The 115,343-nt window shown below is 35.2% G+C and carries 117 protein-coding genes, 9 pseudogenes, 3 riboswitches and 2 other annotated features (2 of these 131 cut by a window edge); of the genes and pseudogenes, 93 read left to right on the top strand and 33 right to left on the bottom strand.

The genetic code is table 11. The features are described 5' to 3' along the window. Both ACTYBU_RS15600 and ACTYBU_RS15595 read left to right on the top strand, forming a co-directional pair. On the top strand, positions 1–577 hold the 3' portion of the coding sequence (locus ACTYBU_RS15600) for a CAP domain-containing protein (protein ID WP_445491136.1). Its footprint begins 203 nt before the window's first position; only the last 577 of its 780 coding nucleotides appear in the window; its start codon lies beyond the left edge, outside the window; the stop codon is at positions 575–577. A gap of 801 nt (positions 578–1,378) precedes the next feature. Beyond that, entirely contained in the window at positions 1,379–1,882 is a 504-nt protein-coding gene (locus tag ACTYBU_RS15595) for a GNAT family N-acetyltransferase (protein WP_445491135.1), read from the top strand. 99 nt (positions 1,883–1,981) lie between these two features. Here the strand turns inward: ACTYBU_RS15595 and ACTYBU_RS15590 are convergent, their stop codons facing one another. The 6 genes from ACTYBU_RS15590 to ACTYBU_RS15565 form a co-directional block, all read right to left on the bottom strand. Further along, on the bottom strand, positions 1,982–2,431 hold the full coding sequence (locus ACTYBU_RS15590) for an Hsp20/alpha crystallin family protein (RefSeq protein WP_445491133.1): 450 nt from the start codon (positions 2,429–2,431) through the stop codon (positions 1,982–1,984). Positions 2,432–2,460: 29 nt separating this feature from the next. Beyond that, entirely contained in the window at positions 2,461–2,967 is a 507-nt protein-coding gene (locus ACTYBU_RS15585; RefSeq protein ID WP_445491132.1) for an Hsp20/alpha crystallin family protein, read from the bottom strand. A 207-nt stretch (positions 2,968–3,174) separates the two neighbouring features. Next, positions 3,175–4,533, bottom strand: a complete 1,359-nt coding sequence (locus ACTYBU_RS15580) for an MATE family efflux transporter (protein ID WP_445491131.1) — start codon at positions 4,531–4,533, stop codon at positions 3,175–3,177. Positions 4,534–4,640: 107 nt separating this feature from the next. Continuing rightward, positions 4,641–4,940, bottom strand: coding sequence for a hypothetical protein (locus ACTYBU_RS15575; protein WP_445491130.1), 300 nt, complete (start codon positions 4,938–4,940; stop codon positions 4,641–4,643). A gap of 62 nt (positions 4,941–5,002) precedes the next feature. Then, entirely contained in the window at positions 5,003–5,563 is a 561-nt protein-coding gene (locus tag ACTYBU_RS15570; protein ID WP_445491129.1) for a GNAT family N-acetyltransferase, read from the bottom strand. Positions 5,564–5,940: 377 nt separating this feature from the next. Further along, the gene (locus ACTYBU_RS15565; protein WP_445491127.1) at positions 5,941–6,528 is read right to left on the bottom strand and encodes a DedA family protein; all 588 of its coding nucleotides are present in this window, start codon (positions 6,526–6,528) and stop codon (positions 5,941–5,943) included. A 221-nt stretch (positions 6,529–6,749) separates the two neighbouring features. Here ACTYBU_RS15565 and ACTYBU_RS15560 point away from each other — a divergent pair, with 221 nt between their 5' ends. After that, on the top strand, positions 6,750–7,085 hold the full coding sequence (locus ACTYBU_RS15560) for a DUF4870 domain-containing protein (RefSeq protein ID WP_445491125.1): 336 nt from the start codon (positions 6,750–6,752) through the stop codon (positions 7,083–7,085). 513 nt (positions 7,086–7,598) lie between these two features. On the opposite strand, the gene ACTYBU_RS15555 is transcribed toward ACTYBU_RS15560, so the two are convergent. Further along, complete coding sequence (locus ACTYBU_RS15555; protein ID WP_445491124.1) at positions 7,599–8,162, bottom strand: YdcF family protein; 564 nt, start codon at positions 8,160–8,162, stop codon at positions 7,599–7,601. A 141-nt stretch (positions 8,163–8,303) separates the two neighbouring features. Between ACTYBU_RS15555 and ACTYBU_RS15550 the strand changes: the two genes are divergently transcribed. Then, a complete protein-coding gene (locus ACTYBU_RS15550) occupies positions 8,304–9,089 on the top strand; it encodes a hypothetical protein (RefSeq protein ID WP_445491122.1) in 786 nt (261 codons plus the stop codon). A 376-nt stretch (positions 9,090–9,465) separates the two neighbouring features. Here the strand turns inward: ACTYBU_RS15550 and ACTYBU_RS15545 are convergent, their stop codons facing one another. Continuing rightward, the gene (locus tag ACTYBU_RS15545) at positions 9,466–10,269 is read right to left on the bottom strand and encodes an EcsC family protein (RefSeq protein ID WP_445491121.1); all 804 of its coding nucleotides are present in this window, start codon (positions 10,267–10,269) and stop codon (positions 9,466–9,468) included. Positions 10,270–10,501: 232 nt separating this feature from the next. After that, positions 10,502–10,647, top strand: a riboswitch (FMN riboswitch). 463 nt (positions 10,648–11,110) lie between these two features. Between ACTYBU_RS15545 and ribE the strand changes: the two genes are divergently transcribed. The 12 genes and pseudogenes from ribE to ACTYBU_RS15485 all read left to right on the top strand — a co-directional run bounded on the left by ribE (position 11,111) and on the right by ACTYBU_RS15485 (position 20,336). Next, positions 11,111–11,764 (top strand): riboflavin synthase, encoded by a 654-nt coding sequence (ribE, locus tag ACTYBU_RS15540; protein WP_445491120.1) that lies wholly within the window; start codon positions 11,111–11,113, stop codon positions 11,762–11,764. Positions 11,765–11,786: 22 nt separating this feature from the next. Further along, positions 11,787–12,383 (top strand): annotated as a pseudogene (gene ribB / locus ACTYBU_RS15535) (3,4-dihydroxy-2-butanone-4-phosphate synthase); the annotation flags it as partial. 26 nt (positions 12,384–12,409) lie between these two features. Beyond that, positions 12,410–12,886 (top strand): 6,7-dimethyl-8-ribityllumazine synthase, encoded by a 477-nt coding sequence (ribH, locus tag ACTYBU_RS15530; protein ID WP_445491118.1) that lies wholly within the window; start codon positions 12,410–12,412, stop codon positions 12,884–12,886. Between the two features lie 528 nt (positions 12,887–13,414). Then, positions 13,415–14,065 (top strand): EAL and HDOD domain-containing protein, encoded by a 651-nt coding sequence (locus ACTYBU_RS15525; protein ID WP_445491117.1) that lies wholly within the window; start codon positions 13,415–13,417, stop codon positions 14,063–14,065. Between the two features lie 12 nt (positions 14,066–14,077). Then, entirely contained in the window at positions 14,078–14,650 is a 573-nt protein-coding gene (locus ACTYBU_RS15520; protein ID WP_445491189.1) for an EAL and HDOD domain-containing protein, read from the top strand. A 427-nt stretch (positions 14,651–15,077) separates the two neighbouring features. Then, complete coding sequence (dapF, locus tag ACTYBU_RS15515; RefSeq protein WP_445491116.1) at positions 15,078–16,064, top strand: diaminopimelate epimerase; 987 nt, start codon at positions 15,078–15,080, stop codon at positions 16,062–16,064. 209 nt (positions 16,065–16,273) lie between these two features. Next, a complete protein-coding gene (locus ACTYBU_RS15510) occupies positions 16,274–17,008 on the top strand; it encodes a thermonuclease family protein (RefSeq protein ID WP_445491115.1) in 735 nt (244 codons plus the stop codon). Positions 17,009–18,082: 1,074 nt separating this feature from the next. Beyond that, positions 18,083–18,286 carry a hypothetical protein gene (locus tag ACTYBU_RS15505; protein ID WP_445491113.1) on the top strand — a complete coding sequence of 68 codons (204 nt, stop codon included), beginning with the start codon at positions 18,083–18,085 and terminating at the stop codon, positions 18,284–18,286. Between the two features lie 22 nt (positions 18,287–18,308). After that, positions 18,309–18,755: a MarR family winged helix-turn-helix transcriptional regulator gene (locus ACTYBU_RS15500; protein ID WP_445491188.1), complete on the top strand. Its 447-nt coding sequence runs from the start codon at positions 18,309–18,311 to the stop codon at positions 18,753–18,755. Between the two features lie 71 nt (positions 18,756–18,826). Further along, positions 18,827–19,693: a permease gene (locus tag ACTYBU_RS15495; RefSeq protein ID WP_445491112.1), complete on the top strand. Its 867-nt coding sequence runs from the start codon at positions 18,827–18,829 to the stop codon at positions 19,691–19,693. A gap of 12 nt (positions 19,694–19,705) precedes the next feature. Further along, on the top strand, positions 19,706–19,858 hold the full coding sequence (locus ACTYBU_RS15490; RefSeq protein WP_445491110.1) for a hypothetical protein: 153 nt from the start codon (positions 19,706–19,708) through the stop codon (positions 19,856–19,858). After that, positions 19,842–20,336: a GNAT family N-acetyltransferase gene (locus ACTYBU_RS15485; RefSeq protein WP_445491108.1), complete on the top strand. Its 495-nt coding sequence runs from the start codon at positions 19,842–19,844 to the stop codon at positions 20,334–20,336. Before ACTYBU_RS15490 ends, ACTYBU_RS15485 begins: the two co-directional genes overlap by 17 nt. A gap of 173 nt (positions 20,337–20,509) precedes the next feature. Here ACTYBU_RS15485 and arsC read toward each other — a convergent pair whose 3' ends face one another. The 4 genes from arsC to ACTYBU_RS15465 all read right to left on the bottom strand — a co-directional run bounded on the left by arsC (position 20,510) and on the right by ACTYBU_RS15465 (position 23,929). After that, positions 20,510–20,929 (bottom strand): arsenate reductase (thioredoxin), encoded by a 420-nt coding sequence (gene arsC / locus ACTYBU_RS15480; RefSeq protein ID WP_445491107.1) that lies wholly within the window; start codon positions 20,927–20,929, stop codon positions 20,510–20,512. Between the two features lie 21 nt (positions 20,930–20,950). Beyond that, complete coding sequence (locus ACTYBU_RS15475) at positions 20,951–22,249, bottom strand: arsenic transporter (protein ID WP_445491105.1); 1,299 nt, start codon at positions 22,247–22,249, stop codon at positions 20,951–20,953. 14 nt (positions 22,250–22,263) lie between these two features. Beyond that, positions 22,264–22,608 carry an ArsR/SmtB family transcription factor gene (locus ACTYBU_RS15470; RefSeq protein ID WP_445491104.1) on the bottom strand — a complete coding sequence of 115 codons (345 nt, stop codon included), beginning with the start codon at positions 22,606–22,608 and terminating at the stop codon, positions 22,264–22,266. Positions 22,609–22,993: 385 nt separating this feature from the next. Beyond that, positions 22,994–23,929, bottom strand: a complete 936-nt coding sequence (locus ACTYBU_RS15465; RefSeq protein WP_445491103.1) for an ATP-dependent DNA ligase — start codon at positions 23,927–23,929, stop codon at positions 22,994–22,996. A 271-nt stretch (positions 23,930–24,200) separates the two neighbouring features. Here ACTYBU_RS15465 and ACTYBU_RS15460 point away from each other — a divergent pair, with 271 nt between their 5' ends. Together ACTYBU_RS15460 and ACTYBU_RS15455 are read left to right on the top strand one after the other, a co-directional pair. Continuing rightward, complete coding sequence (locus ACTYBU_RS15460; protein WP_445491101.1) at positions 24,201–24,365, top strand: hypothetical protein; 165 nt, start codon at positions 24,201–24,203, stop codon at positions 24,363–24,365. Positions 24,366–24,380: 15 nt separating this feature from the next. Then, positions 24,381–24,614: pseudogene (locus ACTYBU_RS15455) on the top strand (ATP dependent DNA ligase); the annotation flags it as partial. A 191-nt stretch (positions 24,615–24,805) separates the two neighbouring features. On the opposite strand, the gene ligD reads toward ACTYBU_RS15455, so the two are convergent. Beyond that, the gene (ligD, locus tag ACTYBU_RS15450) at positions 24,806–26,017 is read right to left on the bottom strand and encodes a DNA ligase D (RefSeq protein WP_445491099.1); all 1,212 of its coding nucleotides are present in this window, start codon (positions 26,015–26,017) and stop codon (positions 24,806–24,808) included. A gap of 287 nt (positions 26,018–26,304) precedes the next feature. Here ligD and ku point away from each other — a divergent pair, with 287 nt between their 5' ends. From ku to ACTYBU_RS15405, 9 genes and pseudogenes are all read left to right on the top strand, one after another. Continuing rightward, positions 26,305–27,135: a non-homologous end joining protein Ku gene (ku, locus tag ACTYBU_RS15445; RefSeq protein ID WP_445491098.1), complete on the top strand. Its 831-nt coding sequence runs from the start codon at positions 26,305–26,307 to the stop codon at positions 27,133–27,135. Positions 27,136–27,398: 263 nt separating this feature from the next. Further along, positions 27,399–28,052 carry a phosphatase PAP2 family protein gene (locus ACTYBU_RS15440; protein ID WP_445491096.1) on the top strand — a complete coding sequence of 218 codons (654 nt, stop codon included), beginning with the start codon at positions 27,399–27,401 and terminating at the stop codon, positions 28,050–28,052. A gap of 550 nt (positions 28,053–28,602) precedes the next feature. Continuing rightward, a complete protein-coding gene (gene glpK, locus ACTYBU_RS15435; RefSeq protein WP_445491094.1) occupies positions 28,603–30,093 on the top strand; it encodes a glycerol kinase GlpK in 1,491 nt (496 codons plus the stop codon). 235 nt (positions 30,094–30,328) lie between these two features. Further along, a pseudogene (locus ACTYBU_RS15430) lies at positions 30,329–31,971 on the top strand (glycerol-3-phosphate dehydrogenase/oxidase). Positions 31,972–32,736: 765 nt separating this feature from the next. Continuing rightward, positions 32,737–32,819: riboswitch (ZMP/ZTP riboswitch) on the top strand. A 40-nt stretch (positions 32,820–32,859) separates the two neighbouring features. Continuing rightward, positions 32,860–33,702: a bifunctional 5,10-methylenetetrahydrofolate dehydrogenase/5,10-methenyltetrahydrofolate cyclohydrolase gene (locus ACTYBU_RS15425; RefSeq protein ID WP_445491092.1), complete on the top strand. Its 843-nt coding sequence runs from the start codon at positions 32,860–32,862 to the stop codon at positions 33,700–33,702. Positions 33,703–33,990: 288 nt separating this feature from the next. Beyond that, positions 33,991–34,191: a cold-shock protein gene (locus tag ACTYBU_RS15420; RefSeq protein ID WP_445491091.1), complete on the top strand. Its 201-nt coding sequence runs from the start codon at positions 33,991–33,993 to the stop codon at positions 34,189–34,191. Positions 34,192–34,675: 484 nt separating this feature from the next. Continuing rightward, the gene (locus ACTYBU_RS15415; protein ID WP_445491090.1) at positions 34,676–36,130 is read left to right on the top strand and encodes a DEAD/DEAH box helicase; all 1,455 of its coding nucleotides are present in this window, start codon (positions 34,676–34,678) and stop codon (positions 36,128–36,130) included. A 131-nt stretch (positions 36,131–36,261) separates the two neighbouring features. Continuing rightward, positions 36,262–36,462, top strand: coding sequence for a cold-shock protein (locus ACTYBU_RS15410; RefSeq protein ID WP_443479817.1), 201 nt, complete (start codon positions 36,262–36,264; stop codon positions 36,460–36,462). A 127-nt stretch (positions 36,463–36,589) separates the two neighbouring features. Continuing rightward, positions 36,590–36,982, top strand: coding sequence for a cytosolic protein (locus tag ACTYBU_RS15405; RefSeq protein WP_445491089.1), 393 nt, complete (start codon positions 36,590–36,592; stop codon positions 36,980–36,982). Positions 36,983–37,043: 61 nt separating this feature from the next. Here ACTYBU_RS15405 and ACTYBU_RS15400 read toward each other — a convergent pair whose 3' ends face one another. Beyond that, positions 37,044–37,334, bottom strand: coding sequence for a DUF6509 family protein (locus tag ACTYBU_RS15400; RefSeq protein WP_445491088.1), 291 nt, complete (start codon positions 37,332–37,334; stop codon positions 37,044–37,046). A 385-nt stretch (positions 37,335–37,719) separates the two neighbouring features. Between ACTYBU_RS15400 and ACTYBU_RS15395 the strand changes: the two genes are divergently transcribed. From ACTYBU_RS15395 to ACTYBU_RS15385, 3 genes and pseudogenes are all read left to right on the top strand, one after another. Then, the gene (locus ACTYBU_RS15395) at positions 37,720–37,923 is read left to right on the top strand and encodes a cold-inducible protein YdjO-related protein (protein WP_445491186.1); all 204 of its coding nucleotides are present in this window, start codon (positions 37,720–37,722) and stop codon (positions 37,921–37,923) included. Between the two features lie 85 nt (positions 37,924–38,008). Continuing rightward, the gene (locus ACTYBU_RS15390; protein WP_445491086.1) at positions 38,009–38,203 is read left to right on the top strand and encodes a DUF6886 family protein; all 195 of its coding nucleotides are present in this window, start codon (positions 38,009–38,011) and stop codon (positions 38,201–38,203) included. A gap of 10 nt (positions 38,204–38,213) precedes the next feature. Continuing rightward, positions 38,214–38,534: pseudogene (locus ACTYBU_RS15385) on the top strand (DUF6886 family protein). A gap of 123 nt (positions 38,535–38,657) precedes the next feature. On the opposite strand, the gene ACTYBU_RS15380 reads toward ACTYBU_RS15385, so the two are convergent. The 3 genes from ACTYBU_RS15380 to ACTYBU_RS15370 all read right to left on the bottom strand — a co-directional run bounded on the left by ACTYBU_RS15380 (position 38,658) and on the right by ACTYBU_RS15370 (position 40,840). Beyond that, positions 38,658–39,353 (bottom strand): LrgB family protein, encoded by a 696-nt coding sequence (locus ACTYBU_RS15380; protein ID WP_445491085.1) that lies wholly within the window; start codon positions 39,351–39,353, stop codon positions 38,658–38,660. After that, positions 39,350–39,721 (bottom strand): CidA/LrgA family protein, encoded by a 372-nt coding sequence (locus ACTYBU_RS15375; protein ID WP_445491084.1) that lies wholly within the window; start codon positions 39,719–39,721, stop codon positions 39,350–39,352. Before ACTYBU_RS15375 ends, ACTYBU_RS15380 begins: the two co-directional genes overlap by 4 nt. 249 nt (positions 39,722–39,970) lie before the next feature. Further along, on the bottom strand, positions 39,971–40,840 hold the full coding sequence (locus ACTYBU_RS15370) for a LysR substrate-binding domain-containing protein (RefSeq protein ID WP_445491082.1): 870 nt from the start codon (positions 40,838–40,840) through the stop codon (positions 39,971–39,973). 370 nt (positions 40,841–41,210) lie between these two features. Between ACTYBU_RS15370 and ACTYBU_RS15365 the strand changes: the two genes are divergently transcribed. Beyond that, on the top strand, positions 41,211–41,375 hold the full coding sequence (locus ACTYBU_RS15365; protein WP_445491080.1) for a hypothetical protein: 165 nt from the start codon (positions 41,211–41,213) through the stop codon (positions 41,373–41,375). 173 nt (positions 41,376–41,548) lie between these two features. On the opposite strand, the gene ACTYBU_RS15360 is transcribed toward ACTYBU_RS15365, so the two are convergent. Continuing rightward, on the bottom strand, positions 41,549–41,875 hold the full coding sequence (locus ACTYBU_RS15360; RefSeq protein ID WP_445491079.1) for a hypothetical protein: 327 nt from the start codon (positions 41,873–41,875) through the stop codon (positions 41,549–41,551). A gap of 218 nt (positions 41,876–42,093) precedes the next feature. On the opposite strand from ACTYBU_RS15360, the gene ACTYBU_RS15355 reads away from it, so the two are divergent. Beyond that, positions 42,094–42,618: an HAD family hydrolase gene (locus tag ACTYBU_RS15355; RefSeq protein ID WP_445491077.1), complete on the top strand. Its 525-nt coding sequence runs from the start codon at positions 42,094–42,096 to the stop codon at positions 42,616–42,618. A gap of 321 nt (positions 42,619–42,939) precedes the next feature. Here ACTYBU_RS15355 and ACTYBU_RS15350 read toward each other — a convergent pair whose 3' ends face one another. Further along, positions 42,940–43,380 carry a DUF3298 domain-containing protein gene (locus ACTYBU_RS15350; RefSeq protein ID WP_445491185.1) on the bottom strand — a complete coding sequence of 147 codons (441 nt, stop codon included), beginning with the start codon at positions 43,378–43,380 and terminating at the stop codon, positions 42,940–42,942. Next, complete coding sequence (locus ACTYBU_RS15345) at positions 43,343–43,648, bottom strand: hypothetical protein (RefSeq protein WP_445491076.1); 306 nt, start codon at positions 43,646–43,648, stop codon at positions 43,343–43,345. Before ACTYBU_RS15345 ends, ACTYBU_RS15350 begins: the two co-directional genes overlap by 38 nt. A gap of 389 nt (positions 43,649–44,037) precedes the next feature. Here ACTYBU_RS15345 and ACTYBU_RS15340 point away from each other — a divergent pair, with 389 nt between their 5' ends. The 3 genes from ACTYBU_RS15340 to ACTYBU_RS15330 all read left to right on the top strand — a co-directional run bounded on the left by ACTYBU_RS15340 (position 44,038) and on the right by ACTYBU_RS15330 (position 46,975). Further along, positions 44,038–45,069, top strand: a complete 1,032-nt coding sequence (locus tag ACTYBU_RS15340) for a fatty acid desaturase (protein WP_445491075.1) — start codon at positions 44,038–44,040, stop codon at positions 45,067–45,069. A 173-nt stretch (positions 45,070–45,242) separates the two neighbouring features. Beyond that, on the top strand, positions 45,243–46,379 hold the full coding sequence (locus ACTYBU_RS15335) for a sensor histidine kinase (protein ID WP_445491073.1): 1,137 nt from the start codon (positions 45,243–45,245) through the stop codon (positions 46,377–46,379). Beyond that, entirely contained in the window at positions 46,376–46,975 is a 600-nt protein-coding gene (locus tag ACTYBU_RS15330; protein ID WP_445491072.1) for a response regulator, read from the top strand. Before ACTYBU_RS15335 ends, ACTYBU_RS15330 begins: the two co-directional genes overlap by 4 nt. Positions 46,976–47,064: 89 nt before the next feature. Here ACTYBU_RS15330 and ACTYBU_RS15325 read toward each other — a convergent pair. Then, a pseudogene (locus ACTYBU_RS15325) lies at positions 47,065–47,262 on the bottom strand (transposase); the annotation flags it as partial. A 303-nt stretch (positions 47,263–47,565) separates the two neighbouring features. Between ACTYBU_RS15325 and ACTYBU_RS15320 the strand changes: the two are divergent. Then, positions 47,566–48,573, top strand: a complete 1,008-nt coding sequence (locus tag ACTYBU_RS15320) for an aldo/keto reductase (protein ID WP_445491070.1) — start codon at positions 47,566–47,568, stop codon at positions 48,571–48,573. Positions 48,574–48,693: 120 nt separating this feature from the next. Here the strand turns inward: ACTYBU_RS15320 and ACTYBU_RS15315 are convergent. Beyond that, positions 48,694–49,176 (bottom strand): annotated as a pseudogene (locus ACTYBU_RS15315) (hypothetical protein); the annotation flags it as partial. Between the two features lie 58 nt (positions 49,177–49,234). Next, complete coding sequence (locus tag ACTYBU_RS15310; RefSeq protein WP_445491068.1) at positions 49,235–49,849, bottom strand: DedA family protein; 615 nt, start codon at positions 49,847–49,849, stop codon at positions 49,235–49,237. A gap of 702 nt (positions 49,850–50,551) precedes the next feature. On the opposite strand from ACTYBU_RS15310, the gene ACTYBU_RS15305 reads away from it, so the two are divergent. The 21 genes and pseudogenes from ACTYBU_RS15305 (at position 50,552) to ACTYBU_RS15205 (ending at position 72,183) form a co-directional block, all read left to right on the top strand. Next, complete coding sequence (locus ACTYBU_RS15305; RefSeq protein WP_445491067.1) at positions 50,552–50,902, top strand: VOC family protein; 351 nt, start codon at positions 50,552–50,554, stop codon at positions 50,900–50,902. 33 nt (positions 50,903–50,935) lie between these two features. Next, a pseudogene (locus ACTYBU_RS15300) lies at positions 50,936–51,094 on the top strand (VOC family protein); the annotation flags it as partial. A 1,263-nt stretch (positions 51,095–52,357) separates the two neighbouring features. Further along, entirely contained in the window at positions 52,358–53,470 is a 1,113-nt protein-coding gene (locus ACTYBU_RS15295) for a phenylacetate--CoA ligase family protein (RefSeq protein ID WP_445491065.1), read from the top strand. Next, entirely contained in the window at positions 53,463–54,833 is a 1,371-nt protein-coding gene (locus ACTYBU_RS15290; RefSeq protein WP_445491064.1) for a phenylacetate--CoA ligase family protein, read from the top strand. The genes ACTYBU_RS15295 and ACTYBU_RS15290 overlap by 8 nt, the downstream gene beginning before the upstream one ends. Positions 54,834–55,005: 172 nt before the next feature. Then, positions 55,006–55,782: an amidohydrolase family protein gene (locus ACTYBU_RS15285; protein WP_445491063.1), complete on the top strand. Its 777-nt coding sequence runs from the start codon at positions 55,006–55,008 to the stop codon at positions 55,780–55,782. A gap of 5 nt (positions 55,783–55,787) precedes the next feature. Further along, a complete protein-coding gene (locus ACTYBU_RS15280; protein WP_445491062.1) occupies positions 55,788–57,128 on the top strand; it encodes a phenylacetate--CoA ligase family protein in 1,341 nt (446 codons plus the stop codon). A 19-nt stretch (positions 57,129–57,147) separates the two neighbouring features. After that, positions 57,148–58,266 carry a 3-dehydroquinate synthase II gene (locus tag ACTYBU_RS15275; protein WP_445491060.1) on the top strand — a complete coding sequence of 373 codons (1,119 nt, stop codon included), beginning with the start codon at positions 57,148–57,150 and terminating at the stop codon, positions 58,264–58,266. Between the two features lie 82 nt (positions 58,267–58,348). Next, positions 58,349–59,200, top strand: coding sequence for a 2-amino-3,7-dideoxy-D-threo-hept-6-ulosonate synthase (locus ACTYBU_RS15270; RefSeq protein WP_445491058.1), 852 nt, complete (start codon positions 58,349–58,351; stop codon positions 59,198–59,200). Beyond that, complete coding sequence (locus ACTYBU_RS15265; protein ID WP_445491056.1) at positions 59,194–60,558, top strand: phenylacetate--CoA ligase family protein; 1,365 nt, start codon at positions 59,194–59,196, stop codon at positions 60,556–60,558. The genes ACTYBU_RS15270 and ACTYBU_RS15265 overlap by 7 nt, the downstream gene beginning before the upstream one ends. A 35-nt stretch (positions 60,559–60,593) precedes the next feature. Further along, positions 60,594–61,118, top strand: coding sequence for a tetratricopeptide repeat protein (locus ACTYBU_RS15260; RefSeq protein ID WP_445491054.1), 525 nt, complete (start codon positions 60,594–60,596; stop codon positions 61,116–61,118). Then, positions 61,105–62,043: an ABC transporter ATP-binding protein gene (locus ACTYBU_RS15255; protein WP_445491053.1), complete on the top strand. Its 939-nt coding sequence runs from the start codon at positions 61,105–61,107 to the stop codon at positions 62,041–62,043. Before ACTYBU_RS15260 ends, ACTYBU_RS15255 begins: the two co-directional genes overlap by 14 nt. A gap of 20 nt (positions 62,044–62,063) precedes the next feature. Next, positions 62,064–63,428: an ABC transporter permease gene (locus ACTYBU_RS15250; protein WP_445491052.1), complete on the top strand. Its 1,365-nt coding sequence runs from the start codon at positions 62,064–62,066 to the stop codon at positions 63,426–63,428. Between the two features lie 76 nt (positions 63,429–63,504). Next, positions 63,505–65,019 (top strand): class I adenylate-forming enzyme family protein, encoded by a 1,515-nt coding sequence (locus ACTYBU_RS15245; protein ID WP_445491050.1) that lies wholly within the window; start codon positions 63,505–63,507, stop codon positions 65,017–65,019. Continuing rightward, complete coding sequence (locus tag ACTYBU_RS15240) at positions 65,019–65,615, top strand: hypothetical protein (RefSeq protein ID WP_445491048.1); 597 nt, start codon at positions 65,019–65,021, stop codon at positions 65,613–65,615. The genes ACTYBU_RS15245 and ACTYBU_RS15240 overlap by 1 nt, the downstream gene beginning before the upstream one ends. A 26-nt stretch (positions 65,616–65,641) precedes the next feature. Then, on the top strand, positions 65,642–66,172 hold the full coding sequence (locus tag ACTYBU_RS15235) for a tetratricopeptide repeat protein (RefSeq protein ID WP_445491046.1): 531 nt from the start codon (positions 65,642–65,644) through the stop codon (positions 66,170–66,172). A 712-nt stretch (positions 66,173–66,884) separates the two neighbouring features. Further along, on the top strand, positions 66,885–68,393 hold the full coding sequence (locus ACTYBU_RS15230; RefSeq protein WP_445491044.1) for a malate:quinone oxidoreductase: 1,509 nt from the start codon (positions 66,885–66,887) through the stop codon (positions 68,391–68,393). A gap of 20 nt (positions 68,394–68,413) precedes the next feature. Continuing rightward, a pseudogene (locus ACTYBU_RS15225) lies at positions 68,414–68,984 on the top strand (DNA alkylation repair protein). Positions 68,985–69,193: 209 nt separating this feature from the next. Beyond that, entirely contained in the window at positions 69,194–70,450 is a 1,257-nt protein-coding gene (pgaC, locus tag ACTYBU_RS15220) for a poly-beta-1,6-N-acetyl-D-glucosamine synthase (RefSeq protein ID WP_445491042.1), read from the top strand. Further along, positions 70,408–70,875: a poly-beta-1,6-N-acetyl-D-glucosamine biosynthesis protein PgaD gene (pgaD, locus tag ACTYBU_RS15215; RefSeq protein WP_445491040.1), complete on the top strand. Its 468-nt coding sequence runs from the start codon at positions 70,408–70,410 to the stop codon at positions 70,873–70,875. The genes pgaC and pgaD overlap by 43 nt, the downstream gene beginning before the upstream one ends. Beyond that, a complete protein-coding gene (locus tag ACTYBU_RS15210; protein ID WP_445491038.1) occupies positions 70,872–71,126 on the top strand; it encodes a hypothetical protein in 255 nt (84 codons plus the stop codon). The genes pgaD and ACTYBU_RS15210 overlap by 4 nt, the downstream gene beginning before the upstream one ends. Positions 71,127–71,388: 262 nt before the next feature. After that, a complete protein-coding gene (locus tag ACTYBU_RS15205) occupies positions 71,389–72,183 on the top strand; it encodes an SDR family oxidoreductase (RefSeq protein ID WP_445491036.1) in 795 nt (264 codons plus the stop codon). Between the two features lie 90 nt (positions 72,184–72,273). On the opposite strand, the gene ACTYBU_RS15200 is transcribed toward ACTYBU_RS15205, so the two are convergent. The 3 genes from ACTYBU_RS15200 to ACTYBU_RS15190 form a co-directional block, all read right to left on the bottom strand. Then, a complete protein-coding gene (locus ACTYBU_RS15200; RefSeq protein WP_445491034.1) occupies positions 72,274–72,414 on the bottom strand; it encodes a hypothetical protein in 141 nt (46 codons plus the stop codon). 654 nt (positions 72,415–73,068) lie between these two features. Then, positions 73,069–73,419, bottom strand: coding sequence for a hypothetical protein (locus tag ACTYBU_RS15195; RefSeq protein WP_445491032.1), 351 nt, complete (start codon positions 73,417–73,419; stop codon positions 73,069–73,071). 55 nt (positions 73,420–73,474) lie between these two features. After that, positions 73,475–73,987 (bottom strand): GNAT family N-acetyltransferase, encoded by a 513-nt coding sequence (locus ACTYBU_RS15190; protein WP_445491030.1) that lies wholly within the window; start codon positions 73,985–73,987, stop codon positions 73,475–73,477. 181 nt (positions 73,988–74,168) lie between these two features. On the opposite strand from ACTYBU_RS15190, the gene ACTYBU_RS15185 reads away from it, so the two are divergent. From ACTYBU_RS15185 to ACTYBU_RS15175, 3 genes are all read left to right on the top strand, one after another. Next, the gene (locus ACTYBU_RS15185; RefSeq protein ID WP_445491028.1) at positions 74,169–74,519 is read left to right on the top strand and encodes a hypothetical protein; all 351 of its coding nucleotides are present in this window, start codon (positions 74,169–74,171) and stop codon (positions 74,517–74,519) included. Between the two features lie 161 nt (positions 74,520–74,680). Then, on the top strand, positions 74,681–75,040 hold the full coding sequence (locus ACTYBU_RS15180; RefSeq protein WP_445491026.1) for a winged helix-turn-helix transcriptional regulator: 360 nt from the start codon (positions 74,681–74,683) through the stop codon (positions 75,038–75,040). A gap of 114 nt (positions 75,041–75,154) precedes the next feature. Beyond that, positions 75,155–75,658 (top strand): YbhB/YbcL family Raf kinase inhibitor-like protein, encoded by a 504-nt coding sequence (locus ACTYBU_RS15175; RefSeq protein ID WP_445491024.1) that lies wholly within the window; start codon positions 75,155–75,157, stop codon positions 75,656–75,658. A 583-nt stretch (positions 75,659–76,241) separates the two neighbouring features. Here the strand turns inward: ACTYBU_RS15175 and ACTYBU_RS15170 are convergent. Both ACTYBU_RS15170 and ACTYBU_RS15165 read right to left on the bottom strand, forming a co-directional pair. Next, on the bottom strand, positions 76,242–76,751 hold the full coding sequence (locus tag ACTYBU_RS15170) for an NYN domain-containing protein (protein ID WP_445491022.1): 510 nt from the start codon (positions 76,749–76,751) through the stop codon (positions 76,242–76,244). 227 nt (positions 76,752–76,978) lie between these two features. Further along, a complete protein-coding gene (locus ACTYBU_RS15165; protein WP_445491021.1) occupies positions 76,979–77,602 on the bottom strand; it encodes a LysE family transporter in 624 nt (207 codons plus the stop codon). 306 nt (positions 77,603–77,908) lie between these two features. On the opposite strand from ACTYBU_RS15165, the gene gvpU reads away from it, so the two are divergent. From gvpU to ACTYBU_RS15150, 3 genes are all read left to right on the top strand, one after another. After that, entirely contained in the window at positions 77,909–78,319 is a 411-nt protein-coding gene (gene gvpU / locus ACTYBU_RS15160; protein WP_445491019.1) for a gas vesicle accessory protein GvpU, read from the top strand. Positions 78,320–78,416: 97 nt separating this feature from the next. After that, positions 78,417–79,790 (top strand): amino acid permease, encoded by a 1,374-nt coding sequence (locus ACTYBU_RS15155; RefSeq protein WP_445491017.1) that lies wholly within the window; start codon positions 78,417–78,419, stop codon positions 79,788–79,790. Positions 79,791–79,963: 173 nt separating this feature from the next. Further along, a complete protein-coding gene (locus ACTYBU_RS15150; protein ID WP_445491016.1) occupies positions 79,964–80,248 on the top strand; it encodes a hypothetical protein in 285 nt (94 codons plus the stop codon). Positions 80,249–80,548: 300 nt separating this feature from the next. On the opposite strand, the gene ACTYBU_RS15145 is transcribed toward ACTYBU_RS15150, so the two are convergent. After that, on the bottom strand, positions 80,549–80,734 hold the full coding sequence (locus ACTYBU_RS15145) for a hypothetical protein (protein WP_445491015.1): 186 nt from the start codon (positions 80,732–80,734) through the stop codon (positions 80,549–80,551). Positions 80,735–81,318: 584 nt separating this feature from the next. On the opposite strand from ACTYBU_RS15145, the gene ACTYBU_RS15140 reads away from it, so the two are divergent. Together ACTYBU_RS15140 and ACTYBU_RS15135 are read left to right on the top strand one after the other, a co-directional pair. Continuing rightward, positions 81,319–81,795 carry an ATP-binding protein gene (locus ACTYBU_RS15140; protein WP_445491014.1) on the top strand — a complete coding sequence of 159 codons (477 nt, stop codon included), beginning with the start codon at positions 81,319–81,321 and terminating at the stop codon, positions 81,793–81,795. A gap of 237 nt (positions 81,796–82,032) precedes the next feature. Next, positions 82,033–82,260 (top strand): hypothetical protein, encoded by a 228-nt coding sequence (locus ACTYBU_RS15135; RefSeq protein ID WP_445491012.1) that lies wholly within the window; start codon positions 82,033–82,035, stop codon positions 82,258–82,260. A gap of 424 nt (positions 82,261–82,684) precedes the next feature. Here ACTYBU_RS15135 and ACTYBU_RS15130 read toward each other — a convergent pair. Beyond that, a pseudogene (locus tag ACTYBU_RS15130) lies at positions 82,685–82,849 on the bottom strand (DUF3900 domain-containing protein); the annotation flags it as partial. Between the two features lie 231 nt (positions 82,850–83,080). On the opposite strand from ACTYBU_RS15130, the gene ACTYBU_RS15125 reads away from it, so the two are divergent. The 12 genes from ACTYBU_RS15125 (at position 83,081) to ACTYBU_RS15070 (ending at position 93,947) form a co-directional block, all read left to right on the top strand. Beyond that, on the top strand, positions 83,081–83,263 hold the full coding sequence (locus ACTYBU_RS15125) for an H-type small acid-soluble spore protein (RefSeq protein WP_445491011.1): 183 nt from the start codon (positions 83,081–83,083) through the stop codon (positions 83,261–83,263). Between the two features lie 265 nt (positions 83,264–83,528). Continuing rightward, positions 83,529–84,449, top strand: a complete 921-nt coding sequence (locus tag ACTYBU_RS15120; RefSeq protein ID WP_445491010.1) for a GTP-binding protein — start codon at positions 83,529–83,531, stop codon at positions 84,447–84,449. Positions 84,450–84,610: 161 nt separating this feature from the next. After that, positions 84,611–85,615: a permease gene (locus ACTYBU_RS15115; protein WP_445491009.1), complete on the top strand. Its 1,005-nt coding sequence runs from the start codon at positions 84,611–84,613 to the stop codon at positions 85,613–85,615. 51 nt (positions 85,616–85,666) lie between these two features. Further along, positions 85,667–86,434, top strand: coding sequence for a TIGR03943 family putative permease subunit (locus tag ACTYBU_RS15110; protein ID WP_445491008.1), 768 nt, complete (start codon positions 85,667–85,669; stop codon positions 86,432–86,434). A gap of 70 nt (positions 86,435–86,504) precedes the next feature. After that, a riboswitch (TPP riboswitch) is annotated at positions 86,505–86,615 on the top strand. A gap of 187 nt (positions 86,616–86,802) precedes the next feature. Further along, positions 86,803–87,627 carry a hydroxyethylthiazole kinase gene (thiM, locus tag ACTYBU_RS15105; RefSeq protein WP_445491007.1) on the top strand — a complete coding sequence of 275 codons (825 nt, stop codon included), beginning with the start codon at positions 86,803–86,805 and terminating at the stop codon, positions 87,625–87,627. Positions 87,628–87,630: 3 nt separating this feature from the next. Then, entirely contained in the window at positions 87,631–88,431 is an 801-nt protein-coding gene (gene thiD, locus ACTYBU_RS15100; RefSeq protein WP_445491006.1) for a bifunctional hydroxymethylpyrimidine kinase/phosphomethylpyrimidine kinase, read from the top strand. Between the two features lie 29 nt (positions 88,432–88,460). Next, positions 88,461–89,126: a thiamine phosphate synthase gene (gene thiE / locus ACTYBU_RS15095; RefSeq protein WP_445491004.1), complete on the top strand. Its 666-nt coding sequence runs from the start codon at positions 88,461–88,463 to the stop codon at positions 89,124–89,126. Positions 89,127–89,320: 194 nt separating this feature from the next. Beyond that, positions 89,321–89,455 carry a YjcZ family sporulation protein gene (locus ACTYBU_RS15090; RefSeq protein WP_445491003.1) on the top strand — a complete coding sequence of 45 codons (135 nt, stop codon included), beginning with the start codon at positions 89,321–89,323 and terminating at the stop codon, positions 89,453–89,455. Positions 89,456–89,832: 377 nt separating this feature from the next. Continuing rightward, positions 89,833–91,098 (top strand): ammonium transporter, encoded by a 1,266-nt coding sequence (locus ACTYBU_RS15085; RefSeq protein WP_445491002.1) that lies wholly within the window; start codon positions 89,833–89,835, stop codon positions 91,096–91,098. Between the two features lie 387 nt (positions 91,099–91,485). Beyond that, positions 91,486–92,469, top strand: coding sequence for a DUF294 nucleotidyltransferase-like domain-containing protein (locus ACTYBU_RS15080; protein WP_445491001.1), 984 nt, complete (start codon positions 91,486–91,488; stop codon positions 92,467–92,469). Beyond that, the gene (locus tag ACTYBU_RS15075) at positions 92,453–93,199 is read left to right on the top strand and encodes an exonuclease domain-containing protein (RefSeq protein ID WP_445491000.1); all 747 of its coding nucleotides are present in this window, start codon (positions 92,453–92,455) and stop codon (positions 93,197–93,199) included. The genes ACTYBU_RS15080 and ACTYBU_RS15075 overlap by 17 nt, the downstream gene beginning before the upstream one ends. Positions 93,200–93,392: 193 nt before the next feature. Next, a complete protein-coding gene (locus ACTYBU_RS15070) occupies positions 93,393–93,947 on the top strand; it encodes a GNAT family N-acetyltransferase (protein WP_445490998.1) in 555 nt (184 codons plus the stop codon). Between the two features lie 542 nt (positions 93,948–94,489). Here ACTYBU_RS15070 and ACTYBU_RS15065 read toward each other — a convergent pair. Then, entirely contained in the window at positions 94,490–94,840 is a 351-nt protein-coding gene (locus ACTYBU_RS15065; protein ID WP_445490997.1) for a hypothetical protein, read from the bottom strand. A gap of 303 nt (positions 94,841–95,143) precedes the next feature. On the opposite strand from ACTYBU_RS15065, the gene ACTYBU_RS15060 reads away from it, so the two are divergent. The 3 genes from ACTYBU_RS15060 to ACTYBU_RS15050 all read left to right on the top strand — a co-directional run bounded on the left by ACTYBU_RS15060 (position 95,144) and on the right by ACTYBU_RS15050 (position 98,747). Next, the gene (locus ACTYBU_RS15060) at positions 95,144–95,896 is read left to right on the top strand and encodes a DeoR/GlpR family DNA-binding transcription regulator (RefSeq protein WP_445490995.1); all 753 of its coding nucleotides are present in this window, start codon (positions 95,144–95,146) and stop codon (positions 95,894–95,896) included. Continuing rightward, the gene (pfkB, locus tag ACTYBU_RS15055; RefSeq protein WP_445490994.1) at positions 95,893–96,798 is read left to right on the top strand and encodes a 1-phosphofructokinase; all 906 of its coding nucleotides are present in this window, start codon (positions 95,893–95,895) and stop codon (positions 96,796–96,798) included. The genes ACTYBU_RS15060 and pfkB overlap by 4 nt, the downstream gene beginning before the upstream one ends. Before the next feature lie 74 nt (positions 96,799–96,872). After that, positions 96,873–98,747, top strand: a complete 1,875-nt coding sequence (locus ACTYBU_RS15050) for a PTS fructose transporter subunit IIABC (protein ID WP_445490993.1) — start codon at positions 96,873–96,875, stop codon at positions 98,745–98,747. 313 nt (positions 98,748–99,060) lie between these two features. On the opposite strand, the gene ACTYBU_RS15045 is transcribed toward ACTYBU_RS15050, so the two are convergent. After that, positions 99,061–100,341, bottom strand: a complete 1,281-nt coding sequence (locus tag ACTYBU_RS15045; protein ID WP_445490991.1) for an MFS transporter — start codon at positions 100,339–100,341, stop codon at positions 99,061–99,063. Positions 100,342–100,524: 183 nt separating this feature from the next. Between ACTYBU_RS15045 and ACTYBU_RS15040 the strand changes: the two genes are divergently transcribed. From ACTYBU_RS15040 to ACTYBU_RS14995, 10 genes are all read left to right on the top strand, one after another. Further along, a complete protein-coding gene (locus tag ACTYBU_RS15040) occupies positions 100,525–101,163 on the top strand; it encodes an MOSC domain-containing protein (protein ID WP_445490989.1) in 639 nt (212 codons plus the stop codon). Positions 101,164–101,213: 50 nt separating this feature from the next. After that, positions 101,214–101,465: a binding site (T-box leader), on the top strand. Between the two features lie 44 nt (positions 101,466–101,509). Continuing rightward, positions 101,510–101,751: a binding site (T-box leader), on the top strand. Between the two features lie 66 nt (positions 101,752–101,817). Then, complete coding sequence (trpE, locus tag ACTYBU_RS15035; protein WP_445490987.1) at positions 101,818–103,203, top strand: anthranilate synthase component I; 1,386 nt, start codon at positions 101,818–101,820, stop codon at positions 103,201–103,203. Positions 103,204–103,206: 3 nt separating this feature from the next. Next, on the top strand, positions 103,207–103,794 hold the full coding sequence (locus tag ACTYBU_RS15030) for an anthranilate synthase component II (RefSeq protein ID WP_445490986.1): 588 nt from the start codon (positions 103,207–103,209) through the stop codon (positions 103,792–103,794). Next, positions 103,791–104,816 (top strand): anthranilate phosphoribosyltransferase, encoded by a 1,026-nt coding sequence (gene trpD / locus ACTYBU_RS15025; protein ID WP_445490985.1) that lies wholly within the window; start codon positions 103,791–103,793, stop codon positions 104,814–104,816. Before ACTYBU_RS15030 ends, trpD begins: the two co-directional genes overlap by 4 nt. Continuing rightward, entirely contained in the window at positions 104,816–105,592 is a 777-nt protein-coding gene (trpC, locus tag ACTYBU_RS15020; protein ID WP_445490983.1) for an indole-3-glycerol phosphate synthase TrpC, read from the top strand. The genes trpD and trpC overlap by 1 nt, the downstream gene beginning before the upstream one ends. 12 nt (positions 105,593–105,604) lie before the next feature. After that, positions 105,605–106,213, top strand: coding sequence for a phosphoribosylanthranilate isomerase (locus tag ACTYBU_RS15015; RefSeq protein WP_445490982.1), 609 nt, complete (start codon positions 105,605–105,607; stop codon positions 106,211–106,213). An 18-nt stretch (positions 106,214–106,231) separates the two neighbouring features. Beyond that, complete coding sequence (trpB, locus tag ACTYBU_RS15010; protein ID WP_445490981.1) at positions 106,232–107,434, top strand: tryptophan synthase subunit beta; 1,203 nt, start codon at positions 106,232–106,234, stop codon at positions 107,432–107,434. Then, positions 107,434–108,228 carry a tryptophan synthase subunit alpha gene (gene trpA, locus ACTYBU_RS15005; RefSeq protein ID WP_445490979.1) on the top strand — a complete coding sequence of 265 codons (795 nt, stop codon included), beginning with the start codon at positions 107,434–107,436 and terminating at the stop codon, positions 108,226–108,228. Before trpB ends, trpA begins: the two co-directional genes overlap by 1 nt. Before the next feature lie 425 nt (positions 108,229–108,653). Continuing rightward, positions 108,654–109,175, top strand: coding sequence for a GNAT family N-acetyltransferase (locus ACTYBU_RS15000; RefSeq protein ID WP_445490978.1), 522 nt, complete (start codon positions 108,654–108,656; stop codon positions 109,173–109,175). 1 nt (position 109,176) lies between these two features. Then, a complete protein-coding gene (locus ACTYBU_RS14995; protein WP_445491184.1) occupies positions 109,177–109,773 on the top strand; it encodes a DJ-1/PfpI family protein in 597 nt (198 codons plus the stop codon). A gap of 311 nt (positions 109,774–110,084) precedes the next feature. Here ACTYBU_RS14995 and ACTYBU_RS14990 read toward each other — a convergent pair whose 3' ends face one another. Then, positions 110,085–110,993: a LysR family transcriptional regulator gene (locus ACTYBU_RS14990; protein ID WP_445490976.1), complete on the bottom strand. Its 909-nt coding sequence runs from the start codon at positions 110,991–110,993 to the stop codon at positions 110,085–110,087. A 414-nt stretch (positions 110,994–111,407) separates the two neighbouring features. On the opposite strand from ACTYBU_RS14990, the gene ACTYBU_RS14985 reads away from it, so the two are divergent. From ACTYBU_RS14985 to ACTYBU_RS14975, 3 genes are all read left to right on the top strand, one after another. Then, on the top strand, positions 111,408–113,123 hold the full coding sequence (locus ACTYBU_RS14985; RefSeq protein WP_445490974.1) for an ABC transporter ATP-binding protein: 1,716 nt from the start codon (positions 111,408–111,410) through the stop codon (positions 113,121–113,123). 209 nt (positions 113,124–113,332) lie between these two features. Then, positions 113,333–114,301 carry a DMT family transporter gene (locus ACTYBU_RS14980; RefSeq protein WP_445490972.1) on the top strand — a complete coding sequence of 323 codons (969 nt, stop codon included), beginning with the start codon at positions 113,333–113,335 and terminating at the stop codon, positions 114,299–114,301. A gap of 355 nt (positions 114,302–114,656) precedes the next feature. Next, on the top strand, positions 114,657–115,343 hold the 5' portion of the coding sequence (locus ACTYBU_RS14975; RefSeq protein ID WP_445490970.1) for a Cof-type HAD-IIB family hydrolase. Its footprint extends 87 nt past the window's final position; 687 of the gene's 774 nt are visible here — the first part of the coding sequence; its start codon is at positions 114,657–114,659; its stop codon lies beyond the right edge, outside the window.

The following is a 115,343-nucleotide window of genomic DNA, read 5'->3' as shown; positions in this document are numbered from 1 at the left end:
AGTATTAGCTGAATTACAAAATACACAGCAAACTGCACCGAAGAAACCAGCAGCAGAACCTTTGAAAGCTCCAGAACCAAAGAAACAAGCAGTAGAACAAAAACCTGCAGCGGAACAAAAACCAGCATCAGCTCCAACACCAAGCAAACAAACAACACCAGCACCATCAGCAAACACTTCAACAGAAACTGCTGATTCTGTAAGTGCTTATGAAAAACAGGTGGTGGAATTAACGAATAAAGAAAGAGCAAAAAATGGTTTATCAGCATTACAATTAGATACAGAATTAAGTAAAGTAGCTAGAGCAAAATCTCAAGATATGAGTTCAAATAATTACTTTGATCACAATAGTCCAACCTACGGAACGCCATTTGATATGATGAAAAAATTCGGCATCTCTTATAAAGCAGCTGGAGAAAACATTGCTAAAGGACAAAAAACTCCAGAAGAAGTAGTACAAGCATGGATGAACAGTGAAGGCCACAGAGCTAATATTTTAAGCAGCAAATTTACACATATCGGTGTAGGTTATGTTGAAAATGGAAATTACTGGACTCAGCAATTTATTGGAAAATAAAAACCGGAACTATCGAAGCCTAAAAGGTCAATATGATCTTTTAGGTTTTTTTTGTTGTTTAGGAAATGATAAACCCAAATAGAGTGGTGGATAACTTTGCAGTTTGGTCCGCGTCCAGCTCCGACGTACAGGATGTACTAGTGCCGATGTTGCAACAGGCTCGCAGGATGCGGGTCAATCGACGTTGCAACAGGACGTTGCGTATTTAGTCGATTTTCCTCTTTTGCGGAGTTAATCGGCCAGCGCCTAGCGCCTATCAAACTTCAGGTCATCTCCCTACGATAAGTCAACATCGATTTGCTAGCGCTCATCGTGTTTCCTTTATCCACCGTTAACGGACAGTAAATCCTTTATTTTAGATAGGTTAGCTCTAAATTGAGAAGCCTAGTCTTAATTTAGACATACTGTCCGTATACGGCCGATCGACTCATCTAACCATCAGGAAGAAAACATTTTCTGATGGAAGGTTCGCCTTATCTCAGTCGAAGCCCTTCCGAAGTACAGGATGTACAAGTGCCGATGAAGACATAAGGCCGTGGCGTAGTTAATCGGCCAGTTTGTACGGCGATGATCAAGGCGCTTGCGCTTTTGTTCTGCATTAAAGAATAAAAAGAAATTATTAATAAATTTAGGAAGTGAATTCTTATATTTTTAATCTATCCAAAAAAGCACAAAATATTGGTTTTTTATTTCAGAAATATGTATAATGGCTTTTTCAGCTTTCTAAAGAATAAAAACTTTAAATACTTTAAAAAGGAAAGGGGAAAATAAAAGAAATATATGTGTATAGGAGAATCAAATGTGAAAATTAGACAAGGTCAATTAAATGATTTGCCCATTATCATGAATTTTGTGAAAAAAAATGTTTCTATCATGAAAGAAGAAGGAAATGATCAATGGTCAAACGATTATCCAATAGAAGATGATTTTAAAAACGATATAGTAAACCATCATTTATTTGTTGCTGTGCTAGAGGATAGGCCAGTAGGAGCAATTACAATTGATAGAGAATTTAATGAAAATTATCATAAAGTTAATTGGACCTATCCTGAAAAGAACTTTTTTGTTATTCATCGTTTGGCTGTAGATCCAGGTATTCGAGGGGGAGGAATTGCAAGTGAACTTCTTTCATTCGCAGAAGTCTATGCAATAGAGCATGATACATTTTATTTAAAAACAGATACGTATTCGCTAAATGACAAGGCGCATAACTTATTTATGAAAAATGGATATAATAAAGTAGGTGCTACCTATTTCGAAGGAAAAGAAAAACCTTTTTATTGTTATGATAAATCATTTTTATAAGTACCCAGGTTGGCTATTTCTTTCATTGAAATCAAAAGTTGGAGTCCAAAAAAGCGTCACTTTATTAAATTAGTGACGAACTAGGAGAAAAACAAAAAACTAGTATTTTTGGATATCTGCTTTGTTAAGGAAAGGAAATTGAATGATCAGTAGTCCATTTTTGAAATGGGACTTCATTTCAGTTTCTTTTATAGAAAAAGGAGTAGCAATTTTTTTTTTGAAATGACGATTTTGTCTTTCTTTTAAGAAATAGGAAACATTTTCCTGAAGGGAAATAAATGCACCATTTATTACTAATGTATTATTTTCCTCTACCTCAATCGATATAGTATGAATATCAATACCGGGAAGCTCCAATTCAATGAAGAGTATATTATTTTTTATAAATGCATCACAAGCAGGAAAAGGGGTATTGCTTGTAATAGACGAATGACCTGCCAAATTTATTGGATTCGTTGTGTGCTGTTGAAATAAGTCGATCCAGTAATTATTTTCTGAATGGTGTTCGGAAAATTGATAAATTTTCTTTAAGTTGTCAAAACCCATCATTTATTTCCTCCATTATAACTAAGGTTGAATTAAATTTCCGACACATCTATTTCGGAATACTGCATTTCAGTGCTTTTCTGCATTTTTATTTCCAGTATGCGATCTTTATAATCAGCCGTAGAGCCTTTTTTTCTCACTATTGTTGGAAGCAGGATTGTATGTTTATCTTGCGGCTGAGGAACATGCTCGATTATCACTTGATTAGAGGTAAAATATATTTTCACCGATTTCAGCCATTCTTCCTCTATGATAGGAATTCGTACATAACAATGATGATGTGTTTCAAAGACCACATAATCCAATTTTTTTCCGGGGGCTGTTTGATTCATTTGGTTAGAATGCTTCATTTGCGACATATTTTTAAACATATCCTGAGGATCCATTTTTTGGAGGGAATCTGGCATTAATTTATCCATCATTTCTTGTACATATTGTTGGATATCGTTTGGTTTCATATGGTCTAATTTTGATTTTGCATCTTTATTAAAAGGGAATAAATTCCATGGGAACATCAGAAATTCATCCTTTCTTTCCATAACGGCATCTTATTACGTTTCCTTTTATCCTATTCATAAGCGCCTAAAAAGTGTTTATTATTATGTTATTTTAAGAGCCTAGTCTCAATCATGTATAGGAGTGTTGTCTCAAAACTAAATAGAAAAATAAAAAAAGTGCTGCATTATCAAGTGATAAATACAGCACTTTTTTTAGCAAGTGCATACATTTATTCAAAACCTTTAATATTAAGCGCTTTTTAATAAAAATCGCATTTTTTCAATAAAGAACAATCTGCTGGAGAGAAAAATAGCGCCAGTTGCTAATCCAGCGATCAATCCGATCCAATAGCCAAAAGGCCCAAAGCTGGAGTATTCGGCAAGGACGTAGCCTAGCGGCAAACCAATGATCCAATAAGAAATAAAGCTCATAATGAAGGTGATATTTACATCTTTATATCCTCTTAATGCCCCTTGTATAGGGGCTTGAACAGCATCTGAAATTTGAAAGAATATGGCGTAAATAAGGAAATGGGCAGTCACCTGCAATACTTCCTTGTCATTTGTATAAATGCTTGCTATATCTGTTCGGAATGTTAATAAAATTATCCCGCTAATCATGGCAAATGCAACTGCTAAGCCAACTCCCAGCCAGCTATAGATTTTGGCGTCTTTATAACGATTTCCTCCTACTTCAAATCCGACTAGTATCGTAAGGGCGGCAGAGATGCTAAGCGGCATCATGTAAAGCAGTGATGCAAAGTTAATAGCAGATTGATGTGCAGCAATTGTATTCGTATCATAATTACTCATTAAAATCGTAACGGCACTAAAAATACTTGTTTCGAAAAAAATCGAAAATCCTACTGGAATGCCAATAATTAATATTTCTTTCCATGCTGTCCAAGAGACTGCATGCCTTTTTCTGAAAATAGGATAGTTGGCAAAAGGCTGATGGTGATACACAATATGCATGGCAATCAATAGGATAATCCAGTATGTAATGCTTGTTGCTACACCAGTTCCTACACCGCCAAGTTCAGGGAAAATCCATACTCCGTTAATAAAAATATAATTTAACACAATATTTATTGGAATCGCGGATAAAGTGATAAACATGGTAACTTGGGTTTGTCCTAAAGAATCAATAAAGGATCGAAGAACAAAATATAAAAAGATGGGAATGATCCCAAAACTTAGGGTGATTAAATAGTGATATGCAACACTTTGGACTTCTTTTTCTAGTCCCATCCCATTTAAAATCGGATCTAGAGCAATGACTCCGATAAGGATAAGCATAACTCCCATAGCTATTGCTATATAGGCCGCCTGGACAATGGTAAAGCCAACTTTTTCTTTTTCTTTTTTTCCTAACAGGTGGGAAACGATTGGCGGAATGGCTAATAAAATGCCAGTTAAACCTGTGTAAATAGGTACCCAAATGGAGCTGCCGACTGCTACCCCTGCAAGATCAATGGGGCTATAGTGGCCAGCCATGATAGTATCTACAAAGGTTAAGCCAAACATGCCTACTTGACTAACAAGGATGGGAAGTAAAATGATAAATAACTGCTGTAATTTTTGTTTGGTTGAATACGTTTTCTTCATGTTAATTCCTCTTTCTATTCAGTAACGAACGTATTATAACATACAATTGGATAAAAAGAGGAATATTTTACTGCGAAAATATTGTTTTAAATAGGGAAGAGATAATTTTACAGTTTAGCCATGGGAATACAGTGTTTGTTCTTCTTTTTGCAAAAATACATCTTTATCCTAAATCCTAACATGCAAATAAGCGTTTTTAATAGTTTCGTTACAAAAGGGATAATCATCTTATCTACATTAATATCTAATTTAGACATTAGTTTAGGAAATAAGAAAGTAGTGATGCTGCATAAATTAAATAGTCCCCATGCAATAATCGCTATAAAACTAGATCGAATAACTTGATTTTCCAAAGAGGTGGATACCCATTCATACGGAAGCAAACCAATTAAGTATGACATATCCAATGATAAGCACGTAAAATAAACACAAAAAATTACAGCTGTGTAAAACAGCTGCAATTTCCTTTTTAAGCTTCCAATCGGTCTGTATTTATTTCGTCCAGTGTTTGGGATCGTAATGTGTAGAGCGTATATAAATCTTTTGGTATTTCAAATAATTGATAGTTGATACCATTTATGTTTAATTTTTCTAATAAAGTTTTTCTGGTTTCATTAGCAGGAACAACATAGGGTAGTTTTTCAGCTGCTTTTTGAGAACGAATATTTGTATCTTTAATTCTCATTAATACGGTTTCCATATTCAGCTGATAAAAAATTTCAGAGAAAAACTGTTCTTTTGCCTGTTTATTATAGCCTTTGCCATGAAATGGCTTACCAAGCCAAGTACCAAGAAATCCTGTATTTTCATTGATATCATATAAGCTGATTGTTCCGATTGGATTTTGCCATTCATCCAGTATGGTACGAGAAATCAAATGCCCTTGTTCTTCCGCTTCTATCGTTTGTTTCGTTAAAAATAAATATTCTTCATAAGAATAAGCTTTTTGACGAACAAATGGGAAGACATCTGGATGTGTCATAAGCTCATATAATACATGGCATTCTTCTAGCTCCCTTTTTTTCAGCATAAAAAAATCCCTCCATTTTCAACTAATGAGGGTAGTTTTTCTCTAGCACAAAAAAAGGAAAATCCACCCTCGAAATTTTTTATATCCTTCTAAAAAATTTCGGGGTGGGAATCGAACCCACTAGAACCAATTTGGTGGCGCACCATTTGCCTTCCCATATTTTATTCCGCAAAGAACAGGCAATTTGACCATTATGATCCACTAGAAAAATCAATGGTTTACTACCTGTTGAGCATGCGATAAATTTCAATAATCAAACCATAGTTTATTATTTTATTATAATAATAAACTATCTTAATCATACAAAATTTTGATTAAAATGGAAATAGGTATATGTTAATTTTATGTAAAAAAATGTTTGTCTAATGTGAATGGGTTTATTTCTTTTTGCGAAATTGAAAAAGAAAATAAATAACGATAGCAAAAGCTGCAACTGCGATAATTGGGGTTAAATAGGGTTTTGCATAGGTTTCAATATTATTCCAATGATCGCCAAGCTTCATTCCTAAGAGTAAAAAAAGTACTGTCCATGGTACAATGGCAGCAGTTGTATAGAGAAGAAATTTGCTAACTGGCATTCTAGCTATACCTGCTGGGATGCTGATAGCATGTCTTACTACAGGGATGAACCTGGCTAAAAAGATCATTCCAGTACCGTACTTTAAAAACCAAGCTTCTGAAGCATCCACATGCTCTTTTTTCATGAGTATGTATTTCCCATAGCGGTCAATAAAAGGGCGTCCGCCATAATAGCCGATCCAATATATGAAAAGCTGTGCCAATGTACCGCCGACTACTCCGGCTATTAGTGCTCCTGCAAAGTTGATTTCTCCTAAATGGATGAGATAGCCTCCATAGCTTAAAACGATTTCACTTGGAATAATTTCAATCATTAACCCAATTGCAATGCCAAAATAACCTAGCGACGATAAAAAATCAAAAATTGTTGCAACAAATTCACTCAAAATAATCTCTCCCATATATTTTTCCAACATCTTTATGTCTTTATAGGATGTCTATATTAGTATACATGACCATGGGGGGAGAAAGAAATAATTCGTAAACAGGATAAAAAAAATTCATTGTTTTAATGAAACAATTTTTTTATTGTTCCGTATAAATTAAGAGACAATAAAATATCTTCTTTTGTGCAATTATCGTAAGTAATTTATATTGGAGGTCGAAAATGAACGTTTCAAAAAATGTAAGCAATGATGAAAAACTATTTGCAATGCTTATTTATTTATCTAGCTTTTTTACAGTAATAGTTGGACCATTAATTATTTGGCTGTTAAAAAGGGATTCTGCATTTGTTGATTATCATGGAAAAGAATATTTTAATTTTGTTATCTCTTATACCATTTACTTAGCTGTCAGCGGCTTATTAATGATTATCATTATAGGAATTATTACAGGGTCTATTGCTGGTTTGCTTCTGTTTATTTTCACGGTTGTTGCGGCAGTAAAAGCATATGATGGGAAAGAATACCGTATTCCGTTTGTATTTCGTTTTATTAAATAGGATGGAAGTTTCAAATTCTATGATTGTTTGAAAGTAAGTTGATTGGGGTGAAAGAGGTGAGACTCCTACAGGATTAGCGAGACAGTCCGAGACCCTGCAGGCGAAGCCGAAGCGGCTCAGGCGAAGCACCGTGGAAAGCGAACCCCTGGAACGGAAATCAACATCCCATCTAATAGAAAAATAAATGAAAAAACTGTAAACAAACTTCCTTTTTAAGCAGCGTTTGTCTACACTCTGACCCGTTTTTTATAAAAAAGGACGGGTTTTTATTGCCTATTGTACTTCTTAATCCTATGAATTTGCTGCGGCAGATATTCCATTGAAACCTGCATTCATACGAGAACATCAGCTTTGAATGGATAATAGAAGGAGGGAAGGAATGCCAAGTAAAAAAGGAAATTGCTTCATAAACTAAAATATCGGAACTGATGTATCAAACGGTACTTTAAAGAATAGTGTACCGTTCTTCTTAACTATTCAGGTAAGTAAGCTATTAATAATACAACTGTTCGACTAGTACCCCTTCCATTTCATCTTCACAATGGCAGCATATTCACGCAAATACAAGGAGGTTCTCACTGTAACAGGTGTGGGAGCTGCTAAGGGATAAGCTTTTATTCCTTCTTTTTTAGCAATGGTGACAGCACGGAATAAATGGAAATCATTGCTAACAATAACTGCTTCACCTATAGCATACAGCTTTTTTGCAAATTCAATATTTTCATAGGTTGTCGTGGAAGTGTCTTCTATTAAAATATTTTCTTCTTCTACGCCTTTGTTAACAAAATAATCTTTTAAAGCGGAAGCTTCCGTGATGGATTCTCCTCGTCCTTGTCCTCCAGTCACGACAATTTTTGAGTTCTTATTCTTCTCCCAATACTGCAAGGCTGTTTCGGCACGAAACCGCAGTGCTTTCGATAATGTATCTCCATTTACTTTTGCACCCAACACGATAATATACGGAATAGAATCTGGTGGATTTTTGGCTGCTGTTTTTTTTATTTGAACATAATAGTAAGTTGGCATTATTAAAAAAAGAATAAACAATAATAGCAAAACATAAAAAAACTTTTTCAAAAATTCTTCCTCCAATATTCATAGTTTCTGTGTTTGTCTAATAGAATAACTATTATTAGGATTTTCAGCTCTATTTTTAGGAAGCAAGCCCTAATTTAGTATCGGAATTTGACCTTTTTTTACTGTAAGGAGAATCATACAATGAACATTCAAAAATATTATAAACAGTCTGCTGCTGCTTCTTTAAATGCTAGTTTAATAAGCTGTATTCCTATTTTTTTGCTAAGCCTTTTTTTTATGGCCGTTCATTTGGATAGCATATATTTACTATATTTGCTGCCGTTTTGCATGTACAGTGTCGTTTCTTACGTTAGCTTTTATCTTCACCAAAACCGCTCACTAAAGGCAGCAGCCATCGTATCAGAAAGGCATAGGGAATCTCTCTTAGAAAAGAAAACTGTGGTGCTGACCTTTCTTCCTGCGCCTTCATTAAGAATGCTGATCTTTGATGCAGATGGTTTTGCAGTAGGAGAAATTAAAGATGAAAAATTTCAGCTTTGCCGTTGGTATTTTCCCTATTTTATTGATAGGTTGTACGCGAAAAGCTATGGATTTTATAATAGTCATTCGATGCTGCAATATATATTCACCATAAAAGGACAAATGATCGAAATAAAAAATAAAGAAGGCAAAAAAATCGGCAAAATACTAGAACAAAAAACAGAAAAAGTTTCCATCATTGAATTTATGTACGATAAAAAGAAAATTACGATGAGAAAAAGCCTTGCTTTCACAGATTACCGTTTTATCAATGAAAAAGGACTGGAATTGGCAACTGTTAAAAAAGGATGGATGCCGAAAGAATGGAGCTGCCGTTTTATGAATCCTAATCTGCCGTTATTATCTATCAACCACTCAGCAAGCAATAAGGAAATGATCCATCTTTATGCATTATTAACAAAAATATATGCATATAAAGATCATTAAGTATTTAATTGGACGTTTGGTTCTATTAAATGGTTTCATCTTATGAATAAAAAAAGGAGGTGTCCAATAAGTCGTTTTTTCGACTTTTGGACACCCTTTTCAAGGTGAAAAATACTGCTGAATTTTCGTATAAGTTGCTGCTTTGTAATCCCCAGCCTGTATACATTTCACTTTCCGTCGGGGCGAGCCGAGCCGCTTCGTCGCTTGCGCTCCTGAAGGGTTTCTCCAGTCTCGCTAATCCCGCAGGAGTTTTCGTGTATACAGGCTGCTAGGTTCATGCTAGAAAAGAATTTCCTCTTATTCATAAAAGCTGCAAACTTTTAGAATACAGCCATAGATTTTGACAAGTTAATACTTTTCAGACAACCCCGAGTCGTTAATCGGTAACCTGTTCCATCTTTAAACGTTCTACGATTCGTCTTTTTCGATAAAACATATCAGCTGCCTCTGCGATTGACTCTATGCTGGAACGATTAGAAAATGCACCAAATACAATTCCAACTACTGGTACCATTTGAAAAAGCTTTTTCCATCCAAAAGAGTCTCTGTATGCGTAGACAACTTCACGCCAACCTTGCATTTCCGAAATAACCTCTCGCTTTATTTGTTCACTGTTACAGTCATAATTGCTTAATTGATTTAGTATCGTCTTTTTGCCAACCACATCTGCTGAAACAAACTGCAAACATTTTACGATGAATATTCTTTCTTTTTTCTCATTTGGTTCATAGCCGTAACATAAAGCGATATCCTGCAATAGTTTAATTTGCATGGACAGTAATACGGGAATATCAAGGCTTAATGTTAAAAAACCTCCTACTCCAGTACTGGCACCTTGTAGTGCTGCCCATTTTTTTCTGTTTTTTGCGAGCTTTGCCGCTGCTTTTTTCATTTCAGCCAGTGGCAAATTTTGTACTTCCTCCAAGGAATGAACGGAAAGATGCTGATAGTATTTTTTAATAGATGAAGCATTGCTTAATAATTTTCCACCGTTTTGAATATAGTTTCCCATTTCATCCAAAAGTTGTCCGATTTTCGTTTGAATAAATGCTGGAGTCCATTTATCTAATAGTTTAAAAGGTAAACGACTCAGTTTTTCCCAAAACCATAAATCTCCTTGATCTTTTTCCCATTTATGAATGGCGGTTAATTCATCTTGCAGATAGTTCACAGTTTCCATATTAGAACTCCTTTTAAAAAGTAATAGTATTAAAAGTTTGTACTATTGATACGATTAAAAATCAAAAAAGTTACAAATCCTTAAGTTATTTTCATTGCTTTCATTTATTATTTAGCGTAATATAAAAATAATTAAATAGTAAAGGATCATATTTTTTTGTTTGCAGAGGGATGTAACAATCATTTTGTGAAACGAAAGGCTGTTCAAAAAGTTTTTTGGCAGCAAGGAATATGATCGCCTTCGGGGTAGGGTGGAAATCCCAACCGGCGGTGATGAGTGGATAACTCTAAGCCCGTGACCCGGCTTATAGGAATATAAGACGGTGGATTTGGTGAGAAACCAAAGCCGACAGTAAAGTCTGGATGGGAGAAGGAATAACGAAGCTGTTGTAAAATTTTTTACTCGGTTAAATTGGGCAGAAAATTCATTATTTTGGGGTTTAATACTTATGGTTGTTTATCTAATAAAGAAGATTGATATTTATTAGTAGGCAGCAATTCATTTATTCCAGAAAAAATGATTTTTTTCACCTTTATTTTGTTATGGAATTTTCCCGTATATTCAAAATATACGGGTTTTTTGCGTTAAAGCGCATGGTTTCAAACAAAAGAGGGCAAGTTAATCTAGTCAAAAAAAAAATCCCGTTTTTTCTACTGCTTCTTGGAAAAGATATAATAAAACAGCAATATTCAAAAAGAATAGCTGAATGAAAACTGGAAAGACGAGAATGCTGCTGATATTTTCCTAGTTTCACCATTTATGATCCTCTTACCAAACTCCGAATTTACTATTTACCCATATCCATTATGAAAATTCCTGTTGAGAAGAAGGAGGGTGTTTTTTGTTTACTGGAATAATTGAAGAAAAAGGGACCGTAAAAAAGATCTCCCAGAGCGGACATTCACTAACTATAACCATTCAAGCCAACATCATTATGGCAGATATGAAGCTGGGAGACAGTATTGCAGTAAATGGTGTTTGTTTAACGGTAACTTCTTTTAACCAAACGGTTTTTACAATGGATGTCATGCCGGAGACATTTCAACAAACTTCGCTTCGTGCATTAAAAGATGGCAGTCCTGTAAATTTAGAACGGGCGATGCAGGCTAATGGCAGGTTTGGCGGGCATTTTGTCACGGGTCATGTAGATTGTACGGCAGCGATTTTAAATAAGAAACAAGTAGAAAATAGTGTTGTCATCGATATTGAAGTCCCAAAAAAGTATTCCCATTTATTGATTGAAAAAGGGTCGGTTACAATAGATGGAACTAGTTTAACCATCTTTAAAGTAAAGGATCATGCATTCACTGTTTCCATTATTCCTCATACTGCAAGCTTATCAATTGTAGGCAAGAAACAAGCAGGGGATATGGTGAATCTGGAATTTGATATGATGGCTAAATATTTTTATTCCTTTATGAATAAAGGAAATGAAAAAAAAGAAGAAAAAAGCAAGCTTACTCCTTCATTTTTAAAAGAAAATGGATTTTATTAGCAAGAAAGAAAGGTGAATACACATGTTTCATTCCATTGAAGAGGCGATCGCCGATTTAAAAAAAGGGAAAGTTATCATCGTATGTGATGATGAGGATAGAGAAAATGAGGGAGACTTCATTGGACTTGCTGAATTTGCAAGTGGAGAGATGATTAATTTTATGGCAAAAGAAGGAAGAGGTCTTATTTGTACACCAATAAAAAAAGAGTTGGCTGGACAATTGGAACTTTCTCCAATGGTTGAAGTAAATAATGATCCACGGGGAACTGCCTTTACGGTCAGCATTGATCATAAAGAAACGACAACGGGAATTAGTGCTTTTGAACGGGCGCTGACGATTAAAAAAATGGTCGAAAAAAAGGTGAAAGCACAAGATTTTACAAGACCCGGACATATTTTTCCTTTGATCGCGAAAGATGGCGGTGTATTGGAACGCAATGGACATACAGAAGCTGCTGTTGATTTAGCAGAATTAGCTGGAAGTGTGCCTGCGGGTATTATTTGTGAAATATTAAATGAAGATGGAACTATGGCAAGAGTACCTGACTTAATAAAAACAGCAGAACGATTTGACTTAAAAATGATTACAATTCAAGAACTTATTTCTTATATGGAAAAATTACAAAAAACAGAGGAGCCAACAATATGATTAAAACATACGAAGGAAATTTAATTGGAAGTGGACTGAAAATTGCAATCGTAGTATCAAGATTTAATGAATTTATTACGACAAGATTATTAGCTGGTGCAGAAGATGCACTAAAACGACATGGAGTAGAAGAAGCAGATATATCTGTGATTTGGGTGCCAGGTGTATTTGAAATTCCTCTTGCTTCCAAAAAAATTGCGGATTCTCATAAATTTGATGCAGTCATTACGTTAGGAACGGTAATTCGTGGTGCAACACCTCATTTTGATTATGTCAGCAATGAAGTAGCAAAAGGAGTTGCGAGTTCTTCCCTTTCTTCTGGTGTACCGATAATATTTGGAGTTCTTACTACCGAAACAATTGAGCAGGCTATTGAGAGAGCAGGAACAAAAGCAGGCAATAAAGGCTGGGAAGCTGCAGTTGGAGCGATTGAGATGGGGAATTTATACAAAGAATTTAAACTTAGTGAATAATTATCAGATATAATTGACAGTGATTAGATATCAAGGACTTATGAAATCGAGTCCTTGATATTTTTTTATAGAGGTTAGATTTATCCCACTCTTAACGGGCAGTAAGACCCCCATCTCAAGATGCCGAGAAATCGAGGAAACTAGGTGTTGAAACTTGCCCGTAAAGGTCCGATAAGTGCAACTAACTATCATTGAGGGATGAGGAAAAACCCCGACTGATGGAGTTTGCTTTATTTTGTTTTCGATTTTACAAACCGCATTTGAAAAAGTAAAAAAGTTTTCCATCCATCTATTGCTTTCTTAGAAGGTTCATCCTTCAATATACACAATAAATGGAATAATATAGGGATTATATGTTAAAATAGAACTATGTTTTCATGGATTGTTCATCTTCCTGAATAAAATTTCATTAACAATATATATGAAGAAAGATTCGTTTTGAATGGCGGATTCTGAAATTTTATAGAGGATTTGGAAGATTTATTTGAAGTATATGAGGTATAGCTTTATTATGGCGGAGGTAGAAAAATGGAAGTTTTTGTGGCGAGACAGCCGCTGTTTAATAGAATGGAAGAAGTATATGGATATGAAATACTATATCGAAATAATCAAATAAACAGTTTTCCTAATGTTGATGGTGATCATGCAACGGCAGATGTTGTTATCAACAGTTTTTTAAATATTGGCATAGAGAAGCTATCGCAAGGAAAGCCATGTTTTATTAATTTTACCGAAAATTTATTAGAATTAAAGCTGCCGATATATTTTCAGCCAAGAGATATTGTCATTGAAATTTTAGAAACTGTAGAACCTAGTCAAAAAATTATAAACATTTGCAAGGAGTTAAAAGAATTAGGCTATAAAATCGCTTTAGACGATTATATATTTGATAAAGATAATCTTTATGCGTATGATTTATTAATGCAGGCAGATATAGTGAAAATTGATTTTATGAACACTGCTGAAAAAACAAGAACAGAATTAGAAGTGATGCTGCAACCATTTGATATAATAAAGGTAGCAGAGAAATTAGAAACAAAAGCAGAATATGAAAAAGCAAAAAGATTAGGATATGAATTGTTTCAAGGATATTTTTTCTCGAAGCCATCCATTATATCAACACATGATGTGCCAACCTACTTTCATACTTATGTGAATATTATTAAATTTATTTCTTAAAAAGATCCAAACATTGATGTTATTTCTAACCTAATAGAACAAGATGTCTCATTATCTTACAAGCTGTTAAAACTAATTAATACGATTGGTTTTGGTCTTAAACATAAAGTGACAAGTATAAGGCAGGCAATCGTTTTGCTTGGTTTAATGGAATTGCAAAAATGGTTGTATGTTTTAGCGGTTCGTGAAAAAAACTCTCAAAATGGGATTTCAAAAGAAAAAATGAATCTATGTTTAGTGCGTGCCAGAATGTGTGAATTGGTGGCAAGACTTATGCCTACAGGTACGAATATTACTGGCCATTTTTTAACGGGAATGTTTTCTTTAATGGATAGCATATTAAATCTACCAATAAAAGAAATATTAAAACAAGTACCTTTAGATGAAGCGATATCTGATGCATTGATGGGAAAAAAGAATACTCAAAGAATCGTTTTAAATATGGTACTTGCCATGGAAAAAGCAGATTGGAAAACAATCAGCAAAAGCTGCCAGGAATTAAGAATAGAAGAAAAAGAGCTGCATCTTGCATACACAAATTCTATCCTTTGGGCAAAAAAATTATTGGAAGTTCGCAATAATTAATAAAGTGAACCTTTCCATCAGTGGGGGGTTTCTTCCTCCCCCACTGATGGTTAGTTGAACTTATCGGACCTTTACGGGCAGTTATCCCCCACCTAGCTTCCTCGATTTCTCAGCATCTACGAGGTGGGGGTCTTACTGCCCGTTAAGAGTGGGATAAAACAAGGCAAACACCTTCAGTAGGAATAAACCTAAGTGTGTTTGCCTTGTTTTATATAAAATGGAGATGGAGACTTTTTTCAATTCTTCATCATACTAAAAAATGCCTGCACTTTAGTATTCTTATTAAGGAAACAAATGAGGTATAACCAGCTAAGTGAGCGCTGCTTTCATTCCTTTTCCATAAAATAAGGGAGGAAATAATTGCAGGATGAAGTTATGCACAGTAAAATGGGAGAGAATAATGCAAAAATATTTGGAGGAACAAAAAATGAATATTAAATTAACTAAATGTCATGGAAGTGGAAATGATTTTTTAATTATAGATGAAATATCTAATCCGTATCATTTTTCAGAAGAGGAGCGTGCACTGCTTGCGCAATCTTTTTGCAATCGAGATTCATCTCTAGGAGCAGATGGAATTTTATTTGTTCTGCCAAGTGAATCGGCACATGCAAAAATGCGCGTTTTTAATGCAGATGGTTCCGAAGCTTCCATGTGCGGAAATGGAATTCGTTGTGTAGCTAGATATGTTTGTGAATTATTGGATGTAGAAGAAGCAATCATTGAAACAATGAAAGCAAATTTAGAAGTGAAAAAGGAAGAAGATATTTTTCCTGAAATACCAACTTATTTAGTAGAAATCTCGCCTGTGTCATTTAACGTGAAAGATTTGCCGTTAAACATTAATCAAGAAACATTACGCAATGAAAAGCTGCCGGCCTTGAATGAGGAGCTGGATTTTACTGCACTTGCAGTTCCTAATCCGCATCTTATTTCTATCGTCGATAAAAAACAAATCGACTCCTCTCTTCAAGAATCATTAAGTACATATGTTAATGGACCCAATGAATTATTTGAAGATGGAGTAAATGTCAGCTTTGTTTATATTTTGGAAAAAGGAAGTATTTATGTCCGAACATTTGAAAGAGGAGTAGGGTTTACAAATGCATGTGGAACAGCAATGTCTGCTTCCTCCCTTGTTTCTATTCTTAATGGATATAATCAAGTCGGCGAATATATTGAGGTATACAATAATGGCGGAAAGGTTCGCTGCTATGTGCATGAAACAGATGGTAAATATCGAATTGATTTAATTGGCAATGCGACATATGTTTATCAAGTAGAAGCAGAAGTAGATTTAAAATATACAGACAATTTTAATGTTTTAAATAAGGTATTGTGTGAAGAGGAAGCAGTTCAATATGAAAAGCTCCAACAAATGGCACAACAATTTTTGCGAAAAAATTTAGTATAAGAAGATGGATGCATAAAAATTAGGTGAAAGAAAGCTTTTTTAACACATAGGCTGTTAAGTATTGACAAAGCATTAAATGCACAAGCTTCAGGCTGTCCATTAGGATCTTTTCTTGATTGTTTAGGAACATCGAGAAAAGTCCTGAGTTAGAGACAGCTTTTTTATTTGGGCAATTACGGAAAAACAGCTGGGAGAAGAGAGAGGATTAGATGAAAAAAATAGTTGCAAGCTGCTTGGTGATAATGCTGTGTGTAACAGCAGGCTGTTCACAGACTTCCGAATCGGGAGAAAATAGAGAACAATCAACATTTAAAAGAGAAGCGGTAAAGCTTGATAAGGCAATAGACGGAGATACCATCGGGGTAGTTTATAAAGGTGAAAAGGAAAAAGTAAGGTTTTTATTAGTTGATACGCCAGAAACATCCCATCCCCGCTTTGGAGAACAGCCATATGGAAAAGAAGCAAAAGCATTTACGAGAAATTTAGTTGAACAGGCAAAAACGTTGCAGCTTGAATTTGATATCGGACAAAATCGGGATAAATATGGACGACTTTTGGCATATGTTTATGCAGACGGAGAAATGATTCAGGAAAAACTGCTTCAAAAAGGGTTTGCTAGGGTGGCTTATATTTATGCACCAAATACCCGTTATGTCGATTCCTTTACTAGTTTGCAGAAAAAGGCCCAGCAAAAAGGAATTGGCATATGGAAAGTTGAAAATTATGCTCAAGACGATGGTTTTCATAAAGATTTAATAGAACCAAAAGAAGAACCAGAAAAAAAGGCAAACAACTCCAATGCATGCAATATTAAAGGAAATATTACTTCTTCAGCAAAAATTTATCATACACCGGACTCACGCTGGTATAAACAAACAAAAGAAGAAGTCATGTTTTGTTCGGAAGAAGATGCGATAAATGCAGGTTTCCGAGCTCCAAAATAAAGTCTCCATACTAGGGATTTCTTGTTTGTTTAATTAAAGGAACTAATAGTATTGTGTTATAAGCAATTGTGGCTGTCCGAAAAGTATCAACTTTTCAAAATCTATGGCTGTTTTCTAAAGGTTTGTAGAATTTTGAATAAGATGAAATTCCTTTCCTATCATGAACCTAGCAGCCTGTTTGTTATACACGAAGACTCCTGTGGGATTAGCGAGATAGGCGAGATCCTGCCAGAGCGCAAGCGAAGAAGCGGCTCGGCGCTCACTCCGCAAGAAATCGAAGTGTATACAGGCTGCGAATCACAAAGCAGCAACTCATACGAAAAAAATCAGGAAAGCTGATTTAACAGTATTTTTCAACTTAATAAGGGTGTCCAAAAGTCGGAAAAACGACTTATAGGACACCTCCTTTTTTATTTCATATAATCTATAAAAGAAGAAATACTATGCATATTATCGAATCATGAATTAACACAAACTGTACGAAAAGGAGATAGGGATGGATATAAAACCAATTAAACCGTTTGAACCTATCATGGCAGAAGATATACCTTTTGGAGAAGAGTGGATCAGCGAATTATTATCAAGAGTATTTTTGCTTTTATAACCTTTTCACGTTGTTTATATATAAATAATGTTTACTTAAAAGCTAAAGAAAATTAACCTTTTTCACAGGTCCTTAACTTTATTAAGAACCAAACTTAGACTATTTAGCTGGTGAGTAAAAATCATATAAATTGTAAAACAAATAATGGATGTAAGATTCTCAGTAATTAATAGGGAATTCAATCGGTACATTTATTAAATAAATAGATAATTAACCTGGGATACTGCCCAATACACTGATGATATTTTGTTCTAATAATATCGATTAATTTCTCTAATCAAATGATATAAAACAGCTTCGATACTTTTTGTCTTTATTTGATAAATTTATCAAGCAAAATATATCCACTGAAAATCTTTGTTTTCCTTATTAAAGAAAAAACAAAAATAATAAATAATATTTGCATTTTACAAGTAAATGAATATAATTAAATTAAATCAATACTATTTGATGTAAGGAAAGTGATAATCATGATCGTTAACAATTCAGGGAATTTATCAGTTGAATATTTTCATTCGTACTTTCATCTTATTATGAATGCGTTTGATATCGATGTTAAGGAAGCGAAAAACTATATTATTACTCAATTCTTCCAAGAAAATCCATGTTCCCGTGGCGAAAAAACAGAGTGTAGTTTTCAGGCTTCTTATAAACAATTGGTAAATACTTATTAAAATATGAAATGAGGTGATTAGAATAGAAAATCTTCGTGAAATTTTGCAGACAACTATAAGACGTTTTGGATTACTAGATAAAAATTGCTGTTCTATAGGATCTACAGAAATCTCTCTTATCCAAAGTCACATATTATTTGAAATTGATAAAAGACATAACCCATCTATGCAGGAAATATCAGAAGTTTTAGGAATAGATATTACTACTTTCAGCAGACAAATTCAAACCTTAATTAAGATGGAATTGGTTGAAAAAAGACAGTCCATTCAAGATAAACGAGTATATGAGCTCCATTTAACAACACAAGGTAAAATAATCGCAACATCAATTGATACCCAAATGAATCAGTTCCTGAATGAAGTATTTTCATATATGACTGATTTTGAAAAAGAAACGGTTATCCGTTCCTTAACCTTACTCAATCAATCCATGGCAAAAAGTAAAATGTGCTGTAAACCTGTTCAATAAGCAAGTTCATTTACTTGCTTTTTAAATAAATTTATACTTGCATTTTGCAACTAAATAAGGGAGGAATTACTATGTGGTTCGAAGTTTTCAAAAGTTTTCTATGGATTGCTCTGGAATTAACCGTTTTATTTATCGGTATTTCATTTATTATTAACATCATTCAAGCATTTATTCCCTATGACAAAATGGAACAACTCATGGAAAAGAGTCATCCACTCGTTAGTGCATTGATCGCTATTCTTTTCGCATTTGTCACTCCATTTTGTTCATGCTCCACGATACCTGTTGTCGTGAATCTATTAAACAATCGAATTCGATTTGGTATTGTAATGATCTTTCTTTTTTCATCGCCCGTCTTAGATCCAACGATTCTAACCATTATGACCGCATTACTTGGATGGAAAGTAGCTCTTTATTACACCCTTATCACAACTGTTCTTTCCATTATCATTGGATTCAGCCTTGAAAAGCTAGGGTTTGAAAAAGAAGTGAAAAACGTCTTAGTCAAAAATTATATGGCAGAAAAAAAAGCATTTAATTTAAAGAACGCCTTTTCAGAAACCATAACACTCATAAAAACGGTGTATCCTTATCTCCTAATTGGGGCTGCTATTGGATCTATTATCCACGGAGCTGTACCAACTGAATTTATTGCTCAATATTTTGGAGGGGATAATTGGTGGCTTGTTCCTATTGCTGCTATTATAGGAATCCCCCTCTATATCCGATTATCAACGATGATTCCGATCTCCCAAATTATGATTGCAAAAGGAATGGCATTAGGTCCAGTTATGGCTCTTATTATTAGTTCTGCTGGGGCTAGTCTGCCAGAGGTCACCTTGCTTAATAGTATTTTCAAAAAGAAATTAGTCTTTGCCTTCGTTCTTTCCGTATTCAGTATGTCGACAATTTCAGGGTTCTTATTTTACTTTATCTAGGAGGTGATGAATATGAGTTTATTTCAAAAATTATTCAAAACAGAAAAGAAAAATGATTGCTGTAATATTATTCTTGAAGAAGTTGATAAAAAAGAAGAATCATCTTGTTTCTATAAAATAGAAAAACTTACAGAAAAGGAAGAAAACGATGAACTTTCAAATTGATTTATTAACAAAGGATCATTGGGAACAAGTAGCAACAATCTATCGTCTTGGGATTGAATCAGGAAACTCCACATTTGAGACCACAACACCTAATTGGGAAAGTTGGAAAAACAATCGTGATCTATCTTGTAGCTTAGTTCTAATAAATAACGATACATTTCAAACCATTGGTTGGGCTGCCATAAGCAAGGTATCAAGCCGATGCGTCTATGAGGGAGTTGGTGACGTAAGTATTTATCTTCACCCCGATTATCATGGGAAAGGGTTAGGAAAAACACTGTTAGAAGCATTAATTGATCACTCTGAGAAAAAAGGTTACTGGACCTTACAATCTGGAATTTTCCCTGAAAACAAAGCAAGTCTTTATACTCACATAGGTTGTGGTTTCCGGGAAGTCGGAAGAAGAGAAAAAATCGGTAAACATAATGGTATTTGGAGAGATGTTTTATTAATGGAGAGAAGGAGCGAAATGTTTTAGTTATGCTATTCATTTAAACGTTTCTTTTTCTGCTTTTTTATAAAAAAATTAAAAAGAGTTAAATCTCCTTCCAACAATTAATTTGTTGGAAGGCTAGGATTTTTTTATAAAGAAATTTAATGATTATACAGTAAAAATACACGAGGTAATCTCACAGCTTTTAGAAACAGGCTCTATTCACCTGTTTGAGCAAAACGTTCAATTCTGTCGCCAATTTCATCACGAACACGTTGGAAGAAAGCCCATTTTTCTTCTTCTGTCCCTGTAGCTTTTGCAGGATCATCAAAGCCCCAGTGTACACGTTTGATATGCGGAGGAGTTACAGGACAATTGTCTGCTGCGTGACCGCAAAGTGTTACAATTAAATCAGCATTATTTAATATTTCTGGATCAATCACATCAGATGTTTGATTCGAAATATCGATTCCTGCTTCATTCATTGCTTTCACTGCATTCGGGTTTAGTCCGTGTGCTTCAAGTCCTGCACTTTTCACTTCCCACTCCTCACCTAAGTGTTTTTTTGCCCAACCTTCTGCCATTTGGCTTCTGCAAGAGTTGCCTGTACATAAGAAATAGATTATTTTTTTAGTCATGTTGTATTTCTCCTTTAATAATTAATGAATAATGATCAACCATATATATAAACCAACTAAAGTAATAAACAATACTGGAATGGTTAGAATGATTCCTGTTTTAAAATAAGTTCCCCAAGATACCTTAACCCCTTTTTGCGATAAGACATGCAGCCATAATAAGGTTGCAAGGGAACCGATTGGCGTGATTTTAGGACCTAAATCTGAGCCGATGACATTAGCATAAATGAGCGCTTCTCTTATTGGACCACTTGTCGTTGTATCTGCAATAGCTAGTGCGTCAATCATAACAGTAGGCATGTTATTCATAATAGATGAAAGAATAGCAGCTATGAATCCCATTCCTATCGTTGCAGCAAATAAGCCTTGATCGGCGGTCATTTGAATAAGATCAGCTAATATATTCGTTAATCCTTCATTTCTTAATCCATAAACTACCACATACATTCCAATTGAAAAAAAGACAATTGCCCAAGGTGCACCTTTAATGATAGCTCGAGTATGAACAGCTGGGCTTTTTCTAGCCATAGCAAGGAAAAAAATAGCGACAACACCCGCGATAATAGAAACAGGAATTCCAGTTAATTCACTTGCGAAATATCCAATTAAAAGGATTCCTAGCACAAGCCAAGATAATCGAAACATTTTTTTATCTTGAATCGCTTCGACTGGCTGCTTAAGTTGAGACAGATCATAATTTTCCGGTATGCTTTTACGGAAAAAGAGATATAAAACCAAAATGCTTGCAATCAAGGAAAAGAGGTTTGGAATAATCATTCTTGAAGTAAACTCAGTAAATGTAATCCTAAAAAAATCTGCAGAAACAATATTAACCAAGTTACTTACAACTAACGGAAGAGATGTTGTATCCGCAATGAAACCACTCGCAATTATGAATGGAAAAACCATTTTTTCATTAAATTTTAAATTTCGGACCATTGCTAAAACAATAGGAGTTAAAATAAGGGCTGCACCATCGTTTGCGAAAAACGCAGCAACTAATGCTCCTAGAATAGCCACGTAGACAAACATTTGAACTCCGTTTCCTCGTGCAGCTCTGGCCATATGGAGAGCTGACCACTCAAAGAAACCAATTTCATCTAAGATAAGGGAGATAATAATAATTGCTATAAAGGCTAATGTAGCGTTCCATACAATAGAAGTAACAGCTATTACATCTTTAAAATCTACTACTCCTACGATTAAGGCGAGAATGGCTCCCCCGCAGGCTGACCAGCCGATTGATAATCCTTTTGGCTGCCATATAACTAAAATAAGGGTTATTAAAAAAAACAATGATGCTAATATAACTGATGTCAATACTTTAACCTCCGTTATTCACATGAAATTCGCAATCCATGTTGTTCTAATTCTTGTAATTTGAAATCTTGATTTGGCAGTTGTTGAAGTAAGTTTTGGACAAATGGATAAAAATCATTTTCTTTGTTCAATGAATAGATAATCCATTGTCCTCTTCTTGTTTCTTTTACAATTCCAGCATCTTTTAATTTACGTACATGTTGACTAATAGCAGGCTGACTTGTTTTAAATATTTCCACAAATTCACAAACACAACAATCTTGTGATTCTAAAATCTTCACCATTGTTAAACGAGTTCTATCCCCTAATAACTTTAAGATTGTTGCTGCGTTTTCAATTTGAACAGTTGATACTCGCATAATCGCACCTCCTAATATTCAACGAAATATTAATATATAACTATTTGCTTATATGATCCACTTATTACTGTCTATTTACCGATAGGATCGTCTGTTTATTCAAATAAAAACTTCATTTGTATGGTTTATTTTTGCTAATTCACAAAGTCTTAGTACCAGTTTTTTACTTTTAAAAAATTTGCAATCCATAACTTATATAAGTTCATTTACATCTAATTCTTTCTTATGATGAAATCACATATAAAAACTTACTTATATAATATTTCACTTATATATTGATTTCAATTGTTTTATGTAAACTTTTTGTTAAAAAACAAGTTTAAAGAATCAATTTTATCATGTTACCCCTCCAAGTAATGTTTGTTCATTACAAGAAATCTAAATTTTATATAAAATCTATTTTACAATCTGATGGTGAAACAGAAACAAATGCCTCAATAACTGGATGTCTTAAAATTTGACCTTCAATCCATTCAAGGAAGGTAACTTTTACCGTTAGCATAGGATTTAACCAGACAATGTTCCCTTTATCAATGAAATTAATAAAGGGTGTTTTTTCTGTAATTAAAGGTTTTATTGCTGTTGTAAGGTCCATCCAATCCTTTCTTGTTAATTTTCCAGTACCTACGCTACCTATATAAACTAAATGACCGATTTCATTAAATAGTCCTAGATTTAAGGAGTTTACCATTGAATTTTTGTAGGAAACACCTCCAACTACAGCAACAAGGTCATGTTGTTTTTTCTTTTTTTGCCATCTACTATCTTTGCCTTTTATTAAATAGGTACTGTTAAGATCTTTAAATACGACGCCTTCAAGATCACTTTTCATACATGCTTGAAAAAGTCCTTCCTTATCGGTAAAGCTCTCAACTATTTGTATGTGTTCATTTGGGATCATAATTTCTTTTAAGAACCTTTGTCTTTCAACAAGTGGATACTTTGTTAGCCATTTTCCATCCAAATAGAGAATGTCAAATACCATATAGGTTATGGGTATGTTTTGAATAATCCTTTCGTTCTTCTCAATATTTTTAATTTTATCTCTTTTCATCACCTCGTAAAATGAGGGTTTTCCTTCTTTGAGCGCAATTATTTCACCATCTAAAATAATTGATTTAGCTTGTGTATATTTTGATGGTATCAATAATTCTGGATATTGTTTTGTTCTTTCATTAAGTTTTCGATTAAAAAGTCTTACACTTTTTACAGATGAATAAGTAAGTATTCTTGTTCCGTCCCACTTTACTTGTCCAATCCAGTTGTCACCAACAGGTATTATATCTGTGCCAATAGGTTCGAAAGGTGTAATTGGTTGCATTCTAGTCATTCCTTTTTTTCTTATTATAAACACATTAATACCAATATATTTATTGTTTTATTTGTTAATTGTAGCTATCAATTGTATTTAATTCATTAAAACCTAATATTATCTATATATTAAGTAATAGTTGTACAAAAAAAGAAAATATTATGTACATTAAATATTTTTGTACATTAGAAATAATTTCTAGATATTCCTATTAGAAAGGGATTTGGATAATTAAATATATTAATGTACATATTTTTTTATGTAGATACATTTAAAAAATTTGAATAGTACATACATAGTAGGTGGGAAAAGTGCTGAATGGAAAAAAATAAAAAACTATAAAGATAGTATTGCAGTTATCGGCGGGGCTACCTATCGATCTGGAATCGTTAATTCCGTTCTGCTTGGCCTCTACGATAAGCAGGATCAATTCTGGTATATTTGACATGTAGGAACAGGAAAACTTAAAAATGAAGATTGGAGAAAATTAACAGAGATTCTGGAATTGTTGAAAATAGACAACAAACCTTTTATTAATCAGCCCGAAAAAAGAAGCGAGGTACAGTGGTTGAAGCCCGTTATTACTGTAAAGGTCCATTATTTCGAATGGCCTGAAGGGCGTTCATTAAGACAGGCGAGCATACAAGCATTTGTGCAAATCCCAGCAAATGAATGTAAACTTCCTAATCAGTAAGGGGCAAAATAAGGATGTAGGATAAGGTATTAATAAATGAAAAGCATAGGATGAGAAAAGATATTCAAGCACCTTAACCACAAGTATGTCTTAAACAAAGTTTATTTAAATAGAAGAAGGCAAACTTTTCATGCTGATCGAAATCGTTCCTGCATTAAAAGCGAACGTTTTCGACAGCCTATAATAAAAAACTATTTCTTAATAAAGTCTAAAACTTTTTCGAATGGCTGCTTTGTTTTTGCTTTCAAATAATTTTCAAAAGGATCAGCTTGCTTGTTTAAACGCGATAGTACATGCTGCATCGTAAATGTTTTAGGAGATAAATCTTCGGTTAATTCTTCCCAATATAAAGGACAGGCAACACTACCCTCGTTATTGCCTCTAATCGAATAAGGAGCAATAATCGTTTTTCCCTCACTATGCTGAATATAATCAATATATAATCGGTTATGGCGATTTTTTTTCAGGCGCTCAATAGTAAAATGATCAGGTTTGGAAGATACCATATATTGAGCAACAAACTCTGTGAATTTCCTTGATTCTTTGTATGTAAAAGTTTTCTCAGGCAGTGGTATGTATACTTGAATGCCTTTATTACCAGAAGTTTTTAAAAAAGCATACAGTTTTAAGCTGTCTAGAATATCTTTCAGCATTTTAGCTGCATCAATCGCTAAGTGAAAATGTTCTTTTGAAGGTGGATCTAAATCAAATACAATTTCCGATGGGTTTCCTTCTGAATAGATGGTTTCAAAAGGAATGTGAAATTCAAATGCCAGTTGATTGCCCAACCAGGTTAAACTATCGATCGAATTGCAAATAATATAATCAATTGATTCTTTTCTGCTTGTCATAATAAATTCCGGAGCATAGTCTGGACATTGTTTTTGATAAAAGGATTCACCAAAAAGCCCATGCGGGTAACGAATTGTGGTTAGCAATCGATTGTTTAAAAAGGGAAGCAAATAAGGAGCAATTGCCTCTAAATAATGAATATATTGTTGCTTTGTTGTATTATTATTTGGAAACAATCGTTTATCAGGATGGGTTATCTCCACTTTTGCTGCTATCTTTTTTTCTATCAATTGATCATAAGTACACTTTTTCCAATTGTAACCTAATAAAAATTCTTGAAAAGATGCATTTGCTATTTGAGCGTTTTCAAAAGAGCTGAATTGTAATTGGACACAAATGCCTGGCTGCACATAGATGCTATTTTTATCGCTCTTTCCTCCATTTTGGTTGATTATCTGCAATAATGTTTCTTTCTCTTGTTTAGTTAATCCTTTATGAAAGGAACCAACCTCTATTAATTCTTCATTTTTGACAAGTGATACAATAAAGGAATTTTCTTTTTTATTATAGCCGACAACGGTAAAATTAGCTGAATAGATCATCTTTTTCATCCTTTGCTAAAATGCATTTGTATTATGCTTTCACTTTTTTAGTTGATTCATTCATTTCCAATTATTAATTGAATGAAAGAGCAGTTGATAAGCCATTTTAAAAGTAGAGACAAAATTTGCAGGTCGGTCGTAAACATTTGTGTTTCGAGGTGAAGCCTTAGCAGAGCAGCGTTAGTATTTGTATTGTTCATCCGAAATTGCTTGGAACAAAGAATTCGAGCGCTTATCGACAGCCTGTTGCAAAAAAATATTGCTTATTTAAGGAGCAAGATGGGAGGTCTACAACCATGCATACAATGTGGAAAGGAAATATTAGTTTTGGACTAGTTAATATTCCAATTAAGCTGCATACTGCAACAGAAGATAAAGATATAAAATTAAGAACACTTCATAAAGAATGTCATGCACCGATAAAATATGAAAAAAAATGCTCGGCATGTCAAAAAGAAGTTGCTCCAGAAGAGATTGTAAAAGCATATGAGTATGCAAAAGGGAAATATATTATTCTGGATGGGGAAGAATTAGAAAAATTGCGAAAAGAAAACGAAGATAAAGCAGTTGAGATTATCGATTTTGTGAAAATGGAAGAAATCGATCCTATTTATTATGAGAAATGCTACTACATGTCATCAGGTGAAGGCGGAAATAAAGCATATGCATTATTAAGACAAGCCTTAATGGAGTCAGGAAAAGTAGGGATTGCAAAGATTATCATCCGCTCTAAAGAGCAGCTTGCTGTTATTCGTGTTTACGAAAATACACTTGTAATGGAGACAATCCATTTTCCTGATGAAGTAAGAAAAGTGGAGGATGTTCCGAGTGTTCCTGCGGAAGGACAAATTGTAAAAAAGGAATTGGAAACAGCCATTCTTTTAATTGACCAATTAACCACAACATTTGATCCGAATAAATATACAGATGATTATAGAACGGCATTGCTGCATTTGATTGAATCGAAAAAATCAGGCAAAGAAATAGTGGTAAGCAAAGAAAAAGCAGAAACGACCAACGTAATGGACTTAATGGCCGCGCTTCAAGCTTCTATTGATACAACCAAGCCAAATAAACCAGAAGAAAAGAAAAAAAGAACAAGAAAAAAAGCAGTAAAAGAAGCTTAACGGTATCCGTGGGGAGAAGTAAGATCCCACGGAAATTTTTATGTTTAGGCATGTGTTTATGAAAAGATTTATTCGTTTTAAAGCAGATTTTTATGGAAATAAAAGAAAAAAGAGTAAAGCGAAATCTAGAATATAGAAAAACAATATATTGCGATGATAAAAAGAATAGGATAGACTTTTTATCTCACCTTTTCAAACTTACTTCAAGTGTTTCGACAAGTGACAAATGGTTGGACAAACTCAACCAAAATAGGAGGATTAACATGGATAATGCAAAAAAACTAACCATTAAATATTTGCTGCTATTTTTATCTGTGATTGTAATTGGATGCAGTGGATTTATTGCCATAGCCAATTGGGTGACAAGCAAGGATATTATTGATTTTGATCAACATATCATCTCATTTGTACAATCCTATATTTCAGATGATTTTACACCCATTATGATAACCATTAGTTTTTTTGCTTCGATAAAATGGATTGCTGCTCTAGTTGTCCTCATCTCGGGAATATTGTGCTGGAGGAAAAAATGGTCATTAGCTATTTTTCTTCTTTGTGCATCAGGGTTGGGAGGTTTGTTAAATAAAGGATTAAAATGGTTTTTTAAGCGGGAGCGTCCAGATATCCTGCCACTTGTGGTGGAACAAAGCTACAGTTTTCCTAGCGGTCATTCTATGGGTGCAATACTGTTTTACGGCAGCTTGGCATTTATTATTATTCATTTAATAAAATCAGCAGGTATCAAATTAATCACAGTAATTCTGATGGCGATTTTTATTCTAAGTATCGGAATAAGCAGAATTTATTTAGGGGTACATTATCCAACAGATGTACTTGGTGGTTATTCCATAGGCATAGCGTTTCTTTATCTTTGCATTTTATGTTTTCATTATTATGAAGGAAAAACCAATAAGTAAATGTTTTTTGAATAAGGTGGAGCATGGAGGAGAATAGGTAGGATGCACCAAAAAATAATACCAGCTTCTGCTAATATGAGTGGAAAATGCGATACAAGCTGGTGCTGCAGGCATCACAACATCTAAAAACACCTTTGAATGAAAAAAGATAACTAGTAGACATTTGTATATTTCTGTTCTTTTAAGATAGCTGGATACAGAAAATTGTCTTACATTATTTTTCCTAATTTTATAGTGAATATAGGATAAAAAAACATTGACAGCGTTTTCATTTATTGGTATAATAACCTCATAAGTTAATAAAACGTGTTGGATAAAAGGAGATGCACACAGGTTATCACATGTTATATGTGGTGAATTACTGTCGTGCGCTCCTTTTTTCGATTTATCCTACTCTTAACGGGCAGTAAAACCCCCACTGATGGAAAGGTTCACTTTATTGTATTTTGCTTTTTGGGAAATAAAAAGGGGAAAGGATACGATAGGGGAAAAGCAGCTTACTAGAATCGTATGAAAATAATAAAAAGAAAAAAAACCGGAGGAATTTACAATGGAGAAATACATTTTATCCTTGGATCAAGGAACAACTAGTTCAAGAGCGATAATATTCAATAAAAAAGGAGAGATAGTTCATTCTGCGCAAAAAGAATTCACGCAAATTTTTCCGAAGCCTGGCTGGGTGGAGCACAATGCCAATGAAATATGGGGGTCGATTTTGTCTGTTATAGCAGCCGTTTTATCAGAATCGGATATTAAAGCAGAACAAATAGAAGGAATTGGAATAACGAATCAAAGAGAAACAGCAGTAGTTTGGGATAAAAAAACAGGAAATCCTATATATAATGCGATTGTATGGCAATCAAGGCAAACGAAGGAAATTTGTGAAGAATTAAAAGAAAAAGGCTATGATCAATTATTCCGCGATAAAACCGGTCTTTTAATTGACGCCTATTTTGCTGGAACAAAAGTAAAATGGATTCTGGAACATGTAGAAGGCGCAAGAGTAAAAGCAGAAAACGGAGAGTTATTATTTGGAACCATTGATACTTGGCTAATATGGAAGCTTTCAGGTGGAAAGACCCATGTTACTGATTTTTCAAATGCTTCCCGGACTTTAATGTTCAATATATATGACTTAAAATGGGATGAAGAATTATTAAATATTTTAACGATTCCAAAATCCATGCTGCCAGATGTGAAGCCTTCATCTGAAATTTACGGTCATACGATAGATTATCATTTCTTTGGGAAAAACATTCCAATTGCTGGAGTGGCTGGTGATCAGCAGGCAGCTCTTTTTGGTCAAGGGTGCTTTGATCAAGGCATGGCAAAAAATACGTACGGCACAGGATGCTTTATGCTAATGAATACTGGTGAAAAAGCCGTAAAATCAGAACATGGACTATTAACAACAATAGCATGGGGGTTAAATGAAAAGGTTGAATATGCATTAGAAGGCAGCATATTTGTAGCAGGATCTGCTATTCAATGGCTGCGTGATGGATTAAGAATGTTAAAGGATGCGAAAGACAGTGAAACATATGCAAGCCGTGTCCCTTCAACAGATGGAGTATACTTAGTGCCTGCATTTGTCGGTTTAGGAACGCCGTATTGGGACAGTGATGTAAAGGGAGCAATGTTTGGTGTAACAAGAGGTACAACAAAGGAACATTTTATTCGTGCCGCATTAGAATCGTTGGCTTATCAGACAAGAGATGTTCTGTCTGCAATGGAAGCAGATTCTCAAATTAAATTAAAGACATTAAGAGCTGATGGCGGTGCTGTAAAAAATAATTTCTTAATGCAATTCCAAGGAGATATATTAAATGTTCCTGTAGAGCTTCCAGTTATCAATGAAACGACTGCTTTAGGTGCAGCCTATTTAGCTGGTCTTGCGGTTGGGTTTTGGAAAGATCAAAAAGAAATTTCTGAAAAGTGGAGTTTGGATAAAGCTTTTGAACCAAATATGGATGAAAACAAACGCGAGGAATTGTATGCAGGTTGGAACAAGGCTGTTTATGCAACAATGGCATTTAAATAAGCATAATTATAACAAGTGAAAGACGAATTATTTCTATACCAAGTAGCTTCTTTTTCTTGTGAAATTCATTTAAGTATGTATAGTGTGAAAATACAGTTTATTATGCTATACTATTTTTAAGTTAATAAGATGTCTGGAGATATGGAGAGACCAATAGTCATTATCGGATAGCTGATAATGTCGCTTTGTGCTCTCTTTTTGTTTGTTTAAGCAGGATCGTATAGGAGGACAGTATATGAAACCACTTAATCGAAAAGAAATCGAACAAAAATTGAAAGAGAAAAAATTTGATGTGCTGATTATTGGTGGTGGTATTACTGGAGCTGGCATTGCTCTTGATGCAATAACAAGAGGAATAAGTACGGGGCTTGTTGAAATGCAGGACTTTTCTGCAGGAACATCAAGCAGATCCACTAAATTGGTTCATGGAGGATTGCGATATCTGAAGCAACTGGAAGTGAAAATGGTTGCAGAAGTTGGAAAAGAAAGAGCGGTGGTTTATGAAAATGGTCCACATGTGACATCACCAGAATGGATGCTGCTTCCATTTCATGCGGGGGGGACTTTTGGAAAGTTCACCACAAGCATCGGTTTAAGAGTATATGACTTTCTTGCAGGAGTAAAAAAAGAGGAAAGACGCATCATGTTCACGAAAGAAGAAACATTATTGAAAGAACCGCTCATTAAGGAAGCAGGATTAAAAGGAGGGGGCTATTATGTGGAATATCGGACAGATGACAGTCGCCTAACAATGGAGGTAATAAAAAAGGCAATCGAAAAAGGCGCGGCTGCCCTTAATTACACAAAGATGGAAAAGCTATTATACAATGCTCAAGGGAAAGTAAATGGAGTTTTAGTTGCGAATAAGCTATCTGGAGAAAAATACGAAATTTATGCAGAAAAAATAATAAATGCAGCAGGACCATGGGTAGATGCTATTCGAGAAAAAGATGGAAGCAAAAAAGGAAAAGCTCTTCAATTGACAAAAGGGGTGCACCTTGTGATCGATCAATCCTTTTTTCCGTTAATCAGGCGATTTATTTTGACACACCTGATAAAAGAATGATGTTCGCCATCCCTCGGGATGGAAAAGTATATGTTGGTACAACGGATACTTTTTATAGCGATGATCCGATACATCCAACCATGTCAAGTGATGATAGAGCCTATATTATTAAAGCGATTCAATATATGTTTCCAACCGTAAAAATTACAGAAAAACAGGTTGAATCAAGCTGGGCAGGGATTAGACCGTTAATTTTAGAAGACGGGAAAGATCCTTCTGAAATTTCTCGAAAAGATGAAATATGGGAATCTCCTTCTGGATTAATTACGATAGCAGGTGGAAAATTGACAGGATATCGAAAAATGGCCGAGACGGTTGTGGATTTAGTTTCTAATAAGCTGCAAAAAAAATATGGTCCATGTACAACAAAACATTTGCCCATTTCGGGAGGCGATGTCGGCGGATCTGCCAATTTTGAAAGCTATAAGTCCAGTGCTGCATCGGTTGGAATAGAAGCTGGATTAACTACGGAGGAAGCAGCGATTCTTGCCAGACAATTTGGAAGCAATGCACTCATTCTATTTAAAATGATAAAAGAAAAAAACGAAGAAGCAGCAAAATATGAACTGCCACTTCTATTATGGGCAAAAATCCGTTATGCGGTTGAATTTGAAATGGCAGTAACGCCAGTAGATGTATTGCTGCGGCGCACAGGATTTATCTTATTTGATATGAACCAAGTGAAGCAATACAAAAATAACGTGATTAACTTTATGACAGACTTTTATTCATGGAATAAAGAAAAAAAATTGTGGTATGCGAAGAGCTTGGAAAAAGAAATTTTGAACGCAACTGTACAGATTGATTTGTAAAAAAAGAATAGCCAGCTTAATCTATATGCTTCAAAAATATGACCACTATTCTTTCATAAAAGGAAAATACAGATCGTGGTCTTTTCATTTTTATTTATGATGGATAAAATAAAAATGAAAAAGACGCTGGCACTTTGAATGAAAAAAGGAATAATAACCATTTGACTTTTTGTAAATATTAGGATAAGATACTCCTTGTATGTATTTAAGGTTTTGAACGGATTCATGTAGAAAAAGCGTGTAAGTTAGTCATTTAATAAAAATCGGAACTATTACTAAATTTTAGATTTACACTTCAACTATCTTCAAAAACATATTCTATCACCTTCAATAATCGCGGATTAATCCTTCCATTAAAATTTAATTCAGATATGTATTTAGCCGTTCGAATGAACAATCCTAATTTCACACTGGCACGGCCGAGGAGCCGTAAGGATGAAAGAGAGGTAGGGCTTTCGTTGTTTTAGGAATATACACAACTAATTATTAAGTGTACATCCTTAAGTATATGCATTTTGCATGAAAAAAGTGTCTCTAATCAGATAACAGCATTTTCTAACTATAAGATTTCTGAGTTAGCAAAAGCTGAATTCTAAATTGGGAGGCACTTTTTTATTTTGTAAATTGTTGTATTATATTCTAAAATAAGTAATAAAACAGCCAGTACGAAGAAAAAGGGTAATACTATACTACAAGCATATGAATAAAAGAAAAAACATTGTTCAAATTGGAACGCACCTGTGTTATGATACTTCTGTATTAAGCAAATTACACAGTGACTGACGACAATAATGGAATAAACCATATGGGAGCTGTGTATAGTATCGCCGGTCGTCTGGGCAAAAGATGTATAGAAGCATCTTTTAACATTTTTCCGGAGGGATATATATGACAGAGAAACTTATACTAGATGGTAATGTAGTAGCAAACGCAGTAAAGGACGAATTAACGACAAGAATTGCAGCATTAAAAGCTAAAGGAATTACACCTTGTTTAGCAACCATTTTAGTAGGAGACGATCCATCTTCTGAAACATATGTAAGAATGAAAGGAAATGCATGCGCTAGACTCGGAATTGATTCGAAAAAAATAACATTAGACAAAGAAACAACAACAGATCAACTACTAGAAACGATTTATCAATTAAATGAAGATGATAATGTTCATGGCATTTTGCTTCAGCATCCAGTGCCTCATCAAATTGATGAAAGAAAAGCATTTGAAGCAATTGATATTGAAAAAGATGTGGATGGGGTAACAAGCTTTGGATATGGACAAACAGCTTTAGGTTTTGGCAAATATCCATCATGTACACCAGCTGCAATATTGAAAATAATGGAATACTATAATATAAAAGCAAGCGGGAAACATGCTGTAGTAGTAGGCAGAAGTCCAATTCTTGGAAAACCGGTTTCTGCATTGCTATTGAATGAAGATGCTACGGTTACTACATGCCATTCAAGAACAACAGATCTTGCTGGCCATGTGAAGCAGGCGGATATTGTTATCGCAGCTGTAGGAAAACCAAATTTTATCCAAGGAGACTGGATTAAAGCAGGAGCAGTAATCTTAGATGCTGGTTATAATAAAGGCAATATCGGTGATGTTGATTATGATGCATGTTATGAACCTGCATCTGCAATTACACCTGTTCCTGGTGGAGTAGGCCCTGTTACAATAAGCATGCTTCTGAAACACACGGTTGATTCAGCAGAAGCCCGTCTGATATAAAGAAATTATTTAGAGATGTTCCTTTTTTCTGAAAAAAGGAACATCTCTAAACCAGGGAAACTTTCTTAAAATGCAATTGACAATAGTTGAAAAATTTTATATTATGTATATAACGCTATTAAGTTCGGTATATGTTTTATGGATAAGTGGTCGTAGCTGCAATAATATGTAGGCGATTTTGATCCCTGCATATTAAAGGCTACGACCTTTTATGTAGCGAAGATTTATCGATTCCTAAAAGTTTATATTAGGTGCTTAAAGGTGTAACACATTTTTGGAGGTTTTACAATGAACACAGGTAAAGTTAAATGGTTTAATGCAGAAAAAGGTTTCGGTTTCATCGAGTCTACAGAAGGTCAAGACGTATTCGTTCACTTCTCTGCAATCCAAACTGAAGGTTTCAAAACTTTAGAAGAAGGCCAAGAAGTTACTTTTGAAATCGTTGAAGGTAACCGTGGACCACAAGCTTCTAATGTATCTAAAGCTTAATCCAGTACTGTAAAGTTTAAAGGTGATGCCTTTCCATAATGCATCACCTTTTTTATTGAGCAAGATTCTTTGAGTCAGTTAAACGCTTCTAAATGGAATTAAAGGATTCCTAACACTAGAACACTTCAAACTATATTCATCCTTTTTATTCATCAGTTTTCTATCCACATATTTCCCACTTTAAACGGGGTATACCGAATGTTTTGAATGATTTACTTTAATTATTCTGGAAATGAAAAAAAGTGAAATAAAATGGAGAGTATATATTAATATAATGTAATAATACAATACGCTCTGCTATAGATATTTTTCGAAACAGACTCATTTTCCATAATAAAGGGAAAAATAAAAATGTTTGATGCTAATGGTTTATAAAGAGAAGCCACGCATTAAAATCCCTTTTACAATAAAACATTCTGTATGCTTCGACATATTCCTATAAGAAGTATCGATTTGCAGAGCAAATACTAAGGAGGAAAAAGTATTGACAACTTTTTCAGATTTTCAATTAAGCAATAGTTTAGAAAAGGCATTATCTAACATGGGGTTCGAGGAACCAACACCAATTCAAGCGGAATCTATTCCAATTGCACTTTCCGGCAAAGATATGATCGGACAAGCACAAACAGGGACAGGAAAAACAACAGCTTTTGGTGTTCCGTTATTAGAAAAAATAGAAGTTGGTAAAGCAATACAAGGGTTGGTTATTGCGCCGACTAGAGAATTAGCAGTCCAAGTTGCGGAAGAATTAAACCGTATTGGTGCTGTAAAAGGCATTCGTACATTGCCAATTTACGGTGGACAGGATATCAACCGTCAAATTCGTGGATTAAAGAAAAAGCCGGAAATTATTGCAGCAACTCCAGGCCGTTTAATCGATCATATTGAACGCAAAACAATACGTTTACAAGATATAAAAATGATCGTACTAGACGAAGCAGATGAAATGCTAAACATGGGTTTTATTGAGGATATCGAAAGAATCTTAAGTGAAACGCCAGACAGCCGTCAAACACTTTTGTTCTCAGCAACAATGCCTAAACGAATTCAATCTTTGGCAGAGCGTTTTATGACAGAGCCGGCATTAGTAAAAGTAAAAGCAAAAGAAATGACTGTTACGAATATTGAGCAGCAATACATGGAAGTGCAAGAGCGTCAAAAATTTGATGTTTTATGCAGCCTTTTAGATATCCAATCACCAGAGTTAGCAATCGTTTTCGGTCGTACAAAAAAGCGTGTTGATGAAGTAGTGGAAGGTCTTATTAAACGCGGCTACTCAGCAGAAGGTATTCATGGTGATATTCCTCAAGGTAAACGTGATCAGGTAATCCGCCGTTTTAAAGAGCAAAGCATTGATATTATGGTTGCTACGGATGTTGCGGCGCGTGGATTAGATATTAGCGGCGTTTCCCATGTATACAATTTTGATATTCCACAAGATCCAGAAAGCTATGTGCATCGAATTGGCCGTACTGGACGTGCTGGTAAAAAAGGATTGGCTGTTACATTTGTTTCACCAAGGGAAGTAGATCATTTACGTATTATCGAAAATGTAACAAAAAAGAAAATGTCGAAAAAGCCGCTTCCATCTTTAACAGATGTGTTAGCTGGTAATCAGCAAGCTACGATCAACAAAATTGCGAAAACAATTGAAGAAAATCAATATGCAGAATATAAACGTGTTGCTGAAACGTTGTTGGAAGATCAGGATTCTGTAACGTTATTAGCTGCAGCATTAAAATTATTAACAAAAGAACCTGATGCAACACCAGTTAAATTAACAGCGGTTGAGCCGCTTCGCAGCAAAAAACCGAAAAAAGACCATCGTTCTGGAAGTGGACGCCGTCGTCGCAATGACCGTGGCGGAGAACGCAGTTTTGATCGCAGCCGCAAAGGATCAGGCGGAGAAAGAAGAAGCAGAAACCGCAGTAATGGGTAATATGTTTGCTGTGTTATTGTAAGAATTAGATTTTTATCCAAATTTCGAATAAACATGCGAAAAATGGGTAAACTGAATAAACGAAGGATATTCTGAATATCCGTCTTTATTTAAATCTAGGAGGCAATAAAATGGCAACAGGTAAAGTAAAATGGTTTAATTCTGAAAAAGGTTTTGGATTCATTGAAGTAGAAGGTGGAGAGGATGTATTTGTACACTATTCTGCTATTGAAACAGAAGGATTTAAAACATTGGATGAAGGCCAAGAAGTTAGTTTCGACATTGAGCAAGGTGGACGTGGACCACAAGCTGTAAAAGTAACGAAACTATAAATAATAATAGAAAGCCCGCTGCATGCAGCGGGCTTTCTTAGTGAAGACAAATAGAATTCACACCTGTTATTTTTTGCTATCTAGATAAAGATTGTTTACAATAGAAAAATGAAAGAGGTGTGTTGTGATGAAAGAATATACAGTAGAATTCCATAAAGAAGATGGCATAGCAAATATGAACGTCGCAAAATTAAACGAAGATGATTTTAATAAGGTTACAAGCGGCGGGACAAGACAACTATTTGAATTGGATACAAATATTGGATTTTTTATTTATTTTGACGCGATTGATGAACAGGGCAAAGAGTCTTACCTTGTTCTCCAGTATGAAGAAGAACAAGAAGCACCTTCAGCTTGCTATTCCTTCGAATTAAAAGATTTTTATCAGTTTATCGCATTGCACTTAAATGATCTGCAATTGGACGAGGAAGAGCTTGAAGAGGATGCTTTCGGTCCCATTCATTATTTAGCTCATTTAATGCATCATATTGTAGAAGATGGTAAATCTTTAGAGGTGTAATAGGTGAAAAAAATCAGGCTGTACAGCAGCCTGATTCAGTTTGTCGAGAGCCTTAGCTTTTTTAGTTGGCTTCTGTATAATGTTCTGTGCAGAAAGTGTAAATCTCTGCTAATTCTTCTTCATCTAAGGCAAAATCCAAATATTTATCTTGGCTGCTATTATAGAAGTGGTAATTTAAAACCTTTTTTATTTCTTCCTCTACTAAAAATAAAACCTTAAGTTGTAAGCTATCCTCTGTAGAGAGATCGTCTTCTTCATCTACCACAATTGTTAAAAAAAACTCATATCGATCACCTGAAAGAATCCCTGTTGGATCGTTTAGTTTTTCTACTGTAAATTCATTGATTATCATGATTTCCTCCTCAATTAGCTTTTTCTAGTAGTATTTGGGTAAATGATAGTTGTTCTATTATGTCATATAGTGCTGGTTATATTCTATAAAGACGACGATAAACCATAATCATATTCAAAACAGCTCTTTTATTATCCCTGAAAATAATATCATACATTCTGCCATTATAGCCAATCCTTTTCTTTACTATTTTTGAGCAGCTCAATACATCGGTATAAATTGCATCTTTTTTGCAGGGGGTTTACAAAATTATGAAATATGTTATAATAGGAAGATAAGTCCATTTTATATCTTTGCCGCTTGTTGTAAGGACTTTAGAAGTTTTTCCTTTTTTGACAAGTGTTTTTTATTTTAAAAAAGCTTCATGGAGGTGCTTCATTTGGCAATGGGTTTTGGTAGAAAAAATAATGAAGAAGTGGTAAAAGAAGAAGTTATCGTTTGGGATTGTGTATCAGAAACGTGTAAATGTTGGATTCGGGACAACTTTAAAAGCAGTGAAACACCAAAGTGCCCAATTTGCGGAAGTGACATGGAACAAACTAAAAGAGAACTTCAAGTAGTTAACAACAATAGTATATATTCTAAATAATTATAAAAAAAGGATAAAACTCTTTTGGGTTTTATCCTTTTCTTATTGAACCGATCAGAAACAGTTCTTCATAAGGGGCCAGTAGATGCAAATATTTCATGTAAGTGAAGAAAATGATATTCAAGTGTTTCATCCCAGATTACCAAACCGAAAAGATTTAGATCAGACAAAAGGGCTCGTCTGGGCAATAGAGGAGAATTGCCTGCCCAACTTTTTAACCCCGAGAAATTGTCCTCGTGTTTGTTATCATATTGGAGCTATCACATCTGACATAAGATAGTCAGAAATATATGTCATCGAAATCATGTTCGCACGTAGTAGTTATGGAGCATAAATGGTTTAACAGCATAAGAAATACAACGTTATATTTGTATGAATTTGATAAAAAGTAATTTAGACTTCAAGATAAAAATGCCGGCTATTATATAAGTGAAACAGTGCAATTTCCAATTGTGAAATGGGAGGCAGTTGATCTTTTTCAAGAATTGTTTAAACGAAATGTCGAATTGCGATTAGTAAATAACTTGTGGGATGCTTTTGATGAAATACAAAAAACTACGTTTAATTGGTCCATGTGTCGAATGAATTTTGCTCAACCGAGGCATCGTTAGATAGGCTTTACTGTTGGATTATGGATAAAAGACTTTCTTTTAGAAATTTAGATGAGATTTAAAATACAAAAAGCATGTGAATGTGTTTCACATGCTTAGTATAATGTTAATAATCAACAGAAGTTAACTGCTGCTCATTACGTTCATTAATAGTGGAATTAAAGAACTTCCCCATACGACAGTAATCCAAGCTGCTAGTATCATTGCTAATGTTGAAAAAGTTGCTTCTTGTTCCCCGATTTCCATCGCTTTTGATGTCCCAACACCATGGGCACCCATTCCTAAAGTTAATCCTTTCGCAATAGAAGATTTCAGTGCTAATAATTTTATTGCATACGGCCCGATAATTCCGCCGATAATTCCTGTTAATATAACAAAAACAGTTGTTAAGGTTGGGAGACCTCCAATATCTTGTGAAACTTCAATTGCAATGGGAGTAGTAATCGATCTTGGAATAATACTAATAATAAAATCTGATTGAAGGTTGATTAGTATAGATAAAAAATAGGAAGATATGATAGCTACAATGGTACCTGTTGTTACACTGACTAAAATGATCATATAATATTTCTTTAATAATAGTCGATGCTTATAAATTGGTACAGCAAACGCAATCGTTGCAGGACCTAATAAATGTGTTAATAGTTTGGAAGACTGCAAATAGCTGCCTGCTGAAATATGAAAAATGGTAATAAAAGCAATCAATAGCAAAGGTGTTAAGAGCAATGGGCTAAAAAGCGGATTGTTCCATTTTTTATATCCCCATTTAGAAATTAGATAAAATAAATAAGTGATAGCTGTTAATAAAATTATTTTCATTTAGGAAGACTTCTCTTTCTATTGTAAATTTTTTCAGCAGTAAATCCTGTAGCGATCATTACAACAAATGTACTAACAGCTATTAATAAAACTGTTTCAATACCTTTTATATTAAGAATTTCATCATAGTTGACGATTCCAACCGCAGAAGGGATAAAAAATAATAAGAGTTCTGCCAATAGCCAAGCTGCACCTTTTTCCACCCATTCAATTTTGACTATTTTTGTCACCAAACAGGCTAATAATATTATTAAACCAACCATAGAAGCTGGTATAGGAAGAGGTATGACAAGCTTAATCGCCATTCCAATAAAAAGGAATACATGGATAAATAAAATTTGAGCGATAATAATAATAAACTTCAACATGATAATTCATCATTTCCCTTCAGGTAAAAAACATACATAGATGCCAAATATTATTTATTCTTGATAAAATAATCATACGACTTTTGATGTTATTCGTAAAATACATACTAATTATATTTAATATAACTAAAAGTTATGATGGGAATGTAAAATCTTACATTTTGGTAATGATAGAAAAGGAGAGCTGTCTTTTTTGTCAAGAGAAAAATAGTCAATGATCAGAAAATGTGAAGATTTTCTGATCATTGACTATTTTAATACAAAATCAATAAACCTTCTTCCAGCTTCAGTAAGGTAACGGTCTTTTTTCGTGATAATGGCTAATTCCCATTTTGTCACGGGTTTTAAATCAATTATGCTAACTTGGCTATTATTCGTTCTATTGCATATGGATTGCGGCAGCATAGTGATCCCTAAATTAGCAGCAACAATTTCTACAATAAAATCCCATTGTGAACTTCTAAATATAATATTTGGTTCAAAGCCTGCATGAATGCATTTTTTTCGCATAATTTCATAAAGAGCGAATTCTTCACTGTAAAAAATAAATTCTTCCTCTTTTAATTCTTTCATGTGAACCACTTTTCTTGATGATAAAGGGTGTTGTTCATTCACAATTAATTTCATTTCTTCCTGAACAAAAGGAAAAATATTTAATGCATCGTTGGAAATAGGAAGCACAGATACTCCTATCTCAAATTCTCCCGCTTCTACACTTTTGGCAACTTTTGCAGCACCATATTCTTTAATATTGATTTGTATGTTCGGATAAGAACGATGGAATGATGCAATAACTCTTGGAAAGAATAAGCTTCCAATAATGGGAGGGATGCCGATATTGATGCTGCCCCTTCTCAGATTCGTCATATCAAGCAATGTAGTAGACATTTCATCCACTTGTGCGATGATTTTCTTTGCATAGTCAAAAACGATTTGGCCAGCATCTGTTAATTCATGCGTTTTATTGGAACGATGAATTAAAGTAATGCCTATTTCTTCCTCCAGACTTTTAATCACTTTACTTAGTGCAGGCTGGGAAATATGCAGCGATTCTGACGCTTTCGTAATATTTTTGTGTTTAACTACTTCGATAAAATACTTTAACTGCCTAATTTCCATTTATAATCCTTCCTTTGCTTTATTCATAAGTGTCACTTTATTGTACCTACTTCTAAAGCAGAAGACAATTTTCGTTCCTTTTTAGTGAAAAAAATAAAGTGAACCTTCTAGTAGTGGGGTTTTCTTGCATCCCCCACTGTTGGAAAGGTTGCGGTCCACAGGTTGTGGATCACACAAACCTGCCACAGGAACTGGCGACCTTCGTTTGAGTATCTCCCTCGGACCTTAACGGGCAATTATCCCCCACCTCAATTTCTCAGCAACTTGAGGTGGGGGTTTTACTGACCGTTAAGAGTGGGATAAAAACAGAAAGATAGGAAGAGAAAATGTTTAATACGATATAAATGGGGTAAAGGATATTAAATAACGAATGAAGGGTGTGTTTATTATGTACATTTTTCAAGAGTTAAAGAAGAAGATGACGAATTCAACCTGGAAAGATAATTTAATCGCAAATAAAAAATATATGAATCTTTATGTAAAAAAAACCAAAGCTGAACAATTGGCAAAAAATATTAATAAACAAATTCGCTGAAAATAATGGTGAAGAAATGTTTATGTAGGTGGTGGAGGGATTAAATTTATCAAAAAAATGATTAGGAATATAGGATAAGATGTCCCAATAGAAGACAGAGCACTTTTACTGCATATGTTGCATCCGTGTAAAGTGGGGAAATCTATGGGACATTTTTATTGCTCAAAATATCATTATGAATGTGTAGGAGTTTCCACTAAATAATCTTCAAATACCTTATAAATAATTCCATTTTCTTCAATATAATGATTGCTTTCCAATTGCTTTATACGAACAACATATACAGACTTTACAAAAATATGAAGTGCTTCATCCTCGGTTAATCCTTTTATTTTGTTTATTAATTGATTATCCGAACTATGATTTTCAATTCGATTAAGAAATTCTTTAGGATGATCCTTTGGTTGCTGGCCAGTTTCCTCTTTATAAATACCTCCTTGACCTTCAATTTCGACATGCCGTATTACTTCATTTAGCTCTTGAATACTAAATATCTCCATTGATAAAACACCTCTCTCTATTTAGTATTATAACAGGGGCTTAAATGCTAGTAAATCAATGTTTACAAGTATCATAAAACTAACAGAATTTTGTAATGAAATACCGTGTTATATAAAAGTCTGCAATTCCTGTGACTATAATTCTTTTAAATAGGTGAAATGATTGACAATACTATGTTAAAATAGTTGCAGTTCAAAAAAGAGTTAAAGGAGATATTATGAGTCAGGATAATAATAAAATGTATCGTATGGTAAAAGAATTTCATCAAGCATTTGGACATAGTGTAGCAGATGCTCCAGCAGCAATTGATGAGAAGACAGCACTTAACCGGGCTGTATGGACAGGAGAAGAAATTGTTGAATTTTTATATGCTACAGTGAATGGAGAGGAAGAGTCATTTAAACATTTATTTGCAAGCTTCCTTGATGGGTTGAATAGTGCCGCTGATAAAATAATGACTCAAAAAAAACCGATTGAAGATGTATTAGTCGCACAAATGGATGCATTAACTGATATTGAGTATTTTAACCAAGGAAGCTTTGTTATTGCCGGCGTCGAGCCATTCAATTTATTTAAGATTGTTCAAGACGCAAATATGGGGAAGTTATTTGAAGATGGAAAGCCTCGTTTTCGAAAAGAGGATGGGAAAATTATCAAACCACCTCATTGGGAAGAAAAATTTGCACCAGAAAGTAAATTAAAAGAGGAGATTAATAAGCAAAAAAAAGAGGGGGAGCAATAATTTGCTTTCCTTGCAGAGTGTAGACAATCTCATTTTTTCAGAACCCTCAGGCTGATCGAAAGCGGTTGTCGCATCACAGTGTGAAGTTCATGACGAGGAGCGGCGGGCAACAGAAGGTTGATTAGAACGACGTTGTCACAGGCTAGCAGGATGGTAGTCAATCGACGAAGACATAAGGACGTGGCGAAGTTAGTCGGTTTTCCTTTAAGGTTCATCCTCTGTTACCCAGTAATGAGCAATCCGAGTAAGGTGAACAACGAAGGAAGCGACCGTATGTCGATAGCTTGGAGGAAAGCAATAATTTGCTTTCCTTCTTTATCATTACTTATAAATAGAAGTAGGAATTTTTATAATTGGTTTTCCAGAAACATATGGGCCTACTTCGTATTGTTGAAAAATTAAATACAATCCATCATCTGCAAAATAAAAGGATGTTTGATTCGTGACGGTAAAAGAATAAAATTCCTTTGTTTCTGGATAAAAGATATCCGGGTATTTAAGCATATAATTTTTTTCATAGGCCGTTACCTTTTTATATGTTTGAGGGGATGTGAAAAAATCATCCAAAGTATATATATCGCCATTTTGCAAATTAAAATTATAAGTTGTGATGATTGTATTTCCATGAGCACCTCCAGTAAACTGATAATCATTAAAAAGAATGCTGAGTTTGTTTTTATGATTGTATTTTACTTCAAAGTTCGTAACGTATTCATATTGGGACCTAGAGGGAGAGTCGTTGCAAAAGTCCTTTTTTTTTATCTTCCAGCATTTGTTTCATCAACTTATAATAAGCTAATTCAGATTTTTTCATATGGTCTGTCAATACTTGATTGATTTTCTTTTCGACCTCATTATTAATAGTAGAAACAATAGGATAAGTTAAATTTTTGTTGTTATGATAATCTGCGGCTGTAATGGCTGCTTTAGGTGCCGGGGATGCTTCACTTTTATGCACAGGAATCATCATGCAATCGAACAAAGAAACAAGCATTGTACAGACAACCATATATGTTTTTGTTATTTTCATACAGCAACTCCTTTGTATTATTTTATCCCACTCTTAACGGGCAGTAAGACCCCCACCTCTATGATGCTGAGAAATCGAGGAAGCTAGGTGTTGAAACTCGCCCGTAAAGGTCCGATAAGTTCAACTAACCATCAGTGGGGGATGAAGAAAACCCCACTGAAGGAAAGGTTCACTTTATTATTATTTGTGATAGGGAGATATCTATACTTATGTCTTCGTCGATTGTTATGCATCATTTATGTCTCAACCTGCCTGGAGTTTGTTCAAATGATACTTCGTCTTCACTCTTATATGACATTCGTCATATAGTGTACATGACATGTATGTCTGCAAAAAAAACACCCTTTTTTTTAAAATAGAGATAACGAGAAGAAAAAGGGGAATTAACTATGAATATTCAAAATTTAAAGCATTTGCGTAAAGCCATTGCCCCATATGAAAAGTCAACAATCCATAACAGCATATGGCAAATATTCAATACTATTTTGCCGTTCGTTTTGCTGTGGTACCTTGCTTATAAAAGTTTATCGATCTCTTATTTCTTAACATTCGTGATAACGATTTTTGCTGCAGCTTTTTTGACGAGGGTTTTTATTATATTCCATGATTGCTGTCATTTCTCTTTTTTTAAAAACCGTCGTGCCAATAAAGTAGTAGGTCTGATAACAGGTATTCTTACCATGTTTCCATATAATAAATGGCAGCACAGTCATTCCATCCATCATGCAACAAGCAGCAATTTAGATAAGCGAGGAGTTGGAGATTTATGGATGCTGACTGTTAATGAATATATACAAGCTTCTATTATAACGAAAATAAAATATCGTTTATACCGGAATCCTTTTATTATGTTCTTATTAGGTCCAATTTACGAGTTTTTAATCATGAACAGATTTAATAGAAAAAATGCCCGTTGGAAAGAACGTGTTAATACGTATATAACGAATATTTCCATCGTTTTACTTGTAGTATTGCTTGGTGAAACACTTGGATGGTCATCATTTTTGCTTGTACAAATACCTATTTTCCTCATTTCTGGCATTATTGGTGTTTGGTTGTTTTATGTACAGCATACATTTGAGGATACTTATTTTGAGGAAGATGGAGAATGGGATTACGTGAAAGCAGCTATTGAAGGTAGCTCCTTTTATAAATTGCCAAGATGGATGCAATGGCTAACTGGCAATATTGGCTATCATCATGTTCATCATTTAAGTCCAAGAGTGCCGAACTATTTATTAGAAGAAGTTCATAATAAAACAACGCCACTTCAAAATGTGCCGACCATCACATTGAAAACAAGTTTGCGTTCATTAAGATTTCATTTATGGGATGAAAAAAAGAACCAGTTTATCCCTTTCTCAGAACTAAAAAAGTTCAAACCAACTATTTCAAAGATATCTTCCAAACCGGAAATGTAAATACTATATTAAACAAACAGCATTTCTCTTTAATAAGCAGTTTTTTACATGCTATTAAACAATGCTGTTTGTTTATCATTTCCCGACTGAAGACTCCCTCCTCAAGGAATGAAGAGGGCAAAGCACAATGAGAAGGTGGTTGGAAATATACTATGACATAATGAGAGGTTAATATGATTAAAAAACTAAAAGTACTTAAGAAAAGTACGGGAATTTCTCCATATATATGGACGCTTCTCACCATATTGCCCTTTTATTTTATTTTTCACGCTTCTTCCACCATAGATGTAGTCACTGGCATTATCTTAACTACTATGTTCTTTCTATTTTATCGAATAGTATATACGGCTAAAGGGTGGACGATTTATATATGGACATCCTTGTTACTGTCCATTTCTGTTACCGCGGCTTATTTATACAGCTACGTCTACTTTGCCTTTTTTTTATCTTATTTTATTGGCAATATAAAAAAGCTGATCCCATTTTCAATATTATATATCGTACAATTAGTATTGATGTCTTCAGTGATTAATTTGAAAATCTTTATGCATGATGAATTATTATTTAAGCAGCTGCCTTTTGTGTTGATCATTTGGTTCGGTGTCATTTTATTGCCATTAACGATTCACAACCGAAAAGAAAGAGGGCAATTGGAGGAAAAGCTGGAAGATGCGAATAAACGAATTTCCGAATTTGGAAAGTTAGAAGAAAGGCAGCGTATAGCTCGAGATCTGCATGATACATTAGGACAGAAACTATCTCTTATTGGCTTAAAAGCAGATTTAGCGAAAAAGCTGCTTAATAAAGATCCAGAAAAAGCCCGTTCAGAATTAAAGGATGTGCAGCAGACTGCTCGAACGGCCTTAAATGAAGTAAGGAAAATGGTTTCTCAAATGCGAGGCATAAAACTAAAAGAAGAAATGTATCTGGTTAAACAAATTCTCCAAGCTGCAGATATTCAGTTTATTTGTAAGGAAGAAATGAATCTAACCAATGTGTCTTCTATTGCAGAGAATATTTTAAGCATGTGTTTAAAAGAAGGAGTAACGAATATAGTAAAACATAGTGGAGCAACTGCTTGCACAGTAGAAATAAATGAAACATCTACTGAAGTTATGCTTCTCATAAAAGACAACGGTACTGCTACTGTAACAGAGAAAGATTTTTCTAAAGGACATGGTTTAGTAGGAATGCGCGAACGTTTGGAATTTGTTAATGGAAGCTTAGATGTAGCAACATCCAATGGCACTATATTAAAAATAAAAGTTCCAAAAGATGGGAAACAAATAGAAAAGGAGGAGTTTATATGATAACCATTGTGATAGCGGAGGATCAGAGGCTTCTTTTAGGTGCATTAGGTTCTTTACTTGATCTAGAAGAGGATATGAAAGTGGTTGGAAAAGCCAATAACGGTTCAGAAGCCATCGCATTGGTCCATAAACTGCAGCCTGATATTTGTATTATGGATATTGAAATGCCAGGAATCACGGGATTGGAAGCGGCAGAAGAATTAAAAATGGAAAACTGCAAAGTCATTATATTAACTACTTTTGCCCGTTCCGGCTACTTTCAGCGTGCCTTAAAATCAGGTGTTAGCGGTTATTTATTGAAGGATAGTCCGAGTGATGAATTAGCAAGCAGCATTCGCAGTGTGATGAATGGCAGACGTATCTATGCTCCTGAGCTGATTGATGATGTCTATAAAGAAGAAAATCCACTGACAGAACGGGAAAAAGAGGTACTGACACTTGTCGCAGATGGAAAAAACACGAAAGAAATAGCGGATCAGCTTTCTATTAAAACAGGTACAGTACGCAATTATATCAGCATGATATTAGAGAAATTAGAAGTAAAAAATAGAATTGAAGCGATATCGAGGTTTAAAGAGAAGGGATGGTTTAAATAACCATCCTTTCAGTTTGTCGACAAAAGGGGTTCAGAATGGTCTCATTCTGAATCCCTTTTTAGTTTAAATTGTATTTTGTTGCTAATTTCTTCGGGGAATTGACGTTCATAGTTTTTGCTGAATGTAGAGAAATGTGGTACTTTATCATGAAATCCATATCCTAAAAACCACCGATAAGCCATTTTAGTCTCTATTTCTTCTATTGTTTTCCGTATAGATCGAATACCAAAGGTATATGGAATAAAGGTCAATTTAATTAATATAACCGGATCAATACTTGGTCGACCTAATTTCTCGTTTATTTATGTCGAAAGACTCGCATCCTTCGAGCCTATGAAAACTTCGTTCTGACCAACTTTCCTGTTGCCCGCGGCTCCTCCCAAGAAGTCACGCCTCGAAATACAAAAATTTTCGATCAGTATACATTTTTTACAAAGTAGCATTCCCCTATGCAAGGAAGATGAATGTTATTGTTTTTACTTACCAATATTTTCTTCTTATGTTTATGCGTTTACATGAACGTTTACATGTTTTGTACTTGTTTGAGAGGGAAGAGTCTAATAAGTTCATAATTAGAAGGAGGAGATATTATGGAATATACAGCGATTAATGGGATTAACAAAAAAACTTCTCGAATCGGTTTGGGCACATGGCCAATTGGTGGCATGATGTGGGGCGGAACCAACGATGAAGAAGCAATAAATCTAATTCATTATGCTTTAGATAATGGGGTGACAGTAGTTGATACTGCTGATGATTATGGGTTAGGCCATTCGGAAGAAGTGGTTGGCAAAGCATTAAAAGAAATCGGAAAAAGAGAGGAGATTATCTTAACCTCTAAAAGTGCTCTAGATTGGCAAGGAAAAAAACTTTTCCGAAATGGGTCGAAAGAAAGAGTCATGAATGAAATCGATGCAACACTGAAAAGGCTGCAGACTGATTATTTAGATGTATATTTTGTACATTGGCCAGATCCAGCTTTACCAATGCAAGAAACGGCGGAAGCTATGAAATCCTTATATGAACAAGGCAAAATTCACAGCATCGGTGTTAGTAATTTTTCTATCGAGCAAATGGAAATGTTTAAGGAATTTGCCCCAATCCATGCGATTCAGCCCCCTTATAATATTTTTGAGAGGGAAGCAGAAGGAGATGTTTTTCCTTACAGCAAGGAGGAAAATGCTACACTCTTCCTTTACAGCTCATTATGCAGAGGTCTTTTATCAGGCAAAATGACAAGCGACCGCGTATTTCATGGAGATGATATGAGAAAAAACAGCGATCCAAAATTTCAACAGCCAAAATTTAACCAATATATAGAAGCAGCGAATAAATTAGAACAATATGCTCAAGAAGCATATAATCGTCCATTAATTGATTTGGCTGTTCGATTTGTTTTAGATAAATCAGAAACTGGGATTGCGTTGAGAGGAGCACGTCGTCCCGATCAATTGGAAACAATAAATCGTATCGATGATTGGCATTTAACATTGGAGGATTTTAAGAAAATAGAGGAGATATTAACAAATACAATTTCAGAACCAATCCAGCCAGATTTTATGGCGCCTCCTTTAAAAAAAGAAGCTCTTCATGTATAATTTTATGGCTCTGCACTATTGGATGCAGAGAAATTAAGATTATTTTGGTTTGAATAAATTAGAAAATAGACGTGTAAAATAGCAGGAGGTGGATAATCCATCGTCTGCTATTTTTTTATCATCCAAAAAATTGTCAGGATTCCAAACTGCAATTTCATTACCAGGAACAGCTACGACAAGCCAATCTCCATCGTCAAATTCAACGCCTGCCTGCCAGCATTCAAATTGATTATGACTCCCATTCACAAATAAAATGCATCCGTTTTCCAATGTAATAATTAGGTGGGGAATACTAACATCCAGTTTAATTTCCATAACTTTTTGTCTCCGGATTTGATAAATCCAACTAAATTCTTCTTCCTCCGAATAGGCTTCCATCTCCTCTTCATTTAATGGATATTTTTCTGGAGGAGAATGATATAGATGCCATTTTGATTCAATGTTTAAATAGAGCAGTCCACCAAAGTCTACTAAATCTTCGAAATTAGTAAAATGTATTTTTGTTAATCTAGATGATATTCCAAACTGAAGACCATCGACCTGCGCTCCAATAAATAAATGCTTTAACACTTTCTCAGCATGAATTTTGTCTTCTTTCTTCATGGAAAACCTCCTGCGTAAAAAATATTCCCTGTCCATGCAACAACACAGGACAGATTGCTTATTTAGCTTTCATCAACCTTTTTCGAATAAATAGACATATAGCGATAATAACAGCAACAGCTATAATTCCATAAACAGCATTAGAATATACATCCATATACTGGACGATATTCTCCCACGATCCGCCAACCATTGCGCCAATTTTGATCAGAATAAAATTCCAAATAAGCGTACCTAAAGTGGTTAATAATAAGAAAATGCTGAAATTCATCCGAGCCATTCCTGCTGGCAAGGAAATCAAACTTCGAATCAAAGGAATAAATCGACAAAAAAAGACCGTCCAATTTCCGAATTTAGAAAACCAGTTATTCGCTTTATGTAAATCTTCTTTGGATAATCTAATAATATGGCCCCATCGGTCAACGATCTTTTCTACTCTATTCATATCAAGCAAGGTGCCAATCCAATAGAGAACGACTGCACCAAAGACTGAACCAATAGTAGAAATAGCTACCACGCCAAAAATTGTCAGATTCGTATATGTTGTCATAAATCCTCCAAAAGTTAAGATAACTTCAGATGGAATAGGAGGAAAGATATTTTCTAAAGTAATAAGCAAAAAAATACCGAGGTATCCAAATTCCTCCATCGTATTTGTAATCCAATTTTCCATGCAAACACACTCCTCAAAAAAACATGCATAAACAGTTAGCTTACGCAGCTTCTCATTGATATAAAGATAAATTTAACAATATGTGAATTATTTTCATTGATGAAAAGGGAAGATTTAAAGTGAAAAGCCTGTTTGAAATGCAAAGGTAAGCAGAAATGGTAGTTATTCTCTCATATAAGGCAACTAATTATTTCTTTTTATTATCAAATAATCCAATGGCTACCCAACTCCCAATATTCATCACTTCACCACCTTGTTAAACTAATACGTTAGATATAATGAAAAGTTTCATTATACGAACATAAAAAGTTGCACAACTCATTTGAGAAGAGCTTTTCCCTTATTAGAATAAGTTTTTTCATAGATATTCCCCAATGATTATCTATTTCATATTATTCTACAAGTATAAATTACTTTAAAATTCTCATTCGCTAAAATGTTTTAGAAATTTATATAGAAATTTTACGCGCTCAAATAATGAAATAAATTAATTGTAATAGTTAGGTAATTATAAGTGAATGGGAAATACTCTCCAATCTATTAGTATTAGGAATGGATATAGTGTTTTTTTCTTTTCAGTATTGATAAATTCCCTTTCCTATTATCAAAAAAAAAGAGGTTTGTAAACGCTTTTGTAGAATGTTTCTATTAGGAAAGTGATTTTTAGTGCCAAAAAACAATTACTTATTTTGGAGGAAGCTTATGAAGCCTATATTAAATAAAATCGGAGCAATTTTTATTCCTGTTAACAATATTGAGGAAGCACGAAATTGGTATTGTGACATAGTAGGGTTACAAGCTGGTGGAGAAATATTATCAGGTCATCTATATATAGTACCAATGGAGGGAACAAGTATAGTATTAGATAGCAAGGTTTATTCTGAGGAAAATATTTTCAAAACTCCCCCTTTTCATTTCAACACTAACAATATAAAACAAGCCTATGAATATATGAAAAGTAAAAAAGTTGAATTAATAACTGAAATTGAGAATAATCACTGGTTTAATTTTAAAGACCCAGATGGGAACTGTTTAATGGTGTGTCAATGTTAAGCCTGTTACACTAACTGGTGCGCGTGACGAGTTATTTGTGGACTGAATTTTTGGACTGATAAAGTAGGGTTTCGTGTAATTTCTGAAGAAGATAATGGTCAAGGAATGAGATGGATTGAAATCGCTCCAACAAATGATGTGGAAACAAGTATTATTCTCCATAATAAAGAATTAATTTCCAAAATGGAGCCTGGACAGTATTTCAAGAAGTAGTAGTTAAGTTAACTACTACTTCTTTTTTGTATCTTTAAATAGTACTTATTTTCAGTGGGGAAGTATAGTAATCAAAGTTATTTTAGAAAGACTCACATAAATACATCACTATATATATTCAGCAGGTGATTCAAGTCAAAGTACAAGAAATTTTAGATGATGACAAAAAGATAGGTACTAATTTATGAAAGCACATCTGATCAAATCGGAGGCGCAGGTAGAGCTTGATGATTAGGGATTTATGCGCCCGGAACAAAAGACACTCCTAATCCCAGGCATTTTATTTCTTAAAAAACGTATCGTTTATCCCAATTCCTGATACTAGTTTACAGCACTTTTCTCCTATGTTCAGCATAGATTACTAGTTATTTTATATCATTATTACAAAAATTACAAATTGTGACAAAATATACAAAAATATTGTGTTAAGATAACTGATAATTATGCAAGGTTTGCTATTTAAGGATTTAGTCATGGTTCATTCGATTTAATTCTATTAGATTGAAATGAAAGCATAGTTAGTTTGGAAATAAGAATAGTATTAGCAACTCTATAAATTCCTAGCAAAATCACATTGTAAAGCAACGAACTTGCCTTTGTGCATTTCATTCTTCTAGAGCTTCTCATCTCTGATTACTAGATTTTATTTGTCACAAGTGTCCGTATTCCCTCAGGCTTATCAACTAGAAGAATTAAGAGTGGGGGACAACAGATGACGAACACCTATGATTTCCACTACATATAAAATTAAGAATACAGCCACAATGGCTGTGGTACGTCTCTATTACATACATATACACCTAAACTCCACAGAAGATATGTTATCTCACAAAGAAATGCGTGTAATTCTTTTTATCCCACTCTTAACGGCCCACCTCGGGGATGCTGAGGAATCGAAGAAGCTAGGTGTTGAAACTTGCCCGTAAAGGTCCGATAGAGGTACACAAACTAAGGTCGCCACGTCCTTATGTCTTCGTTTGTGTGATCCACATCCTGTGGAACTCAAGCTTTCCATCAGTGGGGATGAAGAAAACCCTACCGATGGAAAGGTTCACTTTATGAATAAATAAATTAGAAAACTTTATGGGAAGGAGACTTTTTAATATGCGCTCTAAAAAAAGTACACTCCAAAATTACTTTCCTGAAAGTACTTTCGATACTTTTCTTGCAAGGCTGAAAAGGTCCAATTTTTACCACGGTAAATTACTTGAATACATAGATTTCAAAAGGAATTTTCAGGAGATGCCCTTTACCTTTAAAGAAGAGCTGAGAAATACATCGCCGCTCGAGTTATTAGCGGTATCTCGGAAGGAAATTAGTCATTATCACGAATCTTCTGGTACGACAGGTCACCCATCTTTTGCATGGTTCACGCAGGAGGATATGAAAAAGAGTGGAGAACAAATTAATTCAGCTGGGATTAAATTAACGGAAGATGATCTTATTCTCATTCGGTTTCCATTTGCCTTATTTTTACCGGGTTTTCTTATTCAACAAGCCGCATATCAAGTTGGCGCCGGTATTGTACCGGCAAGTAGCAGGAATTCAGTTACTACATATCCCAAAATAGTAAAGCTATTAAAGAATCTCGACTGTACGGTATTGGCAGGACTTCCAAGAGAAATGGAGCTGTTAGCAGAGACAGCTCGCTTATCTCATATAAATATTGCCGATGATTTCAAGAGGCTGAGAGGCATTTTAGTAGCGGGTGAACTGTTAACACCTAGTCGAAGGGCGCATATTGAATCGCTGTGGGGCAAGCCGGTTTATAACTTATTTGGCTCGACGGAAACAGGGAATATTGCTTCCATGTGCAGTCACGGCAGTCTTCATTTCTCTGAACAGGATTACTTCATTGAAGTGTACGGAGATCAGTTAAAGCATCCGGTTGAATATGGGGAAAAAGGGATGGCTGTCATTACGACTTTAGCTAATCAGGCGTTTCCCTTACTCCGTTATGTTAATGAAGATATTGTTTCTCTACATAAAGGTGAGTGTCCGTGTGGATCTCATGAAATAGAATTAAGGCATTACGGGCGAATCAGTGAACGTCAATGGATCAATCAGCAATTGCTTGATGCCTATGACTTTCAAGAAGCTGTTTATACGCTACCAACGGTACCAGTCGCATGGCGGTTTGACATTGTAAATAACGGGGTTGATGCGGTAATGGAGTTTAATGAAGCCGTAAACGAGCAAACGATAAAGTCACATCTGGCTGACAAGTTAAACGTGTCGATCAACCTTATAATTACTAGAGCAAATGAACTGTTAGATCGATCCACTTTACTTGATGAAACGATTAGTAAAAAACCACAATATATTTCAAAAAAAAGGAGGACCACCAATGAATAATTCTGTTAGCACAATCGTGCCCAGCATGTTTTTTGATCAATGGGAAAGCACGCATATTTCAGAATTAGTAGCATTTCACAAAATGTACCTTGAACAAGGGAAGACAATTGAGAATATCAGCGATGAAGAAAAAGAAAAATATCATTTATTCGCAATCAACTTAACCTTAAGACACGTGTGGGACAACACTCCATTTTATAAAGATAAATTAGTAGAGGCTGGCTTTTTAGAACCATATTTATCTAGCCTAAGTGAGCTGGAAAAGGTTCCACTGTTAGAAAAGGATTACCTTAGAGGCAACAAAGAAATACTTCTTTCTGTTGATCCGATAAAAATCACCCAATTTCATTTAACGTCAGGTACTACTGGAAAACCAATTTACACCGCTCATACACTGTCTGATCAATACTATCATGATGCAATTCCTTCCTACCCTTATTTGTTTAAGGGGGATAGCTCAGCAGATGTTGTCGGAATAGCTTTGCCATATGAACTGGCGCAGCCAGCTTTAGGATTTCATCGGTTATACCAATTCATCTTTGGTGCTGCTGTCTTATCCCTAGGAAAAGGTGGGTATATGGCTCCTCTGGACAAATCGGTTGAGGCAATTAAGGATTTTGAAGTTACTGTTGTCGTCACTACCCCTTCGTATGCCGCATTACTGGCAGAAGAAATAGAGAAGCAAGGTTTAGAGAATGGAAAAGATATAAAAATTAAAAAATTAATGCTAACTGGTGAGGGGTGCTCACCGCAGTTTACAAAGCGTCTGCAAATCATTTGGAACTGTGAGATCCAACAAATATACGGTTCAACTGAATGTGGACTAGTAGGCATTCAGCACAATAATGAAGCAGGTTATTATATTTTAGAAGGTAATGTAAAAATTGAAGTCGTCGATGAGAATACTGGAAAACCGTTAAATACGGGGGAAACAGGCGAAATCGTGATCACTACTCTTTTACGGGAAGCAATGCCTTTTGTTCGTTACAAAACAGGAGATATTGGATTTTTGGAAGAGCCTGATCCAGAAAATACGACCCAGCTTCGAAAAATTCATTTGCGCGGACGAAAAGGCACGAATATTATGATTGAAGGTATCGACTATTCACCAATTATGCTGGAGCACTTTTTGCTCATGATTGATGAGGTTGGACTCTGGTATCAGTTTATCTTAGATGATGAAGAACTAACGATTCATATTGAAAACATGGATCCCAATACACTAGATTCAGAATTGGCCGAGAGAGTGAAGCAACACATGTATACGTCAACTGGGATCAACTGTGAGGTTAATGTAGGGACGATTACGAGAGTATTTTCCAAGGCTCAAAGAGTCTTTTATCCCACCCTTAACGGGCAGTAAGACCTCCACCTTAAGATGATGAGAAATCGAGGAAGCTAGATGGAGGATAACCGCCCATAAATGTCCGAGGTAGGTGCACAAAAGAAGGTCGCCACTTCCTGAGGCAACGTTTGTGTGATTCACATTCTGTGGAAAGCTTCACTTTATATAAATGAAAAGGAGATGAAGTAAGATGATTATTGATGGACATGCTCATATCTCGCATGAACCGTACAACAGTGTTGAGAAATTGATGGATGCAATGGTTGCAGCAAACATTGACAAGGCGGTGTTATTCCCAGGAGGAATGCTTGATGTTAGGCAAATGACGAATTATGTAATTGGTAAAGCAAAGGTGGGTAATGTAGAACCAAATAATGCCTTTTTATTAGATGTCATGAAACAATATCCGGAGAAATTTTATGGATTCTGTACGATTAATCCGAACCAAAAAATCGATGATGCATTAGCGCAGCTTACGGATCTAAAAAATAGTGGGTTTGTTGGATTGAAAATGGCGCCAATGGTCCACCAATTTTCCTTATTAGGAAAAGTATCGAAAGGATTGGCTGATCTCTGTGGTCAACTAAAGATTCCTTTCTACACCCATACACTTTTTCATGCAAGTGCTAGCACCGGATCGCTCGGAAAGTTAGCAGAGGAATTTAAAAATACGACATTTATTATTGGACATATGGGATTCGGTCCACTCGATGTTGAAGCAATTAAATTGGCTTCGACAATGGACAATGTTTTCTTAGAAACATCTTCATCAAACTATCTTGCTGTTGAACAAGCCGTCGACAAATGCGGGCACGAAAAAATTATTTTTGGTTCCGAGTTTCCACTTTCTGATCCAGTTGTAGAAAGGATAAAGATTGATAGACTGCCTATTTCCGATGAAAAGAAAGAATTCATTTTTAGTAACAATATTCTTCAAATCATACAATCAGAAGCGGGGGTTTTGTAATAACAATGAAATCAATAAGCGAGCCAATTACAAAGGAAGGAAACGAGCATCATTTACAAAGTATTATTCGGTGGTTTCGTTTACTAGATGATAATGAGGAATCGATTGAATCATTAGATCGAGATATGGTGAAGGATTACCATACCTTTGCGATAAATCAACTATTAGCATACGTATTCAAAGAGAATCCTTTTTACAGGCAGAGATTAATAAATGCGGGATATTCCCCAGATCAACCAATCGATTTAGATACATACCGCACGATACCCTTAATGAGAAAAAAAGATATAAGGGATAATTATCAACAGATATTAACGAAAAAAAAACTTGCTCATATATGTAAATCGACCGGAACAACAGGAGGGAGTCCAACCTATATTGGCCACACGATCGATGAATTGTACAACTATTACTTGGCACCAAAATATCCAAAGTTGATGGGAAGAGTAAAGGATAGAGTTGTGGCCAATGCTCTTCCCTACGAAATGAGTTCTTCTGCATTAACGTTTCATCATGAATTCCAACATTTATTAGGTTGTACGATTTTACCGATTGGTAAAGGTGGGACCTATTCCGATCCGGAAATAGCTATTCAATTCATGAAAGATTGGAATGCAGAGGTGCTTGTTACGACACCTTCCTATGCCATTGAGCTATATGAAGCAGCACAGGCAATGAATATTAACGTGCAACAGGATTTCCAAATACAACAGATTTTTTTAACTGGAGAAGGGACATCTCATAACTTTAGAAAGAGAATAGAAAATTTGTGGAATAGTCCTAGTGTTATTTTGTATGGATCATTAGAATCCATGCTTATCGGTATAGAGTGTGAATATCAAGATGGCTTTCATTTGGCGGATGGTCATTTGTTTATCGAAATTGTGGACCAGGAGACAGGTCTTCCATTAGAACCGGGTCAGCAAGGGGAAATTGTCGTAACGACGCTATTACGAGAAGGAATGCCACTTATTCGCTACCGAACTGGTGATCTAGGATTTATTGATGAACAGCAGTGTGGATGCGGAATCGAAATACCACGTTTATTTTTACGGGGAAGAACAAGTGATCAAATCAAGTTAATTTCTGGAGAATACTCCCCGTTTTATATAGAGGATATTATTATGCAAGTAGATAATATTGGTAATTGGTATCGACTGATTGTAAAAGATGATCAGTTAACTGTTGAAGCTGAACCAAAAGATAATGGAGTAGACCGCGAGCTCTTATCAGAAAATATTCGTTCCTTAATCGAATTTCATCTAAATGTCCCATGTGATGTTCAGATCGTAGACAAGGTGAGAAGAAATAAAGGAAAAACAAAAAGAGTATGGCTTGAAGCGTAATAAGGAAGGAGAACAAAGCATGGACAAACTCATTTGGTTTGATGCACGAGATAATTTGGATAATTTAAATGAAATAATATTAACTGTCAACCAATCTAGTAATTTCGACGGAATCCTTTACAATGCTTTTCAATTAAAAGAAGTTTATCATTCGGACCGCTTAAAAATAGCATGTTTCATAGAAGTGGAGGCAGAGTGGAATGAGCTACTAGAAAGGGAAGAGCATTTAGACGATATTGTCATTATATCGCCGAATGAGCAAATCCTAAGCATAGCGAAAGAAAGGGGGCTGCAGACAGGTCTATATATGTACATAGATAATGAACAATCAATGGAAAGAGCACATATCGAAGGCAAAAAAAATGGTTACGTCATCGTCGAATTTAAGGATGAAACAAATATCCCATTAGAATTAATTATTGCGCAGCTACAGCAAAGTCAGACGAGAATTATTAAAAGTGTCCATACATTGGATGATGCCAAGGTTTCCAAGGAAGTAATGGAAGTGGGCTGTGACGGTTTACTAATACGTACGGATCAAATCCAAACGATTATGGGAATAAATACGATCATCGAAGAAAATAAACATTCCATGCTGGATGTAGTCCGATTAAAAGTGACCAATGTCGAGCACTTAGGTCCAGGAAAAAGAGCATGTATTGATACGACAACACTGCTTACAAAAGAGGAAGCAATGATTGTTGGGTCTACTTCGAGCGGCGGACTCTTAGTTTGCTCGGAGACACATTATCTCCCTTATATGAATACACGGCCGTTTCGAGTTAATGCAGGAGCCGTTCATAGTTATGTTTGGTGTCCGAATGATAAGACAGAGTATATCACGGACTTAAAAGTTGGAAGTGAAGTTCAGATTATTGATATTCATGGAAATGTTAGAACAGCAAATGTGGGAAGGGTAAAAATTGAAGTGCGACCTTTATTATTAATTGAAGCGGAATATGATGGTTACAGCATCAATACCATTGTTCAGGATGATTGGCATATTCGAATATTTGATGGAAATGGTCAGCCAAAGAATTCTACTAGATTTAGAGTTGGGGACGAGGTATTAGCTTACGTATGTGAACCTGGCAGGCACGTAGGCATCAAAATTGCAGAATCCATTGCAGAACGTTAATAAAGCGCAGCTAGAAAATAGATTGGTTATTGTCCTAGTAATTCCTAATAAAACGAAACTTAACAAGTAGAGGTGAAGGAAAATGTCTCACAAATCTCTCCGTCTTCATCGATTATTTCATCCAAAGTCGAAACGGACGATACTTTTCCCGCTGGACCACGGAACGACAATCGGAGCAACTCGTGAATTGTCACATACGCCGGAGCTTATTTCAATGGCATCTCGTCAGAATTTTCAAGGAATTGTTGCGCACAAAGGAACGATAAATTGGGCGATAGAATCTGGAGCAGACACTTGTACGATTGATTATTTACTTCATCTTTCCGCTTCTACCAACCTATCGATGGATGTCAATAAAAAGCAATTGGTTTCTTCTGTTCAGCATGGACTGAGAATTGGAATTACCGGGATTTCTGTGCATGTTAATTTAGGTATTTCTCATGAGGATATGATGCTAAAAGACTTAGGCATGGTCTGTGAGGAAGCCTATCAATGGGGACTTCCTGTATTAGCCATGATGAACGTTTTCGAATCAAATAATGGAAATGAAAAATCGTTAACGAAAAAAATAGCACACGGCGTTCGAGTAGCAGGGGAATTGGGAGCTGATTTAGTAAAGGTTCAGTACAGTGGAAGCTATGACAGTATGGTAGAGGTTGTGAATGCCTTTCACATTCCGGTGCTAGTCGCTGGCGGTAATAAAAATGCAGACAAATATGATACATTCAACGCTGTTTATAACTCACTTCTTGCTGGTGGAAAAGGTATATCAATCGGGCGTAATATTTTTGAAGATACGAATCCAGAAGCAATGTGCAGTGCTTTAGCAGGAATTGTTCATGATAATTTGACACCAGAGCAAGCTTTTGAAGTTTATGAGAGCATGGGGATAAAGGAATCTATACCAATTAGAGGGAGCGATGAAAGGTGGTAGTTTCTGCAAATAATCTTCCACGAAAAATTGTCTTAAATATTGATGAGGATAAGCAATATTTAAAACCGCTTGTTGCCTATTATGATCAGCTGGAGGCTAAGGAAAAAACATTCGATCGATTAATGCGAGCAGAGATTGAAGATTACCAACTTCAAATGGTTAACATGGTGTTAAAGCATGTTTGGGACAAAAACGAGTTTTATCGGCAAATGTTAGAAGATCACGGATTTATGGAACCAGTGATACATACCATTGATGAATTGTCAAAGGTTCCCTTTTTAACGAAAGATATGATTAGAGGAGATCGTAATAAGTTGTTATGTGTAGAACCTAATGAAATTGGACAAGTTCACGTGACATCGGGAACAACAGGTGAACCGATCTATACGAGCTTCACGCTTAACGATCAATACTTGTACGAGCTATATCCAAAATATCCACACCTTTTTCCAGAAGATGAGCATGACGTTATTGCTGTAGCCCTACCCTATGAATTTGCCCTACCTGGGTTAGGATTCCAACGGTTATACCAATTTGCATTTGGCTCAACGATTTTGTCTATTGGAAAAGGGGGCTATATGGGTCCTGTCGATAAGTCACTTGCCTTGATGAAGGAGTTTAAGGCTACAATTCTGGCAACAACGCCGTCTTATGCTGCCTTACTCGCTGAAGAAAGTGAGAATTTAGGCATCGATATTAAAAAGGATATTCAATTAAAAAGAATTATTATTACTGGAGAAGGGTGTTCCTTTACCTATCGGCAACGATTACAAGAGCTATGGGGCTGCGAAGTTTCGTTCTTTTATGGTTCAACCGAGTGTGGCGTTATTGGTGTCGAATGCTCTGAACATACTGGCTACCATGTTACACAAGGACATGTCAAAGTAGAGATTATTGATCCAGATGGCAAAGAAAATCTAGGCTACAATATGTTAGGGGAAATTGTCGTTACAACATTGAACCGAGAAGGAATGCCAATGCTGCGCTATCGTACTGGGGATATAGGCTTTATGAAAGTATCGAATTGTTCATGCGGTTGTGAGATGGATATTCTCCATTTAATGGGAAGGCAAGAAAACCAAATAATGATCGGGAATGAGCTCTTCTCTCCATTTTATATAGAGAATGTTCTGCTTGGGGTGAAAGAAGTTGGACTTTGGTATCACATCCTTGTTCATCATACCAACTCTATTACGTTAGAAATAGAGTCGTTGAGTGCCGAATGTTCCGAGGAAGAGCTATCCCGTAAAGTTTTAATGAAAATGAAAAAAGTATTTCCGATCAATTTCGCTGTCGTTGTAAAGGCTAGAATTCCAAGAACGTTTGGAAAAGCAAATCGAGTGTTTTTTGAAGCATAATAGATTTGAAAATTTTGTGAGTTGAGGTGTAAAGGATGAGTGAAAATGTGCAGGCACTGCTATATACAGGTCTCGTTTCCTTAAAAGAGAATGACTATACAAAAGCAAAAAATACATTTGAAAAAGTAGTTGAATTACAGCCGGAAAATGGAGAAGCACATGCTTGGCTGGCTGCAACATACGGTCGGTTGATGGAAAAAGGAAGTATGGTGGAAAAAATGAAATACTTCCCCTATTTAGAGAAAGAGGTAGCGATTGCGCAAAACTTATGTCCAGATTCTCCACTTACGAGAAGGGTCAACGGCTTCCGTCTTCTCTATACACCACAGGAATTTGGGGGCAATCCGAATAAAGCTATTTCCGAATTAAACTATTGCGTGAACCAAGGCGCCGAGGATGCAGAGTTATATTATGCGATCGGACTTGCGTATTTAGAAATAGATGATAAGAAACATGCCATCGAAGCGTTGGAATCCGCATTAAAATTTGATCCGAATTATGAATTAGCCAATCAAAAATTAACTAGCCTAAGTAGGGATATGCCGTATGAATGTAATTGAGGCAGTAAACGTAAAAAAGACCTTTAGCGAAAATACAGTTGTAGATCAAGTTAGTTTAACGATACAAAAAGGTGAAATATTTGGTTTGTTAGGTCCAAATGGTGCAGGAAAAACAACAACGATATCGATGTTAAGTGCACAAGTAGAAACTTCTTCTGGAAATATCACAGTAAATGAGTTCGACACAAATAAGGAGTCAGCAAAGGTAAAATCACTAGTTGGGATCGTTCCGCAGGACATTGCTTTGTATCAATCATTAAATGCCTATGATAACCTGATTTTTTTTGGTTCTTTATACAATTTAAAGAAGAAGGAAATAGTAGATAAGACCAATTGGCTACTAGATATTGTCGGTTTAAAAGATAGAGCGAAAGAACCGATAAAAAATTATTCAGGTGGTATGAAGCGTAGAATTAATATTGTAGCCGCATTATTACATAATCCACAGGTAGTATTTATGGATGAGCCTACTGTCGGCATAGACCCTCAATCGAGAAATAAAATATATGAGTTGATTCGTATATTAAAAGATTTAGGAGTTACGATCGTTTACACGACACATTACATGGAAGAAGCTGCTGCACTCTGTGATCGCATCGCTATTATGGATAGGGGCAATATTATTACCCAAGGGACTCCTGACGAACTCATTGCAAAAATCCATGGTGGGATTGTCGAGTTAAGTATGTTAAGTACAGAAGCATTAGAGGAAGCGAGTGATGTGCTAAAGCCTATCGATGGTGTTGTTCAAACAAGTATAAGCGGTGAAAAGCTGTCCATCATTGTCAAAGATACGCAGTTGTCGCTCGGTATAATCATAGAAACATTAAATAACAACAAGATTCATGTTGATTCGATTAACATTATGGCACCAACTTTAGAAACATTGTTTTTACATTTAACGGGAAAACAATTGAGAGATTAGGTAGAAGAGGAGGGATAATTATGAGGTTTATGCCGGTAGTCAAAAAGGATTTAAAATTACTACTTATGGATAAAGGCGCTATTGTTGTCTTATTTCTTCTCCCGATCATGTTTATTAGCGTGATGAGTTTTGCCTTAATGCCAGTATACTCGGGAGGAGAGGATAATTCCATCACCATTCCGCTAATCAACCACGATAATAGTAAAGAGTCGAAACAATTTATCGACGTACTTTCGAAGGTAAAGGGATTACATATCATAACAACGATCGATGGCAAGAAACTTGTCGAAGAAACGACGATCAAATTGGTAAAAGAAGGTAAATACCCGATGGTTATATCTATTCCTGAAGGGTTCAGCGACAAGGTTATCAAGAATGAAAAAACCACATTATTGGGCTATGCAGATCCTGCTCAATACAATACAAGCTCTGTGCTTATTAAGGCAATCGAAGGGGTATCTCAGACATTCGCAGTCAAATATTCCATTTCAAACCTGGTCGATGAACAAGTTGTTGGAATTAATAAGACAGTGGATGCAAGGTTTGATGAGGTGCAACAAGCCTATAAGAAAGAGATTGATAATTTAACCGACCAGATTAAAGAGCTTACTGAATCACTCCCTGCTAGTGCGCCAGTTGTTTCAAAACCTGAAACGCCAACAATCGATAATAAGGTAGATTACAAAGCTATTAAAAAAGATTTACAAGAAAAAGCTTCCTCCTCCTTAAGTGAACCGCCCATTATCGTAGATCCTACAATCGGAGAATCGAATCAAGGGGAAGTTCCGGACTCCTTTCAACAAAGTGTGCCAGGTTATACTGTTATGTTTGCTTTCTTCATCGTAATGTTTGCCGGCAGGTCCTTTTTAAATGAGAGAAGCGAAGGAACATTCCGACGAATATTGTCAGCGCCAATTAGTAGGTGGAACTTATTTGCAGGCAAACTAGTTCCAAATTATATCATTGGAGTATTTCAGACAATTATTATGTTTGCGTTTGGTCATTTTGCCTTCGGAATGTCATTAGGTCACTCCCTGATAGGTTTAATTGTCATTTCCTTATGTCTTGCTTGGGCAAGTTCTTGTTTAGGTATGTTGATTGCTTCACTTGTGAAAACGGAAGCACAAGTCACCGGTTTTTCGATGATGATTGTACTTACACTAGCAGCACTAGGGGGAACGATGGTACCTCTATTCATTATGCCTGATGTTATGCAAACAATTGCTATGTTTACTCCACATGCTTGGGCTTTAACAGGTTATCAGGATCTATTAGTACGAGGTATGGGGCTTAGTGATGTTATGGATAATGCGCTCGTATTATTTGGCTTTGGGCTTGTATTCTTATTAATTTCATTGGCCCGATTACGTTTTGTAGATTACTAATAGAGAAGCTTTGAAAGGATTATTCATTCTACATTCTAATAATAGAGCATGAAAATTTTTAGATGGGGTGTATTCAATGTTTCAAGTAGAAAAAGCGGTACAGTACTTTTCCGAACAGATTCCAGATAGAGTGGCCATTATGGACGAACAAAAGCAAGTTACCTACAAAGAGCTTCATCAGTCGTCAACCCAATGGGCGCATTTACTTTATCAAAAAGGTGTTGCCCAAAGCTATACGGTCATCATTTTAATGGATAATAGTACGAAGTTTATGCAACTAGTATTAGCTCTATCAAAACTACGAGTAAGACTAGTCTTCATCAATTGTCAATTAACCAGTTCGGAGATAGTATCGATCCGTGACAAGGTCAGTGCGCAATATATCATCACAGAGCTCAAGTATTGGAATAAGGTTAATGAAATACTGGAATCAACCGCCAATCTAGACGTTTTATTTGTAGAAAGAGAACAAATATCGCTGCAACAAAAAAATACGATCGAGTTGGATATAGCAATAACAAGCCAAAGCCATGATTCGCAGCACATTATCTTCTTTACATCAGGAAGTACTGGAAAACCAAAAGGAATTGCAATGGATAAAAGTAAATTTGATATGAGCTACGCAAAGGAAGCTACATTATCTGTACACTTGATCGCAAGGCCAATTTATTATCGGGCCCATTTTAGTTCTTTATGCTATATGCTGCAAGAAGGAAAAACAATATACTTGAGCTCCCATGTCATTCCTGAAAAATTATATCAGGCCATGGACGTATATAACGTATCCCATGTCATCCTGGGTTCTTATGACCTTTTGCGTACAATTCAATGGTTAGAAGAACAAAATGCGTTGTTTCCAGCGTCCGTAAAAGAAATAATCTCTACAGGGATGACGATTTCAGAAAAGTTAAAGCGCAAGGTACTCCCATTCGGACCGCATGTATCCTTTGTTGATTTGTACGGAACAAGTGAATGCGGAGCAATATCCATGATAGGTAATAAAGAATGGGAAACCAAACAAGGCTCCGTAGGGCGTCCGCTATTTTTTTCTAAGGTTATGGTTGTTAATCAAAAGGGAGAAGTATTACCTGCTCATACTACAGGAGAGGTATGTGTCAAAACGCCTTTTAGTATGGAAGGCTATATAGAAGATGAAGCATTGAATGAAGAGACGTTTGTTGGTGACTATATTCGGACAGGAGATATCGGGTATTTGGATAGGGATGGTTATATATATTTGATTGGTAGAAAAAACAATACAATCAATCGCTCAGGCAATATATTTCATGTATCAGATGTAGAAAAAGTAATCATGAAGCATCCAGAGATTCACAATGCTACAGTAGTTTGTTTAAAGGATGCGTATCATTTTCAAATTCCGGTAGCCTATATCGAACTTACCGATAAAAAACAAAAAGACGATCAATGGATGCAAGAGCTTTATGAATATTGTAGAAACCATTTGGCTGAATTTAAGATACCCGCTCACTTTGTCATTGTCGACCAATTACCATTAAATGCTGCGGGTAAAGTCGAACAAGCTAAGCTACAAAAATTTCTGCCAATGATTACGGAAAGGAGTGAGGTTTAATGCCTCAAGATTCCCATTATGTAAATCAAATAATATTTAACCTTTTACTTGTATCGACAAATCGAACGACAGATAATTTAGAAATTATTACAGGTGATACGATTTACCCAACAGTGATGAACCAAAACATGTGTACAACAGAAATTTCAACCTATAAACCTAACTATTATATAAGAGAATCTTATTTGCATACAGTTAGATCCAATTTTATCGTATCCCATAATATCGCTTTACTAGTCCCCGAAAATGTTCCCAATCCATTGTTAAAGAAAATTATGCAAAAAGAGGAAGGGATAGGTTCGGCAATGCGACAATTAAACATCTCATCATCAAGGAAAATTGTCGCGTTTGGTTATCGAAATAAACAGCAAGTAACCAATTTATTTAATCAGCCGATGGACCTTATTTTTAATCATGATGAAGATGTCCCGTTTAAGGAATACCATTTATTCTTTGAAAAACAGGAAGAACCCGGCATTCATTTATTAGAGTACTTTAATCCCAATATTTTGTTGACTCGGACAGAAATGGAGGGAGTAAATCGGGATACAGTCCCAATTAAGGAGATAGATCGATCATTGGTAAGAAATAAATAAAGCTACAAATAGGGAGAGGGATAACCGTGACTCGACCAGATAAAGCGGACAATGAATGGACGGAAGTGAAAGAATTAATGGATAGCGCTTTGTTAGAAATGAAAAATAAAGATATGAAAACGGCCATTCAATTGTGGGAAAAGGTCATCCATTTAGATGGAAATAATGCGGACGCACATGCATGGTTAGCAGCATGTTACGGAGCATCTATTGATGACACCAATTTACTTAATAAGATGGTATTAAATGCTAAAATGAAGAAGGAATTAGACAATGCATTTTACATTTCACCAAACTCTCCAGTAGCTCATAAAGTTCTGGGAATTCGTTATTTGAATGCACCTCCTAAGTTTGGTGGTGATGTGAATAAAGCAATAGAATGTTTGCTAAACAGTATCAAATTTGACAATAAGGATGCCGATGTACACTATTATTTGGGAACAGCATATCTAAAAAACAATGAAACAGACAAAGCCATTAACTCATTTCAAACCTGTATAGAAAAAGACGAAAGCCATGAAGAAGCAAAGCAGAAGCTAGCGCAATTACAATTATGAGGGGGGACCATAGGTAGATAAAGTGAATATTTTCCAATTGGGCAGAATACACTTGGAATTACCTTTTGATTAATAATAAGATCTAATCCAAATTGAAAAAAACAGTTAGATTCATAACGCTGAACCATATTATAAGCAACAGCGAAAATTAGTTTGAAGGTAATTTAGTGCATGTTGAAAGAACATGTGGAATAGAGTCGATTTTAAGCCTCTAGGACTAAAAAGTTCTAGGGGATTTTCCATGAGTAATGCTGACAAAATATCCAACCATTTTATAAAATGAATTGAATGGTTTATTTTAGGTTTAGTAAATAACTAAAACTGGATATCCCCTGAGTTCGAGAATATGACGTTATTCTGAAACATCTACAAAAGAAAGGGAAACCTTTTTCATGTCTAAATAAACCAGCACAGAGCAGCTAAGATGAGTGGCGGTTCACTGATAAGGGCAAAACAAATAAATCCTTAACTCTTGCAAGAAACTGGGTAATGGCCTTGATTTTTGTATGTTCCTAGGGCATTGTGGACGGACTCCTCACTTTAAAAGCATAGTGGTAGATATTTTAAACTTTAAAAAATTGTGATAGACTATGATAAGTTTATAATCGATACAGAAAAGGTGTGTGACTAGGTCGCGCCTTGGCTCGTTGTGACGCCTAAGCAGGAGCGCCTGCATCCTTTCTGCAAATTTTAGAGTATAAGGATGGTAAAAATGACCGACAGACAAATTAAAACAGACGTTATTTTAATTGGTGCCGGAGTCATGAGTGCGACTTTGGGTTCACTGCTTAAAGAATTGGTACCTGACTGGAAAATTACAGTGTTTGAGAAGCTCGAAAACGCAGGAGAGGAAAGCTCTAACGAATGGAATAATGCGGGAACAGGGCATTCTGCTCTATGTGAGCTTAACTACACCGCTGAACAACCGGACGGATCCATAGATATTAGCAAAGCTATAAAAATTAATGAACAGTTTCAGGTTTCCATGCAGTTTTGGTCTTATCTTGTAAACAGCAATTTGATACGTAATCCTCAGGACTTTATCATGCCATTGCCTCATATGAGTTTAGTGCAAGGGGAAGAAAATGTAGCATTTTTAAAAAAACGTTTTGAAGCACTGTCAAGCAATCCACTGTTTCAGGGGATGGAATTCTCCGATGATCCGGGAAAACTGATGGAATGGCTTCCGCTTATTATAGAAGGCCGTACATCGAATGAACCGCTAGCGGCAACAAAAATCGACTCTGGAACGGATGTCAACTTTGGTGCTTTAACACGCATGTTGTTTGACCACTTAACGAGTAAAAACGTCGAGATAAACTACAGACATTGTGTTAATGATATGAAACGTATCAGCGACGGCTCATGGGAATTGAAAGTGTGTAATCTCGATAGCGGTAAAGTCGAACGCCATACTGCAAAATTCGTCTTTATCGGAGGTGGGGGCGGAAGTCTGCCATTACTACAAAAATCCGGAATTCCTGAATCAAAGCATATTGGAGGATTCCCGGTAAGCGGATTATTTATGGTATGTAACAATCCGGATGTTATAGAGCAGCATCATGCAAAAGTATACGGTAAAGCTAAGGTTGGTGCTCCGCCAATGTCTGTTCCGCATCTTGACACAAGATTTATCGACAACAAAAAATCATTGCTCTTTGGACCGTTTGCCGGCTTCACACCCAAGTTCTTAAAAACAGGTTCAATGTTTGATTTGTTAGGTTCTGTAAAACCGAATAATGTCTTCACTATGTTGGCGGCAGGCGTAAAAGAGATGTCATTGACAAAATACCTGATCCAGCAAGTTATGTTATCGAATGAAAAGCGCATGGAAGATTTACGAGAGTTTATCCCGAACGCCAAAAGCGAGGATTGGGATATAGTGGTAGCTGGCCAACGTGTGCAAGTTATCAAAGATACTGAGGCCGGCGGTAAAGGAACACTTCAATTTGGTACGGAAGTTGTAAGTAGCTCTGATGGCTCGATAGCTGCATTGCTCGGCGCATCTCCGGGTGCTTCTACTGCCGTTCATGTCATGCTTGATGTAATAAAAAAATGCTTTCCACAACATATCAAAGAGTGGGAACCGAAAATAAAAGAAATGATTCCTTCTTATGGCATATCACTAGTGGAAAACCCAGAGCTTATCCACGAAATTCATACTTCAACAGCGCGGACGCTTGGCTTAGCGGGTAAAAAACAAGTGTTAAAGGAAGCATAAATTGCCGTTTTGGCAATTTTATGCTTCCTTTAGTTTTTTTAAGTACCTTTGAAGAGCTTTATTCCACAGGTAACTACGACGCAATGTACTTTGCATTATTGCAAACCCAAAAGCTATGAGTGAGTCGGATTTTGATCGTTGGATGGGGCGTATTTTTATATGCTGTCCGATTATGTGGTGGCAGTAACTTTATAAGAGTCAGATTTTGCACAAGACGTTGCTGATAAATGGATTGCAAGCGGTGACGAGCTGAGAATGTCAGCGGGCTGGAGTTGCTACTGCTGGCTTTTAGGGAATCGCCTAGACAAGGAATTTTCCGAAAGCAAGATTTCCAATATGCTTGAAATGGTGAAAAATACGATTCATGATTCGCCAGAAAGAACGAAATCCGCTATGAATAATTTTCTATACACCGTGGGGATTTCATATTTGCCGCTACATGAAAAGGCAGTCGAGACCGCAAAGGAAGTAGGTACAGTAGAAGTAAAACGGGACAAGAAAAAAAGCAGTTTTCTAAATGCTTACGAAAGTATTCATAAAGAAATTGATAGAGGGAGGCTTGGTTTCAAACGTAAATATGTAAGATGTTAAAAATTAACTTAGTATTGGGGTGTTGATCCAAGAAGGATTGACACTCTTTTTGTTGAAGTTACTGAACCAACGGGCAGAAAGGTGAAGGAGAATTTAAATCATAATTTTTTCTAATATGTTCCAGTTTATTTTATTTTTTAAATACCTATTTAATAGTTTTGGTGATAGACTTGTAGTTGTTTGTATTATTTTTAAGGAGTATTAAAAAAATGGACTTTGAGAAAGTTTTCACACCAACTCTCTCTGGAATTACTAGTTTTGTTTTTTGGTATCCGCTAATTATGTCTCTTTTTTGGATTGCTGGAACGATTATTTATATATGGTTTCGTGACAGGGATCAAAAAATAGATTTTTCGAAAGTGAATTGGCCACTAATTACTTTTTTAGTACCATGCTACAATGAGGAGGATACAATAGAAGAAACGCTAAGGAATTTACGGAGTTTAAGTTATCCATTGAAAGAAATTATTTTAATAAATGATGGTAGTACGGATGGAACTGCCGCCATTCTTCATAAATTAAGCAAAAGCTATTCGGATGTTCGGATTATCCAATTATTTCAAAACAGAGGAAAAGCGAATGCATTGCATTTAGGAGCCCATGCTGCGAAAGCAGAGTTTTTATTATGTTTAGATTCTGATGCCATCTTAGATGACGATGCACCATATTATTTGATATATCACTTTCTTCATAAAGGAGAACGCCTTGGTGCTGTGACGGGAAACCCTCGGATTAGAAACCGGAATACATTGTTAAGTCGAATGCAATTAATAGAGTATTCGTCTATTATTGGTGCCATTAAACGTACACAGCGAATTATAGGAAAAGTGATGACCGTATCTGGTGTAGTGGTAGCATTCCGAAAAAAAGCACTAGTAGATGTTGGGCTGTGGGATCGCGATATGATTACCGAAGATATTGCTGTTAGTTGGAAATTACAGCAGCGCTTTTGGGATATACGATACGAACCTAGGGCATTATGCTGGATGTTTGTGCCTGAAACACTTAGAGGTATTTGGAAACAACGAGTTCGTTGGGCACAAGGTGGTCAAGAAGTAATGCTTCGCCATTGGCGTGTATTATTTCAATGGAATCAACGCCGAATTTGGCTTGTTTATATCGAACAGTGGATTAGCACTATTTGGTCTTTCGCCTGGTTGTTCGTTACTTTACTGCTCATTCTAGCAGCAGATGAACCACAAGAAATGTTAATATGGTTTACCTTTACATCCTTTACACTAGTAATGATGAGTTTAATTCAATTATTTATTGCCTTAAAAATTGACTCCAAATTTGATCATGTAAAACGATATTATCTTTGGGCTGCATGGTATCCTGTAATTTATTGGATTGTCAATACGCTTGTGGTCATTAGGGCTTTTCCCAAAGCAGTAAGATCACGATTGAAAGGAGGCTATGCGACATGGAGCAGTCCAGATCGAGGTTTGACGAAAAACAGCAAATAATTATCTCCGATAAACAGCCTTTTGTACGCTTTATTATTAGTTTATTTTTCACTGCCTTTTTTTGGGTGTATAGTTTGTTTGTTGTGTGGTTCTTTACTTCCGCTCTAATAGGAGTGAATGATCGCTATAGTGGAGTATTAAAAATTGCATTTAAAACGGTAAATAGTGAGATAAGAAGTTTTGTTTATATCTCTATTCTAATTTTCTTTTTCTTTTTAATCTCATTATTCTTTTGGAGATTATATAATAAAAAGAGGTTTGGGTCTTTAAATAGACGGAAACCAGTAGGGAAAACCACGATCAATGATCTTGAAAATTTAGGGCTTTTATCTAAAGAGTCTATAGAAGTTTTGCAGCAGGCACGCTATATTGAGTTTCAAGTCAATCCTTTAAAAGATGTCGTTGAGGATAAGAAAATAGGATGAAAAAATATGGTTTTTTCTTTTTCCCTATAATAATTCTTGCAGTTATTATTGGTTATAAGATGATGAATTGGGAACAAACAAAAACAACAACGAAAATAAACCATAAGCTTGCAGCTGAAGGCTGCATTGGATTAAACTATCATCGGATGTGCAAACCTAGTCTTTTTAATCAGGTTGTTAGTTTCATCACGAGAACAGATGAATTAACAGAAGTTCCTTGGCTGAGTAGTTATTACAAGTATAATAGATAAAGAGAATTGGGTTTATCTGTTGGATAATGGGGTAAATAATGCGAATAAGAAAAAAGAAGCAGTTATGATTGTCATAACCTTGTTTTTTCTTATTTGCAGGATATTTGTATGTGCAATCTTTAAAAGCAGCTGAGAAAGAAATGGTGTTTCTTCATGTAGGACAAAGAAGAAGATAAGCACAGTAAATTTCACAAGGGAGGCATTCCCCTCGTAGATATAGAATATCTTGCATTAATTCATTTTATCGCGGGAGGAGATTTATTTGAACAGATTAAAATCAAAAGTTGCTGTTATTACAGGAGCAAGCTCTGGAATAGGAAAAGCGACCGCTGAACTATTTAGCAAAGAAGGAGCAACAGTTCTTTGTGCCGATATTAAAGAGGAAAAGATGAGAGATGTTGTAAAGGATATTCAATCATCTGGTGGTGATGCAAAAGCATATTTTGTAGATGTATCCGATGAACATAAAGTGGTGGAGTTTGCTAACCAAATAAAAGAGGAATATGGTTATATTGATATTCTTTTTAATAACGCTGGTACAGACACAGAAGGCGGAAAGCTCCATGAATATCCAATTGAATTATGGGATAAGTTAATGTCTGTTGATTTAAGAGGAACCTTTTTAGTAAGCAAATTTTTGATTCCACTCATGTTGAATAAAGGCGGATCCATTATTAATAATTCGTCTGTTTCAGGATTGGCAGCAGATCTTGACCGTTCTGGATATAACGCAGCAAAAGGCGGCATAACAAACCTTACTAGGGCAATGGCGATTGACTATGCAAGAGATGGTATTCGTGTAAACTGCATTGCGCCAGGAACAATTGAAACACCATTATTAAATGATATAATGGGGGAAGAAGCAGGTAAAAAATTCCGGCAGGCATATGAATGGGTAGATCCGATGGGAAGATTAGGAAACCCAGAGGAAATAGCTTCAGTGGTTCTATTCCTAGCATCTGAAGACAGCTCCTATGTAACAGGAGAATATATCACCATTGACGGTGGACACATGGCATATACATGGGCCGGCAAACTGCTAAACTCAAGGTTATAAGAGATAATGCTAAAAAGCGGATGAGTAAATTTTAATTTTCTCATTCGTTTTTTCAGAAGATAGGAAGCATAAGTATGGAACGTTTATTCATTAATTAATGAATTTTGCGATTGAACGTATAAGAAATCGTGCAAAATAGTAGAAGAGTTCAAATAAGTCAATACCTAAATCCAACCATTCCCATCTCCGTTTTTTTGATCGCTCTTTTTTCTTCTTTTCTTGGAACTTCAAGATTTATCCCCTCCTAATTATCGTGCAAAATATGATTTATATAGGATTCCAGCTATAGATATAACTGCCAATATTTCCCGAATATAGGACAAAGAAATTTTCTTGGATATTTTACTGAACATTAGAGTAAGAAGCAGGAAGAATATTATCACTAAAACGATAGGGAATATAGAAGTGTTCATTTTTTTCTCCTTCTCATTAATGTATAGAGAAAATGGGGATTTTGGAATTTTTATGTCATTAACATGTTCTATTATTTAGATACTTTTTCTAAAGGCTCTGTTAAGTTTCATTGTTGTTGATTTTTGAATAATCATTTTGGTTTTCCGAAGCTTATCGCTCCGCGGAAAGCGAGCGATAAGCTTCGGAAAACCTATTTACATTCATGTTTAAACAATACTTATTTTCAGGGTAGACACCCATGCAACCAAATTCGCATCATTGCCCATGAAAAGAAGAAGTATCCCTTTTTTTTAGCGCAGAGCAGCCGGCATCCACGAAGACTTCTATGGGATTAGCGGGACAGCCGAGACCCCACAGGATCCATGCTCCGAAAAGGCTTGGCGCCCGCCCCCTGGAAAGCGAAGAGTATGCCGGCTGCGGACTACTCACAAGAACATCGCACTTTTTAGGGGAGCCTTTCTAAAAGTGACCTTATATTTTTCTTACTCGTTTGGCATTCGAATCGTAAACTTTTGTTAAACTGTGAATTTTTGTTGCAATGATATTATAAGGAAGTCTTTCTCTTAAAGTTGGAAATACTTGTCCAGTATAATCATCTATACTTTTGCAGTGAAAATTTTCTGTCATATAAATTTGATAAGAACAGGAAACTCTCACAAATATCCCATCTGACTCTTGAAAGGGATCGGAAATAGAAACCACTTTAAAAGCATCCTTATATTTATTTTTTGTCTTTTTTATTTTTGCTTCTAATTGTTTTGCATATGCAGAAGTGTTGTATATTTTATGGTTAAAATATACAACGCCTATTGCTTCAATCATGGTGCCCTCCTGTGTGAATTGTTTTTGCCATTTCACCACTGCTTAAAAGAAGTAATTATTTTTCTACAGGATTGTCAGGTCCCTTAAGATCTAATTGATAAAATGCTAGATTTAGCCATTTACCGAATTTATATCCTGCATTATGAATGGTTCCCGAATGATAAAAGCCCAATTTTTTATGGACGATAATGCTTTTTTCATTATCTGCATCAATGCCGGCGACAATTGTTTTATAGCCCTCTTTTTCAGCAATAGAGATTAGTTCTTTTAATAAAATCGTTCCAATTCCTTTTTTTCGGGCATCTTTATGTACATAAACAGAATGTTCAATCGAATATTTAAAAGCAGGCCATGGTCTAAATGTGCCATAGGTGGCAAAACCTACGACTTTGTTATCTTCTTCCATCACCAGAATAGGAAAACCTGCCTCCCTTTTTTGCTTATACCATTTTTTTCTATCTTCTAATGTATGCGGAGTGTAATCATATATTGCAGTTGTGTTAAGAATGGCATCATTGTATATTTCCAAAATTTCAGGTAAATCTGGTTCTTGAATTGTTCTAATCATTTATATCACTCTCTTTGTAGTATAATTACTAGTAGTATACCATTTATTTTAGTCGACAGCAGGTTCCATATTTACCTTGTTGTTAATTTGTGATTAAAAAAAGAGTGGATAATAAATTGTGCGGGGGATGCATGACTATGAATTGGAAGAATTTTATCGAACGTAAACTAATCACCACTTTTTGTTGACTATCATTATTTCAACATGTATGGCTGGTTATTATTTATTGGGATTAAAAGAAGAAACGAATATTACCATAATCGATTATCTTGTTTGGTTTTTGGTTTATAGCCTTTACTCTGACTGCATTATATTATCGTTCGGCAATCTTGTTTCATTCTTAATCGAATATATTCATCAAAAAAATCTACCTGCCCGTTTTAATTTACATATTAATGCATTGCTTATTCGGTCTATCCATTGGCTTAATTTTACAAGAAAAAATTTGGCGTTATATGGATGTGCTGAAGCCTTATGCTACGGACTTATTGATAGATGGAAATATAATACGCAGGAAAAGGAAAAAGTATAGGAGTTTTTCTTTTTATTCCCCTTTTTATTATTGGGACATTTCTAATTTATTTTCCTTTCTTTTCATAAGGAGAAACGAAAATTTCAGCAAGGAAAAAATATCTAGATTCTCTATTAACACTTTATATTATAGAAACTTACATTTAAAGAAGGTGAAACAGTATGAAAATTCGTGAAAAGTTCACATGTCCCTTAGAACTTATACATGACATGATAAAAGGAAAATGGAAACCGATCATTTTATGGAGACTACGGCTAGGAAAGACTTCTCTATCTCAATTAGAAAAAGACATTATGGGAATTAGCCAAAAAATGCTATTGGAACAATTAAAAGAATTAATGGAATTTGGCTTTGTTAACAAAAAGGTTTATGAAGGGTATCCTTTGCGAGTTGAATATTTTTTAACAGATCCACAAGGAGAAAAAATGGTAGATGCCCTAAATATAATGCAACAAATTGGTATTGATTACTTAATTAATAATAATAAAGAAAATATTTTAAAGGAAAAAGGAATTATTTAAAATACGATTCATACACACTAAAAAGTAAGTAATATACAAGTGAATAGGCATCCAATAAAATCAGTTGTAATAAGGAACTGCGCAGCTCCTTGAATAAATAAGGAGGGTATTATTATGATTGTTACAAGTTCAGGTATTACAGATGGGAAACTTCATGATAAATATGGAAAGAGAGGGACTGCTTTTAATGAAAATGGTATTCCTTCTTGTTCTATTCCTTTAAAAATTGAGAAATCTCCAATAAATACGGTTTCTTATGCACTTGTATTAGAAGATAAGGACGCCTATCCAGTAACAAGAGGATTTTCTTGGATACATTGGCTTGCTGCTAATATAACAAAAAATGAAATTCAGGAAAATGAAAGTCAAAATACAAATGATTTTTTACAAGGATTAAATAGTTGGACCAGTATACTAGGTGGGCGACAAACCAAAGCTCTTTCCAGTTTTTATGGTGGAATGACTCCACCTGATTGTCCACATCTATATGAACTTCATGTTTACGCACTTGATTCAATACTTGACCTTGAAAATGGATTTCTTTTGAATGAATTGTATAAAAAAATGGATTCTCATATATTAGCTCAGTTTACTCTAAAAGCGCTATATGATAACTAAGGGGCTGCTATTATATGGAGTTTAAAACCCCATATTTAGATAGAAGAAAGGAGCTATAGGTCGTTTAACAACTTTTTGGAATCACTTTTTTGCTCTTAGTATTTGCAAAATTTAGTACAGAAAAATTATTTTTATGTTCAACATTGGAAGCAATATTAACTTTACATATTATAAAGGGTAAAAGGTTCTAGAAGTTAAGTTTGAAGTTTGCCAGCCGTTAGGGGGTATTTTTTTAATTAGTGGAGTTATAATTGAATGTCATGGCGGCTGGTGCGTTCCAATCTAATTGAAGTTGTTAATATTGACTGTAAGTAAAATTATAGGTTATTTTCCAATAAAAAAATTGAAAAACATATATGGTAACATAACTTAAAAAAACTAATAAGGATGAATGAATGTTTGTTAAGAATGTTAAAAAATTTTTGAGGGCATCCATGATTATTAAATAGAAGGTTTGTATAAACAATTTGGCAGGTCCTAGTAAGGGAGCTGTCCATTGGGGATAGAAATTGCTTCACTTTTTTCTTGATTGTTCTTTAGGAGCATTTGAGAAAGGACATCTTCTCATTGAAAAATAAAAGATCTATGAAGGAAATGACCTTGCTTTCAACCAATTCTGTATAAAAAATTCTTTATTTAATATATATACACCTGAAGAGTAGTCAATTAATTTCCTTGCGTTTTTAACGCCATCTTTTTCAGTAGTTGCAATAAATACTTCTTTGTTTAACTTTCTAACTTCATCGACTGCTTTTATAAAATCAGAATCTCCACTTAATAATACGGCTTTATCATAGTTATTATTAAAAGCATCTATTAACATATCAAGAGCTAAATTAACATCCGTTCTTTTTTCTTTATTATCCCAGCCAATTGTTTCTTCCATAATGTCAATATGAGGATAATGGCTAAGTTTATTTAGCAGCCCGCCCATGCTAGAACCACCATAGATTTTTATTTTTCCTAATTCTTCTTCCTTGTTAAGGAACATTTTATGAATATTTACAAAGTCTAAATACGCTCTACTGCCTAAATACTTATAAGAGTAGGCAAGAAAATTGTACATATCGATATAAATATTTACTTTTTTCATTTTTTAACACCTCCCATTTTTATTATAACAAATGGAAAGAAAAATCGATACTTTCATATTTTGGAAAGTTGTTGAATCCATCTTTTCTCTAAGAATTTATCATTTCCCGACAGAAGACTCCCACCTCAAGGAATGTGGAGGGAACAGCCCAATGAGTAGGAGGGAGATGAATGATGGTTGGCGTTAGCCAAAAGTTTCCTTAGCTGATTCTAAAGAAACTTTTAATATTATAAAAAAAATAAAATGCCATTGTAGCCAAAATAAAATCCGAAACCTATTAAAGAAAAAGCAGATATCTTGGAGATGAGTGTAATCATCCGATAGGATAAATAATTTTTGAATATACTTGATAATGTGGCCATTGTAATATCCCAAATAAATAATCCTAATAAGATGCTGCAGCTGTATAAAAGCATTTGGGCAGTACCGTATTTTTGTGCAGAATTGGCTAGTACGGAACCATATACTCCCAGCCAAAAAACAATGGTTAAAGGATTGGAAAGACTCATTAGAAAGCCAGTCCGATAAGAGTGGAATGCAGATTCTTTATTACTGGATGTTCGTGTAAGGTGATTTTCTGAACTGACCAAGCTTTCAATACCTGTATATATAAGAACAAATCCTCCGAAAAGCCAAAGAAATGTTTTTATTATCGGAAATTCAAGAAACTGTGCTAATCCAATGTATACCGCAATCATATAAACAATATCAGCCGACATGGATCCTAAGCCTATCAGCCATGAATGAAAAAATCCGCTTCTTAACCCTTTATTTAATTGAGCAGCATTTACTGGACCAATAGGTGCTGCTAAAGAAAGTCCTAATAATATATAACTAAATATGGCTCCCACTAGTACGATTCCTCCTCCAAGTTTCCGTCTTATAATTTCTATTCAGTTAGATCAGCTTGTACGACAAAAAGATAAAAATACTTGCATAGTAATTTTGGAAGAAACAGATAATACCTGTGTTATCAAAACATCATTAATAGGCAGTGATTCTATATTTAATAATTGGATAAAAGTTTAAAAATGTATGTCTATTTCGAAAGGCGTTATCCCTTCCTATATAGGGAGACCATTCAATTAGTTAAAGAATCGTAATAAAAAAAAGAGACTAGAGTTTTAAGCGGAAAAAAGATAAAAGGGGCAAAAATGATGACAAAAGAAAAATTGACAACAAACGATGCGGTGTTGCTTATGTTTTTATCTTTAGTAGAAGAAGACGGAGTTGAAACGGCTTTAACACTAAATGTTAATGGGGTTATTGTTTCGGGCACGTTAATTGGAGCGAACGCTTACTATAAAGGGATTACAGAAGCCTACCATGAGTTAAGTGACAGTGTATTGTCTAAAATAATGGAAAAAAAATTCACAGATTTAGAAGACGCTTATATCAAACAGAAGGAGGAAGATAATAAGGAGGAAGTCGCAAACCCGGAAGCATTTCTTCATTTGAAAAATGCAAAATATGCTTTAAATGACAATACATCCTCCTCTATTAGTACATCATGGTGGAGAGGAAGAATTTCTTCTATTGATGCTATCTCTATTAACGCTTTAAATTAATGGAGATAAGCAATAATTTGAAGAGTTATAGGGGAAAAGGTATTAGTTATGGAGAAAAAAATAATAGTATCGATCATTTTGATGAGGGAGTTATTTTATGAGTAAAGACAGTAGTTCTATGTGTTCAGGAAATTCATCAAGCAACAAGGGGCAATTAAAATGGTGGCAGCTATCGATCATTGGAGTTGGCAGCACCATTGGAACAGGTTATTTTCTTGGATCTAGTATTGGGATAGAAATAACCGGATCTTCAATTGTTCTTTCTTTTTTATTAGCGGCATTTGGAACTTACATAGTATTTAGTGCATTAGCAAAAATGACCGCTGAAGATCCGCAAGAAGGGTCTTTCTGCTACTATGCAGGCAAGGCATATGGTAAATGGGCTAGCTTTAGCTGTGGGTGGAATTATTGGTGTTCTAATATACTAATTATGGGCAGTCAACTGATTGCATTGTCCATCCTCTCCCGTTTTTGGCTCCCTCATGTTCCTTTATGGATTTTTGCAGCAGGATTTGCTGTCCTTTCTATTATTGTCGTTTTATTGGGGACCAATGGTTTTGATCGAATAGAAAATATACTGGCAATTTTAAAATTTGCAGCCATTATTATGTTTATCCTCCTTGCAGCAGCAGCAATTTTTGATTTATTGAGTGAAGATGGTGCCAGACAGCCGTATATGCCAATTGAAAAGAAAGTTCTATTTGTGGATCAATTTAAGGGGTTTTGGGCATCTCTTATTTATGCGTATTATGCATACGGGGGCATTGAAGTCATTGGAATAATGGCCATGCAGCTGAAAAAAAAAGAAGAAGCTCCAAAAGCAGGGAAAATCATGCTGATTTGTTTAACGGTAGTTTATGTGTTATCACTCGGACTTGCTGTTTCGATGGTATCCATCGAATCCTTTCATGAAAAGGAAAGTCCTTTTGTAACCGCTTTATCCAATTATCACTTGATCTTTTTCCCACATGTTTTTAATGGGGCAATTATCATTGCTGGATTCTCTACCATGACTGCTTCCTTATTTGGTGTAACGAACCTGCTTGTTACATTAGCGGACGACGGAGATGCTCCCGCAGTATTTTCTAAAAAAAGTAAAAAGTATAAAAGCATGGCATTCTATTCGTTAGGACTTGCAGCTCTTGGATTAGTGGTTTCTATTGTCACAGCGCTGCTGCTACCGGGGAAAATATATGAATATATTACAACTGCTGCCGGGATATTATTACTGTATAATTGGCTTTTTATCTTACTATCTTCATTCAAGATTCTATCCAATCAACTATGGAACAAAATAGCTTCCATTATAGGAATTGTCTTAATCCTTGGAGCTGTAAGTGGAACATTATTAGAAAAAGAAATAAGACCTGGCTTCTTCATCAGTTTATTTTTTGTATTTATTATCTCGTTAATATGTATCAAAATGAAAAAAACTTGGAAAAAATCAAGCAGCAAAATTCGCTATTATTAAAGCGCATCCTATAAAGTAAACTTCCATCAGTGGGGGTTTTTCCTCAGCCCCCACTGATGGTTAGTTGCTTTGTAATGAAAACGGAGGTTATTTTATTCTGATTCAATATAATTGTCTATTCCCTGCTAAATAAGGTATAATAGAAGTTAGACACACTATAAGGAGAACCAATAATGAAAATTAAAGCTAAGATTAAAGGTGTTAAGTATAAACCAGAGTACACCCATCCGAGGTACAAAGTTAAGCTAGAAACACCTGAAGGTAAGGTATTAATTATTGAGTTCGATTATACGCTAACTTCAAAAATGAGTGGTTATATGCCTTTAGAAGTTAAATACGACGGTAAAGATATGGGAGCAAGGCTTTCTTGGTATTCAGATAAAGTAGAGAATATGACAATAAATAAATTTTTAGAAATCTTAGCGATGAAAATTAATAAAAAGTACAATGTAAGTTGATGAATGGAAGCTCTCTTTTTATAAAGAGGGTTTTTTGTTTTTCTTGGGTTAGTTAGATATATTAGAATAACATAGTAGAAATAAATTAGAGAAACGCAATGATGACTAAAATGAATTGGAGAAAAGTGTATTAAATATAAGATTAATATTGAGTATATATAATAGCTAACCGTATTTAATAATAGTATAAAAATTGGAGAAAATATAATATAGCAAAGTATGTTGCAAGCATATTCAAAACTAAAATATGTAAATAAAAAACAGTAAAAGGGGATTTTGAACTTCAAATGCTTTTTTTATTTATTTCTTATTGTAATTGGTTGAATCTTTTGCAGAACCCGTAAAAGGATTAATTTCATAGGTTAAATCTCTTCCAGCTTCTTTTTCTTCTTCCGAAATTATTTTACCTAATGAGACATAGTATAAAATCCAAGCTCCAAATGCTAATAATCCGCCTATGCTTGTTACCAAAAACACCACATCCATTTTTATACCTCCATGTAGATGGAATTTTACATTAATTGTATATGTGTGAATGGAATTATAACATATTTTAAAGTTTTACTGAAGTTTACATAAAATAATTTTACCTAAATAGCTTATATCTCAAAAGAAACGAAAAATTCATGATTATCAACCGGATAAGCACGAGCTTCTTTCTTCTTTCATACTTATTCTAATTCTTAATTGGCAGTATTGGACGTACTGTTGTTTAACTAAGCGCTATTAACATTTACATATCTCCTAAGGATTCATAAGCAATAGCATATTAGCTAAAGACCATGCTTCCATGGTGCAATTTGTACAGCTTTTTGCAAATCTTCTTTCGGTATTTAACCAAAGAAGATTCATATTTTGATGTACTTGGAAAGTTAATGAAAGCAGAAAAATTAGAGATCGTGAGCAACCTGGCTGCAAGTATCTCTCATGAAGTAAGAAACCCATTGACAACCAGCAGAGGATTTATGCAGCTGTCGTAAGAGGGAGAGGTACCACCAGAAACAAAAGAGCACATCCTGATCTCGATTCAAGAGCTGGACAGAGCAACAGAAATTATTAATGATTATTTAATGTTCGCAAAACCGGCGCTTGATCAGAAAGAGAAAATCATTATATATAAAGAGATTCTTCAAGTAGTGAATATCCTCACTCGTTTAGCAAATTTGAACAATGTTGAGATACAATTATGTCATGAAAAACAGGAGTCCCATAATGTTTTAGGAGACGGAAAAAAATTAGAGCAGGCTTTAGTTAATATCGTGAAATATGGAATTGAATCAACGACGAACGGCGGGGAAGTATACATTGATGTAGAGTATAGTTCCCACCTTTTATATATTAAAATTTCTGATAATGGAAAAGGAATGACACAAAAGCAGATCGATCGTCTTGTAGAGCCGTATTTTACAACAAAAGAAAAAGGAACAGGGCTGGGAATGATGGTTTCGTTTAGTATTATTCAAAGTATGGGTGGGAGAACCAATATCAATAGTGAGATTAATAAAGGAACAATCCTTTTAATTGAATTACCAATTGTTTCTGACTAAACGTCTTGAACCAAGATGATGATTCGCTAACAACTGTCACAGAATGTATGATATTTAAAGAATACTATTTCTTCATAAGTAATTAACATTTTGATTAATTCTCCCCATGTAAAATCTCCAAAAAAGAGGAAGATTTACTTATTGGAGAGATATTCTCTTCTTAAGCCCAAGTGGTTGCTATAAAAGGGATTAATTTATAAAATCATATTACAGTTATGAAAGTATGGAGGGATTCTTATGGGAAAATGCAATATAGATCATTCTTATGAAAGTGTAATTAATAAGCTAGAGAGTCAGCAAAACTTACTACCCGAATCTTTAGTTGAAGATTTATATACTTTTCTAAAAATTAATCAATCACAGCAAATATTAAACGAACTATTTCATCTTTTAAAAAAATACGATTTAGCATCTGTGGAAGAACAGAAAAAAAGAAATAAAGAATTACTTCTGCTTATACGCTAAAAGGAAGATATCATCATCATATATTAATAGGCAGTATGAATGCTACCTCACATAGCTTGACAATAGTAGATCTAAAGCACTTTTTCATGGAATTTTTTTCATGAAGTTCATTACTATTCGCTGAAACCTAAATCAAGGTATTTTCGATTAAACAAACGAATAAGAAGAAAATCTTATCGTTTGGATAACATTCGCTTATAGATCTTGTTGACTTAATAGATCTGTCAAGGTGGAGAAGGAATTAAGAATCGAAGTTATATCGCAGTATGGGGATATATAATAGTAAGGATAAAATTTCGAGATATCTTAAACGTAGAAGTAGTCGATTGAGAAACTTAGGCAACTAGGTTTCTTTTTTATATTGATTTTAATTTTACGCATCCATATAAAAAAGAAAAAGCGGCCAAAGACCGCAATAATAGGGTTTGGCAATTTTCTCAAGTTCGCCGTCTAAAAATTCTTTTAATGTGCTCTCTTCATAATCTGTATGTTTTAATGTTTGAAAATGTTTATATTGTTTAATCGCTTTGTCTTCTTTTCCTTCCACTGTCACCATATAAAAGGAAATATTCATTATTTCGAAGTCCATAAATCACCCTTTATTCTAACGTCAGCTATTAAGTATAGAGAAGGATATCCCATTGGTCAATCTCCAAATAGAACAAATAAAACGTTATATGTTGTACGCGAAAAAGAGAATAAGAAAAGAAATAATAGGCATAATGTAAAGGTAGCAATTATCTGTAAAGGAACCAATTGTAAGTTATTTTCATATCATTTGAAAAAACAACAAACATAATAAAGAAAGAAGGCGAAAAAAGTGGACATTAATAGAGCAAAGCAAATTTTATCTTCTCCAGCAGAAATAGGTGTGCAATATAATGGCGTTTCCATATGGATTGATGAAATTAAAGAAGCGGAGGAAACGGCAATCGTTCATTTAATCGGAGGAATTGAAGAGCAGACAGAAGTGGATATAGCAAATTTAAAAGAAGTAGAATAGCTTTTTATTATTAGTGAGTAAAGTTAAGTGGTTTCGATAATAGAGCTTCGCTGTTAGAAAGAATATGTCACGTGGCTGGTTTTAGTAAAAGCGATATATAAAATAAAAATATGCATCCCAAAAAAGGACCCTTCATGTCCTTTTTTGGGATGCATATTCCTTTAAATCATATAAATAATGCTTTTAAACAAGTCTTTTAATGTACTAAATAGAACGCCTCCTTCATACAGTGATCATATTAGATAGGCATGAAGGAGGATTTTCTATGGACAAAACAGCAGTTTATTTAATTAATGGATTTTTAGGAAGTGGAAAAACTAGTACATTATTAAAATGTATGCAGCATTTAAAAAAACAAAATAAAAAAATAGCCATCATTTTAAATGAACTGGGAAATGTTAATGTGGAAAAGCATTTATTTGCAGATGAATCTTTATTTGAATTGTTAAATGGATGTGTATGTTGTTCTATAAAAGATGATCTAAAAACCACCTTAAATGAATTAATAACCATAGTTGAGAAAGGAGAGATAGATGTTTTGCTTTTGGAGGGGACTGGTGTTGCAAATCCTGGTGAAATTGTTGAGACATTTGCAGAAGAGCCATATGCAAAATATTTTGTAATCGAACAAAGCATTTGTGTAGTTGATAGTGTCCATGTGATGGACTATACGAGTGTATTTGCAAGTTCTAAAGAGGTAAGACAATTGCAAAAAGAGCAAATGGAGCGAGGCAGTCTTTTAGTGTTAAATAAAATAGATATGTTGAGTAAAAAAGAAAAAAGGATAAAAATTGAAAAGCTTGTGCGCAAATATAATCAAACGGCCCCCATTATTTACACTTCTTTTGGGGAGGGGGTAGAAGAATACTTAAATAAAAATGCTTTTATTACTCAGAGCAATAAAAGAGAGGGACATTCCGTCCATATTCATTTGAAAGCGATAAAAATAGAACAAAAAAAAGAGTGGTCCAAAAAAGACATAAAATATATGCTTCTGCACAATAAAGAAAAATTAGTTCGAGCAAAAGGAACGATTCTAAATAGTGATGATCAGAAGTGGTATCATTTTCAATATGCTTCCGGCAAGCTTATTTGGGAAAAGCTGAAGAATAAGCCTGCTTATTCAACAGGGCAAATCATTTTAATTGGCGAAAAACTGGAAAAACAAGATATTCAAATTTTTTAAAGCGATTAACAGTCGCTTTTTTGTTTTTCAAAAATCATAAGCTAGACAGTCATAACCAAAAAATTGACTGCATATAAAAGAGAAAAGGACAAGTATTTAATAACGACTTTGAATGAATTGCATGAAGAGTTGGCATTAATAATTTTTGAAGGAGTTTACGCATGTCTATACCAACGTCTTTAAAAGATATGATCATTTTTTTATTATTTTTCATCTTCCTATCATTATTTTTCTTTGGCAATGAAGCAATGATTCAAATGGTTGGAATTTCGTTGTCAGAAGACGGAAAAACGGTTTTTATTTTATTTTTAGGGATTTTTTTAGAAGCATTGCCGTTTCTTTTGTTAGGTGCGATTGCTTCTTCTGTCATCAATTTATATATTTCTGAAAAGATGATCGCAAGGCTAATTCCAAAAAATCCAATAGCCGCTATTGGGATGGCGCTTGTTGCAGCAGTTATAACCCCAGTATGCGAATGTGCCATTATTCCTGTGGTTCGGAGGCTGGTTCAAAAAGGTGTACCTGTTCATGTCGGTGTAGTTCTGTTAATGGGAGCTCCAATTTTAAACTTTATTGTGTTGGCGAGTACGTATTTTGCTTTTAATAATAAAATGGAAATAGTTTATGGCAGATTTCTTGTCTGTATAATCGCTGCAATAATTGTCGGCATACTCGTTTATCTTTTTTTTGGTAATCAAAATGTGTTGAAAATACAAAAAGAAGATTTGATTGGTAATGTACAAGTAAATAGGATTAAAGGGGAATCAAAATGGAAAGGAATGCTTCATCACGTTTGTCATGAGTTCTTTACAGTTGGAAAATATTTTATGATCGGAGCGTTTTTTGCAAGTTTAGCTCAAGTGTATTTGAACGGTTCGGCTGTAGTACAAGCTGCTGAAAGCACCTTTAAAGGAACGGCTGTCATGATGGGACTTGCTTATTTGTTATCATTATGTTCAGAAGCGGATGCATTTGTAGCTGCTTCCTTCTCCAAAATTTTTTCGGTTCATGCTATTTTAGGATTCTTAGTCTTTGGCCCCATCCTAGATGTAAAAAATACATTTGTTATGCTGTCATCATTTAAGTTGAAGTTTGTATTATTTTTTATCTTTCTTGTGACTGCTGTTGTTTTATTATTATCGATCTTTGCAGGCAATTTTCTTTGACGAGTGATTTGATATTTTCTGTAAATAAAGTCTTAAAAAGGGGGGGAGACAGTGAAAAAAGAATGGAGTCCTGATTGGCAGTTGACAAATGAACTGCAGGGAATTATTTTAATTAGTTTTAGTCTGCTTATTTTTAAATTATATGTAAAGCAAACACTTACACTGCTTATCGCTCCAAAAATGATTCCTTTTTTATTAGTTTCAATGGCAGCATTATTTTTTTTAGGATTTTTTCGACTTTTAAACAGTAATCTAAAAGGAGCAGATTGTGATTGTGATGTTTGTGATCAAAGTACAACACCGATAAGACTTCTAGCACCTTATATTTTATTTTTTAGCCCATTGTTTTTCTTTTATACAATACAGGATTTTTCTATTCATCAAGAATTATTATCCAATAATGGATATGCATCGGTTCAAAAAGAAGAAAAGGGAGAAAACACGAGGAATGTCCAGCTGAAAAATAAAATTATCATAACAGATCAAAATTTTTTTCAAGTGATGAATCATCTTAATACTAGTCTTGATAGCGCGGCAGGAACTGAAATAGAGATAAACGGGTTTGTTTATAGAGAAAAAAATTTCTCTGTACAAGAAGCAGTGATAGCGAGACAAGTGATGACACATTGTATTGCTGATACCTCTATATTTGGATATTTAGTAAAAGGTGAAGTACAGTCATTAAAGACGGGTGGTTGGTATCATATTTCCGGCACTATAGAGAAAGAAGAAAAGGATGGAGAAATAATGCCTGTTTTGCATATGAAGAGGGCAAGTGCAATAGAGGAGCCGCTTAATCCATTTTTGTATAATTTTTGATTTGCTAGTCTGCGGGATGAATGGATTATTATTGATTCTACTAGAAAAATACTATAAAATTTAAGGGAAACTAAATAGTATCGGGAGCTTGTGGAAACAGGCTGAGAGTTTGACTAATCTGTCAATAACCGAGTGAACCTGTTGGGTAATGCCAGCGTAGGGAGTAGTGTAATAAGAATATTCTGCTGAATGCAATTAGAAGCAAGTAGTCATGTTCATGCTTTTTTCAAATCCTTCCCGCTGGTTCTGGAAGGATGGGGAGAATGCTGACATGGCTTTTTTTATTGTCAGAAGAGATGGAAATAATCGTGTTCTATTAAGAAGCATTCAGTGGTTATAAGAGTTTAGTAGAATGAGGAGGAGACATAATGAAGGGAAATAAAACAATTCCTGCTGAAGATATTTTAAGTAGAGTAAGAGAGAAACAGCCTTTGATTCATAATATAACAAATGTTGTTGTGACAAATTTTACTGCAAACGGACTGCTGGCTTTAGGCGCATCCCCTGTAATGGCATATGCAAAAGAAGAAGTAGCAGAAATGGCAACAATAGCGGATGCACTTGTGTTAAATATTGGTACGCTAACAGCTGAAAATGTTGAAAATATGATTATTGCTGGAAAAGCAGCTAATCTAGCAAATACCCCTGTTATTTTGGATCCAGTAGGAGCAGGAGCAACATCATACCGTACAGAGAGTGTACGAAAAATTATGAAAGAAGTAAAAATTGCTTTATTGCGTGGAAATATAGCAGAGGTGGCAAATGTTGCAGGTATAAAAGCTGTGATTAAAGGAGTGGACGCTGTTGGTGTGAAAGAGGATCCCATTTCCATTGCAGTAGCAGCATCCCAAGCGATAGATGCACCAGTTGTTATTACAGGCCAAAAGGATATAGTTACAGATGGCAAGAGCACATTCTTAATCAGCAATGGACATCCTTTATTAACAAAAGTTACTGGTGCAGGCTGTTTGTTGTCGTCTGTAATTGCTGCGTTTATTGCTGTGGAAGAAAATATTATTGCTGCATGTGCTGCTGGACTTGTCACTTATGGAGCAGCAGCAGAAATGGCTGCGAAAAAAGTACAAGAACAGGGACCTGGAAGCTTTCAAATAGAGTTATTAAATCATTTAGCTGCAATAAATGAAGCAGATGTTAAACAATTAATGAAAATAGAAGAAGCGAATGGAGAATAATAGATGAGCACTTTTAAAGCTTTGACAATTGCTGGTTCGGACAGCGGAGGCGGCGCAGGCATACAGGCGGACTTAAAAACATTTCAAGAGTTGAAAGTATTTGGAATGACAGCGATAACAGCTGTTACTGCACAAAATACACTTGGGGTAGATGCGGTATATCCAATGAGCCTGGAAGCAATCGAAAAGCAACTAGATGCCGTTGCTGCAGATATGGGAACAGATGCTGTCAAAACGGGCATGTTATTTAACGGAGAGATTGTTGAACTGGTCGCATCAAAAATAAAGAAATATAATTGGTCCCAAATTGTGGTAGATCCGGTGATGATCGCAAAAGGAGGAGCTGCTTTATTGCAAAAAGAAGCAGTTGATGCGATGCGGCGTTATTTGCTTCCTGCTGCGACAGTTATTACACCAAATATACCGGAAGCAGAAGAACTTTCAGGAATGAAAATTAAAGATGTTGTGGATATGAAAGCAGCAGCAGAAATTTTATATGAGTATGGAACAAAAAATATCATTATAAAAGGTGGACACGGAATCGGAGACAGTTTAACCGATTTATTATTTGATGGTCAAAAATTTATGGAGCTGGAGTCCAAAAGACTATTTACGAAAAATACGCATGGCACTGGCTGTACCTTTGCTGCAGCAGTAGCTGCAAGTTTAGCAAAGGGCAGCTCCATAGAGGAGGCATTCCAGACGGGTAAGGAATTTGTTTATTTAGCGATTCGGAAGGATTTGCATATTGGAAAAGGACATGGGCCAACGAATCATTGGGCATATCAGGAAAGTAAAAAGTAAAATTCATCCGTAGTAAATGGAGAGGAAATATGACTAATTTTAATGATCAATATATAAGAGACTTGCTAAAAGTTTATTTTATCATGGGGAGCAACAACAGTGTATTAGACCCAGAGCATGTGTTGACTGAAGCATTAAAAGCAGGCATCACTGTATTTCAATTTAGAGAAAAAGGGGAGGAGGCGCTTACTGGTTCCGAAAAAACTGCATTAGCTACAAAGCTTAAAAATAAATGCCATGCTTATAATGTGCCATTTATTGTGAATGATGATGTAGATCTAGCTTTGGAAATAGATGCTGATGGGATTCATATTGGGCAAGATGATGGAAAGGCGGAAGCAGTGAAAAAGAAAATAGGAAATAAAATACTAGGCGTTTCTGCCCATTCTTTAGAAGAAGTAAAAGCTGCTAAAATAGAGGGAGCACATTATGTTGGCATCGGTCCCGTTTTTCCGACGAAAACAAAAAAGGATGCGGAACCAGTTCGAGGAACATGCTTGTTGCAAGAATTGCGGCAACATAGTATCAAAATACCTGTTGTTGGGATTGGAGGCATTACGAGTATGAATGCCGAGGATGTAATGCGAGCTGGTGCCGACGGGGTAGCGGTGATTTCTGAAATTAGCTTGGCTTCATCTCCATTTGAAAGAGCCAGTGTTTTGGCCGATGCTGTTAAAAGAGGTATGCAAAAGTAGAGGTATGCAAAAGTGAAAAAGCGCTAGGTTTTTTGCTTAAAATAGACATTTACCCAACCCAAATATGTAATGGTGCATAAGATGATTTTGTAAGGAAGTGCTAATGTATTATTTCATTAGACTCTTTTAGCAACAGCATTAACCAAAATAGAAAGGGTTAATGTGATAAAATCAAAAAAAAGGGAGAGGTTCTTATGTACGGATATGGAGGATATGGTGCGGGTTATGGCTATGGACACGGCTGCGGAGTTGGGTATGGCGGCGGTTTTGCGTTAATCGTTGTATTATTTATTCTTTTAATTATCGTTGGTGCAACTTTTATTTGCTAATATATTTTAGAAGATGCAGACGATCACATCGTCTGCTTTTTTACTTGTCACTTGTAAGAGAATCGAAGAAGTGACAAGTCTAATATTTTGCTGATTTTTGAATTGAGCATCTTGTAATATTTGGATTTTATAAAACGCTGTAATGCGAAAAATTATGTTTACATAAATAAAACAATTCCTTTGATAGATTGCTCTTGAAATAAAATGATAATAGGTGCAGAATATACATAAAATTGAAAATATTTAATTTTATGAAAATTAAATATTAAAATTATATTGACAGATAATTTAATATCGGTAAAATAAAGTTATTAGAGTGTTAGATTATATGACACTTAATGTTAGGATATATATACATATAAGGGGGAAGAGTCCTGATGGAAGAGTTAGAGTTCTTAATGAACAGCTTGTGGACAATGATTGCAGCAGTTTTAGTTATTTTTATGTTAGGTGGATTTATTTTACTTGAAGCTGGTTCCACAAGAATGAAAAATGCTGGGCATATTGCCGGTAAAACAGTTTTTACTTTTGGTATTGCTTCTTTAGTATTCTGGGCTGTTGGATATGGATTTATATTTGGAGGGAACGGAAACTTTTTTGTTGGGTTGACGGATTTCTTTTATTCTGGAGCACAGGCAGATGGAGCAGGGCTTCAAACAACCGTATTTTTTGTTTTCCAATTAGCGTTTGCGGGTATTTCTTTGACAATTGCTCTAGGCGGTTTTGCTGAACGCGCGAAATTATCTGTATATCTTATTTTCTCTGTATTATTCTCTGCTTTAGTTTATCCTGTAATTGCACATTGGATTTGGGGCGGCGGCTGGTTGTTTGAACACGGTAAACAAGACTTTGCCGGTTCAACAGTAGTGCATTTAACTGGTGCAATGGCTGCATTAGCAGCAACCATCTTATTAAAGCCTCGTATTGGTAAATATAATGCAGACGGATCTGCAAACCCGATTTTTGGTCATAACCAAGTTTACACAGCATTAAGTGTTATTATTTTATGGGTTGGCTGGTTTGGATTCAACGCAGGTAGTACAGTTTCAGTAGCAGATGGATTCTTTGGATTTGTTGCATTAAATACTAATTTAGCAGCAGCAGCAGGATCAGTTTCTGCATTGTTAATTTCTTGGATTGTATTGGGTAAATCAGATATATCTACAATGCTAAATGGTGCATTAGCAGGTTTAGTTGCTATTACTGCATCTTGTGCGTTCGTTGATACATGGGCAGCTGTATTAATCGGATTTGTTGCTGGAATTTTAGTATTCTATAGTGTTCGTTTCTTTGAAAATAGAAAAATAGATGATCCAATTTTTGCTTTATCTGTACATGGTACTGCTGGGGTATGGGGGACATTATCAAACGGTTTCTTTGCAACAAAAGAACTTGCGACAGTTGGTAAGCCGGGATTATTTTACGGCGGTGGCTTCCATCAGTTAGGTGTTCAAGCGACAGGTATTGTAGTTTCTGCATTATATGCATTTGTAGTAAGCTTTGTAATCTTATTTGTTATCAAAAAAATCAGCGGACTTCGTGTAACGGAAGAAGAAGAAATCATGGGATTAGATATAAGTGAACATGGTACTTATGGATATCCTGAGGTTTTCCTTCCTAATGAAGAAAGCAAAAATGCATAATTATTAAGGTAGTAAAATAATAGTTGAAAGCCTCACTTTTTAAGTGGGGCTTCAAAATTTTTAAGGTGCTTTTTTAGTGGATTTTTCCTCGTTTCAAAGTATAGAAAGAGCTGCTGTATGATAAAATGAAACATAAATCCGTTTGTATCATTTTTATCCCACTCTTAACGGATAGTAAGACCCCACCTCAAGATGCTAGATGGTGAGAAATCGAGGAAGCTAGGTGGAGGATAACTGACCGTAAAGGTCCGATATTAGGTACACAAACTAAGGTCGCCACTTCCTGTGGCAACGTTTGTGTGATCCACATTCTGTGGAAAGCTTCACTTTATTTTTTTACAAGCTGTTATTACAGCATCAATATCTATTATTTAAGGAAGTGCATGAATGTGCTCAAAAATTATAAGCATTAATCAACTGAAGAAAGAAAAGGAAGCGCAGATTATCAAATGCGCCAATACAAATCTTGAATTAAATACATGCCATGATAAAATCATACGGCAAGTATTTCAAATTATATTTGATGAATTTACAAAAACACATGGACAGCCACCATCTGAATTTGTTTGGTTTGTTACAGGGAGTGCTGGAAGGTTGGAGCAAGGGCTGTTTAGTGATCAAGATCATGGAATAATCTATAAGGAGATGGGGGAATCTGTCCACGACTACTTTATTCGTTTTGGCAAAGAATTAAGCGATGCTTTAAATGAGGTTGGTTATCCATACTGTGAAGGGAATGTGATGAGCAGCAATCCAATATGGTGCAAATCCATGGCAGAATGGCAAAACCAGCTGCTGAAATGGATGAAGACAGAAAGTTGGGAATCTATTCGTTATTTGCAAATTTTTTATGATTGCAGAAGATTATATGGAGATGCTCCTTTTGTTGAACAGCTTCGTGCTTATATACATGAATATCGTTCGTTGCATCCCAAGCTATTAGAGCGATTTATGAATAATGTAATGCGCATAAAAAAAGGTGTTGGCATATTTGGTCAATTTTTTGTGGAAAGAACAGGACCTCATAAAGGTTCTATTCATTTAAAAAATACACTTTATTTACCATATGTAAATTCCATCCGACTTCTAGCGATAAAAGAGGGGATACAGTCTTCTTGTACTATTGGACGTATGGAGGAATTGAGAAAAATAGAGCAATATGAGTCATTTCTTATACCTTATGAACAATATTTCACCAAAATTCTACAGTATCGAATTACCTTATTTAAAAATGCTAAAACGTATAGTGATGTGCATTTTTTAAATATAAAGACCTTAAGTAAAGAGGATCGCCAAGAAATTAAACTGTTATTAAGAAGTGGAATAAAATTATATCAGAAAGTTCAAAGGATAATTGAAAAAGGGTGTTAACATGGGTGTGGAATCATTTCTCCAATATATGAGGGATTTATATGGAAAAGTTAATTCAAGTGTACTAAATACAAACTCCAATGGATTTAATTCACAACAGATTGCTTTTATGAGGAGGCTGCAAAAAGACTTGAAAGTAGAAGTAGCTTCCCGCTTGCCTTTAGACAATTTATGTACGGTAGTATTTGATATTGAAACAACTGGTTTTTTCCCTGATAAGGGAGACCAAATTATTTCAATTGGTGCTGTGAAAGTGAGAGGTTGTGAAATATTAGATGATCATTTTTATTCATTAATTAAAATAAATGAAGATATTCCAGAAGAAATAACAAAGTTAACTGGTATAAAGAATGATGATTTAGTAGATGCTCCATTGTTGTCTGAAGTCCTTGTAAGATTTTTTGAATTTGTGAAAGATGATACGTTAGTTGCCCACCATTCATCCCATGAAAAAAATTTCATGCAGTCTGCTTGCTGGAAGCAATTTAAAACCCCTTTTAAGCATCGGATTGTTGATACATCTTTTTTGTTTCAAACGGTTGAACCGAAACAATCGATTGTCACATTGGAAGATTGGTGTTTATTAAGCGAAATACCTATCTTAGATCGTCATCATGCCCTTGGAGATGCAAGGCTTACTGCTATTCTTTGGACAAAATATTTGGAGAAGGTACAGGAAATGGGATGCAGAACATTACAAGATATTTATGAAAGAGTGGCAAGAAGGTAGTTTGCGCTTTAGACCAATTATGTAAATGGAAGCGGCTTTGAAGATGCTGCTGTGTTACTAGTTATGATATGTTTAATCAAGAAGATGAATCTAAATTTGATTCATCTTCTTCCTTGTGATTCCCCTGAACAGGTGGAAATTAAAAGCCAGCGTCTTTTCTTAACAAGTAGAAGAGTGAAAGGGATGAATAAAAATGGATGTTTTGCATACAAAGCGATTGCTTTTAAGAAGATGGAAAGAAACAGATAGTAAAGATTTATATGAATATGCATGCAGTGAATTGGTTGGACCTTATGCAGGGTGGGCGCCGCATAAAAGCGAGGAAGAAAGCAAAGAAATCATTAAGTTATTTCTGACAAATAATCATACATATGCGATTGTTTTAAAAGATGAAAATAAAGTGATTGGCAGTATTGGCATCCATGAAAGAAAACCTGACATTTCACTTGCACATTTAAAACAAAGAGAAATTGGCTATGCACTAAATCCAAAATATTGGGGAAATGGCATAGTACCAGAGGCGGTTAAACGATTGCTGCATTATGGATTTACAACATTAAACTTAGATGTAATTTGGTGTGGACATTTCGACTATAATTATAAATCAAAACGAGTAAATGAAAAATGCGGATTTACCTATAGAATTCAGAAGAAAGGGATTTTGCCATTGTTGAATAATAAATTGGTTACGTCCTATTATTATTGTATGTTTAAAAAAGATTTTGAAACGAAATATGCTTCGAATTAATATGCATTTTTCCATATTATTGTTCTATCCTCCTATTTATCCAACTCTTAACGTATCGGTCTTTTGTGTACTGTTTCTGAGATTAGGTTGCACTCCCTTTGCTTTTTATCCACATGAATTTGTTACTTGTATGGGATATTTCGAAAAGCACAGCAATATTACTTAAGGTTGCTGTGCTTTTACTTATACTTATATTATTAAGTTATTAACTAGAACAAGAGTCGCAATCTTCTTTTTCAGATGATGTAGAACGTAAATAATAAGTTGTTTTTTAGCCGTTTTTCCAAGAGGAAAGATGTAAATCTATCTGTCATTGTTGTTGGACTTTGCTTTTGGACAATTTCCGGTTTTTTATTTGGTTATGCAAAAAAAAGTCGCTTCATGGGAAGCGCAAAAAGAGACCTTGGATATATGGAAATATTCATTACTATATATAGTGATATAAAAATATCCATCATCTATATATTGATTTGATAGCACCATACTCTCTTCCAAATCGCAATTGTTTTCTGCTTAAAAACGAAACAGCATATAGGAAGAATCTAGTAGAACAATAAAACAATATAAAACAAAACAATAAGAATGATTGAGAAAAAGCTTAATTTTTTTGTCCAGGAATCAGTTAGTTTTCTACCGGTTTTTTGTTTTTTGAATCCAATAAATTGAATGATATTTTTATACAAAACAAGTACAATCAGACCAAAGCCTAGATACTGCAGTAAAAAAAATAGCATTAATTTAGAATGTCCTTTTAAAAAACTCATATCTGGAAATGTGTAGCCGGAAATTAATTTAATAATGATGTCATTGATGGAACCAAATAATGCAAACAGCACAATGCTCGTTAGAATTATTTTAATAAGTTCTAAATAATAATAGGAAATTTTGTTCATTTTATAAATCCTTTTCGTATAATTTAAGTCAGGCTGATATCTATTATAGGAGAAAGGAAAGGATAAATACAACAAAAGAAAACATAATTCGTCAAGAAATAGGGTAAAGTTAACTTTATGTCCTGCTTTTTTATCCTTTCTTGTTAATGGAATAAAAGCAAATGACAAAAAACGTTCACAAATTAGCGGAAAATGATTTTTTTTGGATGATTTTGAAAGAAAATGCTTGTATATTGAAACCGTTTGCAGTATTATTTTTACAGGGGGCATAACACATACTCAAAAAGAAGAGGATGTGGAAATATGTTAACACCAGAAAGACATCGCTTGATTTTACAATTAATTAAAGAGAAAGACACGATTAAAATTCAGGAACTCGTAGATAGAACATCCACTTCTGAATCAACAATAAGGCGTGATTTAACATTTTTGGAACAAGAAGGTTTTTTAAAAAGAATTCATGGAGGTGCTTCCAGGCTGCAAGGGAAACGGACAGAGCCAAGCATGAGTGAAAAATCTTCTAAAAATCTTCAAGAAAAAAAACAAATTGCCTCCTATGCTTCAAGTTTTATAAAAGATGGAGATAGTATTTATTTGGATGCAGGTTCAACTGTTACAGAAATGATTCCTTTTCTCGAGAAAAAGGATATTGTTGTTGTAACCAATGGATTGATGCATATGCAGCCTCTTTTAGAAAAAGGAATTTGCACTTATATATTAGGGGGCTTAGTGAAAGAAAAAACAAACGCAATTGTCGGCAGAGGCGCTTTAGTCAGTTTATATAATTATCGGTTTGATAAGTGTTTTATGGGTGTAAATGGAATTCATCCAGAGTCTGGGTATACTACACCTGATCAAGAAGAAGCGATGGTGAAAAAGCTGGCAATGGAACTGTCGAGTGAAGCATTTGTGATTGCAGATAACAGCAAATTCTCAGAAGTTTATTTTTCTAAAATTGCCGATCTTAGCGATGCCGTTATAATTACCAATCATATTGAGGAAGAAGCAAGTGAAAAGTATTTACGGAAAACTAGTATAAAGGTTGTGAAAGTATGATTTACACATTAACATTGAATCCTTCTGTAGACTATATCATGGAATTAGATACAGTGAAACTTGGAGAATTAAACCGTATTGGAAATACTAGTAAATTTCCAGGCGGCAAAGGAATTAATGTTTCCAGGGTATTAAATCGAATGGGAGTATCCAGCAAGGCTTTAGGATTTGTTGGAGGATTTACAGGCAATTATATTGTAGATCAATTACAGAAAGAAAATATTGAAACAAGCTTTGTAGAAGTTGAGGAAGATACAAGGATAAATGTAAAAGTAAAAGCAGATTCTGAAACAGAGCTGAACGCAAATGGCCCAGTTATTTCAGAAGAAAAATTTGCCGAGTTGAAGCAGAAGATTAGTAAATTAACTTCCGACGATTTATTGGTTCTTGCCGGAAGCATCCCGTCTACTCTGCCGAAAACAACATATGAAGAACTAGTAAAAATTTGTCATGATATAAATATTTCATTTGTTGTCGATGCAGAAGGAGAACTGCTCAATAAAGTGCTTCCATATAATCCATTTCTTATAAAACCGAACCATCATGAATTAGGAGAATTGTTTGATACAACGATTACAACCGTAGAGGAAGTTATTCCTTATGGAAAAAAACTGTTAGAACAAGGTGCTCAAAATGTGATTGTCTCCCTAGCAGGAGATGGAGCAGTATTGATTAACGAGCACGAAACAATCATAAGCACCGTCCCTAAAGGTGAAGTGAAAAGCTCTGTAGGGGCTGGTGATAGCATGGTTGCTGGCTTCCTTGCGAAATATCATGAAACACAGGATATTAGGGAAGCATTTCGCTACAGTGTAGCTTCTGGAAGTGCAACAGCATTCTCCATTGGTTTATGCACAAAAGAAATAGTGGATTCTTTATTGCCGCAAGTAGTAATTAAATAAAATGCTGGAGCGTCTCGAATAGCTTTCCACTAGGGAGGCTGCTCCCCGAATAATAAAAAAAGGAGCGTTATCTGATGAGAATAACAGAATTATTAACGCAAGAAACTATCCTTTTAAATATAGAAGGAAAACAGAAACTTGACGCAATTGATCAATTAGTTGATATACTTTATTCTGCAGGGAAATTAGCAGATAAAGAAGAATATAAAGCAGCTATATTAAAAAGGGAAGAACAAAGTACCACAGGAATTGGTGAAGGAATTGCCATTCCCCATGCAAAAACGAAAGCGGTCAAAAACCCTGCGATTGCATTTGGCCGGTCCGAATCCGGTTTAGATTATGAATCATTAGATGGACAGCCAGCAAATCTATTCTTTATGATTGCAGCTCCAGATGGTGCAAACAACACCCATTTAGAAGCATTGTCCAGATTATCTACTATCTTGTTAAAAGAAGAAGTACGTGCAAAACTGCTTGCTGCAAAAACAAAGCAAGAGGTAGTAAATATTATTGACAGCTATGATGTGGAAGAGGAAGAAGAAGAACAAAATATTGCCGACAAAAAGAATTTTATAGTTGCTGTAACAGCTTGTCCAACTGGGATTGCCCACACCTATATGGCGGCGGATTCATTAAAAGCAAAAGCAGCTGAGCTTGGCGTGGATATTAAAGTAGAGACAAACGGATCAGGCGGTGCAAAAAATGTTCTGACTTCAGAAGAGATTGCAAACGCTACTGCTGTTATTGTTGCTGCAGATACTAAAGTGCAAATGGAGCGTTTTAAAGGGAAGCATGTCCTAGAAACACCAGTTGCAGATGGAATTAGAAAACCGCAGGAATTAATTGAAAAAGCATTAAAACAGGAAGCTCCTGTTTATCAAGGTGGAAGTGGTTCAAGCTCCAGAGAAAGCAGCGAAAAAGGAAAAACAGGCATCTACAAACATTTAATGAATGGTGTTTCCAATATGCTTCCATTTGTAGTCGGCGGCGGTATATTAATAGCTATATGTTTTATGTTTGGCTACAACTCTTTTAAACCAGAAGATCCTACTTATAATGAATTTGCAGCTGCTTTAATGAAAATCGGCGGAACGAATGCATTTGCTTTATTAGTGCCAGTACTGGCAGCATTTATCGCAATGAGCATTGCAGATCGTCCTGGATTTGCTCCTGGTATGGTTGGAGGTATGATAGCAGCTTCAAGCGGGGCTGGGTTCCTTGGCGGATTAATTGCAGGTTTCTTAGCAGGGTATGTAGTAGTAGGATTGAAAAAAGTATTATCAACATTACCTCAATCTTTAGAAGGTATTAAAACGATTCTTTTATATCCGGTTTTAGGCATCTTTATTGTCGGAATGTTAATGTTGTATGTTATTAATGATCCAGTAAGTGCAATCAATACAGGTCTAACAAACTGGCTTGCCGGTTTAGGAACTGCTAATGCAGTGTTATTGGGAATAGTTGTCGGCGGAATGATGGCGATTGATATGGGTGGCCCAATTAATAAATCAGCATATGTATTTGGTACAGGATTAATCGCAAACGGTGTATATGAGCCAATGGCAGCTATCATGGCTGGAGGAATGGTTCCACCACTTGCTATTGCATTAGCAACAACTTTCTTTAGAAACAAATTTACAAAACAAGAAAGAGATGCAGGTACAACAAATTATATTATGGGATTATCTTTTATTACAGAAGGTGCCATTCCATTTGCAGCAGCGGATCCACTTCGTGTTATTCCGTCTGTCGCAATTGGAGCTGCGATAACAGGCGGTTTATCGATGTTTTTCGATATAGGTTTAAGAGCACCTCATGGCGGTGTCTTTGTTATCGGCCTTGTAGATGGAAGCTGGTTATTATATCTATTATCCATCGTAATTGGAGCAGTTGTTAGTGCTGTATTACTTGGAATTCTTAAAAAACCAGTTCAACAAAAAAATAATTAAGAAAAGCGCAAGCGCCCTTGCTCAATCGACAGAATAAGCTGAGGTCCACAGGATGTGGATTACACAAACGAAGACATAAGGACGTGGCGGTTTTAGTTTTGTGTTCCTTGAAGAGATAAAGGAAACACGAAGAACGCAAGCGTCGATGTTGACTACGCAAGCGAGGTGAGGGAAGCGTTGAAGTCGATAGGGTGCCTGCGCTAGACACTTGTCAGACTTCAGAAAACTTATACTTTCTTATCTTTTAAAAAAGCCTCAAAAGCTCAAGCTTTTGGGGCTTTATAATGTTGGCAATGTATAAAACGAATCTGTTTTAGGCTTTGGATGATGGTGGCAGTTTTAAACGAAAAAATGCAACAAGTACGGACAACATGGTTATTCCACTTAATAAATAAAATTGAATCTGATCTGCATGTTTTAATAATAACGCCATACATGGAGGTCCTGCAGCAACTCCGATAAATCTCATCGAACTATACAAGCTAGTAATCGTTCCTCTTTCTTCTTTTTCAATTCCTTCTGTTATTAGAGCATCCAACGGAGGAAGGCTAGCGCCAATGCCGATTCCAGAAATGGTTAGACAAGCAACAATAAACCATATATTTTCTGTGAAATTAAGGGCGATGGTTCCTACTATTATGGCAATAATGCCAATTATAGTGATCCATCTCATTAAGTTTTGATCTTGTTTGATTTTTCTACCTGTTATAAAAGAAGTTAGGCATAATAGACCTAATGGAATCGCGAGGAAGAATCCTTTTTTTATGTTTTTAATATGATATTTTTTTTCCAAAATATCGGAAAGATAAAACATTTCAGCAAATAAGATGAACATGATAATTGCGCCAATGAAAAAGATAGCATAAAGCCATTTTTTATCTTTATTGATCACTTCTTTTGTATGGGAAATGAATTCTTTAAAAGGCAATGGTTTCTTTTGATTGGCTGGTACTTTGACAAATGCTAAAATTAATAAGATAGAAAGCAAACAAAATACTGGTATTGACATAAAAGGGATAAACCAAATAAACCCCGCAAGTATTGCTCCAATAATAGGACTTAACACTTTTCCAAATGTATTTGCTGTTTCAATAACTCCTAACGTACTGCTGACTTCTTCCTCTTTTTTAAACATATCCCCAACTAATGGCAATACAATGGGAAAAGCGCCGGCAGCACCAACACCCTGAAGTGCTCTGCCGATAAGAATGACCCAATAACTATTATCCAGCATCCATGCAGCAATTCCTGAAATGCCCCCTCCGACAGCAGCTATAATAAGGCTTGGAATGATGACTTTTTTTCTTCCAATATGATCGGATAGATATCCTGCAACAGGAATTAACAATATAGCAACGATTGAGTAGACAGTAATAATCATACTAACTTGAAAAGAAGAAATAGTTAATTTTTTTTCTATTGATGGTAGAACAGGAATAAGCATGCTATTTCCTAATGTCATTACAAGAGGAATGGATGAAATGGATAAGACGGACATTTTTGAGACTTTCACTTCATCGTTTTTCGCTTTTTGATTAGCGTCTTTCGCAGTAGAAAGATTAAGAAAATTTTTTTTGTCATTAATATGTTCCATTTTTGCTTATCTCCTTGCTTTCTGTAAGTTAGCTAACTTTAATATGTACGAATACATGGCAAATTACTAATCAATTGCAATGGGAATAAATGGTCTTTTTGTAAAAGTGTATTTCTAATGTATGCGTTTTTCTATTATTTCTATGGTAAAATAAATCATACTATTTAAATGGAGGAAGAAAAATTGAGTGAAATTATTACATTAAGTATAGGGAAGCCAGCATCTCATCAATGGAAAGAAAAAACATATACATCTGCAATAGGAAAATCAAATAAGGAAGAAGTGTTATTAACTTTTGATGGGTTTGTAGGGGATGAAGTGGCAAATCCAACTTTCCATGGTGGACCAGAACGGGCGGTTTGTTTTTATCCATTTGAGCATTATGATCAGTGGGAACAAGAATTTGGTGTAAAATTATCTCCTCCTGCGTTTGGAGAAAATATTTGTACTAGTGGATTTTTGGAAAAAAATACGTATATTGGCGATATTTTTTCTTTGGGCAATGCAGTGGTTCAAGTGACGCAAGGAAGGATTCCATGCTCTATCATTTCAAAATTTAATCATGTTGATTCATTTTTAAATAGAATAGTGGAAACTTGCTTTACTGGCTATTTTTTAAAGGTGCTGGAAGAGGGAGTTGTAACAGCTGATTCATCTTTTACTTTAATGGAAAGAAAGCAGCAAGACATTTCTGTCTGGGATGCAACGAAATTAATGCTGCTGGACCGAGAGAATAAGGAGCAAATCAAAAAAGTAATGCTCTTAGATGCTCTTGCAGTTGATTGGAAAAACAGATTTGAAAAAGCTTTGCAAAAAAAATAATAAACCTCTTGACTTTTTTATGGAAATTAACTATGATGAAATCAACATAGTGATTGGCTATGACGAAGAGTAGTAACTTTTATGGAAACTAAAGAGAGCTGATGGATGGTGCAAATCAGTGTAGATATAAAAGTGAATGGACTTCTGAGCCTCTAAACCGAAACTTTTTAGAAGTAGGATTTAGCGAAAGTCTCGTCGTTACAAGAGACGGAAATTTTACACCACTGATGTGTAAAGTTTTCCTTAAAGTGAGCTTATTATTAAGCTAATGAAGGTGGCACCACGGGTTTCTCGTCCTTTTTATAGGAGAGAGCCCTTTTTGTATTTCTTTAAAATATTTAAAATACGCAAAACGTTGATTAAGAGTAGTATGCTGCAATAAGTTGTCATAGAGAGTCGGTAATTGGTGGGAACCGATACAACCTTGCAGCAGAATGGACTTAAGAGTGTGTACTTGAAATGATAGTAGGGTACGTCGGTTTCCACCGTTAAAAGGATAGAGTATACTATTTAAGTTGTACTCGAAAAGGGAGAGTGTCAAAAACACTCTAACATGAGGTGGTACCGCGGTTACTAATCGTCCTCTATCTGTATCTTTTATGAAGATATTCAGATAGAGGACTTTTTTTTTAGCTGAAATAAGGAGGAAATAACATGTTAAAAACAAATAGTCAATTATTAATTATTGAAAAAATAGATGGCGATTTACTAACGCCAATTAGCATTTACCAAAGAATAACAGGGAATAAAAAATTCTTATTAGAAAGCTCCCTTAAGCATGAAAAATCAGGAAGATATTCCATAATAGGAAGTAATCCTGCTTTCGAATTAATTGGAAACGGTTCGTCTTCTATTATTGTTCGGGGAGATAAAAAAGAAGAAGTAAAAGAACAGGCATTATCGCTTGTAAAGAAATTATTGCCTGATGAACAGGTGGATTTGCCATTTGAACTTCCGATAAACGGAGGAGCAGTCGGATATGTCGGGTACGATATTATCAGACAATATGAAGATATCGGAGAAGAAGCAAAAGATGAATTGGGAATTCCGGACGTTCACTTGCTATTTTTTGAAGATTTGATTATTTTTGATCATTTAGAACAAATAATATATTTGGTGGCTACACCATTAACAGATACAACAACGGAACAACAGCTTAAAGCAAAAATAGAGCAAAGAAAAGCAGAGTTAACTGCACCTTTTGTAGAAAAAAAAGAAGAAGTAAATGTATCTTCCTTTCAAGACCATATGACAAAAGAAGAATATATGGAAAAAGTAGTAAAAGCAAAAGAGTATATTTTGGAAGGAGATATCTTTCAGGTTGTTCCATCACACCGAATGTCAGCAAATGTAAATGGTTCACCTTTTTCCTACTATCGAAAGCTGCGCATTAAAAATCAATCGCCGTATATGTACTTTTTAGATTTTGAAGAATACGCAATTGTTGGCAGTTCACCGGAAAGTCTTATTAAAGCAAGCAATGGGAAAATTATAACGAATCCTATTGCCGGCACTAGACCAAGAGGAAAAACACCTGAAATGGATAAAGAATTAGAAGCAGATTTACTGCAAGATGAAAAAGAGCTTGCTGAACATAAAATGCTGGTAGATTTAGCAAGAAATGATGTAGGAAAAGTAAGCCACTTTGGCAGTGTGAAAGTGGAGAAATATTTAAAAATAGAAAAATACAAACATGTTATGCATATCGTTTCCGAAGTAAGCGGAGAGCTGAAAGGAAATCAATCGAATGTTGATGCTCTCATATCCATCCTGCCTGCTGGAACGGTTTCAGGTGCTCCCAAAATTCGTGCAATGCAAATTATCAATGAATTAGAAGGAACAAAAAGAGGGATTTACTCAGGAGCTGTTGGTTATTTCTCGAAAAATGGAAATATGGACTTTGCATTAGCAATTCGTACAATGGTTATTAAGGATAATACAGCATACATTCAAGCGGGAGCTGGTATTGTGCATGATTCCATTCCAGAAAAAGAATATGACGAAACCATTCATAAACTAAAAGTATTTTTGGAGGGGTAGCAGATGATATTATTAATAGATAATTATGATTCTTTTACGTATAATTTATTTCAATATTTAGGAGAATTAGGAGAAGAAATAAAAGTAGTTAGAAATGATAAAATTTCCATTGACGCTATTAGACAGTTAAATCCTGATCGGATTGTTTTATCGCCGGGACCTGGCAGACCAGAAAATGCAGGTATTTTAATTCGTGTTATTCAAGAACTGCATCAAGAATTTCCGATTTTAGGAATTTGCCTAGGACATCAAGGCATCGGATATGCATTTGGTGGAGAAGTTGTAAAAGCCGAGAATATTATGCATGGAAAAACTTCTTATTTAACTACAACTAACACATCTGTTTTTAAAGGTCTGCAAAAGCCGGTAGAGGTAATGAGGTACCATTCCCTTGTGATAAAAAAAGAAACGCTCTCAAAAGAATTTGAAGTGCTTGCTTATTCTGATGACGATAAAGAAATCATGGCAATTAAACATAAAGAATATCCCTTATACGGCTTTCAGTTTCATCCAGAGTCTGTTGGCACGGAAACTGGAAAACAACTTTTAACTAACTTTATTCAAGAAACGAAAAAGGAGGTTATAAAATGAGGGAATATCTACAAAAGCTTATGAATAAAGAATCGTTGACAGAAGAAGAAATGATCACGGCAGCGAGACAACTGTTTTCCGAGGCGATTACCGATAGTGAAATTTCTGCTTTTATTACAAGTTTAAAAATAAAAGGAGAAAGTGCAGATGAAATTGTTGGAATTGTGCATGCAGTAAGGGAACAAACCCTTCCTTTTAAAAATTCCATAGTAGGATGCATGGATAATTGCGGTACAGGCGGAGATGGATCCCAAAGTTTTAATATAAGCAGTACGTCAGCATTTGTATTGGCTGGAGCCGGAATACCTGTTGCAAAGCATGGTAATCGCAGTATATCCAGTAAAACAGGCAGTGCGGATGTACTGGAGCATCTGGGCATTAAATTAGATGTGACGCCAGAACAAAATGAAGAACAACTGGAAGAAGTCGGAATTACATTTCTGTTTGCACAGCATGTTCAACCAAAGTTGGGAAGAATCATGAAGGTACGGAGAGAGTTAGGCATACCCACTATCTTCAATTTAATTGGTCCTTTAACGAATCCAATCAATCTCGATTCGCAAGTTTTGGGAATTTACCGGAAAGACTTTACTGGATTATTTGCAGAAGTGTTAAAAAAATTGGGTAGAACAAGAGCGGTGGTGCTGAACGGAGCTGGAGGCATGGATGAAGCCTCACTACAAGGGGATAATGAGCTAGTTATTTTAAATAATGGTACAATTAATAAGCATGTTCTGCATCCAAACGATGTAAACCTTCCAGTCTATTCTAATGAAAAAATCCGTGGAGGAGATTCCATAGAAAATGCGGATATATTACTGCGGGTGCTAAAAGGAGAAAAAGGTGCGTACCTTGATACCGTTTTATTAAATGCTGGAATTGGCATTTTTGCAGCCGGTCGGGCTGATACGATTAAAAAAGGTGTAGAGCTTGCAAAAGAAAGCATAGAATCAGGCGCTGCCTATGAAAAATTACAAAAATTAGTGGAGAAAAGCGGAAAGCTTCAGAAAGCAGGGATATAATGGAGACAATTTTAGATAAGATAATCACAGAAAAATATACATTTTTAGAACAATTGCACAATAGAAAAGATGAATTGGAAGTTGTTGTGAATCATCAACAATTTTCTTTTATTAATCATCTTGCCAATACAGATACACTTTCCGTTATTGCAGAATTTAAAAGAGCATCGCCGTCAAAAGGTGATATTAATATCCACTTGGATCCAACAGAACAGACAAAAAACTATGAACAATTTGGTGCTGACGCTATTTCTGTCCTAACAGATACTCCTTTTTTTAAAGGAAGTTTTCACGATTTACAAACAGTTAGATCGGCTGTTAATGTGCCTATTCTTTGCAAAGACTTTATTATTGAACCGATTCAGATTGATTTTGCAAAACAATATGGAGCAAACTTAATTTTATTAATTGCTGCAGCATTAGATGATGAGAAATTAAAAAGTTTATTTGATTATGCAAGAAGCAAAGATTTGGAAGTGCTGGTGGAAGTGCATAATGAAGAAGAAACAGAACGGGCTATTGCAATTGGTGCACCATTAATTGGAGTAAATAACCGCAACTTGAAAACATTTGAAGTATCTTTAGAAACAACAGAGCGTCTAGCCCCAATGATAAAACAGAACGGCAGTTATTTAGTCAGTGAAAGTGGAATTGCCACAATGGATGATATTAAAAGAGTAGTTGCAGCAGGAGCAAATGCCATTTTAGTTGGGGAAACGTTTATGAAAAGCTCTAATTTAGAACAAACATTAAAACAAATGAAAGTAACAATTTAAGGTTGTGACCAGATGAAGGCAAAAATTTGCGGCATTACGGATAAAGAAGCAGCGTTATGTGCAGTTGAGCATGGTGCGAAGGCGATCGGATTCGTATTTGCAAAAAGTAAACGAAAAATAAGCCCTGAAGATGCAAAAGAAATTATTGCTGCCTTGCCGAAAGAAATATGGAAAGTCGGCGTTTTTGTAGATGAAACAAAAGATACCATTGACGAAATAGTCAAGATTTCTGGCATTAATGTGATTCAGCTTCATGGTGATGAGTCGAGTGAATTCGCCGCCCAATTTACATTGCCGGTAATAAAGGCTTTTAGTATACAATCAGAGGATGACTTGCGGGCAGTTGCTGACTTTTCAAGTGATTATGTTATTCTAGACAGCCCAAGAGAGAAATATCATGGCGGGAACGGAAAAATTTTCGATTGGAATATTGTTAAAAATTATGACTTTCATGGAAAAAAAGTAATCCTAGCCGGAGGACTTCATAAGGATAATGTAGAAATGGCGCTTGATATGGTAAATCCTTATATGGTCGATGTAAGCAGTGGAGTAGAAACCGACGGAAAAAAAGATTTGCAGAAAATCCAAGTATTTTTAAATAAAATAGCTGTACATAGCTAGCAATAGGAGGATATACAAATGACAACCAAATATTCATTTCCAGATCAAAAAGGCCATTATGGTGTGTACGGCGGACGCTATGTTCCTGAAACATTAATGAGAGCCGTCATAGAACTGGAAAATGCTTATGTAGAAGCAATCAATGATCCGGTATTTCAATCAGAGTTGGACGATTTATTAAAAGATTATGTTGGCAGAGAGACACCATTATACTTTGCAGAAAATTTAACCAAACATACAAATGGAGCAAAAATCTATTTAAAAAGAGAAGATTTAAACCATACAGGCGCACATAAAATCAACAATTCATTAGGGCAGGCGCTGTTGGCAAAAAAAATGGGCAAAAAGAAGGTTGTTGCGGAAACAGGAGCAGGTCAGCATGGGGTTGCTACTGCTACTGCATGTGCCCTTCTTAATTTAGAATGCACGATTTTTATGGGAGAAGAGGATATTCGGAGACAAAAATTAAATGTATTCCGAATGGAACTGCTTGGAGCTAAAGTAGTTGGCGTTACTTCTGGTAGTGCTACATTAAAGGATGCCTGCAATGAGGCATTGCGCTATTGGGTCACAAACGTAGAAGATACACATTATGTTTTAGGGTCTGTATTAGGTCCACATCCATTTCCAATGATGGTACGAGATTTCCAAAGTGTGATCGGAAAAGAATCAAAAGCGCAGTACTTAGACAAAGAGAATAAACTTCCAGATGCAGTTGTCGCTTGTATTGGCGGAGGAAGCAATGCGATGGGGATGTTTTATCCATTTATTGAAGACACGGATGTGAAAATGTACGGCATCGAAGCTTCTGGACACGGACTTCATACAGAAAAACATGCTGCTTCATTAACAAAAGGAAAACCAGGAGTTTTACATGGCTGCTATATGTATTTATTGCAGGATGAAGATGGGCAGATTCAAGAAGCACATTCCATTTCAGCAGGGTTGGATTATCCAGGTGTAGGCCCAGAGCACAGTTATCTGAATGATATTGGCCGCGTTCAATATGAATCTGTTACAGACGATGAAGCGTTTGAAGCATTGCAATTATTATGCAAGCTGGAAGGGATTATACCGGCTTTAGAAAGTGCCCATGCTATTGCTTATGTACTAAAATTAGCTCCGACGATGAAAAAGGACGAAGGAATTATCGTATGTTTATCGGGCAGAGGAGATAAGGATGTTAACACTGTAATGGAAAAGATGGGAGTGGATAAATAATGTTGACAATTGCTGAAGCATTTGCAGAAGTGAAACAAAGAGGAGATAAAGCATTTGTGCCATATATTATGGCAGGAGACGGCGGACTGGAAACCTTAGAAGAAAAAATCAAGTTTTTAGAATCCGCAGGAGCCACAGCGATAGAAGTAGGAATTCCCTTCTCTGATCCGGTTGCAGATGGTCCAATTATCCAAGCTGCCGGCATTCGTGCACTAAAAGCTGGAACAACATTAAAAAAGGTGTTTGAAGCAATCGCGTCTTTTAGAGACTCCACCTCTATTCCGCTAGTGTTTATGACGTATATCAATCCAATTTTAGCTTTCGGTATTGAAGCCTTTTTTCAAAGCTGTGAAAAGGCAAAAATTAATGCCATTATTGTTCCGGATTTGCCTGTTGAAGAAGAGGATATGCTTCTGTCTTTTGCCAATCAATATCAAGTGGAAATAATCCGTCTCGTCACTTTAACAAGTCCGATTGAGCGAATTGAAACAATTGCTAAAAAAGGAAATGGGTTTCTTTATGCCGTAACGGTTACAGGCATAACAGGTGCAAGAGCAGCCTTCCAAGAACATTTAGGGGCTCATTTATTGAAAGTAAAAGAAGTAAGCCCAATTCCGGTATTAGCTGGCTTTGGAATATCTTCTCCTGAACATGTACAGAACATGACTCAATATTGTGATGGAGTAATTGTCGGAAGCAAAATCGTAGATCTATTTCATAAAAATGATCTCGAAGGAATAAAGCAGCTAATTGATGCAAGCAAAAAAACAGCGGTAGAGCATAATAGCAATTAACTACACATTACAAAGCAATAATAATATAGTTGGTAGAAAAACGACTTAAAAGCTTATAGAATGTAAAATAGATGTATTCTTTTAAAAGCGTGAAACTTGACTCTATGATAGGAGGCTGGCTTCACGCTATTTCTATCCCACTCTTAACGAGCAGTAAAACCCCCACTGATGGAAGGTTCACTTTATAGAATGCCATCCTAGTAAAGTTACTACAATGTTTCCATAATAATAGAAATAAAAGAATAATAATCATAAAAAAGCAGGGATGAACGCATATTTATGGAAATAAATTATACAAGAAAGAAGAAGGGGGGAAAGTTAGGGAAGAAAATCAACTAATTATATATAGTAAGAGTATGCTTCTATTAGCATAAAAGATTAAAAAATACATAGATTAAATCATCATGTTGAAGTGTGGTGGAAGTGTGAATATAAGAGCTTTAACAACGAAAGATGCTAAATTATATTGGCAATTAAGACTAAAGACATTAAGGCAAAATCCACATGCGTTTTTAGTTACTATTGAAGAAGAGGAAAATAAATCACAGCCAATAAAAAAAGTAATCATGCAGCTAAAGGATCCTAGTCGAATTACATTAGGGGCTTTTCATCGCAATCAATTAATTGGCGCTATCACGCTGCAAAGAGAAGTATACATAAAAATCAAACATAAAGGCAGTGTTCTTTCCTTTTTCGTAGAAAGTGACTATAGAGGAAGAGGGATTGGGCGAGTATTGCTCGAAAACCTTATCTCAATTGCAAAAATGTATGATATAGAACAGCTGCTATTAGCCGTTGTTTCTACCAACGAAAAAGCGATTCAATTATACGAATCAATAGGATTCACCACGATAGGCATGGAAAAAAGGGCTTTAAAAGTTAATTGCCAGTATTTCGATGAATTGCATATGGTGCTATTTTTAAATCACTATGAGGGAAAGGGTTGAAATTTTGAGACAGAGATCAGTTGGCATTTTATTATTTGATGATGTTGAAGTATTGGATTTTGCAGGTCCTTTCGAAGTGTTATCTATTACAAGTTTTTCAGAAGAGCTGGAGATAAAACCATTTAAAGTAGAAACAGTCTCCGAAACTGGAAAAATGATAACAGCAAGAAATGGATTGCAGGTAACTCCGACTTATTCCTTTCAAAATGCACCTTTTTTTGATATTTTAATCGTGCCAGGAGGTCCGGGAGCAAGACAGACAGAAATACATAATGATAATGTCATTGCTTGGATAAAACAACAAGATCAACGTACAGAATATACCACTTCTGTTTGTACTGGTGCATTGCTATTAGGCACAGCTGGTCTATTAAACGGAAGAAAAGCTACTACACACTGGGCTTCCTATGAAAGAATGGAGAGGAAATTTCCAATGGTGGATGTAATAAAAGAGGTGAAGTTTGTTGATGAGGGAAAAATTATCACCTCAGGTGGCATATCAGCAGGTATTGCTATGTCCTTTCACTTAGTGGAAAAATTGCTGGGAGAAGAGGCGAAAAAACGAACAGCGAAAAGAATGGAATATGATTTGATATAGAGCGTGCTTTCACATACTAAATAAAAACAGGCCAAAGTAAACACAGCCTATTTATCCCACTCTTAACGGGCAGTAAGACCCTCACCTCGGTGATACTGAGGAATCGAAGAAGCTAGGTGGGGGATAACTGCCCGTAAAGATCCGATAAGTTCAACTAACCATCAGTGGGGATGAAGAAAACCCCCACTGATGGTTAGTTGAACTTTATCATGGTAGATCAAACACTTTTGATTTGTGTCATTGCCTATTTTAACTAGTACATAATAGCAGTATAGGCAAAGAAAGCGAGTTTGAAGATAAACGGAAACGATCTAATTGCAGATCATCTGTTTTGCTATTATTTTTTTTCCTTGCAGTTTCTTTAGAAACAATTCAACTGAACGGGGGAGAAATCCTGTTTTAGGAAGAACATAGGAAAAGTCGTGCGTAATTAAATTGTTCTTTATACGGAGCGGGTGAATGGTTCCCATACGCAGTTCCTTTTGGATGGCAAATTTGGAAACAATAGAAATTCCCAAGCCTGCTTCGATTGATTCCTTTATAATTTGTGTACTTCCAAAGGATCGTAATACAGGGGGAGAAAATGCAAACTTTGTAAAAAGTTGATCAATAATTTGTCTCGTTCCAGATCCCTCTTCTCTAATAATCCATGTTTCTTCATAAAGATCTTCTAAGTCTACTTCATCCATTTTCGCAAAAGCATGATCTTTATCCACAATGACAACCATTTCATCCTTTGCAAAAGGAGTAATACTTAGATTTGGATGATATTCTATTGTTCCATCAATAATCCCAATATGAAGTTCACCCCTTAAAAGCTGTGATATAACTCTACTGGAATTTCTTATTGATATTTTTGGATCAATAAGGGGGTTTTCTTGGATAAAATCCGCTATATATTTCGGCAGTAAATATTCCCCGAATGTATAGCTGGAACCAATCGTTAATGGACCACTCGCAGCATCAGCTGTGTCTTCCATTAATCTTTCCACTTGTTCGTATTCAGTTAGAATTTTTTTTGCATGCTGGTACAAAATTTCTCCAGCACTTGTTAAACGCACATATTTGTTTGTCCGGTCAAAAAATTTTACATCATATTTTTTTTCTAATGCTTTGACAGAAAGAGTAACGGCAGATTGGGTAATATGGAGTGCTTCAGCAGCTCTTGTAAAGTTTTGCTTTTCAGCAACGGTAACAAACGTTAACAAATGATAATCCAATGAAACCACGCTCCTTTTTTTAACCAATACTCGATAATAAAAAACAAAATGAGGCAAATAAATCGGTAATACGCTAAATTTTATTAAAATATTAATTACTATTTCGACGTTATAAACAATTTCAATATCCGAATTAAAAATCCCTCTAAAAAATGATAAAAATACAGGTTTTTATTTTATTAATATCCTTGACAATTCTGAATATGCAGAATTGTAGATACAAAAAAGAAGAAAAATGGAAAAGTATTTCGGGAATATAAATATTTTATATTGAACCTCTTACAAGTGGCGGATATAATTAATAATAATTCTCAAATAAAGAAATTCTTTTTTCACATTATTTTATTTGTAGTGTTAAAAATAAATAGAAAGGAGATTCATAGCATCTAATTCATTTATAAAAGGAGAAAGTAGATGATTAAGCGTTTTTTTACCTATTATTTACCACACAAAAAATTATTTATTTTAGATTTTAGCAGTGCAGTTGTAGTTGCTATATTAGAACTTGCCTTTCCGATTGCAGTTTCTTGGTTTATTGATACAATGCTTCCGGAAGGAAATTGGAATTCGATTGTTTCCGTTAGCATTGGACTGCTTGCTTTATATTTTGTTAGTACATATCTTCAATATATCGTAAATTATTGGGGGCATAAATTAGGGATTAATATCGAAACAGATATGCGCTCCCAATTATTTAATCATGTTCAAAAGCAGTCTTTTAAGTTTTTTGACAATACGAAGACGGGACATATTATGAGCCGCATTACAAATGATTTATTTGATATTGGCGAATTGGCGCATCACGGACCAGAAGATTTATTTATTGCCATAATGACCTTTGCCGGTGCTTTTTGGGTCATGCTAACTATTAATGTGAAACTAGCTCTTATTGTTATATTTATTGTTCCAGTACTTGTTGTGCTTATTACTTATTGCAATAAAAGCATGAACAACGCTTGGAAAAACATGTATGGGGATATTGCGGATGTAAACGCTCGTGTGGAAGACAGTGTTTCCGGGGTAAGGGTTGTCCAATCATTTACAAATGAAAACTATGAAATGTCTCGTTTTTCGGTTAATAATAGAAGGTTTAGAAAAGCAAAGGTAGGAGCCTATAAAGTAATGTCGCTTACTTCTTCTTCCGTTTATATGCTGATGCGCTTTTTTACACTAGTCGTACTTGTGTATGGTGCTTGGTTAACCTTTAATAATCATTTATCGAATGGTGAACTGGTCTTGTTTATTCTGTATGTAAACATACTGCAAAAGCCGATTGATAAAATTAGTACTTTATTGGAGTTATATCCAAAGGGAATGGCTGGTTTTAAACGATTTATTGAGTTATTGGATACCGAACCCGATATAAAAGAAACGGAGGATGCAATAGAGGTTCCTTCACTTAAAGGAAATATAAAGCTGAATAATATCACATTTGGCTATGATCCGAGTTATCCTGTTTTACAAAATATTAAATTATCGATACAAGCTGGGGAGACGATTGCGTTTGTTGGCCCATCTGGGGCTGGAAAAACGACAATCTGTTCTTTGATTCCACGCTTTTATGATGTAAATGGCGGCAGCATTACGATAGATGGCATTGACATACGCAATATGACAACCACTTCACTACGGTCGCAAATCGGCATTGTTCAACAAGATGTATTTTTATTTACAGGTACTTTAAAAGAGAATATTGCTTATGGGAAGTTGGATGCGACGGATGAAGAAATTCAAGCTGCAGTAATACGAGCTCATTTAGAAGACCTTATTCGCAAGCTTCCAGACGGGTATGAAACACAAATTGGCGAAAGAGGATTAAAACTGTCTGGAGGACAAAAACAGCGGATTGCCATTGCACGCATGTTCTTGAAAAATCCTCCGATACTTATTTTAGATGAAGCAACTTCTGCTCTTGATACCGAAACAGAGCTAATTATTCAAAAATCTTTAAACGAATTAGCAAAAAACCGCACTACTTTAGTTATCGCGCATAGACTAGCAACAATAAGAAATGCAGATAGGATTGTCGTCGTAACAGAGAATGGAATTGAAGAAGAAGGGTCACATGATGAACTTCTGAATAAGAACGGTATTTTTGCGAATCTACATCGTGTGCAATATCAGCATTAATTATGCAACTCTACAATAAGGCTGGTAGATTAGGATTGTAATTCGGAGCGAAAAACGAAGAAGTCGAGTGTTTGTCAACAGCATGTGGCGAAAACATCAACTGTTTTCGTTTTTTTGATATAAATAAAAATACAGAACATTTATAATGAAATAACAGCATGTACAGTACGCTGTGTTGGATAAATAAAGAATGGGAGAAGATATATCTTATGCGTTCACTTGTTTTAGGGGTATTAGCGGCGTTTTTTTTCGCTTTTACTTTTGTATTAAATCAATCAATGAAAATTAGTGGTGGAAGTTGGATTTGGAGCGCGTCGCTGCGATATTTTTTTATGGTGCCTCTCTTAATCCTCCTTGTATTATTTAGAAGCAAGCTTCCTCCTGTTTGGCAGGAATTAAAGAAGAATCCGATTCCATGGCTTGTTTGGAGTTCAGTTGGTTTTGGCATTTTTTACGCTTTTATTTGTTTTGCATCCGAATATGGTCCTGGGTGGCTTGTTGCGGGAACATGGCAGCTGACTATCATTTCTGGTACGCTTCTGACACCATTTTTTTATGAAAAAAAGACATTGCCAACAGGGGTAACTAGTCTTACTCGTCAAAAAATTCCATATAACACTTTATCTTTTTCCCTCTTAATTGTTGCAGGAATTATCTTGATGCAAGTGGAGTATGCAATGGAACTATCGTTGATAAACACATTGCTTTGCTTTATTCCTATTGTGATCGCTTCTTTTGCATACCCGCTTGGAAATCGGAAGATGATGGAGGTTTGTAATGGCAGACTGGACGCCTATCAGCGAGTGCTTGGAATGACGATTGCTAGTCTTCCGTTTTGGTTCCTATTATCATTTTATGGTCTATGGACGGTTGGATTTCCTAAAGAAAATCAACTAATACAGTCTGTGATTGTTGCTCTATTTTCTGGAGTTTTCGCAACGATTTTATTCTTTGCTGCAACAGATTTAGTACGAGATGATATGCAAAAACTTGGAGCGGTGGAAGCTACCCAGTCTTTTGAAGTACTATTTGCATTATTAGGTGAAATTCTATTTCTTCACGCTGATTTGCCATCGATGATTTCCTTGTTTGGAATGATTCTGATTGTAATTGGAATGATTCTTCACAGTATTTTTTCACATAAGCGACTGGATATAAAAAATTCGATAAGTACATAGGTAAAAGTTAGAAGTTTGTTCCCCTTATTTTAGGGGAATTATAAAGTAAACTTTCATCAGTGGGGGTTCCTCATCCCCACTGATGGTTAGTTGCACTTATCGGACCTTTACGGGCTGTTATCCACCACCTAGCTTCCTCGGTTTCTCGGCCTCCCTGAGGTGGGGGTCTTACAGCCCGTTAAGCGTGGGATAAAGTTGTCTATTTTGTTTAAAACGTTAAGAAAATGTAAAACTAACAGAATAGTTAGCATATTGTAAGACAAAAGGTATACTATGGTGATGAAAGGCAAGAAAAAGCTGTTTTATACATAATGTGAATTTACTATTTGAAAAATGCATTAGGAGGGCAAATAAAATGAGCAAAGTAAAAAAATATCCAACAATTAAATTAATTGCACTAGACATGGATGGAACATTATTAAATGACAAAGGAGAAATACCGGAAGAAAATCGAAAAGCAATTAAAGAAGCGCAAGATAAAGGCATACATGTTGTGCTGAGTACAGGAAGGTCGATTGCCACGTGCAAGGACCATGCGGAAAGTTTGCTGCTGAAAACTTTTTTAGTGACAGTAAATGGAAGTGAAATTTGGGATTGGCAAGGAAATTTAATTGAACGAAACTTGGTGGAAGCAGAGAACATACAGTGGATGTATGATCTTTCCAAAAAACATAAAGCAAAAACGTGGGCAATTAGTTGTGACCAAGTATGGAATGATAATATGCCAGAGGATATTTCCACTTTAGAATGGTTGAAATTTGGTTTTCATATTGATGATGATCAAATTCGTGCAAATGTGATGAAAGAATTACATGAAAAAGGATTATTTGAAATAAGCAATTCATCTCCTGTTAATATTGAAGTAAATGCATTGGGCATCAATAAAGCAAGAGGATTAAAAACCGTTTGCGAGAGATTGAATATTACAATGGATCAAGTGATGGCAGTAGGAGACAGTCTAAATGATATTAGCATGATTAAAGAAGCAGGCCTTGGGGTTGCCATGGGAAATGCTCAAGAGGTCGTGAAAGAAACGGCAGAT

The sequence above is a fragment of the Niallia sp. 03133 genome, assembly GCF_052663225.1.
This window is presented reverse-complemented; position numbering and strand designations above follow the sequence as displayed.

Excerpts from the sequence above, each read along its gene's own strand:
- ACTYBU_RS15590 (WP_445491133.1), bottom strand. The coding sequence starts at position 2,431 with ATGATGGGTTTTGACAACTTAAAGAAAATTTATCAATTTTCCGAACAC.
- ACTYBU_RS15585 (WP_445491132.1), bottom strand. The coding sequence starts at position 2,967 with ATGGAAAGAAAGGATGAATTTCTGATGTTCCCATGGAATTTATTCCCT.
- ACTYBU_RS15580 (WP_445491131.1), bottom strand. The coding sequence starts at position 4,533 with ATGAAGAAAACGTATTCAACCAAACAAAAATTACAGCAGTTATTTATC.
- ACTYBU_RS15570 (WP_445491129.1), bottom strand. The coding sequence starts at position 5,563 with ATGCTGAAAAAAAGGGAGCTAGAAGAATGCCATGTATTATATGAGCTT.
- ACTYBU_RS15560 (WP_445491125.1), top strand. The coding sequence starts at position 6,750 with ATGAACGTTTCAAAAAATGTAAGCAATGATGAAAAACTATTTGCAATG.
- ACTYBU_RS15550 (WP_445491122.1), top strand. The coding sequence starts at position 8,304 with ATGAACATTCAAAAATATTATAAACAGTCTGCTGCTGCTTCTTTAAAT.
- ACTYBU_RS15545 (WP_445491121.1), bottom strand. The coding sequence starts at position 10,269 with ATGGAAACTGTGAACTATCTGCAAGATGAATTAACCGCCATTCATAAA.
- ribH (WP_445491118.1), top strand. The coding sequence starts at position 12,410 with ATGATTAAAACATACGAAGGAAATTTAATTGGAAGTGGACTGAAAATT.
- ACTYBU_RS15525 (WP_445491117.1), top strand. The coding sequence starts at position 13,415 with ATGGAAGTTTTTGTGGCGAGACAGCCGCTGTTTAATAGAATGGAAGAA.
- dapF (WP_445491116.1), top strand. The coding sequence starts at position 15,078 with ATGAATATTAAATTAACTAAATGTCATGGAAGTGGAAATGATTTTTTA.
- ACTYBU_RS15510 (WP_445491115.1), top strand. The coding sequence starts at position 16,274 with ATGAAAAAAATAGTTGCAAGCTGCTTGGTGATAATGCTGTGTGTAACA.
- ACTYBU_RS15505 (WP_445491113.1), top strand. The coding sequence starts at position 18,083 with ATGATCGTTAACAATTCAGGGAATTTATCAGTTGAATATTTTCATTCG.
- ACTYBU_RS15495 (WP_445491112.1), top strand. The coding sequence starts at position 18,827 with ATGTGGTTCGAAGTTTTCAAAAGTTTTCTATGGATTGCTCTGGAATTA.
- ACTYBU_RS15490 (WP_445491110.1), top strand. The coding sequence starts at position 19,706 with ATGAGTTTATTTCAAAAATTATTCAAAACAGAAAAGAAAAATGATTGC.
- ACTYBU_RS15485 (WP_445491108.1), top strand. The coding sequence starts at position 19,842 with ATGAACTTTCAAATTGATTTATTAACAAAGGATCATTGGGAACAAGTA.
- arsC (WP_445491107.1), bottom strand. The coding sequence starts at position 20,929 with ATGACTAAAAAAATAATCTATTTCTTATGTACAGGCAACTCTTGCAGA.
- ACTYBU_RS15470 (WP_445491104.1), bottom strand. The coding sequence starts at position 22,608 with ATGCGAGTATCAACTGTTCAAATTGAAAACGCAGCAACAATCTTAAAG.
- ACTYBU_RS15465 (WP_445491103.1), bottom strand. The coding sequence starts at position 23,929 with ATGCAACCAATTACACCTTTCGAACCTATTGGCACAGATATAATACCT.
- ligD (WP_445491099.1), bottom strand. The coding sequence starts at position 26,017 with ATGAAAAAGATGATCTATTCAGCTAATTTTACCGTTGTCGGCTATAAT.
- ku (WP_445491098.1), top strand. The coding sequence starts at position 26,305 with ATGCATACAATGTGGAAAGGAAATATTAGTTTTGGACTAGTTAATATT.
- ACTYBU_RS15440 (WP_445491096.1), top strand. The coding sequence starts at position 27,399 with ATGGATAATGCAAAAAAACTAACCATTAAATATTTGCTGCTATTTTTA.
- glpK (WP_445491094.1), top strand. The coding sequence starts at position 28,603 with ATGGAGAAATACATTTTATCCTTGGATCAAGGAACAACTAGTTCAAGA.
- ACTYBU_RS15425 (WP_445491092.1), top strand. The coding sequence starts at position 32,860 with ATGACAGAGAAACTTATACTAGATGGTAATGTAGTAGCAAACGCAGTA.
- ACTYBU_RS15420 (WP_445491091.1), top strand. The coding sequence starts at position 33,991 with ATGAACACAGGTAAAGTTAAATGGTTTAATGCAGAAAAAGGTTTCGGT.
- ACTYBU_RS15410 (WP_443479817.1), top strand. The coding sequence starts at position 36,262 with ATGGCAACAGGTAAAGTAAAATGGTTTAATTCTGAAAAAGGTTTTGGA.
- ACTYBU_RS15405 (WP_445491089.1), top strand. The coding sequence starts at position 36,590 with ATGAAAGAATATACAGTAGAATTCCATAAAGAAGATGGCATAGCAAAT.
- ACTYBU_RS15400 (WP_445491088.1), bottom strand. The coding sequence starts at position 37,334 with ATGATAATCAATGAATTTACAGTAGAAAAACTAAACGATCCAACAGGG.
- ACTYBU_RS15395 (WP_445491186.1), top strand. The coding sequence starts at position 37,720 with ATGGGTTTTGGTAGAAAAAATAATGAAGAAGTGGTAAAAGAAGAAGTT.
- ACTYBU_RS15390 (WP_445491086.1), top strand. The coding sequence starts at position 38,009 with ATGCAAATATTTCATGTAAGTGAAGAAAATGATATTCAAGTGTTTCAT.
- ACTYBU_RS15380 (WP_445491085.1), bottom strand. The coding sequence starts at position 39,353 with ATGAAAATAATTTTATTAACAGCTATCACTTATTTATTTTATCTAATT.
- ACTYBU_RS15375 (WP_445491084.1), bottom strand. The coding sequence starts at position 39,721 with ATGTTGAAGTTTATTATTATTATCGCTCAAATTTTATTTATCCATGTA.
- ACTYBU_RS15370 (WP_445491082.1), bottom strand. The coding sequence starts at position 40,840 with ATGGAAATTAGGCAGTTAAAGTATTTTATCGAAGTAGTTAAACACAAA.
- ACTYBU_RS15365 (WP_445491080.1), top strand. The coding sequence starts at position 41,211 with ATGAAGGGTGTGTTTATTATGTACATTTTTCAAGAGTTAAAGAAGAAG.
- ACTYBU_RS15360 (WP_445491079.1), bottom strand. The coding sequence starts at position 41,875 with ATGGAGATATTTAGTATTCAAGAGCTAAATGAAGTAATACGGCATGTC.
- ACTYBU_RS15355 (WP_445491077.1), top strand. The coding sequence starts at position 42,094 with ATGAGTCAGGATAATAATAAAATGTATCGTATGGTAAAAGAATTTCAT.
- ACTYBU_RS15345 (WP_445491076.1), bottom strand. The coding sequence starts at position 43,648 with ATGAAAATAACAAAAACATATATGGTTGTCTGTACAATGCTTGTTTCT.
- ACTYBU_RS15340 (WP_445491075.1), top strand. The coding sequence starts at position 44,038 with ATGAATATTCAAAATTTAAAGCATTTGCGTAAAGCCATTGCCCCATAT.
- ACTYBU_RS15335 (WP_445491073.1), top strand. The coding sequence starts at position 45,243 with ATGATTAAAAAACTAAAAGTACTTAAGAAAAGTACGGGAATTTCTCCA.
- ACTYBU_RS15330 (WP_445491072.1), top strand. The coding sequence starts at position 46,376 with ATGATAACCATTGTGATAGCGGAGGATCAGAGGCTTCTTTTAGGTGCA.
- ACTYBU_RS15320 (WP_445491070.1), top strand. The coding sequence starts at position 47,566 with ATGGAATATACAGCGATTAATGGGATTAACAAAAAAACTTCTCGAATC.
- ACTYBU_RS15310 (WP_445491068.1), bottom strand. The coding sequence starts at position 49,849 with ATGGAAAATTGGATTACAAATACGATGGAGGAATTTGGATACCTCGGT.
- ACTYBU_RS15305 (WP_445491067.1), top strand. The coding sequence starts at position 50,552 with ATGAAGCCTATATTAAATAAAATCGGAGCAATTTTTATTCCTGTTAAC.
- ACTYBU_RS15295 (WP_445491065.1), top strand. The coding sequence starts at position 52,358 with ATGCCCTTTACCTTTAAAGAAGAGCTGAGAAATACATCGCCGCTCGAG.
- ACTYBU_RS15290 (WP_445491064.1), top strand. The coding sequence starts at position 53,463 with ATGAATAATTCTGTTAGCACAATCGTGCCCAGCATGTTTTTTGATCAA.
- ACTYBU_RS15285 (WP_445491063.1), top strand. The coding sequence starts at position 55,006 with ATGATTATTGATGGACATGCTCATATCTCGCATGAACCGTACAACAGT.
- ACTYBU_RS15280 (WP_445491062.1), top strand. The coding sequence starts at position 55,788 with ATGAAATCAATAAGCGAGCCAATTACAAAGGAAGGAAACGAGCATCAT.
- ACTYBU_RS15275 (WP_445491060.1), top strand. The coding sequence starts at position 57,148 with ATGGACAAACTCATTTGGTTTGATGCACGAGATAATTTGGATAATTTA.
- ACTYBU_RS15270 (WP_445491058.1), top strand. The coding sequence starts at position 58,349 with ATGTCTCACAAATCTCTCCGTCTTCATCGATTATTTCATCCAAAGTCG.
- ACTYBU_RS15260 (WP_445491054.1), top strand. The coding sequence starts at position 60,594 with ATGAGTGAAAATGTGCAGGCACTGCTATATACAGGTCTCGTTTCCTTA.
- ACTYBU_RS15255 (WP_445491053.1), top strand. The coding sequence starts at position 61,105 with ATGAATGTAATTGAGGCAGTAAACGTAAAAAAGACCTTTAGCGAAAAT.
- ACTYBU_RS15250 (WP_445491052.1), top strand. The coding sequence starts at position 62,064 with ATGAGGTTTATGCCGGTAGTCAAAAAGGATTTAAAATTACTACTTATG.
- ACTYBU_RS15245 (WP_445491050.1), top strand. The coding sequence starts at position 63,505 with ATGTTTCAAGTAGAAAAAGCGGTACAGTACTTTTCCGAACAGATTCCA.
- ACTYBU_RS15240 (WP_445491048.1), top strand. The coding sequence starts at position 65,019 with ATGCCTCAAGATTCCCATTATGTAAATCAAATAATATTTAACCTTTTA.
- ACTYBU_RS15230 (WP_445491044.1), top strand. The coding sequence starts at position 66,885 with ATGACCGACAGACAAATTAAAACAGACGTTATTTTAATTGGTGCCGGA.
- pgaC (WP_445491042.1), top strand. The coding sequence starts at position 69,194 with ATGGACTTTGAGAAAGTTTTCACACCAACTCTCTCTGGAATTACTAGT.
- pgaD (WP_445491040.1), top strand. The coding sequence starts at position 70,408 with ATGGAGCAGTCCAGATCGAGGTTTGACGAAAAACAGCAAATAATTATC.
- ACTYBU_RS15210 (WP_445491038.1), top strand. The coding sequence starts at position 70,872 with ATGAAAAAATATGGTTTTTTCTTTTTCCCTATAATAATTCTTGCAGTT.
- ACTYBU_RS15195 (WP_445491032.1), bottom strand. The coding sequence starts at position 73,419 with ATGATTGAAGCAATAGGCGTTGTATATTTTAACCATAAAATATACAAC.
- ACTYBU_RS15190 (WP_445491030.1), bottom strand. The coding sequence starts at position 73,987 with ATGATTAGAACAATTCAAGAACCAGATTTACCTGAAATTTTGGAAATA.
- ACTYBU_RS15180 (WP_445491026.1), top strand. The coding sequence starts at position 74,681 with ATGAAAATTCGTGAAAAGTTCACATGTCCCTTAGAACTTATACATGAC.
- ACTYBU_RS15175 (WP_445491024.1), top strand. The coding sequence starts at position 75,155 with ATGATTGTTACAAGTTCAGGTATTACAGATGGGAAACTTCATGATAAA.
- ACTYBU_RS15170 (WP_445491022.1), bottom strand. The coding sequence starts at position 76,751 with ATGAAAAAAGTAAATATTTATATCGATATGTACAATTTTCTTGCCTAC.
- gvpU (WP_445491019.1), top strand. The coding sequence starts at position 77,909 with ATGACAAAAGAAAAATTGACAACAAACGATGCGGTGTTGCTTATGTTT.
- ACTYBU_RS15155 (WP_445491017.1), top strand. The coding sequence starts at position 78,417 with ATGAGTAAAGACAGTAGTTCTATGTGTTCAGGAAATTCATCAAGCAAC.
- ACTYBU_RS15150 (WP_445491016.1), top strand. The coding sequence starts at position 79,964 with ATGAAAATTAAAGCTAAGATTAAAGGTGTTAAGTATAAACCAGAGTAC.
- ACTYBU_RS15145 (WP_445491015.1), bottom strand. The coding sequence starts at position 80,734 with ATGGATGTGGTGTTTTTGGTAACAAGCATAGGCGGATTATTAGCATTT.
- ACTYBU_RS15140 (WP_445491014.1), top strand. The coding sequence starts at position 81,319 with ATGTTCGCAAAACCGGCGCTTGATCAGAAAGAGAAAATCATTATATAT.
- ACTYBU_RS15135 (WP_445491012.1), top strand. The coding sequence starts at position 82,033 with ATGGGAAAATGCAATATAGATCATTCTTATGAAAGTGTAATTAATAAG.
- ACTYBU_RS15120 (WP_445491010.1), top strand. The coding sequence starts at position 83,529 with ATGGACAAAACAGCAGTTTATTTAATTAATGGATTTTTAGGAAGTGGA.
- ACTYBU_RS15115 (WP_445491009.1), top strand. The coding sequence starts at position 84,611 with ATGTCTATACCAACGTCTTTAAAAGATATGATCATTTTTTTATTATTT.
- thiM (WP_445491007.1), top strand. The coding sequence starts at position 86,803 with ATGAAGGGAAATAAAACAATTCCTGCTGAAGATATTTTAAGTAGAGTA.
- thiD (WP_445491006.1), top strand. The coding sequence starts at position 87,631 with ATGAGCACTTTTAAAGCTTTGACAATTGCTGGTTCGGACAGCGGAGGC.
- thiE (WP_445491004.1), top strand. The coding sequence starts at position 88,461 with ATGACTAATTTTAATGATCAATATATAAGAGACTTGCTAAAAGTTTAT.
- ACTYBU_RS15090 (WP_445491003.1), top strand. The coding sequence starts at position 89,321 with ATGTACGGATATGGAGGATATGGTGCGGGTTATGGCTATGGACACGGC.
- ACTYBU_RS15085 (WP_445491002.1), top strand. The coding sequence starts at position 89,833 with ATGGAAGAGTTAGAGTTCTTAATGAACAGCTTGTGGACAATGATTGCA.
- ACTYBU_RS15080 (WP_445491001.1), top strand. The coding sequence starts at position 91,486 with ATGTGCTCAAAAATTATAAGCATTAATCAACTGAAGAAAGAAAAGGAA.
- ACTYBU_RS15070 (WP_445490998.1), top strand. The coding sequence starts at position 93,393 with ATGGATGTTTTGCATACAAAGCGATTGCTTTTAAGAAGATGGAAAGAA.
- ACTYBU_RS15065 (WP_445490997.1), bottom strand. The coding sequence starts at position 94,840 with ATGAACAAAATTTCCTATTATTATTTAGAACTTATTAAAATAATTCTA.
- ACTYBU_RS15060 (WP_445490995.1), top strand. The coding sequence starts at position 95,144 with ATGTTAACACCAGAAAGACATCGCTTGATTTTACAATTAATTAAAGAG.
- pfkB (WP_445490994.1), top strand. The coding sequence starts at position 95,893 with ATGATTTACACATTAACATTGAATCCTTCTGTAGACTATATCATGGAA.
- ACTYBU_RS15050 (WP_445490993.1), top strand. The coding sequence starts at position 96,873 with ATGAGAATAACAGAATTATTAACGCAAGAAACTATCCTTTTAAATATA.
- ACTYBU_RS15045 (WP_445490991.1), bottom strand. The coding sequence starts at position 100,341 with ATGGAACATATTAATGACAAAAAAAATTTTCTTAATCTTTCTACTGCG.
- trpE (WP_445490987.1), top strand. The coding sequence starts at position 101,818 with ATGTTAAAAACAAATAGTCAATTATTAATTATTGAAAAAATAGATGGC.
- ACTYBU_RS15030 (WP_445490986.1), top strand. The coding sequence starts at position 103,207 with ATGATATTATTAATAGATAATTATGATTCTTTTACGTATAATTTATTT.
- trpD (WP_445490985.1), top strand. The coding sequence starts at position 103,791 with ATGAGGGAATATCTACAAAAGCTTATGAATAAAGAATCGTTGACAGAA.
- trpC (WP_445490983.1), top strand. The coding sequence starts at position 104,816 with ATGGAGACAATTTTAGATAAGATAATCACAGAAAAATATACATTTTTA.
- ACTYBU_RS15015 (WP_445490982.1), top strand. The coding sequence starts at position 105,605 with ATGAAGGCAAAAATTTGCGGCATTACGGATAAAGAAGCAGCGTTATGT.
- trpB (WP_445490981.1), top strand. The coding sequence starts at position 106,232 with ATGACAACCAAATATTCATTTCCAGATCAAAAAGGCCATTATGGTGTG.
- trpA (WP_445490979.1), top strand. The coding sequence starts at position 107,434 with ATGTTGACAATTGCTGAAGCATTTGCAGAAGTGAAACAAAGAGGAGAT.
- ACTYBU_RS14985 (WP_445490974.1), top strand. The coding sequence starts at position 111,408 with ATGATTAAGCGTTTTTTTACCTATTATTTACCACACAAAAAATTATTT.
- ACTYBU_RS14980 (WP_445490972.1), top strand. The coding sequence starts at position 113,333 with ATGCGTTCACTTGTTTTAGGGGTATTAGCGGCGTTTTTTTTCGCTTTT.